The organism is Pyramidobacter sp. C12-8 (assembly GCF_002007215.1).
In the GTDB taxonomy this organism is placed as follows: Bacteria; Synergistota; Synergistia; order Synergistales; family Dethiosulfovibrionaceae; genus Pyramidobacter.
The window spans coordinates 1-113,081 of record NZ_MUHX01000007.1; the positions used below are offsets into that span (position 1 = coordinate 1).

At 62.4% G+C, this 113,081-nt stretch carries 99 protein-coding genes and 1 riboswitch; of the genes, 49 read left to right on the top strand and 50 right to left on the bottom strand.

All coding sequences use genetic code 11. From position 1 onward, the window contains the following. The first annotated feature begins 69 nt into the window (after positions 1–69). The 13 genes from B0D78_RS03865 to B0D78_RS03925 all read left to right on the top strand — a co-directional run bounded on the left by B0D78_RS03865 (position 70) and on the right by B0D78_RS03925 (position 16,477). Complete coding sequence (locus B0D78_RS03865; protein WP_078015677.1) at positions 70–1,464, top strand: alanine/glycine:cation symporter family protein; 1,395 nt, start codon at positions 70–72, stop codon at positions 1,462–1,464. A 205-nt stretch (positions 1,465–1,669) separates the two neighbouring features. Further along, entirely contained in the window at positions 1,670–2,755 is a 1,086-nt protein-coding gene (locus B0D78_RS03870; RefSeq protein WP_078015678.1) for a TRAP transporter substrate-binding protein, read from the top strand. 81 nt (positions 2,756–2,836) lie between these two features. Next, complete coding sequence (locus tag B0D78_RS03875; RefSeq protein ID WP_078015679.1) at positions 2,837–3,352, top strand: TRAP transporter small permease; 516 nt, start codon at positions 2,837–2,839, stop codon at positions 3,350–3,352. Continuing rightward, positions 3,352–4,686 carry a TRAP transporter large permease gene (locus B0D78_RS03880; protein WP_078015680.1) on the top strand — a complete coding sequence of 445 codons (1,335 nt, stop codon included), beginning with the start codon at positions 3,352–3,354 and terminating at the stop codon, positions 4,684–4,686. Before B0D78_RS03875 ends, B0D78_RS03880 begins: the two co-directional genes overlap by 1 nt. A 68-nt stretch (positions 4,687–4,754) precedes the next feature. Beyond that, positions 4,755–6,344, top strand: coding sequence for an N-acyl-D-amino-acid deacylase family protein (locus tag B0D78_RS03885; RefSeq protein ID WP_078015681.1), 1,590 nt, complete (start codon positions 4,755–4,757; stop codon positions 6,342–6,344). A gap of 96 nt (positions 6,345–6,440) precedes the next feature. After that, positions 6,441–7,793 (top strand): alanine/glycine:cation symporter family protein, encoded by a 1,353-nt coding sequence (locus B0D78_RS03890; protein WP_009165967.1) that lies wholly within the window; start codon positions 6,441–6,443, stop codon positions 7,791–7,793. Positions 7,794–7,858: 65 nt separating this feature from the next. Next, positions 7,859–9,040: a YgeY family selenium metabolism-linked hydrolase gene (locus B0D78_RS03895; RefSeq protein ID WP_078015682.1), complete on the top strand. Its 1,182-nt coding sequence runs from the start codon at positions 7,859–7,861 to the stop codon at positions 9,038–9,040. 9 nt (positions 9,041–9,049) lie between these two features. After that, the gene (gene thrC / locus B0D78_RS03900; protein WP_078015683.1) at positions 9,050–10,279 is read left to right on the top strand and encodes a threonine synthase; all 1,230 of its coding nucleotides are present in this window, start codon (positions 9,050–9,052) and stop codon (positions 10,277–10,279) included. Positions 10,280–10,366: 87 nt separating this feature from the next. Continuing rightward, positions 10,367–11,842, top strand: a complete 1,476-nt coding sequence (locus B0D78_RS03905) for a pyridoxal-phosphate dependent enzyme (protein WP_078015684.1) — start codon at positions 10,367–10,369, stop codon at positions 11,840–11,842. A 281-nt stretch (positions 11,843–12,123) separates the two neighbouring features. Beyond that, entirely contained in the window at positions 12,124–12,789 is a 666-nt protein-coding gene (locus tag B0D78_RS03910; RefSeq protein ID WP_009165972.1) for a GntR family transcriptional regulator, read from the top strand. Positions 12,790–12,895: 106 nt separating this feature from the next. Further along, on the top strand, positions 12,896–14,572 hold the full coding sequence (locus B0D78_RS03915) for a formate--tetrahydrofolate ligase (protein ID WP_078015685.1): 1,677 nt from the start codon (positions 12,896–12,898) through the stop codon (positions 14,570–14,572). A 172-nt stretch (positions 14,573–14,744) separates the two neighbouring features. Continuing rightward, positions 14,745–15,377: a cyclodeaminase/cyclohydrolase family protein gene (locus B0D78_RS03920; protein ID WP_078015686.1), complete on the top strand. Its 633-nt coding sequence runs from the start codon at positions 14,745–14,747 to the stop codon at positions 15,375–15,377. A gap of 251 nt (positions 15,378–15,628) precedes the next feature. After that, complete coding sequence (locus B0D78_RS03925; protein WP_078015767.1) at positions 15,629–16,477, top strand: bifunctional 5,10-methylenetetrahydrofolate dehydrogenase/5,10-methenyltetrahydrofolate cyclohydrolase; 849 nt, start codon at positions 15,629–15,631, stop codon at positions 16,475–16,477. 96 nt (positions 16,478–16,573) lie between these two features. On the opposite strand, the gene B0D78_RS03930 is transcribed toward B0D78_RS03925, so the two are convergent. Together B0D78_RS03930 and B0D78_RS03935 are read right to left on the bottom strand one after the other, a co-directional pair. After that, the gene (locus B0D78_RS03930; protein ID WP_078015687.1) at positions 16,574–19,015 is read right to left on the bottom strand and encodes an SEL1-like repeat protein; all 2,442 of its coding nucleotides are present in this window, start codon (positions 19,013–19,015) and stop codon (positions 16,574–16,576) included. A gap of 229 nt (positions 19,016–19,244) precedes the next feature. Beyond that, positions 19,245–20,594, bottom strand: coding sequence for a YjiH family protein (locus tag B0D78_RS03935; RefSeq protein ID WP_078015688.1), 1,350 nt, complete (start codon positions 20,592–20,594; stop codon positions 19,245–19,247). Positions 20,595–20,953: 359 nt separating this feature from the next. On the opposite strand from B0D78_RS03935, the gene B0D78_RS03940 reads away from it, so the two are divergent. Both B0D78_RS03940 and dinB read left to right on the top strand, forming a co-directional pair. Beyond that, complete coding sequence (locus B0D78_RS03940; protein ID WP_078015689.1) at positions 20,954–21,322, top strand: MGMT family protein; 369 nt, start codon at positions 20,954–20,956, stop codon at positions 21,320–21,322. Positions 21,323–21,462: 140 nt separating this feature from the next. After that, positions 21,463–22,728 (top strand): DNA polymerase IV, encoded by a 1,266-nt coding sequence (gene dinB, locus B0D78_RS03945; protein ID WP_233543513.1) that lies wholly within the window; start codon positions 21,463–21,465, stop codon positions 22,726–22,728. A gap of 84 nt (positions 22,729–22,812) precedes the next feature. Here the strand turns inward: dinB and B0D78_RS03950 are convergent, their stop codons facing one another. Then, positions 22,813–23,967, bottom strand: a complete 1,155-nt coding sequence (locus B0D78_RS03950; RefSeq protein ID WP_168169992.1) for a CdaR family transcriptional regulator — start codon at positions 23,965–23,967, stop codon at positions 22,813–22,815. 227 nt (positions 23,968–24,194) lie between these two features. Between B0D78_RS03950 and B0D78_RS03955 the strand changes: the two genes are divergently transcribed. Genes B0D78_RS03955 through B0D78_RS03965 form a run of 4 tightly spaced genes read left to right on the top strand, consistent with a single transcriptional unit; the run spans position 24,195 to position 28,204 of the window. Beyond that, positions 24,195–25,355, top strand: a complete 1,161-nt coding sequence (locus B0D78_RS03955; protein ID WP_078015769.1) for a glycerate kinase — start codon at positions 24,195–24,197, stop codon at positions 25,353–25,355. 47 nt (positions 25,356–25,402) lie between these two features. Further along, positions 25,403–26,797 carry a YfcC family protein gene (locus tag B0D78_RS03960; RefSeq protein WP_078015691.1) on the top strand — a complete coding sequence of 465 codons (1,395 nt, stop codon included), beginning with the start codon at positions 25,403–25,405 and terminating at the stop codon, positions 26,795–26,797. 16 nt (positions 26,798–26,813) lie between these two features. Continuing rightward, positions 26,814–27,287, top strand: coding sequence for a hypothetical protein (locus B0D78_RS12775; RefSeq protein WP_168169993.1), 474 nt, complete (start codon positions 26,814–26,816; stop codon positions 27,285–27,287). Positions 27,288–27,289: 2 nt separating this feature from the next. Next, entirely contained in the window at positions 27,290–28,204 is a 915-nt protein-coding gene (locus B0D78_RS03965; protein WP_168169994.1) for a hypothetical protein, read from the top strand. Positions 28,205–28,362: 158 nt separating this feature from the next. Here the strand turns inward: B0D78_RS03965 and B0D78_RS03970 are convergent, their stop codons facing one another. The 3 genes from B0D78_RS03970 to B0D78_RS03980 form a co-directional block, all read right to left on the bottom strand. Further along, positions 28,363–31,404 carry an efflux RND transporter permease subunit gene (locus B0D78_RS03970; RefSeq protein WP_078015693.1) on the bottom strand — a complete coding sequence of 1,014 codons (3,042 nt, stop codon included), beginning with the start codon at positions 31,402–31,404 and terminating at the stop codon, positions 28,363–28,365. Further along, on the bottom strand, positions 31,401–32,573 hold the full coding sequence (locus B0D78_RS03975; protein WP_168169995.1) for an efflux RND transporter periplasmic adaptor subunit: 1,173 nt from the start codon (positions 32,571–32,573) through the stop codon (positions 31,401–31,403). The genes B0D78_RS03970 and B0D78_RS03975 overlap by 4 nt, the downstream gene beginning before the upstream one ends. 296 nt (positions 32,574–32,869) lie before the next feature. Continuing rightward, on the bottom strand, positions 32,870–34,849 hold the full coding sequence (locus tag B0D78_RS03980) for a tetratricopeptide repeat protein (protein ID WP_078015695.1): 1,980 nt from the start codon (positions 34,847–34,849) through the stop codon (positions 32,870–32,872). A gap of 85 nt (positions 34,850–34,934) precedes the next feature. Between B0D78_RS03980 and B0D78_RS03985 the strand changes: the two genes are divergently transcribed. Next, positions 34,935–35,315: a GrdX family protein gene (locus B0D78_RS03985; RefSeq protein ID WP_256385752.1), complete on the top strand. Its 381-nt coding sequence runs from the start codon at positions 34,935–34,937 to the stop codon at positions 35,313–35,315. A gap of 5 nt (positions 35,316–35,320) precedes the next feature. Further along, the gene (locus B0D78_RS03990; RefSeq protein ID WP_078015697.1) at positions 35,321–35,806 is read left to right on the top strand and encodes a RidA family protein; all 486 of its coding nucleotides are present in this window, start codon (positions 35,321–35,323) and stop codon (positions 35,804–35,806) included. A gap of 179 nt (positions 35,807–35,985) precedes the next feature. Here B0D78_RS03990 and iadA read toward each other — a convergent pair whose 3' ends face one another. The 5 genes from iadA to B0D78_RS04015 all read right to left on the bottom strand — a co-directional run bounded on the left by iadA (position 35,986) and on the right by B0D78_RS04015 (position 42,475). Next, a complete protein-coding gene (gene iadA, locus B0D78_RS03995) occupies positions 35,986–37,125 on the bottom strand; it encodes a beta-aspartyl-peptidase (RefSeq protein ID WP_078015698.1) in 1,140 nt (379 codons plus the stop codon). A 97-nt stretch (positions 37,126–37,222) separates the two neighbouring features. Then, complete coding sequence (gene nhaC, locus B0D78_RS04000; protein WP_078015699.1) at positions 37,223–38,653, bottom strand: Na+/H+ antiporter NhaC; 1,431 nt, start codon at positions 38,651–38,653, stop codon at positions 37,223–37,225. A 301-nt stretch (positions 38,654–38,954) separates the two neighbouring features. Continuing rightward, positions 38,955–39,662, bottom strand: coding sequence for a GntR family transcriptional regulator (locus B0D78_RS04005; RefSeq protein ID WP_078015700.1), 708 nt, complete (start codon positions 39,660–39,662; stop codon positions 38,955–38,957). A 99-nt stretch (positions 39,663–39,761) separates the two neighbouring features. Continuing rightward, positions 39,762–41,156 (bottom strand): MATE family efflux transporter, encoded by a 1,395-nt coding sequence (locus B0D78_RS04010; RefSeq protein ID WP_078015701.1) that lies wholly within the window; start codon positions 41,154–41,156, stop codon positions 39,762–39,764. A gap of 176 nt (positions 41,157–41,332) precedes the next feature. Beyond that, a complete protein-coding gene (locus tag B0D78_RS04015; protein WP_078015702.1) occupies positions 41,333–42,475 on the bottom strand; it encodes a DUF362 domain-containing protein in 1,143 nt (380 codons plus the stop codon). Between the two features lie 205 nt (positions 42,476–42,680). Here B0D78_RS04015 and B0D78_RS04020 point away from each other — a divergent pair, with 205 nt between their 5' ends. Beyond that, positions 42,681–44,987 (top strand): mechanosensitive ion channel domain-containing protein, encoded by a 2,307-nt coding sequence (locus B0D78_RS04020; RefSeq protein ID WP_078015703.1) that lies wholly within the window; start codon positions 42,681–42,683, stop codon positions 44,985–44,987. A gap of 113 nt (positions 44,988–45,100) precedes the next feature. Here the strand turns inward: B0D78_RS04020 and B0D78_RS04025 are convergent, their stop codons facing one another. Next, positions 45,101–45,577: a YhcH/YjgK/YiaL family protein gene (locus tag B0D78_RS04025; RefSeq protein ID WP_078015704.1), complete on the bottom strand. Its 477-nt coding sequence runs from the start codon at positions 45,575–45,577 to the stop codon at positions 45,101–45,103. Between the two features lie 31 nt (positions 45,578–45,608). Further along, a complete protein-coding gene (locus tag B0D78_RS04030; protein WP_078015705.1) occupies positions 45,609–46,802 on the bottom strand; it encodes an HD domain-containing protein in 1,194 nt (397 codons plus the stop codon). 147 nt (positions 46,803–46,949) lie between these two features. On the opposite strand from B0D78_RS04030, the gene B0D78_RS04035 reads away from it, so the two are divergent. The 7 genes from B0D78_RS04035 to B0D78_RS04065 all read left to right on the top strand — a co-directional run bounded on the left by B0D78_RS04035 (position 46,950) and on the right by B0D78_RS04065 (position 56,405). Beyond that, positions 46,950–48,998 carry a lytic transglycosylase domain-containing protein gene (locus tag B0D78_RS04035; RefSeq protein ID WP_078015706.1) on the top strand — a complete coding sequence of 683 codons (2,049 nt, stop codon included), beginning with the start codon at positions 46,950–46,952 and terminating at the stop codon, positions 48,996–48,998. After that, the gene (locus B0D78_RS04040; protein WP_078015707.1) at positions 48,991–49,635 is read left to right on the top strand and encodes a thiamine diphosphokinase; all 645 of its coding nucleotides are present in this window, start codon (positions 48,991–48,993) and stop codon (positions 49,633–49,635) included. Before B0D78_RS04035 ends, B0D78_RS04040 begins: the two co-directional genes overlap by 8 nt. A 37-nt stretch (positions 49,636–49,672) precedes the next feature. Next, a riboswitch (TPP riboswitch) is annotated at positions 49,673–49,783 on the top strand. 109 nt (positions 49,784–49,892) lie between these two features. Then, positions 49,893–50,534, top strand: coding sequence for a thiamine phosphate synthase (gene thiE / locus B0D78_RS04045; RefSeq protein WP_078015708.1), 642 nt, complete (start codon positions 49,893–49,895; stop codon positions 50,532–50,534). A gap of 26 nt (positions 50,535–50,560) precedes the next feature. Continuing rightward, positions 50,561–51,355: a bifunctional hydroxymethylpyrimidine kinase/phosphomethylpyrimidine kinase gene (gene thiD / locus B0D78_RS04050; RefSeq protein WP_078015709.1), complete on the top strand. Its 795-nt coding sequence runs from the start codon at positions 50,561–50,563 to the stop codon at positions 51,353–51,355. Positions 51,356–51,616: 261 nt separating this feature from the next. Further along, the gene (locus tag B0D78_RS04055; RefSeq protein ID WP_078015710.1) at positions 51,617–53,248 is read left to right on the top strand and encodes an amidohydrolase; all 1,632 of its coding nucleotides are present in this window, start codon (positions 51,617–51,619) and stop codon (positions 53,246–53,248) included. A 51-nt stretch (positions 53,249–53,299) separates the two neighbouring features. Further along, positions 53,300–54,676 (top strand): APC family permease, encoded by a 1,377-nt coding sequence (locus tag B0D78_RS04060; protein WP_078015711.1) that lies wholly within the window; start codon positions 53,300–53,302, stop codon positions 54,674–54,676. 103 nt (positions 54,677–54,779) lie between these two features. Then, a complete protein-coding gene (locus B0D78_RS04065; RefSeq protein WP_078015712.1) occupies positions 54,780–56,405 on the top strand; it encodes an amidohydrolase in 1,626 nt (541 codons plus the stop codon). 214 nt (positions 56,406–56,619) lie between these two features. On the opposite strand, the gene B0D78_RS04070 is transcribed toward B0D78_RS04065, so the two are convergent. Further along, positions 56,620–58,812: a YadA-like family protein gene (locus B0D78_RS04070; RefSeq protein WP_168169997.1), complete on the bottom strand. Its 2,193-nt coding sequence runs from the start codon at positions 58,810–58,812 to the stop codon at positions 56,620–56,622. A gap of 297 nt (positions 58,813–59,109) precedes the next feature. Between B0D78_RS04070 and B0D78_RS04080 the strand changes: the two genes are divergently transcribed. Together B0D78_RS04080 and B0D78_RS04085 are read left to right on the top strand one after the other, a co-directional pair. Next, positions 59,110–59,835, top strand: coding sequence for a sulfite exporter TauE/SafE family protein (locus tag B0D78_RS04080; RefSeq protein ID WP_078015715.1), 726 nt, complete (start codon positions 59,110–59,112; stop codon positions 59,833–59,835). A 117-nt stretch (positions 59,836–59,952) separates the two neighbouring features. Continuing rightward, positions 59,953–60,678 carry a sulfite exporter TauE/SafE family protein gene (locus B0D78_RS04085; protein WP_078015716.1) on the top strand — a complete coding sequence of 242 codons (726 nt, stop codon included), beginning with the start codon at positions 59,953–59,955 and terminating at the stop codon, positions 60,676–60,678. A 141-nt stretch (positions 60,679–60,819) separates the two neighbouring features. Here the strand turns inward: B0D78_RS04085 and B0D78_RS04090 are convergent, their stop codons facing one another. The 6 genes from B0D78_RS04090 to B0D78_RS04115 all read right to left on the bottom strand — a co-directional run bounded on the left by B0D78_RS04090 (position 60,820) and on the right by B0D78_RS04115 (position 67,419). Continuing rightward, positions 60,820–62,010, bottom strand: coding sequence for a M20 metallopeptidase family protein (locus B0D78_RS04090; RefSeq protein ID WP_078015717.1), 1,191 nt, complete (start codon positions 62,008–62,010; stop codon positions 60,820–60,822). Position 62,011: 1 nt separating this feature from the next. Beyond that, on the bottom strand, positions 62,012–63,205 hold the full coding sequence (locus tag B0D78_RS04095) for a M20 metallopeptidase family protein (protein WP_168169998.1): 1,194 nt from the start codon (positions 63,203–63,205) through the stop codon (positions 62,012–62,014). A 65-nt stretch (positions 63,206–63,270) separates the two neighbouring features. Beyond that, positions 63,271–63,954 carry a hypothetical protein gene (locus B0D78_RS04100; RefSeq protein WP_078015719.1) on the bottom strand — a complete coding sequence of 228 codons (684 nt, stop codon included), beginning with the start codon at positions 63,952–63,954 and terminating at the stop codon, positions 63,271–63,273. A 24-nt stretch (positions 63,955–63,978) separates the two neighbouring features. Then, positions 63,979–64,725, bottom strand: a complete 747-nt coding sequence (locus tag B0D78_RS04105) for a DUF5058 family protein (RefSeq protein ID WP_078015720.1) — start codon at positions 64,723–64,725, stop codon at positions 63,979–63,981. Between the two features lie 167 nt (positions 64,726–64,892). Then, entirely contained in the window at positions 64,893–66,527 is a 1,635-nt protein-coding gene (locus tag B0D78_RS04110; RefSeq protein WP_078015721.1) for a PucR family transcriptional regulator, read from the bottom strand. 25 nt (positions 66,528–66,552) lie between these two features. Further along, positions 66,553–67,419 carry a DMT family transporter gene (locus B0D78_RS04115; protein WP_158606280.1) on the bottom strand — a complete coding sequence of 289 codons (867 nt, stop codon included), beginning with the start codon at positions 67,417–67,419 and terminating at the stop codon, positions 66,553–66,555. A 437-nt stretch (positions 67,420–67,856) separates the two neighbouring features. On the opposite strand from B0D78_RS04115, the gene B0D78_RS04120 reads away from it, so the two are divergent. Continuing rightward, complete coding sequence (locus tag B0D78_RS04120) at positions 67,857–68,456, top strand: hypothetical protein (protein WP_078015723.1); 600 nt, start codon at positions 67,857–67,859, stop codon at positions 68,454–68,456. A 165-nt stretch (positions 68,457–68,621) separates the two neighbouring features. Here B0D78_RS04120 and B0D78_RS04125 read toward each other — a convergent pair whose 3' ends face one another. From B0D78_RS04125 to B0D78_RS04140, 4 genes are all read right to left on the bottom strand, one after another. Then, a complete protein-coding gene (locus tag B0D78_RS04125; protein WP_078015724.1) occupies positions 68,622–69,884 on the bottom strand; it encodes a lactate racemase domain-containing protein in 1,263 nt (420 codons plus the stop codon). A gap of 304 nt (positions 69,885–70,188) precedes the next feature. Then, positions 70,189–71,016 (bottom strand): lipoate--protein ligase family protein, encoded by an 828-nt coding sequence (locus tag B0D78_RS04130; RefSeq protein WP_078015725.1) that lies wholly within the window; start codon positions 71,014–71,016, stop codon positions 70,189–70,191. Further along, a complete protein-coding gene (locus B0D78_RS04135; RefSeq protein WP_078015726.1) occupies positions 70,997–72,034 on the bottom strand; it encodes a radical SAM protein in 1,038 nt (345 codons plus the stop codon). Before B0D78_RS04135 ends, B0D78_RS04130 begins: the two co-directional genes overlap by 20 nt. Then, positions 72,031–72,930, bottom strand: a complete 900-nt coding sequence (locus B0D78_RS04140) for a radical SAM protein (protein WP_078015727.1) — start codon at positions 72,928–72,930, stop codon at positions 72,031–72,033. Before B0D78_RS04140 ends, B0D78_RS04135 begins: the two co-directional genes overlap by 4 nt. 331 nt (positions 72,931–73,261) lie before the next feature. Here B0D78_RS04140 and B0D78_RS04145 point away from each other — a divergent pair, with 331 nt between their 5' ends. The 4 genes from B0D78_RS04145 to B0D78_RS04160 all read left to right on the top strand — a co-directional run bounded on the left by B0D78_RS04145 (position 73,262) and on the right by B0D78_RS04160 (position 76,875). After that, positions 73,262–74,353 carry an aminotransferase class I/II-fold pyridoxal phosphate-dependent enzyme gene (locus B0D78_RS04145; protein ID WP_078015728.1) on the top strand — a complete coding sequence of 364 codons (1,092 nt, stop codon included), beginning with the start codon at positions 73,262–73,264 and terminating at the stop codon, positions 74,351–74,353. Between the two features lie 157 nt (positions 74,354–74,510). Next, positions 74,511–75,584, top strand: coding sequence for a 23S rRNA (adenine(2503)-C(2))-methyltransferase RlmN (gene rlmN / locus B0D78_RS04150; RefSeq protein ID WP_078015729.1), 1,074 nt, complete (start codon positions 74,511–74,513; stop codon positions 75,582–75,584). Further along, a complete protein-coding gene (locus B0D78_RS04155; RefSeq protein WP_078015730.1) occupies positions 75,585–75,953 on the top strand; it encodes a hypothetical protein in 369 nt (122 codons plus the stop codon). A 202-nt stretch (positions 75,954–76,155) separates the two neighbouring features. Further along, a complete protein-coding gene (locus B0D78_RS04160) occupies positions 76,156–76,875 on the top strand; it encodes a GntR family transcriptional regulator (protein WP_078015731.1) in 720 nt (239 codons plus the stop codon). Positions 76,876–77,161: 286 nt separating this feature from the next. On the opposite strand, the gene B0D78_RS04165 is transcribed toward B0D78_RS04160, so the two are convergent. From B0D78_RS04165 to B0D78_RS04210, 10 genes are all read right to left on the bottom strand, one after another. Continuing rightward, positions 77,162–78,172 (bottom strand): ABC transporter ATP-binding protein, encoded by a 1,011-nt coding sequence (locus B0D78_RS04165; protein ID WP_078015732.1) that lies wholly within the window; start codon positions 78,170–78,172, stop codon positions 77,162–77,164. A gap of 2 nt (positions 78,173–78,174) precedes the next feature. Then, positions 78,175–79,158 (bottom strand): ABC transporter ATP-binding protein, encoded by a 984-nt coding sequence (locus B0D78_RS04170; protein WP_078015733.1) that lies wholly within the window; start codon positions 79,156–79,158, stop codon positions 78,175–78,177. Between the two features lie 18 nt (positions 79,159–79,176). Beyond that, positions 79,177–80,088 carry an ABC transporter permease gene (locus B0D78_RS04175; RefSeq protein ID WP_120372325.1) on the bottom strand — a complete coding sequence of 304 codons (912 nt, stop codon included), beginning with the start codon at positions 80,086–80,088 and terminating at the stop codon, positions 79,177–79,179. Continuing rightward, positions 80,089–81,063, bottom strand: coding sequence for an ABC transporter permease (locus tag B0D78_RS04180; RefSeq protein WP_078015734.1), 975 nt, complete (start codon positions 81,061–81,063; stop codon positions 80,089–80,091). Between the two features lie 106 nt (positions 81,064–81,169). Then, the gene (locus B0D78_RS04185) at positions 81,170–82,657 is read right to left on the bottom strand and encodes an ABC transporter substrate-binding protein (protein WP_078015735.1); all 1,488 of its coding nucleotides are present in this window, start codon (positions 82,655–82,657) and stop codon (positions 81,170–81,172) included. Positions 82,658–82,737: 80 nt separating this feature from the next. After that, positions 82,738–83,409, bottom strand: a complete 672-nt coding sequence (locus tag B0D78_RS04190; RefSeq protein ID WP_078015736.1) for an RraA family protein — start codon at positions 83,407–83,409, stop codon at positions 82,738–82,740. 9 nt (positions 83,410–83,418) lie between these two features. Then, entirely contained in the window at positions 83,419–84,243 is an 825-nt protein-coding gene (locus B0D78_RS04195; protein ID WP_078015737.1) for a carbon-nitrogen hydrolase family protein, read from the bottom strand. Between the two features lie 27 nt (positions 84,244–84,270). Continuing rightward, positions 84,271–84,996 carry a creatininase family protein gene (locus B0D78_RS04200; protein WP_158606281.1) on the bottom strand — a complete coding sequence of 242 codons (726 nt, stop codon included), beginning with the start codon at positions 84,994–84,996 and terminating at the stop codon, positions 84,271–84,273. 484 nt (positions 84,997–85,480) lie between these two features. Further along, positions 85,481–86,581, bottom strand: coding sequence for a hypothetical protein (locus B0D78_RS04205; RefSeq protein ID WP_078015739.1), 1,101 nt, complete (start codon positions 86,579–86,581; stop codon positions 85,481–85,483). Between the two features lie 124 nt (positions 86,582–86,705). Further along, positions 86,706–87,944 carry an MFS transporter gene (locus tag B0D78_RS04210; protein ID WP_078015740.1) on the bottom strand — a complete coding sequence of 413 codons (1,239 nt, stop codon included), beginning with the start codon at positions 87,942–87,944 and terminating at the stop codon, positions 86,706–86,708. Positions 87,945–88,171: 227 nt separating this feature from the next. Here B0D78_RS04210 and B0D78_RS04215 point away from each other — a divergent pair, with 227 nt between their 5' ends. After that, positions 88,172–88,612: a MerR family transcriptional regulator gene (locus B0D78_RS04215; protein WP_078015741.1), complete on the top strand. Its 441-nt coding sequence runs from the start codon at positions 88,172–88,174 to the stop codon at positions 88,610–88,612. 6 nt (positions 88,613–88,618) lie between these two features. Here the strand turns inward: B0D78_RS04215 and B0D78_RS13210 are convergent, their stop codons facing one another. Beyond that, a complete protein-coding gene (locus B0D78_RS13210; RefSeq protein ID WP_205948261.1) occupies positions 88,619–88,762 on the bottom strand; it encodes a hypothetical protein in 144 nt (47 codons plus the stop codon). A gap of 165 nt (positions 88,763–88,927) precedes the next feature. Here B0D78_RS13210 and rsxC point away from each other — a divergent pair, with 165 nt between their 5' ends. The 6 genes from rsxC to B0D78_RS04245 are packed head-to-tail and all read left to right on the top strand — an operon-like array spanning position 88,928 to position 93,912. Continuing rightward, positions 88,928–90,271: an electron transport complex subunit RsxC gene (rsxC, locus tag B0D78_RS04220; protein ID WP_078015742.1), complete on the top strand. Its 1,344-nt coding sequence runs from the start codon at positions 88,928–88,930 to the stop codon at positions 90,269–90,271. Then, complete coding sequence (locus B0D78_RS04225) at positions 90,271–91,209, top strand: RnfABCDGE type electron transport complex subunit D (RefSeq protein WP_078015743.1); 939 nt, start codon at positions 90,271–90,273, stop codon at positions 91,207–91,209. The genes rsxC and B0D78_RS04225 overlap by 1 nt, the downstream gene beginning before the upstream one ends. After that, positions 91,193–91,765, top strand: a complete 573-nt coding sequence (locus B0D78_RS04230; protein ID WP_078015744.1) for an RnfABCDGE type electron transport complex subunit G — start codon at positions 91,193–91,195, stop codon at positions 91,763–91,765. The genes B0D78_RS04225 and B0D78_RS04230 overlap by 17 nt, the downstream gene beginning before the upstream one ends. Next, complete coding sequence (rsxE, locus tag B0D78_RS04235; protein ID WP_078015745.1) at positions 91,766–92,497, top strand: electron transport complex subunit RsxE; 732 nt, start codon at positions 91,766–91,768, stop codon at positions 92,495–92,497. Further along, entirely contained in the window at positions 92,494–93,072 is a 579-nt protein-coding gene (gene rsxA, locus B0D78_RS04240; RefSeq protein ID WP_078015746.1) for an electron transport complex subunit RsxA, read from the top strand. The genes rsxE and rsxA overlap by 4 nt, the downstream gene beginning before the upstream one ends. A gap of 9 nt (positions 93,073–93,081) precedes the next feature. Next, the gene (locus tag B0D78_RS04245; protein WP_078015747.1) at positions 93,082–93,912 is read left to right on the top strand and encodes an RnfABCDGE type electron transport complex subunit B; all 831 of its coding nucleotides are present in this window, start codon (positions 93,082–93,084) and stop codon (positions 93,910–93,912) included. Positions 93,913–93,984: 72 nt separating this feature from the next. Here the strand turns inward: B0D78_RS04245 and B0D78_RS13575 are convergent, their stop codons facing one another. Then, positions 93,985–94,251, bottom strand: a complete 267-nt coding sequence (locus B0D78_RS13575; RefSeq protein WP_446737329.1) for a cell filamentation protein Fic — start codon at positions 94,249–94,251, stop codon at positions 93,985–93,987. Between the two features lie 125 nt (positions 94,252–94,376). Here B0D78_RS13575 and B0D78_RS13580 point away from each other — a divergent pair, with 125 nt between their 5' ends. Continuing rightward, a complete protein-coding gene (locus B0D78_RS13580) occupies positions 94,377–94,535 on the top strand; it encodes a hypothetical protein (protein ID WP_446737328.1) in 159 nt (52 codons plus the stop codon). Between the two features lie 45 nt (positions 94,536–94,580). Here B0D78_RS13580 and B0D78_RS04255 read toward each other — a convergent pair whose 3' ends face one another. The 7 genes from B0D78_RS04255 to B0D78_RS04285 form a co-directional block, all read right to left on the bottom strand. Then, complete coding sequence (locus B0D78_RS04255; RefSeq protein WP_078015748.1) at positions 94,581–95,303, bottom strand: alpha/beta fold hydrolase; 723 nt, start codon at positions 95,301–95,303, stop codon at positions 94,581–94,583. Between the two features lies 1 nt (position 95,304). Then, positions 95,305–96,660, bottom strand: coding sequence for a dihydrolipoyl dehydrogenase family protein (locus tag B0D78_RS04260; protein ID WP_078015749.1), 1,356 nt, complete (start codon positions 96,658–96,660; stop codon positions 95,305–95,307). A gap of 116 nt (positions 96,661–96,776) precedes the next feature. Then, positions 96,777–98,237, bottom strand: a complete 1,461-nt coding sequence (gene gcvPB, locus B0D78_RS04265; protein ID WP_078015750.1) for an aminomethyl-transferring glycine dehydrogenase subunit GcvPB — start codon at positions 98,235–98,237, stop codon at positions 96,777–96,779. After that, the gene (gene gcvPA, locus B0D78_RS04270; protein ID WP_078015751.1) at positions 98,237–99,589 is read right to left on the bottom strand and encodes an aminomethyl-transferring glycine dehydrogenase subunit GcvPA; all 1,353 of its coding nucleotides are present in this window, start codon (positions 99,587–99,589) and stop codon (positions 98,237–98,239) included. Before gcvPA ends, gcvPB begins: the two co-directional genes overlap by 1 nt. A gap of 108 nt (positions 99,590–99,697) precedes the next feature. Beyond that, on the bottom strand, positions 99,698–100,099 hold the full coding sequence (gene gcvH / locus B0D78_RS04275) for a glycine cleavage system protein GcvH (RefSeq protein WP_078015752.1): 402 nt from the start codon (positions 100,097–100,099) through the stop codon (positions 99,698–99,700). A gap of 58 nt (positions 100,100–100,157) precedes the next feature. Further along, positions 100,158–101,264: a glycine cleavage system aminomethyltransferase GcvT gene (gcvT, locus tag B0D78_RS04280; protein WP_078015753.1), complete on the bottom strand. Its 1,107-nt coding sequence runs from the start codon at positions 101,262–101,264 to the stop codon at positions 100,158–100,160. A 144-nt stretch (positions 101,265–101,408) separates the two neighbouring features. Then, positions 101,409–102,407, bottom strand: a complete 999-nt coding sequence (locus B0D78_RS04285; RefSeq protein WP_078015754.1) for a lipoate--protein ligase — start codon at positions 102,405–102,407, stop codon at positions 101,409–101,411. A gap of 503 nt (positions 102,408–102,910) precedes the next feature. Between B0D78_RS04285 and B0D78_RS04290 the strand changes: the two genes are divergently transcribed. From B0D78_RS04290 to B0D78_RS04300, 3 genes are all read left to right on the top strand, one after another. Then, on the top strand, positions 102,911–103,249 hold the full coding sequence (locus B0D78_RS04290) for an ArsR/SmtB family transcription factor (protein ID WP_078015755.1): 339 nt from the start codon (positions 102,911–102,913) through the stop codon (positions 103,247–103,249). 12 nt (positions 103,250–103,261) lie between these two features. Then, positions 103,262–103,504: a thioredoxin family protein gene (locus tag B0D78_RS04295; RefSeq protein WP_078015756.1), complete on the top strand. Its 243-nt coding sequence runs from the start codon at positions 103,262–103,264 to the stop codon at positions 103,502–103,504. A gap of 76 nt (positions 103,505–103,580) precedes the next feature. Continuing rightward, positions 103,581–104,576: a permease gene (locus B0D78_RS04300; protein ID WP_078015757.1), complete on the top strand. Its 996-nt coding sequence runs from the start codon at positions 103,581–103,583 to the stop codon at positions 104,574–104,576. A gap of 200 nt (positions 104,577–104,776) precedes the next feature. Here the strand turns inward: B0D78_RS04300 and B0D78_RS04305 are convergent, their stop codons facing one another. From B0D78_RS04305 to B0D78_RS04325, 5 genes are all read right to left on the bottom strand, one after another. Further along, positions 104,777–105,499 (bottom strand): ABC transporter ATP-binding protein, encoded by a 723-nt coding sequence (locus B0D78_RS04305; protein WP_078015758.1) that lies wholly within the window; start codon positions 105,497–105,499, stop codon positions 104,777–104,779. Beyond that, positions 105,500–106,279, bottom strand: coding sequence for an ABC transporter ATP-binding protein (locus tag B0D78_RS04310; RefSeq protein ID WP_078015759.1), 780 nt, complete (start codon positions 106,277–106,279; stop codon positions 105,500–105,502). Next, positions 106,276–107,136 carry a branched-chain amino acid ABC transporter permease gene (locus B0D78_RS04315; RefSeq protein WP_168170000.1) on the bottom strand — a complete coding sequence of 287 codons (861 nt, stop codon included), beginning with the start codon at positions 107,134–107,136 and terminating at the stop codon, positions 106,276–106,278. Before B0D78_RS04315 ends, B0D78_RS04310 begins: the two co-directional genes overlap by 4 nt. 79 nt (positions 107,137–107,215) lie before the next feature. After that, positions 107,216–108,169, bottom strand: coding sequence for a branched-chain amino acid ABC transporter permease (locus B0D78_RS04320; protein ID WP_078015761.1), 954 nt, complete (start codon positions 108,167–108,169; stop codon positions 107,216–107,218). 86 nt (positions 108,170–108,255) lie between these two features. Further along, a complete protein-coding gene (locus tag B0D78_RS04325) occupies positions 108,256–109,407 on the bottom strand; it encodes an ABC transporter substrate-binding protein (protein WP_078015762.1) in 1,152 nt (383 codons plus the stop codon). 329 nt (positions 109,408–109,736) lie between these two features. Between B0D78_RS04325 and B0D78_RS04330 the strand changes: the two genes are divergently transcribed. Beyond that, positions 109,737–110,618 (top strand): LysR family transcriptional regulator, encoded by an 882-nt coding sequence (locus B0D78_RS04330; protein ID WP_078015763.1) that lies wholly within the window; start codon positions 109,737–109,739, stop codon positions 110,616–110,618. An 80-nt stretch (positions 110,619–110,698) separates the two neighbouring features. Here B0D78_RS04330 and B0D78_RS04335 read toward each other — a convergent pair whose 3' ends face one another. Both B0D78_RS04335 and B0D78_RS04340 read right to left on the bottom strand, forming a co-directional pair. Next, positions 110,699–111,079: a NifB/NifX family molybdenum-iron cluster-binding protein gene (locus B0D78_RS04335; RefSeq protein WP_078015764.1), complete on the bottom strand. Its 381-nt coding sequence runs from the start codon at positions 111,077–111,079 to the stop codon at positions 110,699–110,701. 40 nt (positions 111,080–111,119) lie between these two features. Further along, positions 111,120–112,094, bottom strand: coding sequence for a hydroxyacid dehydrogenase (locus B0D78_RS04340; protein WP_168169999.1), 975 nt, complete (start codon positions 112,092–112,094; stop codon positions 111,120–111,122). Between the two features lie 139 nt (positions 112,095–112,233). Here B0D78_RS04340 and B0D78_RS04345 point away from each other — a divergent pair, with 139 nt between their 5' ends. Beyond that, the gene (locus B0D78_RS04345; RefSeq protein WP_078015766.1) at positions 112,234–112,890 is read left to right on the top strand and encodes a YczE/YyaS/YitT family protein; all 657 of its coding nucleotides are present in this window, start codon (positions 112,234–112,236) and stop codon (positions 112,888–112,890) included. The last annotated feature ends 191 nt before the right edge of the window (positions 112,891–113,081 follow it).

Genomic DNA, 113,081 nt, shown 5'->3' on the forward strand with positions numbered 1-113,081 from the left:
TCCGCGCCGAGATCACCGAACTCTGCGAGGCGAAACCGCTCTATCCCGGGCTGTACTAAGGAGGTAAACATGTTTCAATATCTATCTGAAATTACAGATGTCCTTTGGGGAACCCCTCTTACTATTTTGATGATTGGCGTCGGTCTGTATCTAAGCATTCGCACAAAATTTTTTCAATTTACAGGTTTTACGACTATTTATCGATTAACAGTCAATGAAATGTTCGGGAGAAATAAAAAGACGGATGATGACCATGCTAAACACTCGGGAATGCTGAAGCCTTTTCAGGCGCTCTCGACCGTTTTAGCAGGCACAATCGGGTCAGGTAACATTGCAGGAGTTGCTGCGGCAATTGCCGTAGGCGGCCCCGGGGCTGTTTTTTGGATGTGGATCATTGCATTTGTCGGTATGATCACAAAAATGGCCGAAGTGACCCTTGCGCTGGCATTCCGCAAAAAAGGGACAGACGGTGAGTTCTATGGCGGACCAATGCATTACATGCGCAAAGGCCTCAGCAAAGGCGGCAAAACACTCGCGGCTATCTATTCTGTAGCGTTACTCATCTATGTTATTACTGACGCATGCTTTATTCAGGTGCATACCTTGGCGGAAACAACACAGAGAGTCTTTCGTGTTCCTCTTCTCATTGCGGGGGCTGTAACGGTTCTCGTCGCAATCGTCATCATCGTAGGCGGCACAAAACGAATCGGTGAGTTCTGCGGCAAAATGGTACCGCCTATGTGCGTGCTTTACATTGTGGGAGCAATTGCAGTTATCATTGCAAACGCAAGTGAAATTTCGCATGCTTTCCAGATGATTTTCAAGTATGCCTTTGCCCCTACTCCCGCGGTAGGTGGATTTTTAGGCGCTACTACCTCGCTGGCAATAGGGCAGGGCGCAGCTCGCGGAATTTTCTCAAACGAAGCCGGCATTGGCACAGCCTCAACCGTCCACGCGACATCAAAGACGGATCATCCGGCGCATCAGGGCATGTACGGCATTCTTGAAGTGTTTATTGATACCATTATCGTATGTACGCTCACTGCGTTGGCAATTTTGACCAGTGGCGTATGGACCGGAGGAGAATCCGGCGTCAATCTGACCATCAGCGCATTTGAAACTGCATGGGGCAGCCAGGGGATTATTGTGCTGGGTATTGCCATCATCCTTTTTACATTTTCGTCGTATCTCGGATTCTTCGTTGAGTATCGTACCTGTATCGAAACGATTTTCGGGGAGAAAGCGGTTAAATATTTGCAGTGGTTTTTCTTCATACCGCCAATGCTTGCAGTCACAATGCAGGTAGAAGAGGTTTGGACAATGGCAGATATGGCAATCGGTTTCATTGTCATACCGAATATGATCGCGATAGTAATGCTTTCAAATAAATTTATTGCATACTTCAAAGAGTATAAACAGATTCTTGCAGGAAATACTGCAGAGAGAATGCCGTGGGGAGAATAGTCATGGAACTGAAGTAAGTCGGATAATATCGCATGCAGACAACATAAAAACTATGTCTTTTTCTTCCACGGAGCTGTATGTACACTCAAATAGCGGTGCAGGGAAAAGTCTAAAAGTAATGAGTAGTTTTCTCAGGAGGACTCTGCGACAGAGCCCCCTACGATTCAAACAGCATCACACTTCTAATTTTTAAGGAGGAATCACTATGGTCAGAACGTGTTTTGTGAGAAAGGCACTCGCCGCAGCAGCTGTCGTTATGATTTTGGGCGCCGGCACGGCTTCCGCCGCTCCGGAGTATAAGTGGCGTTTTGGGCAGACCTCGGTCCGTGCCTCGCAGGGCAAGTCCTACAAACTTTTCTGTGAGTTAATCAAGAAATACAGCAACGGCCGTATCGAAGTCGAGTTTTTCCCCGACAATCAGCTCGGGACTCTCAATGAGATCTTCCACGCCGTGCAGGACGGCGAAATCGAGATGTGCGGTTTCGCTCCTTACGTCAATCTCGTTCCCGGCGGCATGTTCAACTGGATGCCGTGGACCGTCGAATCGTGGGAAGAGTGCAAGATGGCTTTCTCGCGCCCCGACGGATGTCTCTACGTGCCTCTCGAGGAGTCCATGAAGGAAGTCGGCGTTCACATTCTGTTCACCGTTTCGCAGGGCTCCTACGGCATCGGCAACAGCGTGCGCCCGATCAAAACGCCGGCTGATTTCAAGAATCTGAAAATGCGTGTTTCTTCGTCGCTCGGCTGCGTCCGCGGCCTGCAGAACATGGCCGAGGGAACGGGTATGACCGTCGAAACCGTGCCGTGGGGCGATCTTTACAACGCCCTGGCGAAGGGCGTGGTCGACGGCTGCTGGGATATGTGGCCTTCGCTCGTGGAGGAGCGTCACTGCGAGGTCATGAAGTATTACACGTCTCTGGATTGGATGTGGGACGCCAATCAAGTCGTCATCAACGCCGAACTTTGGGCGAAGCTGCCCGACGATCTCAAAGCCGCGATCCGGAAGGCGGCCGACGAAGCCGAAGCCGATCAGTACGCCATCCAAATCGCCGAAGAGGACAATTTCAAAGAGTTCCTCAAGAAGCAGCCGAACTTCGAAATTTACTATCCGACCGAGGCGGAGCGCGCCGAGTTCCGCAACCGCGCCCGCAATCTCGACAACTGGAACGATCTTTGCAAGCCGTGGCTCGACAAGCACTTCCCCGGTCAGGATATGACCGTGAAGATTCTCGACCAGCTCCGAATCAACCGCGAAAAAGTATTAGCCGACAAGGCCGCAGCTGCAAAGTAACGATCAGTCTCACAAGGGGGCGGCCCGAAAGCCGTCCCCTTTTTTGAAGCAAGATCTCTGTGACAGAAAAGGCGGTGCATTATGAAAAAACTCTTTTCTTTCCTGCAGAAAACCGAATTCTTTCTCGGCTCTCTCGGGCTCCTGCTGGCCATAATCCTCACGTTCTGTCAGGTGGTAAACCGCTACTGGCTCCATTTCGAAATCATGTGGATCAGCGACGCGGCGTTGTACATCTTTATTTTCACTATTTATGTGGCGATTTCCTACGGAGCCGCCGTGAAGACGCACATCGCCGTCGACATCCTTTCCGACGTCTTGTGCAAGGACAGCCGGGCGAAACGCGCTCTGTTCGACATGGCGAAGAGCGCCGTCACCGTCGCGATGATCCTGGCCATGTGGAGCCCCACGCTGCGCGTCGTCAAACGCGCCTGGAAGCATCCCGAGTTCGCCACGCTGGTGCGCTGGTTCAACACGAGCTGGCTCGTGTATGCCATGGGCGTCATGATCGTGTTGAGCGTTCTTCATTACGGCTGGCATGTCTGCGAGGATATTTTCGAGTTGCAAAAACTCCGTTGGGAAAAAGAGGTGAAGGAGTAATGTTCGATCTCGGCACTTCCACAACTCTCGTTACGTTCCTCGTCGGTATCGTCGCGGGGCTGCCCATCGGCTGGGTTTTCATCGGCGCGACCGCCCTCGGCGTCATTCTCGGCGGCGGCACGATGACCTTCATCGCCAACTCCTTTTTCCATTCGCTCGACTCCTCGACGGTCATGGCCATTGCCTTTTTCGTTTTTTCCGGCGCTCTCATCGGCGAGGCCGGGCTGGCGGACCGCATCGTCAATTTTTCTTACGCGCTGGTCGGGCGCCTCAAGGGCGGCCTGACGGCCGTCGGCATCGTCGCCACGCTGTTCATGGGGGCGCTTACGGGGTCTTCGGTTCCCTGTATCGCCGCGCTGATTCCCCTGCTTGTTCCCAAACTGGAAAAATTCGGTTACAGCCGCGTCTACACGACAGCGCTGCTCTGCTCGTCCAGCTATCTGGGATATCTGATTCCGCCCAGCGTGCCGGCCATGATCTATTGTCTGCTGGCCGGACAATCGGTCGGCGCGCTGTTCCTTTCCACCGTCTTTCCCGGTCTGCTGCTGGCTCTCGGCTACTGCATCCTCAATTACCTTTACGTCGACAAATACACATCCTCCAGCGTTGAAGTCCCGGAGCTGCCCAAGACTTTTATCGCTTCCGTCAAACAGGTGTGCCACACCGGCTGGGTAGCCCTGCCGGCGCTGGGCTGTCCGGCGCTGATTTTGATCGGCATTTACGGCGGCATCTTTACGCCCAACGAAGCCGGCGGCATCGCGGCTATTTACTGTCTGCTGGTCGGCTGGTTCGCTTACCGCGAACTGACCTGGAAGCGCCTGAAAAAAGCCTTGTCCAGCACGGTCGGAACGTTCGGCATGACCACGCTGCTGTTGGCTGGCGGCACGGTTCTGACCCGTTACCTGACCCGGCAGGGCGTGGCTCAGCAGGTGGCGTCGGCCATGCTTTCGATGTTTTCGAGCAAGTACATGATTTTGCTCATGCTCAACGTATTCTTGCTCTTCCTCGGCATGTTCCTCGACGGTATTCCCATTCTCATTCTGGTCGTGCCGCTGGTGCTGCCCCTGATGACGGAACTGGGAGTCAACCTGGTCCACCTCGGCGCGATCATGGTGGTCAACGTCGGCATCGGTGTGATGACGCCGCCGTTCGCCATGTCGATCTTCGTCGGGTCGCGTCTGTCGGAAATCTCCGCGGCCGACCTGACGAAAGCGATGCTGCCTTTCCTGTTCTACGTTTCCATCCCCGTCCTGCTGCTGACAACGTATTTCCCTTTCCTGTCGTGCTGGCTGCCCGAGCTGCTTCTGGGCGCGAACGTCGTCGGCGCGTGGTAAACGGACGGCGGAAGCTTTAACTCACGTTCGAGAGAGTCTTGATTTAAATTTTTTGAGGAGGGAAGGCAATGACGTACGATCTGTTGCTCAAAAACGGCATGTGCTATGCCGGCGACGGCAAGGAAGGCTTTCGCGCCGACGTGGCAGTCAAAGACGGCAAAATTGCCGCCGTCGGCAGCGTTCAGGCCGAGGCACGCCGCACGATCGACGCCGCGGGGCTGGCGGTGGCTCCCGGTTTTATCGACACGCACAGTCACTCCGACCTGGTGGCTCTGGTCGAACCCGAAATCGCCAATAAAACGACTCAGGGCGTCACGACGGACATCATCGGTCAGGACGGGATGTCGCTGGCTCCCGTCGTGCCGGAATTTCTGTCTTCATGGGAAAAGACGATGGCCGGGCTGGAGGGACAGTACTCGGTCGACTGGAAATGGCGCTCCGCCGAAGACTATCTGAAACGCCTCGACGCGATGCCGCTGGGGCCCAATCTCGCCTACCTGGCGCCGACGGGCAATATCCGCATGTGCGTAATGGGTCTTGAGAACCGCCCCGCCACGGCCAGCGAGATCGACATGATGAAGGATCTGCTGGAAAAATGCATTGGCGCGGGCGCGGTCGGCCTCTCCACAGGGCTCATCTACCCTCCCAGCAACTATATGACGGAAGATGAGATCGCCGCGGTCACCAGCGTCCTGACCAAATACAATTTGCCGTTCGTCATTCACCAGCGCAGCGAAGCCGACGACATCCTCAACTCGATGGACGAAGTGTTCCGCATCAGCCGCAAGTCGGGCTGCCCCATTCATTTCTCGCATTTCAAAGTCTGCGGCATGAAGAATGCCCATCTCTTCGACGCCGTCATGAAAAAGCTCGACGAAGGGGAAAAAGATATCCAGCTTTCGTTTGACCAGTACCCTTACGCCGCCGGCAGCACCACGTTCAGCGTCATTCTGCCGCCGTGGGCCCACGACGGAGGCGCGGAAAAATGTCTTGCCCGTCTCGCCGACAAGGACGCCCGCGCGCGCATGAAGGCCGACATCGCCAAGGGGATCCCCGGCTGGGACAATTTCGTCGATTTCGCCGGCATGGAAAACATTTTCGTGACGTTCGTGAAGACGCCGAAGAACGCCGACCTGGTCGGCAAGAATATGATCGAGATCGGCCAGATCCGCGGCAAAGATCCCTTCGACGCCTCGTTCGATTTGCTGCTCGAAGAGGAACTGGCGGTCGGCCTGGTGGACTTTTACGGACTGGAAGAGCACGTCGAGGCCATCATCGCGCATCGTCTCCAAAATCCTTGCACCGACGGCATTCTCGGCGCCCGTCCGCATCCGCGCGTATACGGTTCGTTCTCGCGCATTCTCAGTCGTTACGTGCGCGAGCGCAAACTGATGACGCTGCCCGAAGCGATCCGCAAGATGACCTCCCGTCCCGCCTCCATCTTCAAGCTGAAAGAGCGCGGTTTACTCAGGGAAGGCTATGCCGCCGACATCGCCATTTTCGATCCCGAGACGGTGGCCGACAAAGCGACTTATACCGATCCCATGCAGTACTCCGCCGGAATTCCATACGTCGTCGTCAACGGCCGGCTGGTTGTCGACGGCAATCAAGTCGTCAAGGGGAAAGCGGGCAAAGTGCTGCGATTCTATAAGGAGTGATTTTTTTCAGGCGATAGCGACGGAGCGTTCCATTCGCGCGTAACAAGTCCGGCGTCTTTCGTATTTCATCACAAGCCAAGAAGGAGGCAAGCGATCATGTCGAAATTTTTAAACTGGCTGGCCGGCGAGCTTTGGGGCTGGCCCATGATGATTCTCATCTTCCTGTGCGGTCTGATTTTCGGTTTGGGGACGGGCTTCTTTCAAATCCGCAAGCTTCCTTACGTCCTCAAAGAAACGCTCGGCAAGTGCTTCAGAAAGGACGCGCTCGAAGGCGAAGGCACGATCACGCCGCTGCAGGCCGTTTCTTCGGCTCTCGCCGGATGTATCGGCAACGGCAATATCGCCGGAGTGGCGACCGCGATCGCGACCGGCGGTCCGGGAGCCGTTTTCTGGATGTGGATCATGGGCCTTTTCGGCATGATGACGAAATTCGTCGAGGTCGTTCTGGCCGTTCATTTCCGCGAGCAAACGGAGAGCGGCGCCTTTTACGGCGGCCCGATGTACTACATCGAAAAGGGCATGGGTAAAAGATGGAAGCCGCTCGCCATGTTCTACGGCGTGATGATGATCGTCGGGGCCCTCGGCACCGCCGTATGGGTCCAGCCTCACACGATGGCTTCGGCCCTCAAGAGCACTTTCGGTATCCCGCCCCTGGCCACCGTCGTCTGCGCCGTCATTCTCACTGCGCTCGTATGCTTCGGCGGTTTCAAACGCATCGGGCGTTTCGCCGAAAGTATCATGCCTTACTTTGTCGTCGTCTATACCGTATTTTCGCTCGGGGTTATTTTTACGAACATTGCGCGACTGCCCGAAGTGGTCGGCATGATCTTCAAGTACGCTTTCAACCCCCATGCGGCCGTCGGCGGTTTTGCCGGAGGCACGATGATCCTCGCCGTCCGGTACGGCGCGGCGCGAGGCGTTTTCTCCAACGAAGCCGGACTGGGAACGGCTTCGATGGTTCACGCCACGTCGATCACCAGGCACCCCTGCCAGCAGGGTCTGTACGGCATCGTCGAAGTTTTCGTCGATACGATCGTGATGTGTTCGATGACCGCGTTCGTTATCCTGCTTTCGGCTCCCGACGTGTGGAGCGGCGGTTTGAACGGCATCGCCCTTACCATCTCCGCATTCGATACGCTGTACGGAAAATTCGGCGCGTGGATCGTCTCCATATCCGTCATGCTCGCAGCTCTCACGACGATGATCGGCTACTACTTCGAATACAAGACGTCCGTCGTTTATGTCTTCGGCGAAAAAAATATGGGTATCTTCAACGTTTTCTGGCTGATCCCGCCGTTCGTCGCCGTGACGCAGGACGTCGATCTGGTCTGGACGATCGTCGACATTTCAACCGGCATCGAAGGCATCCCCAACATGATCGCCATGCTTGCGCTCGCGCCTATATTTTTCAAGGTTTACAAGCAATGGACTAAGGACAACAACTTATAGCCAGACTCAATAATTACGCAGAAAAACCGAAACCATTCATTAAACGTTCAAGGAGGCTTTTCCCGATGAGTGAAAAATGGCAGGACGAATTGGTCGAACTGGTTCGCGGCATGATTCGCTGTCCCAGTCTTTCCGGGCACGAGGACAAAATCGCCGATTTTGTCGAAAACGCGATGAAGCGCTTCGGCTTCGACTCCACCGAACGCGACCGTTACGGCAACGTTTCGGGGCGCATGGTATTCGGCAAAGGCGGCAAAAAGCTGCTCTTCGAAGGCCACATGGATCACGTCGACATCGCCGACCGCTCCAAATGGACTCACGATCCTTTCGCGGCCGAGATCGTCGGCGGGCGCATGTACGGCCGCGGCACGAGCGACATGAAGGGCAATCTGGGCGCCGCAATCATGGCGGCCAGACTGCTCAAAGAAAATCATGCCGAACTTAACGGAGAACTGATCGTCTGCGGCGGCGTGCACGAAGAATGCTTCGAGGGCGTCGCTTCCGAGGAACTGGGGATCCGCTGGAAGCCCGACTGCGTGATCATCGGCGAGGCTTCGTCGCTGAATCTGAAACGCGGCCAGCGCGGCCGCGCCGAAGTGGTTCTGGAGACTCTGGGGAAATCCGCCCACTCGTCCAATCCCGAGGTCGGCCTTAACGCCGTAAAGACGATGGCGCCGCTTCTGACCGCCATCGAGCGCGATTTCAAGCCTAAAGAGCAGCCTGTGCTCGGCAAAGGCATTCTCGAACTGACCGACATCATTTCCTCCCCTTATCCCGGCGCCAGCGTCGTGCCCGAAAAGTGCCGCGTCACGTACGACCGGCGTCTGCTCGTGGGAGAAACCGACGCCGAGGTGCTGAAGCAGATTCAGGACATCGTCGACGCGCAGAAGAAGCTCGATCCCCGTCTGGACGCCAGAGTTTATCTGGCTACCGGCACGGAAAAGTGCTACACCGGCGAGACGATCTCCGCGACGCGCTACGCGCCCGGTTGGCTGTTCCCCGAAGACAACTGGTTCGTCGCGGCGGCGCTGGAAGGGCTGAGGAACGCCGGATTGAATCCGGAATTCTCCCATTACGCTTTCTGCACCAACGGCAGCTATTACGCCGGCAAGGCGGGGATCCCCACCGTCGGCTTCGGCGGCTCGCTCGAATCGCTGGCCCACGTGGTCGACGAATACATCGAGATCGACCAGCTCTGCAAGGCCTGCGAAGGCTATCAGGGCATCGTCCGCGCCGTTCTTCGCTAGAGGCACGTCATGGCTTTCTACACGCTCAAATGCGCCCTCTGCGGGCGCGAATTCCCCGCCGAAAGCACGTTGAAAACGTGTCCCGACTGCGGGATCCACGGCACTATGCACGTGCTGTACGACTACGACGAAGTGAAAAAACAGATCGACCGCACCTCTCTGGCGGCGGATCCGCGTTTCAGTCTTTGGCGCTACGAAGCCCTGCTTCCGATGCGGAAAAATTCGCGCCGCCCCACGCTTCAGGTCGGCTGGACGCCGCTCTACGATATGCCCCAGATCGCGTCCGAATACGACGTCGGGCAGCTTCTGATCAAGGACGACGGACGCAATCCCACGGCTTCGCTCAAAGACCGCGCCAGCGCCGTCGCCGTAACGCTCGCCGCGGAGCTAAACCGCGACGTTCTCGCCTGCGCGTCGACGGGCAACGCCGCCAGTTCGCTCGCGGGTTTCGCCGCCAACATGGGATTGAAAAGCGTGATCTTCGTTCCGGAAACGGCGCCAGTCGCCAAAGTGACGCAGCTGCTCGTGTTCGGCGCACGGGTGTTCCTCGTCAAGGGAGATTACGCCGCAGCGGTGCGGCTGGCGATCGAGGCCATCGAACATTACGGCTGGTACGACCGCAACTGCGCGATCAACCCGTTCCTCGTCGAAGGGAAAAAGACCTGCGCGATGGAGATCGCGGAACAGTGCGACTGGGACGTCCCCGACAAAGTTTTCGTCTCCGTCGGCGACGGCTGCATCGTCAGTTCGACGTACAAGGGTTTTTACGATCTGTACAAGATCGGCGTCATCGACCATATTCCTCAGATCATCGGCGTTCAGGCGGAGGGCGCCTGCCCGATCCACAGGGCGATTCAGGAGGGCGCCGATAAAGTCGTATTCGGCCCCTCGCACACGATTGCCGACAGCATCGACGTGGGCGCGCCGCACAACTGGGCGAAAGCGCTTCACGCGATCCGCGCTTCTCATGGGAATACGACCGCCGTCAGCGACGCCGAGATCCTTTCCGCCGTCGCCGAACTGCCGCGAAAAAGCGGCGTGTTCGCCGAGCCCGCGGGAGCGACGGCCTACGCCGGTTTCGTCAAATTCGCTCGCGAAAGACGTCTCAAGGCGTCGGACCGCGTCGCCGTGATCATTTCAGGCAACGGCCTCAAAGACGTCGCCTCGGCGCAGAAAGCGGTTCCGCCGGCTGCAAAAGTCGCCCCAAACATGGAGGAACTGATAAAAATTCTCGGCTGACGGCGTTTTTGCCCAAACGACTCATCCGCGGCATTTTTATACGCTTCGGCGTTCCCCCCAATTTTATTTATTAAGGAGAGACTCAAAATGTACGACCAAATCAACCTGCTCGTCGACAAGGAAAGACGAAAGAACGGCATCGAGCGCGCCAAATCGCGGCATATCCTCATCCCCACTTTCCGCCAGATGAAAAACCCCGACAAGGAGACGCCGGCGAAAGTCAAGGAAGGACTGAAAGAAACCGGCTTGTGGGACGTCAATCCGCTGAACCTGTTCCGCATCACCTGGAAGAACGAGCCCAAAACTTCCGGCGGGCTCTACGGCGGCGTCAACTTCATCGAGTTTCCCAGCTCGCTGACGGGAGTGAAGGCGCGCATTTTCGCTCTCGTCGGCAAATGGTTCCCCACCGGGGCCCACAAAGTCGGCGCAAGTTTCGGCTGCCTTGTACCCCGTCTTGTCACGGGACAGTTCGATCCAACCCGCGATTGGGCCGTCTGGCCTTCGACGGGCAACTATTGCCGCGGCGGTGCGTACAACTCCCAGCTGCTCGGCTGCCGCTCCATCGCCATCCTCCCCGAAGGCATGAGCAAGGAACGCTTCGACTGGCTCCGCACCGTAGCCGGCGAGATCATCGCCACGCCCGGCACGGAGAGCAACGTCAAAGAAATTTACGACAAAGTCCATGAACTGCGCTCGACCCGCGACGACGTGGTGATCTTCAACCAGTTCGAGGAGTTCGGCAATTATCTGTGGCATTACGAAGTTACGGGCGGCGCGCTCGAAGAAGTGGCGAAAGGCTGCATGCGCCCGGGCGACCGCCTCGCCGCGGCCGTTTACACGACCGGCTCCGCCGGGACGATCGCCAGCGGCGACTATCTGAAACAGATCTGGCCCGGCATGAAGATCGTCGCCAGCGAAGCGCTGCAATGCCCCACCTTGCTGCGCAACGGCTGGGGGGCACACCGCATCGAAGGCATCGGCGACAAACACGTGCCCTGGGTACACAACGTGCGCAACACGGACATGGTCACCGCCATCGACGATAACGACTGCATGGCACTGATCCGCCTGTTCAACGAACCTGCCGGTCGCGAATTCCTCCGCCGCGCGGGAGTGCCCGCGGCCCTTACGGAACAGCTGGATCTGCTGGGCATTTCCGGCGTCGCCAATTTGCTGAGCGCGATCAAGGCCGCCAAGTACTACGAAATGGACGAGCACGACGTCGTTTTCACCATTCTTACCGACTCGATGGAAATGTACGGCTCGCGCCTGCAGGAACTCGAAGCGGAATTCGGGGCGTACGGCGCCGTTAACGCCGAAGTCGACTTCGCGAGCCGCCTGCACGGGCAAAAAAGCGATAATGCGCTGGAGCTCACCTATCCCGAACGCCTGCGCGTCCATAACCTGAAGTATTACACATGGATCGAGCAGCAGGGCAAAACCAGCGAAGAACTGCATAGCCAGTGGTATGACGCCGACAATTACTGGGGCGAGATCCGTACCATGGCTCCGAAGATCGACAAACTCATCGAAGAATTCAACGTCGCGACGGGACTGAATTAATCGCTCCGCCCGAAACGGCGGGCCGCGGATGGAAAAGGCCGAAAGCCTCCGCTCCGCGTCCCGCCGTTTTTATTTGAAGAAACGTTTCTCCCAAACATTACGAACTTTTATTTTTTGCCCTGTGATTTTACAAAGGTATTTTGTGTATCTTGTCCGTAAAAATGTTATACTTGTTTCTGTTGCATATCGTATATAAATCCTCTACGAAGCGGCAAAAAGCGCGCCGCGGGATCAGGGCGAGCGGTACAGCACAAAATTCAACGACAGCCAGGGAAAAAACAATGCCTATTCCTCAGAGAAAACAAAAATTCATACGCGAGAGCGCCAAAGAGAAAATCTACAGGACCCTCCAAAGCTGGATCGTCAACGGCACCATGAAGCCCGGGGAACGCATCAGCGATCAGGAAATCGCCGAGTATTTCGACGTCAGCCGCACGCCGGTGCGCGAAGCGCTGCAGCGTTTGTCGGAGCAGGGACTGGTGTATGTCGAGCCGTCGAAGGGGACGCACGTCTCCCCGCTCGACGAAAACAACACGTTCACGATCTACGAAGCGCTGGCGCTGCTTTCAGGCTGCGCGGCGCGGCTCGCCTGCCAGAAGCAGAAAAACGGCGACATACAAAAACTGCGTGAATTGAACGCCGTTTTTCAGAAAGCAATCGAAGCGGGAGAAAATCAGAAACTTGCCACCTTCGACAATCAATTCCACGGATATCTTTTGGAGATGGCTGACAACGCTTACATCTCTGATATAATATACACGTTGACGCTTCACGCCAACCGCTGCGAAAATCTGTATTTTGAGAGAGGCCCCGACAAGATGGCGTCCGTACGCGAGCACAACGCCATCATCGACGCCATCGAAGCGCACGAGCCGGAGGCAAGCGGCCGTTACGCCGAAGAAAACTGGCTCGGCTTTTACCACCGGCGTCTCGCCAAGATACTGTAAGCGCCCCGCGTTTCGGCTTGAAGCTTTACGAGCGGTAAAGAAACATAATTACGGCGTCGCAACGATCAGACGGCCGTAAAATTCATTCAGAAGGGTTGGGGTTCACATGTCCTACACGTCCGATATCGAGATCGCGCAGTCAACGCCTATGCTTCAGATCGAGGAAGTCGCCCGCGGCGCGGGGATCGACGGGAAGTATCTGGAGTTCTATGGCCGCGCCAAAGCCAAGATCGATTACGTCAATCTGCTGAAAGACTGCCCGCGCCCCGACGGCAAACTGGTGCTGGTCACGGCCATCACGCCGACGCCCGCCGGCGAAGGCAAGACGACGACCACGGTCGGCCTGGCCGACGGCCTGCGCAAGATCGGCAAGAACGTGATGGTGGCGCTGCGCGAGCCTTCGCTCGGGCCCGTCTTCGGCGTCAAGGGCGGCGCGGCCGGCGGCGGCTACGCCCAGGTCGTGCCCATGGAAGACATCAATCTGCACTTCACCGGCGACTTCCACGCCATCGGCGCGGCCAACAACCTTCTGGCCGCCATGCTCGACAACCACATCCAGCAGGGCAATTCTCTCGACATCGACACGCGCCGCGTTATCTGGCGGCGCTGCGTCGACATGAACGACCGCCAGCTGCGCAGCATCGTCTGCGGGCTCGGCGGCAAAGCCAACGGCGTGCCGCGCGAGGACGGCTTCGACATCACCGTCGCGTCCGAGGTTATGGCCGTTTTCTGTCTCGCGTCCGGCATCGACGACCTCAAATCCCGCCTGGCGCGCATCATCGTCGCCTACAGCCGCAGCGGCAAACCCGTCACGGCCGGCGACCTGCACGCTCAGGGCGCCATGGCGGCGCTGCTGGTGGAAGCGCTCAAGCCCAATCTGGTGCAGACGCTGGAGCACACGCCCGCCTTCATCCACGGCGGCCCGTTCGCCAACATCGCGCACGGCTGCAATTCCGTCATGGCCACGCGCCTGGCGCTGAAGATGGGCGACTACGCGATCACGGAGGCCGGATTCGGCGCCGACCTGGGCGCGGAAAAGTTCCTCGACATCAAGTGCCGCTTCGCCGGGCTCAAGCCCTCGGCCGTCGTTATCGTCGCCACGGTGCGCGCGCTCAAGCATCACGGCGGCGTCGCCAAGGCCGAGCTGAACGACGAGAATCTGGCCGCGCTCGAAAAGGGGCTGCCCAACCTGCTGCAGCACGTGGAGAACATCACCAAGGTCTACAAGCTGCCCGCCGTGGTGGCGATCAATCGTTTCCCCACCGACAGCGAGGCCGAGCTGAAACTCATCGCCGACAAATGCCGCGAGCTGGGCGTCAACGTGGCCCTGTCGGAAGTCTGGGGCAAGGGCGGCGACGGCGGCGTGGAGCTGGCCAAGGAAGTGGTGCGCCTCTGCGAGCTGCCCAACGATTTTGCCTACGCCTACGACCTCGACATGACCATCGAGCAGAAGCTCGACGCCATCGTCAAAAAGATCTACCGCGGCGACGGCGTCGTCCTCACGGCCAACGCCCGCAAGCAGATGAAACAGTTGGAAGAACTGGGCTTCGGCAATCTGCCCATCTGCATGGCCAAGACGCAGTACAGCTTCTCCGACGATCCCACGCTGCTGGGCGCGCCCCGCGGTTTCGAAGTCACCGTGCGCAACCTCAAAGTCAGCGCCGGCGCGGGCTTCATCGTGGCGCTGACGGGCGAGATCATGACCATGCCCGGGCTGCCCAAGGTCCCCGCCGCCGAGCGCATCGACGTCGATTCCGACGGCAAAATCTCGGGGCTGTTCTAAAAAACTCGGGCGGACTGCGTGAAACAGTCCGCCCTTTTTTCAAACGCGCCACGCCGGCGCGAAAATGTTCCACGTGGAAATTCACCCCGTCACACCAGTAAATACCGGACATCAGATTATATGTTTCTTTTCAAATTCGAATGACCGTACGAAAAAAAGGAGAACCCGTCCCATGAAGATGACCGAAAAATCCTGCGCCGATTTCGTCGCCGTCCTCGCCACCAAAGCTCCCGTCCCCGGAGGCGGCGGCGCGTCCGCGCTCTGCGGCGCGATCGGAACCGCGCTGGGCAACATGGTGGGCAGCCTCACCGTCGGCAAGAAGAAGTACGCCGCCGTCGAGGATGAGATCAAAAGCCTGCAGGCCAAATGCGACGCGCTGCAGGCCGACCTGCTGGCGCTGGTGGAACAGGACGCCGAGGTCTTCGCGCCGCTGGCCGCCGCTTACGGCCTGCCCAAAGACACGGGAGAACAGCGGGCGGAGAAAGACCGCGTCATGGAAGCGGCGCTGGGCGCCGCCTGCGGCGTGCCGCTGCGGATCATGGAGAAATGCTGCGAAGCCATCGGCCTGATGGCCGTCTTCGCCGAAAGGGGTTCGCGCCTGGCCGTCAGCGACGCCGGCGTGGGCGCGGCCCTGTGCCGCGCGGCGCTCGAAGGCGCGGCGCTGAACGTGTTCATCAACACCAAAGCCATGAAAGACCGCGCCAACGCTGCCGCCATCGACGCCCGCGCCGAAAAGATGCTGGCCGGCAGCCGCGGCCGCGCCGACAAAATCTACGAAACCGTCATGAATTCCCTGCGCGCCTGACGCGCCTGTCTCAAAAACAACGGCAACCACGGAGGAACGAAGAAGTGGAGGGCAGACAGGGTGAAGCGCAAAAAAGCAGAGGACGTTTTTTGAACGCCCCTTCAGCGAAGCAGGATATTTGCGAAATCCTTCAAATCCTTTCGCAGAGCGTTCTGGAAATCCCGTTGTCCTGTTTTCCGTTTCGCCGCTCCGCCGCTTCTCCGCGGCTGCTTTCGTTCTCCGATTTCAATCAGGAAAGGCATGTGATTTTTATGGCTCAGATCCTGGACGGCAAGGCCGTGGCCGCCGCCCTCACCGCGCAGCTCAAAAACGACGTGCAGAAGCTCAAAGACCGCGGCGTTTCCCCCTGCCTCGCCATCGTGCGCATGGGCGAACGCGGCGACGACCTCGCCTACGAGCGAGGAGCGACCAAGCGCGCCGCGACCGTGGGACTGGAAGTGAAACAGTTCGCGCTGCCCGCCGAAGCTTCGCAGGACGAACTGCTGGAAGTCATCGCCAAAATCAACGCCGACGCTTCGATCCACGGCTGCCTGATCTTCATGCCGCTGCCGAAGCACATCGACGAAGCAGTCGTGCGCGCGGCGCTGGCCCCCGAAAAGGACGTGGACGGCATCACCGCCGCGTCGCAGGCTGGCGTTTATTCCGGCAAGGCCGTGGGCTTTCCTCCCTGCACGCCATCCGCCTGCATGGAGATCCTCAGGCATTACCGGATCGAACTGAAAGGCGCGAACGCCGTCGTCTTCGGGCGCAGCCTCGTCGTCGGCCGCCCGCTGGCGATGATGCTGCTGGCGCAGAACGCCACCGTGACCATCTGCCACACCAAGACCCGCGACGCCGCCGCCGTCGCCCGCGGCGCCGACGTGCTGCTGGCCGCCGTGGGGCACGCGGGAGCCGTCGGCGAGGCGTTCGTCACTCCCGATCAGGTGCTGATCGACGTGGGCATCAACGTGAACGCCGAGGGCAAGCTCTGCGGCGACGTCGCCCCCGAAGCGGCGCAGAAGGGCCGCGCCTCCACGCCCGTGCCCGGCGGCGTCGGCTCCGTCACCACCACCGTGCTCGCCAAGCACGTGATCGAAGCGGCGCAGCGGACGCTCGAATAATCAAAAATCTTCGCCAACACAAAGCGGCCGAGATCCCCAACGATCCCGGCCGCTTTTTTCATCTCCCCGAATCTTGCCCGTCCGCGCGAGCCGCCCCTACCGCTGCGGGACGGTCCCGCGCAGGGCGTCGAGGCGGGATTCTTTTTCCTTCCGGTCGAGGCGCTGCAGGGCTTCGACCGCGCGTTTGCTGCCGGCGTCGCGGGCAAGCTGGTAATATTGGCGCGCTTTGGCAAGGTCGGCTTCGACGCCGCGTCCTTCTTCATAAGCGCTGCCGAGGTACCAGGCGGCAAGCGCGTGCCCTTGATTGGCCGCCTGTTCGAACCAGCTGATGGCCGCGGAGGGCTCGCCCTCGGGACTGTAGCTGTAGAGCAGCCCGAGATTGAACTGCGCGGCGGCGGAGCCGCTCTCGGCGGCGGCCTGCAGCCAGCGCTGCGCCACGTCGAAGGAACGCTTCACCACAACGCCTTCGGAATAAAGCGTGCCCAGCAGGTTCTGAGCGGGAGCGTAACCCGATTTGGCGGATTCTTCCAGCCATTTGAGCGCCTCGTCGGCATCTTTCCAGGTGCCGATGCCGCGCAGCCGCATCAGGCCGAGGTTGTACTGCGCCTGCGCGCTGCCGCCTTCGGCCGCGGCCGTGTACCAGCGGAAAGCCTCGCGTTCGTCCTTGTCCACGCCCGACCCGGCGGCGTACATGGCGGCCACGTTGCACTGCGCCAGTTCGCTGCCCTGCCGGGCGGCGGCGAGGTACCAGCGGAACGACTCCTGCAGATTGACCGAATAACCGTAGTCGCCGCGCTTCATGATGCCGGCCAGACGGATCTGCGCGTTGGCGTCGCCGCGTTCGGCGGCGCGCCGGTAATGGATGACGGCGCTGCGGATGTCGCGCTCTCCCAGCTGTCCCTGCTCGTACAGCAGTCCCAGCGTATACTCGGCGGGGACGTAGCCGGCTTCCGCCGCCCGGTCGATCATTGCCGCGGCGGCGCGGATCTCGCTGTCCTTTTCGGCCGCGTCGAGACGGAACAGGCCCATGGCGCACATCGCCGCGGGATGCCCCTGTTCGGCGGCGGCGTTGTACCACTTGACGGCGCGGACCAGATCGGGCGCGTGCCAGCGATCGTCGGAGTAGCATTGCGCCAGCGCGAACTGGGCGTCGGCGGAGCCGCTCTCGGCGGCTTTCTCGTAATATTTCAGAGCCTGCTCCATTTTTTCCCGGTCGGTGTCGGATTTGAGCTGCTCGCCCATGATGAACTGCGCGCGCGGATTGCCGCGTTCGGCGGCTTCGCGGTAAAGGCGCAGGGCTTCGCCGCGGTTGGCGGCGACGATCTTGCCCTCCATGTAAAACGTTGCCAGGGCGGTCATCGCTTCCGATTCGCCCATCTCGGCCGCTCTTTTCAGCTTGGCCAAACCGGCCTGTTCGTTCTTCTCGGTACCCAGTCCGTAGATCTCCATGCGTCCCAGATTGTACAGGGCTTCGCCGTTGCCGCCTTCGGCGCCGAGCGCGTAAAGACGGTAAGCGTCCGTATAAGACTGCGCGATGCCGTTCCCCTTTTCGGTCAAGCGCCCCAGCTCGTTGCATCCGGCGGGATCGCCGGCATCGGCGGCCATTTTGTAGTAGCGCGCTGCGGCCGCCGGATCCTTTTTCACGGTCTTGCCTTTTTCGCTCATGCGTCCCAACAGGACGTAGGCGCCCCACGAGCCGTTTTTGCCCGCCTTCAGCAGCAGTTCGGAAGCTTCGGCGCCTTTGCCTTCGTCCAGAGCGAGGCGTCCCAGCTCGTACATGGAGGGGGCGTAATCCTCCTTGGCCGCCAGCCCGTGGAGTCTTTTGGCTTCATCCACGCGGCCGCGTTTTTTTTCCATGTCGGCGGCCACGTAATAGGCGGCCGCATCGCCCTTGGCCGCGGCTTTTTTCAGCAGTTCCAGACCGGCGGCCGCTTCCGCGGCGGATCCGCGTTCGCCCAGCGCCGCGCCGTAAACGGTCATGGCCCAGAGCTGTTCGCCTTCGGCGCATTTTTTCACGTATTCGAGCGCGTCTCCGCCCTTCCCTTCCTGAAGAAGCACCTGATAATATTCCTGACAGGCCATGGGAATGTTCTTCTCGATGGCGGCCTCGAGCATTTCCATGGCCTCGCCGGGATGGGCCTCGCGCTCCGGATGCGCGTGCATGAGTTCGTAGAGGGCGTACATGGCGTACGGTTCGCCGGCGGCGGCGGCCATACGGTACCAGCGCATGCCGACCGCGAAATCTTCGGCGACGCCGCTGCCCATCGTGTACATATAGCCGAGAGCCGTCATGGCCTGGGGCGATCCCTTTTCGGCGTTGGCCTGAAAAATGCGGTAGGCCAGCTCGTAATCCTTGGAGCTCCACGCCTGGATGCCTTCGTTGAAAGTCGCCGGTTCGCCGGCTTCGGGCGACTGATCGCCGAGGGCCACCGGAGTTTTATCCCCGCTCGCGGGCGAGGGCGCGCCCCACGCGGCCGCGCTCCACAAAAACACGGCCAGGATCAGGAGCGGCCACCTTTTCATTGCATTTTTCGTCATTCAGAGAGCCTCGTTTCACTCAGTCTTTTCGTCCGTTCCCACTTCGCGGCAACGGCGGGGCCTCGTCTTTTTTCCCGCCGCCGCCGTTATTCCGGGTTCATTTTATCTCATTGAACAGCGTCGGTCAAAATTTTGCCCGCGGACGCCAAACAAAAAAAGGGAGCCGCGCTGCGGTTCCCTTGTGCTTTTTGGATCTGCGCGCCTTTCGCGGCGCCGTCCTTTTTTCGCGCTATTTCGCGGCCGCCTGCACCGCGTCGCTGAAGCCCATCCACATGCCGATGGGGACCGTGATCAGGATCGAGAGCACGACGCGCTCGAACCAGATCACAAGGATATCGCGGATCTTCAGCGGGATGTCGGTGCCCATGATGCAGGGGATGCTGGCCGAGAAGAACAGGATCTCGGAGATGCTGACCACGGCGATGACGAACTTGAGCAGCATCGTGCCGGAGCCCTTGATCAGGATCGCGGGCAGGAACATCTCCGGCAGGCAGATCGCCGCCGCCTTGCCGCCGAGCACGGGCTGCGCCACGCCGAAGAGCTTGAAGAACGGGTAGAAGACGTAGCCGAACCAGTCGAACACCGGCGTGAATTCCGCCAGCCAGAGCCCCAGCAGCCCCACCGAAGTGATCGCGGGGATCACGGCGAAAGCCATTTTCAAACCGGCCCACAGATTGTCGCCGCAAAGTTTGAACACGTTGGGCTGGGCGGCGGCCGTGCGGATGCCGATCTGCCAGGCGCGTTCGAGGCGGCCGCCCTCGAGGCGAGGCTCGGGCGCCGCCGCGCCGCCGAAATACGTGTCGGGGATCGAGCACAGCGGCCAGAGACGCGCCGTGATCGCCGTGACGATAAACGTCACCAGCATGGCCACGAAGAAATACGGCGTCCAGTGATCCATCAGCCCCAGCGTGCGCGCCACGACCAGCAGGAACGTCATCGAGACCGTCGAGAATCCCGTGGCGATGACGGCCGCCTCGCGGGCCGTGTAGCGGTTGGATCGGTACACGCCGTTGGTGATGATCAGGGCGATGGAATAGCTGCCCACGAACGAGGCCACCGCGTCGATGGCCGAACGCCCCGGCGTGCGGAACAGCGGACGCATGACGCAGTCGACCAGCACGCCGATGAACTCCATCAGGCCGTAGCTGGCCAAAAAGGCGAGGAACACCGAACCGATGGGGATCACCAGCCCGACCGGGATCGCCAGCTTGTCGAACAGGAACGGGCCGATGTCGCCGCGCCACAGCCAGGCGTTGCTCCGCCACAGGCCGAAATACATGATCGTGCCGATCGCGGCGCCGCAGATTTTGGCTACCGACATGAAAATGTCCATGCCGTTTTTGTTCCACGTGCCTTTGATAAAGGGCATAGCCGCGCCGACGTACATGACCGCGAGGATAAAGATCTTCACGGCCGGCATCGCGCGGCTCTGCAGCGAGCTGACGATGAAATCGACCGGCACGCTCTTCAGGTTCGGGCTCAGCCACTCGAGTTTGAAGAAAAACATGAACAGGCCGAACAAACTGAAAACGACGAACTTCCATAAAGCCGAACTGCGGGGCGCTGCGTTTTCGGACATTCGAACACCACAACCTTTCGTAAAATCGCTTGAGGCCGGACGCCTCCTGCGGCAAAAAACGGGAACCATCTTCCCGTTTTTTTTAACTTCGCTCACGCGTTTATTATACGTTTTAGGCGCAAAAAAATCAATATCATCGTTAATTTCTCTTGTTTCTTTGCCGGACTCGCTTTCGGCGACGCGACAGCCGTACGAACTGCGCGCGGCGCATCTCCGTCCCGCGGGAAGAAACCGGCCGTATTGACTTTGTCAGGCGCGAATGAGATACTCATAGTGTCTAAATAACTTTGTTGATGACAAATTGATTTTCGACCGCGCAGGCGCCGTTTTGCGCAGACGATCAAACAGGAGGCGAACCGATGAGAAACGAAAAATTTGCGGGCGAGATCCCCATCACGCCGGCCTTTGAACGGGCCGTCCATAAGATCGTGGCGGCCATTCCCAGAGGGAAAGTCGCCACCTACGGTCAGGTCGCGGAAATGGCGGGAATGCCCGGCGCCGCCCGCGAGGCGGGACACGTGATGTCCCGCGTCAGAGCGGAACAGGATCTCCCCTGCCACAGAGTCGTGAACAAGACGGGAACGCTGGCGCCCGACTTCGCCTTCGGCGGGCGGGAGCGGCAGCGCAGTATGCTGGAAGCGGAAGGCGTCACGTTCCTCGCCGACGGCCGCATCGACATGTCGCGGCATCAATGGGGCCGCGGCGAACAGCTGACGCTGTTTCCGTAAAGGAGCGACGGGAAGCCGTCTTGGCGTCTCGGCGAAGGGAAACGGCGCGCCCGTCGACCGGAAGCGGCCGGCCCGCTTCCGGGGAAAAGGACCGTCAGGCGGTGCGTACGGGCAGCCACGGGGAAAAAGGAGGGGGGATCATGACGCAAGCGGCCGTAAAGACGCCCATACAAAGGACCGTCATCCACGTCGACATGGACGCGTTCTACGCCGCAGTCGAGATCCGCGACAACCCGGCCCTGAAAGGCCGGCCGCTGATCATCGGCGCGCTGCCCGACGAGCGCGGCGTCGTCGCCACGTGCAGCTACGAAGCGCGCCGGTTCGGCGTGCGTTCGGCCATGAACATCAAGGAAGCGTACCGGCGCTGCCCGCGGGGGATCTTCATGCACCCCAACCGGGAAAAGTACCGCCGGGCTTCGGCCCGGCTGCACGCCATCTGGAGCTCTTACGCCGACGCCGCCGAATACGTGGCGCTCGACGAAGGCTACCTCGACGTCACCCGTTCCGCGCGCCGGTTCGGCGGCGCCCGGCGCATCGCCCGCCTCATCAAGGAGCGCACGAGAGCCGAAACCGGCCTGACCTGCTCCGTCGGCATCGGCTACTCGAAAACATCCGCCAAGCTCGCCAGCGAGGAAAAGAAGCCCGACGGCTACTTCGAGATCCTCACGCCGCAGGATTTCATCGACCTCATCGTCGATCGCGACATCACCGTGCTCTACGGCGTCGGCGCCAGGACCGCGGAAAAACTCTACCACGCCGGCATCCACACCGTGCGCGACGTCCAGAACAACCGCGAACGGCTCGCCGCCCTGCTCGGAGACAAAACCGGACGGCACCTCGCCGAACTGTCCCTCGGCATCGACGACCGCCCCGTCACTCCCGCCGACGCCGCCGACGCCAAGTCCGTCAGCCGCGAAGTCACGTTCCAGAAAGACACCTCGCATTTCGGCTACCTGCGCGACGTGCTCCTGCTGCTGTCGTTCGACCTGGGCAGCAGGCTGCGCGCGCTCGGCCTCAACGGGCGCACCGTCACGATCAAGGCGACCTACTGGAACATGAAGACCGTCACACGCTCCCGCAGCGGCGAAAGCGTCGACCATCCCTACGAGATCTATCAGGCGGCCTCGGCCCTGCTCGCCGGGATCGAGAAGAGCGCCGTGCGCCTGATCGGCGTCGGCCTCCAGAACCTCAGCGAAACGTACGCGCGCCAGCTCACCTTCGATACTCTCGGCGGCGAACGCGAACGCCGGCACGCCGAACGCCTCCGCGCCCGCCTGCTGGACCTGCAGCGCCGTTACCGCGTGGACCTGCGCCCGGCGCTGCAGGACGAGACCGGAGAACTTCTGTACCACGTCATTGACCTGATGCAGACCCGCGTCTTCCCGACGACGCCCAACGGGGCATGAAAAAGTTCCGCGGCACACCGACCCAACGGTGTGCCGCGGAACTTTTTCATGCCCCGTTTTCTCTCGGCGTTTCGACCGCCCGCTTTATAAATGCAGCGCGCCGGCCGCCGTGTCGGATCTCAGCGTCTTGAGAATGGCGAGGGCGACCTCGAAGATCGCCGCATTTTTCAGGCTGCGCGGATCGAGACGGGTCAGTCTGTGGATGCGGCGCAGCTTGTACTGCACGGTGTTTTTATGCAGACAAAGCTCTTTCGCAGCGGCCTGAATCGAACCGTCGCAGCGAAAATAGACGGGCAGGAAATCCATGATTTCGCCGCAGTCGCGCTCGGAACACCCTCGAAAAAGGCGCGCGATGAAATCCCGGCGCGCTTTGAGGGGCATTTCGCCGGCGATAAATTCGATATCGACGCCGTTATAAAAGGCGCAGCGCTCCCCATTCTGCACCGCGGCCCGAAGCGCCTTGCCGGCGCGATCGTAAGCGCCGCGCACGTGCCGGCAGTCGACAGGCTCGGCGTCGATGCCGATGAAAGAGCGAAAACCGCAGCGCTCCACGTTTTCATAGACGCGGCCGGCCATCTCGCGCAGCCGCTCCTCGCCGACGGGAGATACGAAACAGACATAACGGAAAGGCAGTTTGTAGTAAAAACCTCCCGTCGCCTCCCGCACGACCTGCCGGACCGCCTCCTCGACGCGACCGAGGCGCTCCTGCTCTTCCGCCGCGCCGCGCTGCTCCAGCGCGACGACAAAAATCTGAAACGGCTTGCGGATGTCGATGCCGAGCTCGAGCCCGTGCTCGACGAAACGCTCGCCGACCAACTCTGCGGACGAGAAAAGCCATTCCTCCATGAACTGGCTCCACATGGCGGCGCGAAGCTGCTTCTGACGCTCGCCCCAGGAATCCAGCAGCAGGATCTCGGTCATCTTCTTGATGATCTGGCTGTATTGCTGCACTTCGCTCCCCTTGCCGGTGATGCCGATCACGCCCACCGTCGCGCCTTCGAAGCAGACGGGCAGGTTGATGCCCCGGCGGGCGCCCGGATATTCGCCGTCGCCGCTCACGATGAGCTCGCCGAGCCCCTGCCGAAGCAGTTCGCGCGCGCCGCTGTGGAACGTGCCGAGCCGTTCCGGATCGGTGCTGGCGATGATGATGCCTTGCTCGTCCATCATGTTGACGTCGTGTCCGATGATGGAACTCATTTCGGTGACGATGCGCATGGCGCTGTCGCGAGAGATGTTCATCTTACAGAGTCCTCCTCCGTTTGCGAGGCGCGCGCCCCCCGCGTCCCCCAGGACGCGCGTCGGGACGCGAAAACGCGTCTTGAAAAAACGCCTGCACAAGAACGGGATGTTTTTCATAATAGTATTATACATAAAATTTTATTTTACAAGACATGGCAATGGCGTACGACTTTTTTTATAATCGTTTTACGGAATTCGAATACCCCGGTTTGAAGGAGACGATCAGCGTGAAGATTGTGGTGGCGCCGGATTCATTCAAGGGATGCTGCACGGCTGCGGCAGCTTCGCGCGCGTTCGCGCAAGGGATCGCGACCGTTTTTCCGCAAGCCGAGGTCGTGCGTCTGCCCGCGGCCGACGGCGGCGAGGGCACGGCCGCCGCGCTGCTGTCGGCGCTGGGCGGCGCGAAGAAAACGGCGAACGTTACAGGCCCCTTGGGCGAACCGGCCGCAGCCGAGTTTGCGATCCTGCCCGACGGGACGGCCGTCATCGAGACGGCGGCGGCTTCGGGGCTGCCGCTGGTACCGCGTCAAAGGCTGGATCCGCTGCTCGCCACAAGCCGCGGCACGGGAGAACTGATCCGGGCGGCGCTGGACGAGGGCTGCCGGAAATTTCTGATCGGCCTCGGCGGCTCGGCGACGAACGACGCGGGCATGGGCATGGCGCAAGCCCTGGGCGTTTCGTTTTCCGACGCCGCGGGGCGCGAACTCGGCCCCGGCGGCGCCGGGCTGGAGCGGCTGGACCGCATCGACGCGTCGCGCCTCGATGCGCGGCTGGCGGGATGCCGCTTCACGGCGGCCTGCGACGTGAGAAACCCGCTCTGCGGACCGGACGGCGCGTCGACGGTCTACGGGCCGCAAAAGGGCGCGACGCCCGAGATGATCGCGCGGCTTGACGCGGCGCTGTATCGTTTCGCGCAGACCGCGCGGCGCGACCTGGGGCGCGACGTACTGGACGTTCCCGGCTGCGGCGCGGCCGGCGGACTGGGAGCGGCGCTGGTCCTGTTCTGCGGCGCCCGGATCCAGCCGGGTATCGACACCGTGCTCGACCTGATCCATTTTGACGCGCACATGAGCGGCTGCGATCTGGTGATCACCGGCGAAGGCAGCATCGACGGGCAGTCAGCGTATGGCAAAGTGCCCGTCGGCGTGGCCCGGAGAGCCAAACGTCACGGGCGGATCCCCGTGGCGGCCGTCGTCGGCGCCATGAAACCGGGCGCAGAAAAAGTATACGACCACGGCGTCGACGTGATCATGCCGGCGGCGACAGGCCCAATGACGCTCGACGAGTCGATCGCCCGCGCCCCGGAACTGCTGTCCGGCGCGGCGGAACGACTGATGAGGGCGTTTCGCGCCGCGGCACACTTTCCGATGGACGTTTGCCGTCGTTGACGGCTTGCGTTGAGAGAGAGGCATAATCTTTCAAGGAGGCTTTATCTATGAGCGACAGGAGAAAAGAGGTCAAGAATTTCAACCCCAATCTGGTGCTGATCGTCATGGTCGTGCTGTGCACGATCGCCTCGTATTTCGTGGCGGCCGGCGCCTATGACCGCGAGACGATCAACGGCGTGACGCGCGTGGTGGCGACGAGCTATCACGAGGTGGCGCGCACGCCGGTGTCGATCTTCAAAATGTTCCAGTCGATCCCGCAGGGCCTGACGGGCGCGGCCATGATGATGTTCGCCGTGATGATCATCGGCGGCGTGGTCGAAATCTACAACGCCACGGGCGTCATGGGCGCGGCCATCAACTCGGTGCTCAAGCTCTCGAAAAAGGTGGGCAGCCAGCTGATCATCGCCATCGTGATGCTGGTGTTCATGTTTATCGGCGGCATTCTCGGCTGGTCGGAACAGATCATCCCGTTCGTGCCGATCGTCGTTTCCCTGGCGATCTCGCTGGGCTATGATTCGCTGGTGGGAATGACCATTTCCGGCTTCGCCTGCTTGATCTCGTTCGCCGTCGGTCCTTTCAACGTCTTCACGGTCGGCACGTCGCACGCTATCGCCGAGCTGCCGATGTTCTCCGGCTGGCAATTCCGCCTCGCGGTTCTCGCCGTGATCGCCGCCTCGAGCCTGACGTGGGTGCTGCGCTATGCCGCGAAGATCAAAAACGATCCTTCCAAAAGCCTGATGAACGATATCGACACTTCGTCGCTGGTGATCCCGATCGAAGATTCGAACGCGCTCGACGGCGTCAAGACGTTTTCGCTGCTGGTCATGGGAGTGTGCTTCGGCTTCACGGTCTGGGGGCTGCTGACGATGGGCTGGGGCTTCGGCGAAATGAGCGCCATCTTCCTGATCGGCGGCGTCGTCGTCGGCGTCGTCAACCGCATGACGGCCTCCGAGATCTGCGACACGATCGTCAAGGGCGCGCTCGGCGCCTTCGGCGGTGCGCTGATCATCGGACTGGCCCGCTCGGTGCAGTGGGTGATGACGCAGGGCGGCCTGGTCGATCCGCTCGTCCACGGTCTGACGAGCATGATGAGCACGGCCTCGTCCTACGTCACGTCGGTGATCATGTTCATCGTCAACTTCTTTATCAACGCGCTGATCCCTTCCGGTTCCGGGCAGGCGATGGCGGTCATGCCGATCATGATCCCGATGGCGGACATGCTTCACATCACGCGCCAGACGGCGGTGCTGGCGTTCCAGTTCGGCGACGGCATCTCCAACACGCTGTGGTTCACGAACGGCACGCTGCTGATCTACTGCGGGCTGGCCAAGGTGCCCTTGAAGAAATGGTACCGCTTCATCATCCCGCTGCAGATTTTCTTCTTCCTCGTGCAGCTGGGATTCCTGTACCTGGCCGACAAGATCGGCTACGGCCCGATGTAAAGAGGAGTCCCCGAAAATGCCATGGGACAAACAGTCGTGCGACACGCTGGGGGTATGCGCTTCTCACAGCCGCGTCCGCAGCAACATGATGGCGAAAAACAGCGATCGCCCCATCGCCGAGGCGCAGCCGCTGGTCTGGTTCCCCGCCGCCGTTCACGCGTCCGGAGAGAAGCTGGACTGTTCGGGGTTCGTGATCCCGCAGGCGTCCCGCACCTACGGCGTACTCGGCTCAAAGCCGTACTGGATCTGGGGCTTCGAGATGGGCGTCAACGATCGGGGCGTGGTCATCGGCAACGAAGCGGAATACAGCCGCGACTTCGGCAAGGAAAAGGACGAAGGGCTGCTGGGCATGGATCTGCTGCGCCTCGGCCTGGAGCGCGGCGCTACGGCCCACGAGGCGCTGGACGTGATCGTGGAGCTTCTGAGCGCTACGGCCAGAACCACAACGCCAACGCGCTGCACGACGCGCGTTACGAGAACTCGTTCCTGATCATGGACCCGCGGGAAATCTGGGCGCTGGAAACGGCCGGACGCCGTTACGCGGCCAAGCGCGTCAGCGCCTATCACGCCGTGGGCAACACCTACTCCATCGGCGAAAACATCGACCTCGCTTCGCCGGATCTGGAAGCTCACGCCCGCGAAAACGGCTGGCTGATGCCTTACGACCGTTTCGACTTCGCGAAAGCCTATTCGGCTCCTATCCCCAATCTGACGCTGTCCACGCCGCGGCGGCGGCGCGTCATGCAGCTCGCGGGCATGACGGAAGAGCACGACTTCGACACGCTGAAGCGGATCTTCCGCGACCATTACGAGGGAGAACTCTGCGCCCCGCGCTTCGGCGCCTCCTCCGGCGTTTTCCCCACCGTCTGCCGCCATGCGCTGAACGCCGACGCCAGCCAGACGGCCGCTTCGATGTTGGTTCGCTACCGCGAAGGCATCGGCCCCGTGATCCGTCAGGCGTATTCGCAGCCCTGCTGCTCCGTTTACCTGCCGGCCTACGTGGGGCTGGACATGCCGGAAGCGATGAGCCGAGGCGAAGGCGCATTCGACGAAAAATCGCTGTGGTGGCTGACGGACCGTCTCAATAAAATCGTCGCGCTCGACTACGACCGCTACGCTCCGGCCGTTCACGAAGCGATCCGCGCTCTCGAGGAACGGATCGAGACGCGGGCCGCCGAAACCGAGGACAAAGCCGCGGCGCTGGTACAAAAAGGCGACGACGAAGGCTCCCGTAAGATTTTGGCAGCGCTGATGGAAGAGTGCTCCGCCGCCGCGGTAACGCTGACCAAAGAACAATTCGAGAGAATCCGCGGCGACCTGCGCGCCCACGGCGTCAGCGGAATCATGGGACCTCATCGGGATTTTCTGCAAAAATACAGCGACCTCGCAAAGATGAAGCTTCTGTAAGGGTAAAAAACTTTTCCGATCAACGAAGCATCAAAGATACGGCAACGGCCGGAGCGCGAAGGGAAAATTTCCTTTCACGCTCCGGCCGCTGCCGTATTTTTCGCAGGATACCGGCGTTCGATCTTTCAGTCCGGCCGCCGCGGCGCGGACGCTTTCGGTCAGTCGCGTTTTCTCGGCGGGCAGGGGACGTTGTAGACGACGGCGATGAGGACGGGGATGACGATCAGGGTCAGGATGGTGCTCACGGTGAGCCCGGCCATGATGGTGACGGCCATGGGGCCGAACATCAGGTCCCAGATCAGCGGGACCATGCCGAGCACGGTAGTGAGCGCCGACATGGCGACGGGGCGTAGGCGTCCGACGCCGTCCACGACGATGGCTTCGTAGCGGTCGCGCCCGGCGGCGAAATCGGCGCTGACCTGATCGAGCAGCACGATCGAGTTCTTGGCCAGCATCCCCACAAGGCTGAGCAGGCCGACGATGGCCAGAAAGCTCATGTTCATGCCGGCCAGCCACAGGCCGGGCACGACGCCGATGAGGATCAGCGGCAGCACGCCGAAGATGATCAGCGGCTGGCGGAAGCCGTTGAACAGGAACACCATGATCGTGAACATGATCAGCAGCGCGGGCAGAAAGGCCACCTTCATGCCGCCGATGGCGTCGTCGGAAAGTTCCTTCTCGCCGCCCCATTCCAGCGAGTAACCCACGGGCAGCTCGATGGCCTCGATCGGGGCGCGCACGCGTTCCAGCATGGCGTCGGCGTTATGCCCCAGCTTGACCTCGCTGGCCACGGTGAGCACGCGGCTGCGGTTGCGGCGCATGACGATGTTGTCCTCGTAATCCACGTCGAGGGACGAGATCACGGTGCCCAGCGGCACGGTGGCGTTCGCGGCCGGCGCCCAGACGGGCAGCGATTTGATCCGGTCGATCTGGTTGCGCTGCTCCGGCACGAGGGCCGCCATGATCGCCAGCGTTTTGTCGCCGTCGCGGAACGCGCCGATCGGCAGCCCCGTGGTGGCGATGAGCAGAGCCTGATTGAGCTGCGGGCGCGTCAGGCCGAGATTCTGCATCTGATCCTTGAGCACGCGCGGATGGATCACTTCCACAGGCTGGCGCCAGTCGATGCGCGCGAAATTGTGGCTGGGATCGGCCTCGACGATGCGCAGCGCCTGTTCGCCCAAATCGCGCAGCACGGCCGGATCCTCGCCGTAAAAGCGGGCTTCGAGTTTCGGCGCCATGCCGCTGCCCTTGGAGAAGAGCTTGCACACGCCCGTCAGCTGCGGCATTTCCTCGTCGAGACGTTTCTGCGTCCGCAGCAGCATGGCGCGGGTGTCTTCGGGATCTTTCATCTCCACCAGCAACTGCGCGTAGGCCGTGTCGGGATCGGGCGGCGAATAGGTGAGCATGAAGCGCAGACTGCCGCCGCCGATGAAACCGGTGACGTTTTTCACGTTGGGCTGCGAGCGCAAAAACCGCTCCAGATCCATGGCGGCGGAACGCTGCGCCGCCAGCGACGCGCCCTCGTCGCTCCACAGATCGACGGTGTAGTAGACCGTGTTGGCGTCCGGGAAGAACGACGTGTCAAGGCGCGCCAGACCCCAGCAGGAGAGCGCGAACAGCGCCGCCGTCAGCGCCATGGAGATGAAACGATGGCGCAGGCAGCTCTCGAGCAGGGCTCGGTAGGCGCGGAACAGCGGCCGGTCGTAAGGGTCGTCCTTCTGCGGCGACGGCTTGAGCATGAGCTGTCCGAAGACGGGCGTCACGGTCAGCGCCGCGCCCCAGCTCAACATCATGGAGATGCCCACGACCTGCAGCAGCGAACGGCAGAACTCGCCCGTGCTGTCCTGCGACAGGCCGATGGGGGCGAAGGCCAGCACGGCGATGAAGGTGCCGCCCAGCATGGCCCATTTGGAGCCTTCTACGGCCTGATCGGCGGCGTCTTCGGCGTTCATGCCGCGCTCCACGCCGACGAGCATGCCCTCGGAAACGACGATGGCGTTGTCCACCAGCGAGCCGAGCGCGATGATCAGCGAGGCCAGCGAGACGATCTGCAAAAAGATGCCGCAGGCGTTCATAATCGCGAACGTGCCCGCCACGGTGAGCAGCAGCACGGCGCCGATGATCAGCCCGGTACGCATGCCCATGAACACGAGCAGCACGCCGACGACGATGGCCAGCGACTCGATCAGGTTGACGATGAAATTCTGCACCGAGCGCGTCACCTGGTCGGACTGCATGTAGATCTCGTTCAGCTCCATGCCGATCGGGCGGTGCACTTCCAGCTCGCGCAGGCGCCTCGAAACGCCCTCGCCCATCGTCACGACGTTGCCGCCGGTGACCGTGGCGATGCCGATGCCCAGCGCCGGACGGCCGTTGAAACGCATCATGAAACTCTGCGGATCGACGAAATCACGGCGCACCGTCGCCACCTCGCGCAGGCGGATCAGCTGCCCGCCGACGCCGCCGATGACGAGATCGCCGATGTCGTCCACCGACATGATGGCGCCCGTCGGCGAGACGCGCACAAAGCGGTCGCCCAGCGTCGTCGTGCCCAGAGCCGAAAGAGTGTTCTGCTGGTTCAGCACGTTGAAGATGGCTCCCGGCGACAGCCCCAGCGACGACAGGCGCGTGGCCGAGAACTCCACGTAAACGGCTTCCTTCTGTTCGCCGAGGATCTTCACGCTGGCCACGCCGGGCACGAGCACGAGCTGCTTTTTGAGGAAATCGGCGTAATCCCACAGCTCCTTCATCGTGTACCCGTCTCCGACGAGCGCGTAATACTGACCGTAAACGTCGCCGAAGTCGTTGTCGACCATGATCGTGCTGCCGGCGGGCATGAAGACCTGCACGTCGTTCAGCTTCTGGCGCAGCACGTCCCAGATCTCCGGCAGGTCTTTCGACGCGTATTTATCCTTGATGTCCACGTAGACGATCGCCATGCCGGGAACGGAACGCGAGCGGATGCGCTTGATCTCGCCCATGGCCTGCACGGCGTCCTCGACGCGGCTGGTCACTTCGCGTTCCACCTCGTAGGCCGTGGAGCCCGGATAGACGATGGTGACCACGGCGGTCTTGATCGTGAAAGAAGGGTCTTCCAGCTTGCCGATGCGGAAATACGCCGCCACGCCCGCGATCGCCACCAGGGTGCAGAGGAACAGGACGACGGCGCGGCGTTTCAGACTGGCGCGCGCGACGCTCATGACCGTTCACCGGCTTTCATCAGGCGGACTTTCTGACCGTCCTTCAAAAAATGCACGCCGGCCGTGACGATCAGGTCGCCGTCGCGCAGCATCTTTCCGCTCACTTCGAGGCGGGCGCCCTTCCAGCCGGCGACAGCGACGGGCACGCGCCGGACCTGCCCGTCTTCGAAGCGCCACAGCCAGCGCGCTCCGTCCTCGCCGGTCAGCACGGCCGGCTCGGGCACGAGGAAGCGGTTTTCCGCCGCGCCGGCGGAGAAATCCACCGTCACGGTGACGGCCATGCCGGGCAGCACGCGCGCGCCCTCCGGCTGAGGCATGGTGACGGTGACGGGATACGTTTTGGTGCGCGGATCGGCCTGCGCGGCGAATTCCTTGAGGCGCACGGGGAACGACCGGCCCGCGATGGCGTCGAAGCGGGCCTCCATGCCGAAGGAGGCGGCGTATCGCGCCAGATCGCGGGCGTCGGCGCCGGCCGGCACGGGGGCGCTGAGCACGTCCTTGTCGGGCACGGCGAAGACGATCTCCAGCGTGGAAATGTCCTGAAGGCTGAGGATGGGCTGCTTGGGCAGCACGTCCTGAAACTTCTCGGCCATGCGGTCGACGACGACGCCGTCGAAGGGGGCGCGCAGCTCGGTGTCGCGCAGCGCGTCGGCGGCCGTGCGCGCCTGGGCCTCGGCCTGCTGCACGGCGGAGCGCGCCACGTTCAGCTGCGTCTTGTAGGCGTCGTACTGCGCCGCGGCGATGACTTTCTGCCTGTAAAGCTCGTCGTAACGTTTGAAGTTGGTGGCGGCGTCGCTGTACTGGGCGCGCGCCTGCGACAGCGCGGCCTGCGCCTGCGTCAGGCGGGTCTGGAAATCGCGCGGATCGATGCGGCCCAGCAGTTCGCCTTTCTTCACGGCGACGCCCTTTTCGGCCGGCAGTTCGAGCAGCGGCCCCGAGACGCGGAACGACAGGTTGACGCGCTGCGCCCCCTGCACGGTGCCGAAATAGCGATGTACGTTCTCGCCCGCGCCGCTGTCGAGCCTGACCGTGCGCACGGGGCGGACGATCTCCGGCTCGGGCTTCGGCTCGCGCAGCTGACGGAATCCCTCGATCCCCGCGCAGGCGGCGAAGATCGCGGCCAGCCCGGCGGCCATTTTCAGCAGCGAAAAAGCGGAAAACTTTTTCATCCTCATTCCTCCAGTGCCATTCTTTCGCTTCCGCAGGCGGCGAAAAAAACGCCCGCAAACTCCGGAAATCCACCGCGTTGATTGTACCACGCGCCCCATCCCTTTGCACGGAGGGCGCGGACAAAACCGCCGCGGGACGGGAGGAAATTTCGTCATGCTATTGGCACCCCGCGGAAAGCGATTTTACGAAAAGAGCCTTTTGAACCACGTCCGACGAAAAGCGGCTGGAGGCCGATGGATCCTCGATCATCGGCTTCCAGCCGCTTTCAATGTTCCACGTGGAACATTGGCACCGGTCAGCGGTTCTCCGTTTCATCGTCCGCGGACGACGAAGCGTTCATCTGTTCAAAGAGTTTCTGCGCGGCCTCCCGGGCGCGTTCGCATTTTTCCGCCGAAAGCCTGGCGCTGCGGAACATGCCGCGCCCTTCCAGCCTGTTGATGAGGGGCGCCGTGCCGACGGCGCCGTTCAGGCGAGCCAGCCACGTCCACTTATAGGCCTCCTCGTCGTCGCGGGGCACGCCGGCCCCTTTGCTGTACAGTTCGCCAAGGGCCTTCTGCGCGGGAGCGTAGTTCTGACGGGCGCTTTTCAAGAACCACGAAGCGGCCTCGGCCAGGTTTTGTCCAACGCCGCGGCCGGCGCGATAGCAGGCGCCGAGGCTGAACTGCGCCCGCTCGTTGCCCTGGCGGGCGGCGCGCAGATACCAGCGGGCCGCTTCGTCGGCGTCTTTCTTCACGCCGGCGCCCCGTTCGCACAGACTGGCGTAGCGTTCCTGGGCGGCGTCGCTGCCTTGCTCGGCGGCCAGCCGGTACCATTTGGCCGCTTCGAAAGGCTCTTTTTCGCCGCCCCAGCCGTTTTCGCAGATCTGACCGAGCAGGAACTGCGCGCGCTCGCGTCCTTGACCGGCATAGACGCGGCAAAAGTTCGCCAGCGCCGCGTAATTTTTGCCGTCGCGCCGCGCCAGATCTTCGTGACGGGCCAGCAGAGCGCCTGCCCGGACGCGCCCCTGAGGCACGCCGCGCCGCAGCTGCGCCTCCACATAGCAGGGCACGGGAGCGCCGGGGTGGAGGCGCTGCAGTTCCGCCGCCATGCGCCGCGCCGCGCCGTCCTCGTGATTGAACCACGCCGTCAGCAGATCCAGCGTCTCCACAGGCGCGTTCACGTTCGCCAGCACGCGCCAAAAACCGCGGCGAAAGTGCGTCATGTCGAAATCGCCGGACTCCATGGACTCGAGCACCACAGGGCTGATCTGCGTCTCCGCCTCGAACAGCACGTTGTTGCGCACGGCAGTCATCCCTGCCTTGCGGTCCCCCAGCGCCCAGCTGACCGTGCCGCAAAAGAGATTGTCGAGCCAATCGCGCGGCCCGATGTTCTCCCTGATCTCGGCCAGCAGCTCTTTGAGGCGGGACGGCGGCAGACTTTTGTCGAGCAGGATGCGCTGTTTGGCCGTCTGCACCCTGTAGGGGTCGCGGCGCAGCACGCGCCGCCATTGGCGGTCGAACTCGTCGAAGCAGGCCAGCGCCGTCTTCACATCGCCGCAGCGGCCGGCCGCCTCGCCATAGTAATACCAGAACGGAGGATAGGCGCCGAACGACTTCTTCAGCGCCGGGAACATCAGCAGCGCCTTGTGCTTGTCGGGCTGCGCCAGCGTCTGTTCGAGATAGTCCAGATCCTCCTGGCTGATGCGGTAGGCGTCGGGCAGGCGGTATTTGCGCAGCAGCGCCCACGAGTCGGCCAGCAGCTCCTTCTGCAAGTCGTTCAGCGCCGTCAGCGCTTCTTTTTTCAGCGACCACATCTTCTGATCCATCGTGTTGCGGATCTCCGCCATCTCGCTGCGGTAACCGAAATAAGCCGTGATGCCGCCGCTGAACAGCGAGGCGAAGAAACTGTCGAGGTCGCCGCCGACCGGCCACATCTTCGACAGCGACGAGATCAGGGCATGACGCTGCTGCGTGTCGTACACGCCCTGAAAAACTTTGCTTTCCTCCTCGGTCAGACGGTAGGTATTGATCGTGTCCAGCAGCCGGCTGTAAAGTTTGACGATCTCGTCGTCGCTGGCGATGTCGCCGAGACTGAGATTGTTGATGATGCTGCGGTACTCCTGATCGAGCACGATCCGGTCGCGGCTGGCCGTCATGTGCTTGACCGAGACCACGGCCATGTTCAGCGCCACCGCCGTGTTGACCGGATCGTAATCGTCGGCCGCCGACGCCGTGGGCACGACGCACAGCCACAGCGCCGCCAGCGCCGCGGGAATCCTCCTGATGAACCGTTTCATTGTGATCGCCTTCTCCCTTCCAGCGGAAAAAACGCGTCCTTTCCCCGCAGAGCCTTATTATACACAGATTGCCCAACGCGCGTAAATTCCCGCCGAAAGCAAACGACGAACACGCCCGCGGGAAGTTCCGTACAGGGCGCTTGACCTAGTGGGAAGCGGGGAGTATTCTCTCTTTGCGCACCCCGTCGCAGGGAATGGACGTCTTCTGCGCAATCCTTACCGCACGGTGATTCTGACTCAGCCCCCGGCGGCGCGCGGACGCATCCCGCAGGATCGGCAGACGGCCTTCATCGACAGAGCCCTGAACAAGGCGGAAGACATCGAATACGGCGAGATTCCCGCCGGAACTCACGCGGATTACGCGACCGTCGATTTCGAGCTTTTCAAGACGACGATGAACAGCGCTGAAAACGGGGAGCGGCAAGAGCCCCTTCCTCTTCGGCAGCAAAAACTCAAAACGAGGTGATCGGCATGAGCATCAAAGAAAGACTGAAAGAACTGGGCATCGAGCTTCCGCCCGCGAACAAGCCCACGGGATCCTACGTGCCCGCCACGGCTTCGGAAACGCTGTGCTTCTCCTCCGGACAGACGCCGCGCGTCAACGGCGAGGTCGCGTATGCCGGCACGATGGGCGCAGAAAACGGTCCCAGCCTCGAGGAGGCCTACGCGGCCGCCCGCGTCTGCGCCATCAACTGTCTGGCCGCCGTCGACATGGCCGCCGGATTGGACAACGTGGCCCGCGTCCTCAAGGTCACGGGCTTCATCAACGCCGCTCCGGGCTTCACGCAGACGGCCAAAGTGCTGAACGGCGCCTCCGACCTGTTGCTCGAGGTCTTCGGTCGGGCCGGCCGCCACGCCCGCAGCGCCATCGGCATCCAAGCCTTGCCCGGCAATGCGGTCGTCGAGGTGGAGATCGTTGTCCGCCTCAAGGAACCGCGCGAATTCCCCGCGGACTGACCCCACGCTCTGCAAAAAATCCCTGCCGCTTTCGCGGGCAGGGATTTCTTCATGCCGCCCCAAAACAGGAACGCTTTCGCAGCTTCCTGCCGCCGCGGCTCTTCGCAATGAGAAAACCGCCTTCCTGACGCCGGCGCCGGGAAGGCGGTTTCTGATCCTCCGTGATTTTTCGCGGACCGTTACGCTTCGAAGGTACCCTTGGCGAGCACCTCGCCGTCGCGCATCATCACGCGGCCGCGGCCGATCAGCGTGCGCAGGCGGTAATCCTTGTCGAGGATCATCAGGTCGGCGTCGAAGCCCTTTTCCAGACGGCCCTTGCCGGGCAGCTTGAGCCAGGCGGCCGGATTGGCGCCGGCGAACGCGAAGATCTTTTCCAGCGGAGCGTCGCCTGCGCGCGCGCAGTCGCCGATCGCCTGCAGGATGGAAGCCGGGTCGCCCACGCCCATGCCGGCGAAATTCCCCGCCGCGTCGAAGCGCGGCATGCTGCCGTTGCCGTCGGAGCTGAAGCAGACGTGCGACAGGTCGGCCCTCTCGGCCACGTAGCGGGCAACCGCGCCGGGCGTCTTTTCGTCGGCGGTGATGTCGGCCACGCCGCCGGCCTTGACCCAGGCGACCGCGTCGTCGAGAAGCTCGGGGCAGCGCGTCGTGTGCGTCGGCATGAACTGGCTCAGCGGCACGCCGGTGCCTTTGACGGCCTCGCGCAGCGGTTCCAGCCCCGAAGCCTCGCTGCCCATATGCACGCAGACGACGCCGGCTTTGCCGGACAGCATCCCGGCCACGCGCGCTTCGGAAACCAGCGCGCGGATCGTCTCCACCGCAGGATGCGAAGAGCGGTGATCGGACAGCGCGATCTTGCAGCCGATGACCTTGTCGATCCAGGCGATGTCGTGGCCAACCTTGCCCGTGATCGTCGGTCCGGGCAGCTGATAGGAGCCGGTGTACATCCACGTGCTCAGACCTTCGATGTCGAGCGCGCGGGCTTTGGCCAGCAGTTCGGTGAGCGAGCGGCTGAAGCCGTCGGTGCCCAGCAGGCCGACCGCGGTCGTGATGCCGGCCTTGACGAACGTGGAAAGCTGCGCGGGCGGCGTGCGGAAGTTGAACGCGCCCTCGCCGCCGGCGCCGCCGAAATGATTGTGATGATCGACGATGCCGGGCGCGGCGATCAGCCCCCCCGCGTCGATCGTCTCGAGACCGGGGATCTTTACGTCGAGCCCTTTTTCCATAGCGGCGATTGCGCCGCCAAGGATCAGCAGATCGGTCAGGCCCACGTGCTCGGGCGCGTACAGGTCGATATTCTTCAGAAGCAGCGGATTATGCATTTATTTTTTTCCTCGATTCGCAACAAACGATCCATAAAACTTCACGAAAAGAAATCGCAGGCCGGTGCGGTCTGCGATTTCCTGTCCCAAAACGCGATTATTTGCTTTCCGCAGTCTTGTTGCGGAAAATCGCGATGTTGCAGAACGCGTAGATCCAGGCCAGCACCGCGCCCGAGTAGCACATGATCGTCCAGGGCAGATACTCCAGCACCGGCACGTCGAGCACCGACGCCATGTAAACGCCGGCGGCCGACCAGGGGATCAGCGGCACGACCACCGTGCCGGAATCCTCGAGCGTGCGGGACAGCACGTTGCGGCGGATGCCGAACTCGTCGAAAGGATCGCGGTACATGATGCCGGGCATGATGATGCTCAGGTAGGAGTTGCCCGTGCCGAGCGCGGTGATGATGCCCGTCAGCGAGGTGGAGAACACCAGGCGGCCGACGCTGCTCTTGATGAAACGCTCGCGCATGGCGTTGGTGATCACCTTGATCGTGCCGGTGCACTCGAGCTGCCCGGCGAAGATGTAGGCGAAGAACACGACCACGACCGAGCCGGACATGAAGGAAAGCCCGCCGCGGCTGAGCAGGCTGTCGACCATCTTGACGCCCGTCGCCGCCTTGGGGCCGCTGGCCATGATCTTGACGATCGCGGGCAGCGAATGGCCCTGCATCATCGCGAACGGTATGGCCGAAACCATCGACGCCCAGAGCACGGGGATCGTCGGCTTGCCCATGTAGGAGAGCACCAGCATGACGCCCGCGGGGATCAGCACGAGCGGCGTCAGCTTGTAGGATTTCTCGATCGCGCCGACGATCTCGTTGATGCGAGTCATGTCCATTGTGTCGGCGCTGGACGAGCCGACGTAGGCGTACACGGCCAGGCCGATGCAGAACGCCGGCAGCGTTGTCCACATCATCGACTTGATGTGGTCCATGATGTCGCACTCGGCGGTCGCGGCCGCCAGGACCGTGGTGTCGGAAATGGGGCTGATCTTGTCGCCGAAGTAGCTGCCCGCGATGACCGCGCCCGCGGTGGCGGCGGGATTGATGCCAAGACCGTGGCCGATGCCCATCAGCGCCACGCCGAACGTGGCGGCCGAGCCCCACGAAGTGCCCGTCAGCACCGAGGAGATGGCGCAGATCACCGAGGCCGAGATCAGGAACGTGCTGGGACGGAGGATCGACAGGCCGACTTTGATCAGATAGGGTACCGTGCCTCCGGCCATCCAGATGGCGATCATCGGGCCGACGATCAGCAGGATCAGGATCGCGCCCGAAGCGCGGGCGACCATCGGGATGACGCCTTCCTTGAACATATAATCCCACGTGAAGCCGTAGCCGAACACGTACACGACCGTCGTCGCCAGCGCGACGATCAGGCACAGCATGCCCGTGTCGAAATTCATGAACAGTTTGCCGACGACCATGATCGCGAGGATCATCACCATGATCGCAATCGCGCCGCCCAGTCCGACTTCCTTGTGCGGCTTTGCTGCTTTGTGCGGCTTTGCTGCTTTCTCTGCCATACTCCTTCAACCTCCTGCACCAAAAACAAAACCGTGCCCTTCGTCAGGGCCCTTTACGCCGCCAGCCGGCGCCAAAACGCCGGCCGCAAAAAAGCGAGGCGTCGCCCGGCGGGCGACAAAAGATTGGATACAGATTCGAATCCACGCGATTAGTATAATTAAAAATATTTCTCCTGTCAACGGAAAATTTTTCGGTGCGGAAAAACGTCCCCAACGCGGCCGGAAATGGAAAAGACGGGAACGCGCGCAAAAAAAATGACGGAGCGCCCGCCGAGAGCGTCCCGTCATTGAAAAACGCGCGTTACTGCCTTTCTGTTTCCTCCAACAGAGAACGGTAACGGAACGTGTTCAGCACGTGCTCTTCCATCAGCCGGCGGCTGCGCTCGGCCTCGTGGGCCTCGAGCGCGTCGATGATCAAGGAATGTTCCTTCCAGCTCGGCACGTTTTCCCCCGTCGAACGCGTTCGTTCCCGATAAAAACGGGTATAAAGCAGCGTGTACATCGTGGAGCGCCAATAACTGCTGTTGAAGAAACGCAGCAGGTACACGTTGCCGGAAAAAGAGACGATCAGGCGGTGCAGCTCTTCGTTCAGCTGCGCGTACTGCGCTTTCTCCTCGGGAGTTTGCCGCTTTCGTCCAAACAGCTCCGCCTCTTTGGCGTTGATCGCGCGCAGCACCGTCACGTGCTCCGGCGTGCAGCCATGCGCCAGCCACGCCGCGGCGGCCCCCTCCACGGCGGCGCGGCTGTAGAAGATCTGCCGCATGTCCTCCGACGACAACGCCGGCAGCAGATAGCCTTTGCGCCCCCGCTCCTTGATCAGGATGCCCTCCGCGACCAGCCGGCTGAGCGCGGTGCGCAGCGGCGTGCGGCTCATCGACAGCCGTTCGGACAGATCCGGCTCGAAAAGCCGCTGCCCGGGAACGATCTCGCGCTGACGGATCAGCTCCACCACGGTGTTGAACGCGCGCAGCTCGGCGTTTTGCTTCAACGCTTCTACCTCCTGCTCCATCGAAAATCTCCCTTCCGACGTCGCTCTCGACGCTCGAAAAACGTTCCTCCGGCAATGAAGCTCCGCCGAACGGGAACTCTCTTTCCGGATATCCGCTCTCTATTGGCTGGTGCGCGCGGCGAGACGACGGCTTTTCAGCTTCCAGCGGCCGGAGTTGAAATAAAGCCACAGCAGCGCGCCGCGCACGCCCAGGTCGAGATCCATGGCATACCACGCGCCGGCCAGTCCCAGCCCCAGCCTGTTCACAAACAGCCAGGCCGCGCCCAGACGCAGCCCCAGCATGGAAAAAATGCCCAGCCACAGCGGCATGACCGTGTCGCCCGCGCCGCGCAGCGCGCCCGAACTGGTCAGCGCCGCGCCGAAAAGCGTCTCAACCCACGCCACGATGCGCAGCGCCCGCGCGCCCTGTTCGATCACCGCCGTGTCGGACGTGAACACGCGGATCAGCCATTCGGCCCCGAAATACATGCCCGTGCTCACCACCGCCATCACGGCCAGACAAAGATGGATGCAGGCCCGCCCCTCGGCCTCGGCGCGCCGTTCGTCGCCCGCGCCTAAAGCCTGACCGACCAGAGTCGTGGCGGCGATGGCAATACCGTAAACGGGATTGTAGCACACGCCTTCGGCCGTCGTCGCCAGATAATGCGCCGAAACGGCCACCGTGCCCAGCGCGGAGATCACCGACATGTAGAGGATCTGCCCGCTGGAGAGCACGATGCGTTCGGCCGCGATCGGCAAACCGACGCGCAACAGATCGTTCAGGCGTTTTTTCTCGAAGCGCAGGAACCGCGGCGCCGACAGTTCGAGATCGCTCCGGCGCCGTCTCAGCGCGGCCGCCATGGCAACCGCCGCCAAAACGATCGAAACCGCCGTCGACACCGCTGCGCCGCGCACGCCCCAGCCCATGCCCCACACCGGCAGGCCGCCCAGCCAGTCAAGATTCCGGCTGGGATAGATGAGCAGAAAGTTGCCCGCCACGTTGCACAGGTTGGCGGCGACGGAGATCTTCATCGGCGTCACCGTGTCGCCGGCGGACTGGAGCACGCTCGCCATCGAGCGTTCCGCCACGAGGAAAGGCAGGGACGCGCCGACGATGCGCATATAGGCCGCCGCGTCGGGCGCCACGTCGGGGGCGGCGCGCATCCAGGCGACGTACAGGCCGGCGCCAGTTTCGGCGGCCGCGGTCATGCACAGGCCGATCAGCGCGCCGAGCGCGACCGCCTGCGCGGCGTAACGCCCCGCCAAGGCGTAATCCTTCGCGCCCCAGCAGCGCGCCACCAGCACGGAAGCGCCGCCGGCGGCGATCATCGTCACCGCGTAGGCCAGCCACATGGGCTGCGCGTTCAGCGCCGCGGCCGCCGTCGCCACGGCTCCCAGCGAACCGACCATGGCCACGTCGACGATATTCACCAACGTGAACATCACGTTTTCGAAGACAGCCGGCAGCGCCAGACGGATCACCCGTCTCAGCGTGTCCCGACGTTTTTCTTCCATGCCCTTCCCCGTCCCTTCGCGCCCACTTTACCAGTTTCGCGGCGTTTTTGCAAAAAACAGACGGGCCGCGAAAAAAGCCGTCGATCGGAGTAATCGACGGCTTTTTTTGTATATCATGTTTTTCCTCGCGGCGCCAAGCCGGCCGCTTTTCGAAACGGCGCGGGCGTTACCCGATTTTACTCGCCTTCGCCCTCTTCGATGTGGACCGTCCTCAGCTCGTAGTCGAGCGAGCCCATGCCGATCTTGGCGCCGTGCTCGAACTGGGCGTGGGGAGCGGTAGTCGGATGAAGGAGCTGGAACTTGTCGTCGCCCTCGTGGAAATGATGTTCCTCTACAGCCGAACCCGAAGCGGCCATGACCATATCGTAGCAGGCTTTGTCGAGCGCCACGGGATCGGTGCTGGCGGCGACGCCGATGTTGGGGACGATGGGCGTGTCGCTCCAGCCGCAGCAGTCGCACAACGGCGTGATGTCCATCATGACGTTGATGAAGAGGGGACGTTCCTTGTCCTTGATCGCGCCCCAGGCGTACTCGGCCATGCGGCAATTGAAGCTCGACTTGTCCTCATCGGCCGTCCAGATCATGCCGACGGCCTGAGTGGGACAGACGGTCATGCACTCGCAGCAGCCCAGGCACGGCTCGGCGTGGATATGCGACGTCGTTCTGCCGGCGGCGTCTTTCTCCATCGTGATGGCGTGGCCGGGGCAGTTGCGGAAGCAGCGTCCGCAGCCGATGCACTTTTCCTCGTCGACTTCGAGACGCACCGCGTGCTGGGCTTTTTTGCCGCGGGCCGGCGCGCAGCCCATGGCGAGGTTCTTGATCGCGCCGCCGTAACCGGCCGCCACGTGTCCCTTGAAGTGCGAGACGACGACGAGCGCGTCGGCTTCGGCGACGGCGGCCGAGACTTCGACTTTTTTGAAATACTGGCCGTCGATCTCCACCTCGCGGAAATCGTTGCTCTTCAAGCCGTCGGCGATAATCAGCGGCGCGCCGGTGACTTCGTAACCGAAGCCGTTCTCGATGGCGGTGATCAGATGATCGACGGAATTCTTGCGGCTGCCCACGTAGAGCGTGTTGCTGTCGACGAGGAACGGCTTGCCGCCGCACTTCTTGATCTCGTCCACGACGGCGCGGATGAAAATGGGGCGCAGATAGGTGTCGTTGCCTTTTTCGCCGAAGTGCAGCTTCACGGCCGTGAGCGCGTCTTTCGTCACAGTCTTTTTGAAGTCGAGGGCCTCGACGGCTTTTTTCAGCACGTCCACCTTGCTGACTGCGGGCGTGAAGGGCGCGAACCAGACGACCGGCTTTTTGTTTTTCATTGCGTGATCCCCCCTGTGGATTTTTCCGCGGCCGGTCCCCCCGGGCCGGCCGCGGCGGTTCGATTGGAAGTCTACCACATAAAGCGAGCTTCAGGTCAAGGGTTTCGCGCGGCAAAACAGGAGATTCCGCCGATTCGCATTTTCGCGCGCGCTGGCTTATAATTTCTTTCTGGACGATATCATCAGGATTCAAGGAGTGTTGCCGATGAAAAAATTTTTCCCGTTCGCCGCGCTTTTGTTCGCGTGCGTTTCCGTTCGCCCGGCCGGAGCCGTCGACGCGCTGTCGGTCATAACCGGCGGCGCGGCGGGGACCGCCGTCGCGGCGTCCGCCGATCAGACAGCCGCCAAAGACGAGATCCCCCAGCCTTACGTCCCATCAGCCGACGCCGAAGCCGGCAACGCGCGCCTCGCCGAGATCGAACAGATCTTCGCCGAATGGGAACACCTGACCGCCGACGAAGCCGCCGCGCGTTTCGGCGTCACCGCCGAAGAGGTCACCCGCCGCATCGAAAACCTGACGCTGCTGAAAAACGCCTATCCGCGTCTCGTCAACGCCATCGGGCGCAAAAAGCAGGACGACGCCGACCTGGCCCGGCAGAAGGGCGATCCCAGCTCGCCCGAACTGGCGCTGAACGACAAGCCGCCCTACAAGCTCGGCTACTACGACGCGTACATCGCCGGCCTCGACGATATCCGCAAGCAGATCGACGACGCCAAAGAAGGCCTGGCGCGTTTCGACTCGTACGCCGCGGCCTCGCAGAAGCTCGTCGAGGAGCGCGAGGCGGCGTGGCGCCTTGCCCGCGACAATTATCAGAAAGCGCGGAACCAGAAGACCTCCTGGCAGCTCCAGGACGCCGCGTATCTGCTGGAAATCGCCCGGGCCCAGCTGATCCTCGACGGTTTTGAAAAAGACCGCGCCGCCACCGCCCTCGCGAAATACGAGCTGCAGTACCAGCGCCGCGGCTATCTGCAAAAATATATCCGCGAGAACCTCGACCTGAGCGCGGAGGGCTTTGCCGCCCAGATCGCCGCGCTGAACGCCGAGATCAAGAAGCTGGAAGACACGCGCCCGGCCCTGAACCGCCAGGTCAAACAGGCGGAAGCCGCCGCCGAAACCGCCGAGATGAAATACGCCGCCGTCGCCGACGGCAAAGACAAGGGCGCCGCCCAGCTGGAAATGAGCTACCGCACCGCCGAGCGCGACCGCTACCGCCTGCAGCTCGAACAGCTTCAGGAGACGCTGGTGCTCCTCGCCGAACGCAAGCGCCTGTGGACGCTGCGCTACGACCTGGCCCGCGGCGCCGTCGACGAAACCACCATTCCCGCCGCCGTGAAGAACATGAACGCCGAAGTGCAAACGCTCGAAAGCAATCTCCTCGACGTGCAGAAGGACCTGCTCTCGCTGCAGAGCCGCCAGTCCGCCATCGGCAAAATGCTCGACAGCGGCGCTACCGAGGCCAAATACCTGCCGGGACTGAAAAAATACAGCTCCGCCGTGCAGGCCGCCATCGACAGCTGCCTCGGCTACATCGCCGCCGTTATCTCCCTGTCCGCGCAGGAGCGCGCCTTCATCGGCGAACTGCAGGAGACTTACAGGACCGTGTCCGCCTTCGACAAGCTCCGCGCCTTCTGGAAAGCGCACGCCGCCACGCTGCTGAACACCGAGCTGTGGCAGAGCGGCGGCTACGCCGTGCGCCTCAAGGAATTCCTGATCGCGCTCGCCATCATCGTCTTCGGCACATGGGGCGCCCGCAAACTGGTGCACATGTTCTCGTGGGCCGTGGGCAAATACTTCAAGTTCGACGAGACCAGCCGCCGCACCTTCGACCGCTTCGTGTTCTACCTCGCCGGCATCGCCATCTTCCTGACGGCGCTGCACATCGTCGGCATCCCTCTGACGGCCTTCGCGTTCCTCGGCGGTTCCGTAGCCATCGCCATCGGTTTCGGCGCTCAGAACATGTTCAAGAACCTCATGGGCGGCATCCTGCTGACGCTCAACCGCCCCTTCCGCATCGGCGACGTCATCGAAGTGGCCGGCGTCTCCGGCACCGTCACCGACCTGAGCGTGCGCTCCACGCTGATCCGCACGTTCGACGAGAAGGAAGTCCTCGTCCCCAACAGCCAGCTGCTCGACAACCAGCTCATCAACTGGAGCCTGTCCGACGCGCTGCTGCGGGTCAACGTCGACTTCGGCGTCGAGTACGGCACGCCGGCGAAGAAAGTCAGGGACGCGGTCCTGCGCATCGCCGACGCCAATCCAAAGATCCTCAAGACGCCCGCGCCGTGGGTCCATTTCGCCGATTTCGGCGACAGCGAGCTCAACTTCTCGCTCTACTTCTGGGTCAACCAGAAGATCGCCAGCGGCATGAAAGTCAGCGGCGAGATCCGCGAGGCCATTCAGGACGTCTTCGCCGAGGAGGGGCTGCGCATGGCCTATCCGCACATGGACGTCAGCATTTCCTCCGCCGGCGTGAAAAACGGCGCGCCCCAAGCTGCGGAGAGCGAAAAATAACGCGCCGCCAAAGCTCTCCCGCGCGGAACGCGACGAGGGGAGGCGGACGACCGCAGAGTCGTCCGCCTCCCCTCTTTTTTTGTTTTGTCCTCCCGTTCCCCGCCCGCGCGACGCTACGGCAGTTCCCTGTGCGGGATCAGCGAACGGTGGATCTTCGCCACGATCTTGCGGATCCGCCCCGGCGTTCCCGGCGCCACGCAGGGACGGTGGGCGTCCCCGGGGAAGAAGACGGCGAACATGCCGCCCGTGCAGTCCAGCGTCAGCCCTTCGCCCTTGAAGAACTGGATGTCGCGCTTTTCGTCGTACTCCCCAAGCGGCGTCACCCGAGCCAGCGGCGCATAGCCGATCAGCTCGTCGCCGGCGAGCGTCATCTGCACGTCCACGAACTCGCGATGCGCCTCGAAAAGCGTCCGCTCGAGCGGCTTCGTCTCCGGCTCGTCGATGGAAAACCACGCCTTGCCGGGAATCAGCTCCGTCGTGCCGACCGGCAGCTCCTTCAGGTCGGCGCGGGCCAGCTGGCGCACGGCCCAGGCAAAGACCTCGCCGAGGCCGCTGTAATTCCTCGCATCGTCGATATGCGCGTAAATCATGGACTCTCTCTCCTTCGGATAAAAACGCCGTTTACTTGAAACTGTCGAAAAGCCCCTTCACCTCGTAGCCGGCCACCCGGCGCGAGGCGAAAGAATCGTACAGGCGCATGGACGCTTCTTCCAGCGCCGCGGGGCGCACGCCGATGCGGATCGACTCGCGCGCTTCGATGTAGGCCGACAGCTTGTCGCAGACCTCTATGACGCGGCCGTCGACGGGATCCATCTCGTCGCGCCCCTCGGCGTCGGCGAGATCGCGGCCGATGACGCGCACGCGGCCGTTCGTGCGGACGCGGTTTTCGAACTCGTCCATGACCATGTAGAGCACGTCGTCGCGCCACGCCGGCGGCAGCAGCGGGAACAGGTTCTCCTCGACGCCGCGGCGTTCCAGCTTCTTGACCAGCTCGTCGAGTCCCTTGACGGAGCGCTTCACGGGCGAAATGATGTCGCGCGTCAGCACCTCGGGCAGGTCGTGGAAGAGACCGCCGTAAAAATCGTTGCGCCGCCGCCGCGCGCCCGCGCCGATCTCGAGCGAGATGAGCCAGCTCAGCAGCGCGACCACCAGCAGATGGCCGAGCACCGACGTGGGCGGCAGGCGCTGGATCTGCGCCCAGCGCTTCTGGAACTGCAGCTGCCCGACGAGGCTGATCAGATCGTTGAAGGCGCTGTGCTCCGACGAAAGGATGTCGCCCACCGCGGCCAGATCGCGGTATTTTTCGATCTCGCCCATGATCTCTTCACGCGTCTTTTCGATGCCGTACAGCGGCTTGCTCCAATAGTAGATGAAGCCGAACTCCCAGCGCGTGGCGACGTAGTGCGCGGCGCCGAGGATACGGTCTTCGAGGCTGTCGGGGACCGATCCGAGATAGGCGCGGCACTGCTCGCACAGCGGATAACCGAGCGGCGACAACAGCGGTTCGAGCTGGGCGTAGACCCAATCGTTGAGCTGACGCTGCTGCGCGCGGTCCTGCATGAGGCGGTGAAAGACGGGCGGCTTGATGTCGGTGACGAGCACGCGGTGCAAAAAACTGAACGCGCCGTTGGCGATGAGCCGGTTCCAGTCGACGGCGCGGCCGCGGTCCTCCTCGGCGCGGGCGATGAAATAGGCGATCATCGCCTTGTGCGCCTGCTTGTCGATCTCGGTGAACTGGGCCGTGCGCGGATGGTCGTTCCAGCGTTCGATGCTCGAAGCGGAAAAAATCAATTCCATCAGGCCTTTTGAAATCATGAAACGTTCGTCCCTCCTTCAGCGGGGATTCCGCACCGATTATAATGGATCGGGACGTTTTATGACAGCCCCGCCGGTCTTCATGTATTATAATAAAGGATCTTCGAAACCGCGCTCTCGTTTCGAAGACGAACAGGAGGTTTGACCATGAAAAAAATCATCCGGACGCTGCTGACGTTTCTGATCCTGACAGTCCCGCCGCTGACGGCGGCGGCGCAGCAGCCTTCCCCCGAAGAACAGGCCGCGGAGAAATTCTTCTTGAGCCGCAACTGGAAGTCCATCGAAACGCTGCTCGAACAGCGGGAAAAACTTTCGCCGCGCGCCCTGTCGCTGGCGGCGAACGCGCTTTGGTATCAGTCGCGCTGGGGCGACGCTCTGGGAGTGATGGAACAGATCGGCGGCCGCTATCCCAGAAGCGTCGTCCCCTATGCGAGCCTGCTCAAAGCGCTGGCACTGGAACGCACCGAACGGCCCCGGGAAGCCTATCAGGCCGGGCTGGCGCTCTATCAGGCAAAAGCCACGCCGCGGCTGGCGCGCTACTACGCCATGTATCTGCTCTTCCGCCTCACCGAGAACGTCGACGAGAAGGAAAAGTGGCTGCGGCGCATGGCCGACGCGACCACCAGCGACGACCAGGAAGCGGAGATGCTGAGCGAGCTGGCCAAGCTCGGGCGCATGAAGTCCGCCGACGCGCTGCGCCTGCTCAAACTGGAGCCGCGCAACGCCGCCGCGCTCAAGATCGCCGCAAAAGCGCCCTCGTCGCTGCAGCGCAGCTACCGCCTCGGCTACGCCGCCTACCTCGCCGGCCGCTACCAGGACGGCGTCAACTTCCTGAGCCAACTCAAATGGGGCGGCGCTTACGGCGAGTCGGGGACCTACTATCTGGCCATGTGCTGGCAGCGCTTGGGGAAGCCGCAGCTGGCCGCGCCGTTTTTCGAGAAGCTCGTTTTCAAAAAAGACGGCGATTACGTGGCCCGCTCGCTCTCGCGCCTGTCGCTGATGATCGGCGGTCCGGCGGAAAAAGCGGCGCTGGCCGCCCTGCTCAAGGCCGCCGACGACAAAGACGCGTTCCGCGCCTCGTCGGCGCTCTATTCGCTGGCTACCAGCCGATGGAGCAAAGCCGAAGAAGCCCGCGACGACTACATCGAACGCTTTCCCAGTGGGACGCGCGCGAACGCGCTGCTTTGGGGCAAGGGCTGGGACGCTTTCTGCCGCAAAGATTACGAGACGGCGCTGAAAAACTGGAAACTTTCGGCCGCTCACCCCGGCGACCTGAGCGCCGCCCGCCTGCTCTACTGGCACGTCAGAGCGCTGAACGCTCTGGGGCGCGTCGGCGAAGCGGAAAAATACGAGAAAGAACTGGGAGACGACCACGCCCTGAGCATCTACAGCTTTATGGCTTTCGACGGCGGCTCGCTCAAAATCGCCGACGCGCCGCTGCCGGAGGACCTCGCCCCCGCGCCCGCGAGCGAGCTGGAACGCTGGGGCTTCATGACCCACGCCCGCATGCTGCTGACCGGCAGAAACGACCTGCCCAGCCGGATGCGCCGCTCTCAGCTGGCCCGCTGGCTCGGCCTCGAGGGGCCGGCGTACGCCGACCTGCACGGCGCCATCGAGAGCAAACTGAAAGGCCGCGAGATTCCCCGCCCTCTGCTGGAGCTCGTCTACCCGCGTCCCTACCGCGCCGCCGTCGAGGCGCAGGCCGAAAAATACGGCGTCGATCCGCTCCTGGTCTGGTCGATCATGAAGCAAGAAAGCTCGTTCGATCCCCGCGCCACCAGCTGGGTGGGCGCGGCCGGCCTGATGCAGCTCATGCCGGCCACGGCGGCCGGCGAAGCCAAAAAGATCGGCCTGAAAAAGTACAGCTCCTACAATCCCGCCGACAACATCGCCATGGGCGCGTCGCACATCGGCGGCCTGATCGCCCGCTTCAAGCGCCTCGACTGGGCCGTATCGGCCTACAACGCCGGCGGCGGCAACGTGAACAAGTGGAACGCCGAACGCGGCGGCTGGGAGCAGGACGCCTGGATGGAAGGCGTTCCCTTCCGCGAGACCAACGATTACGTCAAAAAAGTCCTCGGCAACTACGAAGTGTACAAAAAGCTCTACGGCGACTTCTACGCCAGGCAGAAAGAGAAGCGCGAAGCCGCCCGGAAGGCGGCGCCCGGCGATCAGACGCCGCCCGTCCATGAGTAAGCCCGTCTGCTGGATCGCGGGAGCCGGCGAGTTTTACGCCCCCGCCTTCGCACCGCTGCCCGGCGATTACGTGATCGCGGCCGACGGCGGCTATGAATCGCTGCGCCGCCGCGGCGCCACGATCGACATGGCGCTGGGCGACTTCGACTCGCTGGGCTATGTGCCCGAACACCGCAACGTCGTGCGCTGCAATCCCGTCAAGGACGACACCGACATGGCGCTCGCCGTCAAAGAAGGACTGTCGCGCGGCTACGAGCGCTTCGCGCTGCTGGGGGGGCTTGGCGGTCGGCTGGCGCACACGCTCGCCAACCTGCAGACGCTGATGTACCTTTCGCGCCGCGGCGCGCGCGGCTTTTTGGCCGGAGAAAACGAGACCGCCACGGCGCTGACCGACGGCGAACTGCGCTTCAGCGCCGCGCACCGCGGCTACCTCTCGCTGTTCTGCCTGAGCGAGCCGGCCTGCGGCGTCACGCTGCGGGGCCTCAAATACGAACTGACGGACGCCGTGCTGGAAAGTTCCGTCGCCCTCGGCGTCAGCAACGAATTCACCGGCCGGGAAAGCTCCGTGGCCGTCGCCCGCGGCACGCTCGTCGCGCTGTGGCAGGACGGCCGTCTGGAAGAAATGCTGCGCGCTTGACGCGGGCGCCGCAGGGACTATAATTTCAAACGGGAACTCCATCACGCAGGGGAGTCCGCACAGGCGGGCTGAGAGGAGGCCGCTCGGCCTCGACCCTTTGAACCTGATACGGGATCATGCCGGCGAAGGAAGCGCTTTCTGAAAAATGACGGGGGAGAGCCGGCGCGCCGGTTCTCCCCCGTCATTTTTCTGCGGCGAGAATCGCCCCCGCGGCGAACGCCCCTGGTGAACACCTCTGATGGAAAGAAGGGAAACTGATGAACTGCTCAAGAGAATCGCTGCGCCTCTACGCCGTCACCGACCGCCATTGGCTGGGCGCGAAAACGCTGGCGCAGGCGGTGGAAGAAGCGCTGCGCGGCGGCGCCACGATGGTGCAGCTGCGCGAGAAGGATCTGCCCGACGGCCTTTTTCTGGCCGAAGCGCTGGCGATCGGATCCGTCGTGAAAAGATACAACGTGCCGCTGATCGTCAACGACCGCGTCGAGATCGCGCTGGCCTGCGGCGCCGACGGCGTCCACCTCGGACAGGACGACGCGGATCCGCGCGCGGCGCGTCTGCGGCTCGGGCCGCGCAAAATCATCGGCGTCTCGGCCCACAGCGTGGCGGAGGCCGTCGCCGCCGAGCGGGACGGCGCCGATTATCTCGGCTCGGGGGCGTTGTTTCCGACCGGCACCAAGGACAACGCCGCCGCGCTGCCGCTGGACGAGCTGAAACGCATCGCCGCCGCCGTCTCCATTCCCGTCGTGGGCATCGGCGGCATCACGGCGGACAATCTGCCGCGGCTGAAAGGCACGGGGCTGTGCGGCGCGGCCGTCGTCTCGGCGCTCTTCGCCGCGCCCGACGTCGAAGCGTCGGCGCGCCGCCTGCGCCGCCTCGCCGACGAAATCTTCGGCGCCTGAAATTTTTCCGCAAAGGAGTCTTTCCGATGATATGCAAAGTCCTCACGATCGCCGGTTCCGACTGCTCCGGCGGCGCCGGCGTCCAGGCCGACCTCAAGACCATGGCGGCCCACAAGGTGTACGGTATGAGCGCGATCACGGCGCTGACCGCCCAGAACACCACCGGCGTCTTCGGCGTGCTCGAAGCTTCGCCGGAATTCGTGGCGCAGCAGATCGACTGCGTCTTCGACGACATCCGCCCCGACGCCGTGAAAATCGGCATGGTGTCCAGCGCCGCCATCATCTCGACCATCGCCGCCCGGCTCAAGGCTTTCGGCGCGCGCAACGTCGTCGTCGACCCCGTCATGGTCGCCACCAGCGGCTCGCGCCTGCTCGACGAAGACGCGACCGGCGCGCTGCGCGGCGAACTGCTGCCATTGGGGACGGTGATCACGCCCAACATCCCCGAGGCGGAAGCGCTCTGCGGCTTCGCCATCGCCGATCACGGCGACATGGAACGGGCGGCGCGGCGCCTCGCCGCCGGCCTGGGCGGCGCCGTGCTGATCAAGGGCGGCCATCTGAGCGACTGCGCCGACGACCTGCTCCTCAGCGAAGGACGCCTCGTCTGGCTGAATTCGCCGCGCCTGGACAATCCCAACACGCACGGCACAGGCTGCACGCTCTCGTCGGCCATCGCCTGCCATCTCGCCATGGGCCGCGGCGTCGAAGAAAGCGTGCGCCGCGCCAAAGCCTACGTCACCGGCGCGCTGCGGGCCGGGCTGGATCTCGGGCGCGGCTCGGGGCCGCTCGACCACGCCTGGGCCGTCAGAGAAGCGGACTGAATACTGATTTTCAATGATGGCTTCCCATTGAAAATGCGGCGCTTCGGAGCGCCGCCGCGCGCTGCCGGCCGAAACGTTTTTCCGACTCTGCCGGAGTTGAAAACCATTTTTCCCAACTTCGATTCCTACGCTGAATCGTCACGTTGACACCGTGAGACGCCATTGTTATAATTTCGAAAAATCGCATAAAAAAATTTAAATAGCCACAGAACGGCCGTCAAAAGCTGACGGTATCATACACACAAGACGAGGTGTTTGCGCATGTCGTTATGGATCCGCAACGCGGCGATCGCCACCATGGACCGCGAGAACCCGGCCGCCGATTCGGCGGTCGTCGTCGGGGATTTCTTCGCGTACGTGGGCAGCGACAGGGGGGCGGAAGCCTATCTGCAGGAGCATCCGCAAAAAGATCTCGAAGTGCTGGACTGCGGCGGGGCATTTTTGATGCCCGGCTTCAACGACAGCCACATGCACTTCCTCCATTACGCCAAGTCGAAGCTGGGCGCCGTCGATCTGCGCGGCACGAAATCCGTCGGCGAAGTGGTCGAGCGCATGAAGAAGGGGCTGGAGAAGTACGACCCGGCCTCGGGGCTGTGGCTGCTCGGCGAGGGCTGGAATCACGACTACTTCGCCGACGAGAAGCGCTATCCCGCGGCGGCCGATCTCGACGCCGTGACGACGGAGTACCCGCTGCTGGTCATGCGCACGTGCTTCCACATCGGCGTGCTCAACTCCAAAGCCATGGAGCTGATCGGGCTCGACAAGGCCGCGGCGGAGAAGATGGGCGATTTCGCCGGCAAAAATCCCGACGGCACGCCCGACGGCGTCGTCAAGGAACATATCGTCGACAACATCAAGGCCAACCTGCCCGCGCCCGATTTGAAAACGCTGCTGGACATGGTGCTGGCCTGCCAGAAGGATCTGTTCGCCCGCGGCATCACCAGCATCCAGTCGGACGACTTCAAGTACACGCCCGACGGCTGCGCCTACGAGATGATGCGCCTGCTGCGCGACGCCTCGGAGGACGGGCGGCTCAAGGTGCGCTGGGGCGAGCAGGCGCTGCTGCCCACCAAGGCCGAGATCGACGAGTTCTTCGACCGCAAAGGCTGCGACGACAGCTACGGCAACCGCAGCTTCAAGATCTCCACGGTCAAGCTGCTCACCGACGGCTCGCTCGGGGCGCGCACGGCCTACATGCGACGGCCCTACGCCGACGATCCTTCGACGCGCGGCCTGCCGACCTACACGCAGGAAGAACTCGACGCGCTGGTGCTGAAGGCGCACGAGAACAACATGCCCGTGGCCATGCACGCCATCGGCGACGGCGCCATGGAGATGGCGCTGAACTCCATCGAGCGCGCCCGCAAGGCGATGCCCTACGTGCACCCGCGCCACGGCGTCGTCCACTGCCAGATCACCGACCGGCGCCAGGTGGAGCGCTTCAGGGAGCTCGACGCGATCGCCTTTATCCAGCCGATCTTTATCGACTACGACATGCACATCGTTTTCGACCGCGTCGGCAAAGAGCTGGGAAGCACGTCTTACGCCTGGAAGGATTACATCGAATCGGGCGTGCACGCGCCGTTCGGCACCGACGCGCCGGTGGAAGACTTCAACCCCATGCGCGGCCTGTACTGCGCCGTCACCAGCCGCGACCTGAACGGCGAGGGGCCGTTTTTGCCGCGGCAGATCCTCAGCCGCGAGCAGGCGCTCTACGGCTACACGGCGGCGGGCGCCTGGGCGACGCGCGACGAGGACGTGAAGGGCAAGATCAAACCCGGCATGTACGCCGACTTCATCACGGTGGACCGCGACCTGCTGAAATGCCCGGAACGCGACATCCTCGCCGCCACGGTCACGGCGACGTATATCGGCGGCGAAAAAGTGTTTTAAGGGGCCGCGCACGCGGATAAAACGACTTTTCTCAGGGGGGAAAACAAAAAAATGGCGGACAATCAGAATCTCGTTTCTCAGCTCAGTTCCGAAAAGACGGAGTTCAAGCGCGAGATCACGCTGTTCGGCGGCGTCAGCATCCTCGGCGGCATCATGATCGGCGGCGGCATCTTCTATCTCGGCTCCTACGTTTTGCAGCGGGCCGGCTTCAGCCTCGGGCTGGCGCTGCTGTGCTGGTTCGTGGGCGGCGTCATTTCGTTGCTGGGCGGCCTGTGCTTCGCCGAACTGGGGGCGATGATCCCCAAGGCCGGCGGCGTCACGGTGTACCTGAACACGGCCTACCACCCGCTGGTCGGCTTCATCAGCGGCTTCAACAGCTGGCTCCTGACCGGCCCCGCTTCGTTGGCCGCGGGCGCGGTGGCGCTGACGGCCATGTTCGGCCTCGGCGGCGTGGCGGCGCAGATCGTCGCTTCCGCCATCCTGATCGCCTTCACGGCCTACAACTGCTTCGGCATCAAGCGCGGCTCCGTGCTGCAGAACGTCACGATGGTCGCCAAGCTGATCCCCATCTTCATCATCATGGGCTCGGCGTTTTTCATGGGCGACGTCTCGCCCGATCTTTCCTTCACGCCCATGGACGGGCCGGTTCCGTTTTCCAAGGTGCTGAACATGATCGGCTTCGCCACGCTGGCGACGCTGTGGGCTTACGAGGGCTGGACGAACCTCAACGCCGTCACCGAGGAGATCAGGGACCCCAAGCGCAACCTGCCGCTGTCGCTGATCATCTCCATCTCCGGCATCGCCGTGCTCTACATGCTGTTCAACTACGCCATCTACCGCGTGCTGCCTCTGGCCGAGATCCGCGCCATGATCGAGGCGAAAAAGCTCTATCTGGGCACCGAAGTCGCTCTGCGCCTGCTGGGCGGCGCGGGCGGCATCCTCGTCACCGTGGGCATGGTCGTCTCCATGCTCGGCTCCATCAACGGCATGGTCATCGCCTTCCCGCGCAACTACTACGCCATGGCCAAGGAAGGGCATTTCTTCCGCTCGTTCGCCAGGCTTCACCCCGCCTACAAGGTCCCCACCGCGCCGATCCTCTGCCAGTGCGCCATCTCCATCGCCTACATCTGGGTGCGCAGCCTCGACCAGCTCACCAACCTGGTGGTCTTCGGCTCGATGCTCATCAACGTGCTGATCATCGCCGCCGTGCTGGTGCTGCGCAAAAAGCTGCCCGACCTCGAGCGTCCCTACAAGGTGTGGGGCGGCGCGTTCACCGTCTGCCTGACGCTGCTGATCAACTTCGGCATGATGGTCAACACGCTGGTCAACGACCCCGTCACCTGCGTCACCGGGCTTTCCGTCCCCTGCGTGGCGGCCTGCGTTTACTTCTACTTCGGCTACAGGAACAAAAGGGAAGAACAGCGGTAAGCTTCCGCACGGCCGAAAAACCGCGCCGCGGAGCAGGGCGGCCCGCCCTGTTCCGCGGCGCTTTTGCGACGGAGCGGAACGCTCCATCGGAGGTACGAAAAAAATGAAAAAATTCGCCCTTGTTAACGGGAAAATCTACGTGGAGCGCGGCCGCTTCGCGCAGGCGCTTTACGCCGAAGACGGCTTGATCCGCCTCGTCGGACGCGACGACGAGATCGGATCGGCCGCCGGGCGCGGCGTGGAAATATTCGACTGCGAAGGCCGCACGGTGATCCCCGGCCTCAACGACAGCCACATGCACCTGCTCGGCGTCGGCATGGAGATGTCGCAGCTGCGGCTGAACGGCGCGCGCTCCGTCGGCGAGATCGTCGCGCGCAGCCGGAAGTTCCTCGCCGAGCATCCCGATCTGTGCCGCCACGGCGTCGCCGGTATCGGCTGGAACCAGGACCTTTTCGACGAAGGCGAAAAGCGCCTGCCCAACCGCCACGATCTCGACAAAATCTCCGCCGACGTTCCTATCGTCGTCGAGCGCGTCTGCCGCCATATCGCCGCCGTCAACACCAAAGCCATCGAAATGCTCGGCCTGGGCAAAAATTCGCCCCAGTACGAAAACGGCGAGTTCGAGCTGGAAGCCGACGGCTTCCCCAGCGGCGTCTTCAAGGAACAGGCCGTCGTTCACGCCAGCCGGCTGATTCCGCCGCACTCCGCGGCCGAATACGAGGACATGTTCGTCAAAGCCGCCGATTACGCCGTCGCCCACGGCCTCACCAGCGTGCAGTCGAACGACGCCGGCTTCGTCCCCGTTCCCGTCGGCGCGCTGCTGGAGATCGTCGCCCGCGCCCACGCCGGCGGCCGCACGGCGCTGCGCTACCGCCATCAGATGACCTTCCGCGGCGTCGGCGACTTCGAAGACTTTCTGCGCGGCGGCGCGCGCGAAAAATATCACGACCCCGCCGCCCACGTCGAGATCGGGCCGCTCAAGCTCTTCAAGGACGGCTCGCTGGGCGGCCGCAGCGCCGCCATGAGCCGCGATTACCGCGACGATCCCGGCAACCGCGGCGTGGAAACGCTCTCCAACGAGGAGATGGACCGCTTCTGCCGGGCCGCCCGCGACGCCGGCGTGCAGGTCATCACCCACGCCATCGGCGACCGGGCCGTCGCCGACACGGTCGCCTGCTACGAGCGCGTCATGGAGGGCGGGAAAAACCCGCTGCGCCACATCGTCAACCACTGCCAGATCACCGACCGCCCGCTGCTCGAACGCATCGCCGCGGACCGCCTCTGCGTCGCCTATCAGCCGATCTTCCTCGACTACGACATGCACATCGCCGAGTCGCGCTGCGGCGCGGAGCTGGCGAGCACGTCCTACGCCTTCGGCACGGCCGCCGCGCTCGGCATACCCGTCGGCTACGGCACCGACGCGCCGGTCGAGGACTGCAACCCGTTCCCCTGCATCTACTCCGCCGTCACCCGCATGGACCGCCTCGGCCGGCCCGAGGGCGGCTGGTTCCCGCAGGAGAAAGTCGACGTCGAGACGGCGATCGACGCCTACACGGCCGGCAGCGCCTATCTCGAATTCCACGAACGCGACAAGGGACGCCTCAAGCCCGGCTTCGTCGCCGACCTGGCCGTGCTCGACCGCGACATCTTCGCCTGCCCGATCGAGCAGATCCGCGAGATCCTGCCCGCGGCGACCGTGATCGGCGGCGAGATCGTCTACCGCCGCTAGAGCCGCGTTTTTCCGGAACGGGACGCCGGAAGCGCGGCGTCTCCTTTTCCGCGGGCGAAAGAAAATGTTCCACGTGGAACATCCGCTCATGAAACGTTGAAAAAACCGCGACCGGCACGCATCGAAAAAAACACGTTCCGGCGCGGCAGTCATAAAACAAACGGAAAGGCGCGGACCGAGAGACGAATCCAGTCCGCGCCTTTCATACGATTTCTTACGGTTTCCCCGCCTGCCGGGCCCTCCCCGAGGCGCGCAGCAGGCGTTCCAGTTCCGCCATGCGCGCTTTCAGTTCGGTCTGTTGGCGAGCCTGCGAAGCCTTCAGTTCCGCAATTTCCTGAGCCTGCGAAGCCTTCATCTCCGCCATCTCGTGCTCCATCGAGGCCACCTGGGCCTGCAATTCGGCGTTCTCCTTCTGCATCACGTAGACGCTGCCGATCGGGCCCTTGCGGTAGCGCGCCGGGATCGCGTCCTTGTCTTCCCTGCGCCCGATCTTCCACGTCAGCCCGGCGTTGGCCATCGACTCGCCGTGGTCGGAAATCGACACGCCGGCGTGAACCATGAAGTCTTCCCTGACGTAATGCGCCACGCCCAGCGCCAGCGCCCACGTGTCGCGGTAGTTGCCGAAGCCGGCCATGATCTGGCTGGGTTCGACGGGATCGTACTGCATCGGTTTCAGTCCGGCGAGCGCGGAGCCCAGCGCGCCGACGTTCTTGACGTCGCTTCGCAGCTCGTCCATCTGGTTGTAAACGCTGCCGAAGTTGTTGTAGATGTTGGTGAATTCGGTGTCGACGGCGCTGAGGGCGTCGCCGACGTTATGGTACGTGCCGCCGCGGATGGTGTAGGCAGGCGCGCTGATCGAGCCGTCGGAATTGACCGTGGAGCCGCCGCCGAAGTGATTGGAGACGCTCGACGAGACGCCCCACAGCTGCGAGCCGTTGACCGCGTCGGCGCTGGTCTGGCTGACTTCGCCCTTGGCGACGTTGGCGATCTTTTTGTTTCCGGCGTCGATGCCGGCCTTGGTGACCGAGGGGCCGTTGTGGATGACGAGGCCGTTGTCGGTGATCGAGGTGCCGCCGGCCGTAAAGGTGTTCGCGGTGACGCTGTTGAAGTTCACGTCGGCTTTCGTGGCGACGGTGACGTTTTTGTCGTCGCGGGTGATGGTGATGTTGTCGCCGCTGGTGAACGTCACCGTGTCGTCGGGATTGACGGCGGCCGGGGGCTGCGCGCCGGGCTTGGTGTCGAGGTTCCAGGAGCCGCCGGCGCCGTCGAGTTCGAGGACAAGGGTCTGGCCCTCGACGGTCAGTTTCAGTCCTTCGCCGGCCTTGAAGGCCGGGGCGGCCGCGGCGCTTTCCATGTCCAGCGCGCCCAGGAGCGCGCCGCTTGAGTCGAAGGCGCGGAACGAGAGGCCGCGCTTGAGCTGGGCGACGTTGACGGCGTCGGTGCCGTGCGTGCCGCCGGCCACGCCGGTGATCTGGCGGCTGGCGACCTGCACGGTTTCCGTAACGAGATTGCCGTTCAGTTTGGTATAAGTGTAATTGTACGGCGTCCGGTTGCCCACGGCGACGGCGTTGTGCGTGGATTTCCAAGCCGGCTCCGTCTGCCCGCCGGCCAAAAAGGCCGTTTCCCCGGCGGGAGTGTCCGCGGTGGCGGCGCTGCCGAGGGCTACGGAACCGGCCAGTTTGGCGTGGGCGCCCCAGCCCGCGGCGAAGGAGTTTTCCGCCGCTTCCTCAGCGACGCCGCCCGACGCGGCCAGGGAGTTCTCGCCTTTCGCCTGCGAAGCGTATCCCATGGCGGTGGAATAGTCGCCGCTGGCGATCGTGTAACTCCCCATCGCGGTGGAAGAGAAACCGCTGGCGGTCGTCCCCTTCCCCATCGCGGTGGAAGCGCCATCGCCGCTGGCGGTCGCCTCCCATCCCATCGCGGTGGAAAATTGGCCGCTGGCGGTTGTTTCCCCTCCCATCGCGGTGGAATAGATGCCGCTGGCGGTCGTTTTCCATCCCATCGCGGTGGAATAGTCGCCGCTGGCGATCGTTTCCCCTCCCATGGCGGTGGAATAGTCGCCGCTGGCGGCCGTTTTCCATCCCATGGCGGTGGAATAGTCGCCACTGGCGGTCGTTTCCCCTCCCATCGCAGTGGAAGAGCCGCCGCTGGCGGTCGTTTGCTGTCCCATCGCGATGGAAGAGAAACCGATGGCGGCCGTCCCCTTCCCCATCGCGATGGCGTCAGCGCCGGTCGCCTGCGAGTCGGAGCCGATCACGACGAGCGCGCCCACGCCCGGAAGGGCGGCGCTGCCGATCTGCAGCTGGTCTCCCGTCACGACGATGCCCCAGCCGGCTTCCGCTGTCGTGACCGCCAGCGCCAGAGCCAGAAGCGCCCGCGCGGCGCAGAATTTTCCCTTCGTTTTCATCTTGATCCGTCTCCTTTGTGTGGCACGCCGCATGGAGCGGCGTACGATATGTTGTCTTTTGACATTTACAAGTTTAACACCCCCCGTAAAGATAACAAATTGTATTCGTCGCGGCGCGGATTTTTCATCGCAAAGCGCGCCGCCGAGGGAGTCGGCGGAGGGCCCGCGGAAGCTCCCGCCTTTCGGGGCGGCGGGGCCGCGGCCGCCGCCCGAGCGACGTTTCGCGCGAAAATCCTTGAACAAATCGTTTTTCAGGAGTAGAGTAAGCGGGAAATCACCCAGAAACGGAGACCTGCCATGAATGTCCTCACCCTCGCGCTTTTGATGAGCTCCGCGGCCGCCGGCGGGATCATCAACACTGTCTGCGGCTTCGGGCTCGGCGCCGTGGCCATGTCCGTCTGGCCTTACCTGATGCCCTACATGCAGTCCGTATCGGTGGTCACTCTCTGCGGGCTGACGATCGATCTGCTGCTGCTGTCCAGCACGTACCGCTTCATCAGCTGGAAAAAGCTGGTGCCGTGCCTGATCTGCGGGATGATCTTTTCCAGTCTGTCGGTCTATCTTTCCGTCGGCGCTGCCGAAAAGGTGCTCGTGCGCTCGCTGGGCGTCATCCTCATCGCTCTGGGCGTGTATTCGGTGTTCTTCAGCGGCCGGATCCGCATCAAAGCGTCGCCGTTCAACGGCTGCATCGCCGGCGCGCTGGCCGGCACTTTTTCGGGGCTCTTCTCCGTCGGCGGGCCGCCGGTGGCCATATACCTCCTCGCGGGGACCGACTCCAACAGCGAATACCGCGCCACGCTGAACGCGTACTTCTGCTTCATCAACGTGAGCACTACGTGGGCGCGCTGGCGCAACGGCATCATCACGGCGCAGGTGCTGCAGGTCTGGCTGCTGCTGGCCGCCGCCGTCGGGCTGAGCATTCTCGTCGGCAACAAAGTCTTCCACAAACTCGACGGGGCGAAGCTGCGCAAAATAGTTTACGCTTACCTGATCTTCTCGGGCGTGCTGCTGCTCTTCCGCTGAGTTTCGAGCGCCGGCGGGGACCGCCCCGTGGAAAGCGGCCTTTGTTTTTTCGCGCTTGAAAAGGCGCGCCGAAAAGCGTAAAGTGGATACATTCCCCTTTAAAAAGGAGTTTTCTTCATGCCGCCTCTTACTTTCGCCGCAGCCTTTTCGGTCAGCCTGATCGGCGCGGTCATCCAGGCCGTCTGCGGTTTCGGCTACGGGCCGGTGAACATGTCGCTGCTGCCCTACCTCTTTCCCTACGCGCAGGCGGTCGCCCTCTCCGGCCTGTGCGGCTCGACGACGGCCGTTTTTGTCGCCGCCAGCAGCTTCAGGTACATCCGCTGGAAGACCGTGCTGCCCTGCGCTTTGACGGCGCTTGTTTTTGCGGCTCTGTCGGTGCAGCTGTCCGCCGGCGCCGCCGACGGGTTCATGGTTCGCAGCCTCGGCGCCGCGCTGGTCGCGCTGGGCGTTTATTCGATCTTCTTCAGCGGCCGCCTCCGCATCAGGCCGACGCCGCGCAACGGAACCATCGCCGGCGCGCTGGCCGGTGCGCTCTCGGGGCTCTTTTCCGTCGGCGGCCCGCCCATGGCCCTCTACCTGCTGGCCGCCACCGACAGCAACGACGAATACCGCGCTTCGCTGAACGCTCATTTTTGCTTCACCGCCTGCATCACCACGTTCATGCGCTGGCGCAACGGGGCCTTTACCGCTGCCACGATCCGCGCGTACGGACTTGTCCTCGTTTCGCTGCTGCTGGGCGCCTGGATCGGCGGGAAAAATTTCCGCCGTCTCGACCCCAAGCGTCTGCGCCTGCTCGTCTATGGCTATCTGATCGCCTCCGGGCTCCTGATGCTCTTCAAGTAAGAAAAAAATCATCTTCCGCCCGAAAGCGTTTCCGCGCTGCGCTCTCGATCGGTTGTTCCACGTGGAACATTTGCTTTCGCAAAAAAAACGGTTCTCCGGCATTCGTCATGCCGGAGAACCGTTTTTTGTCGCCGCGGAATCTCAGCGGCCGTGGCGCGCCAGCCACGTCATGGCGCTGCCGGCGGCCATGGCGGCGCCGCGCCAGAGGATGCTGTCGTCGATCTCGAAGCGCGGGCTGTGCTGCGGCGTGGGGCCGTGGGACGAAGGCGTGTACATGAGCAGGAAGGTTCCCGGCCCCTTGAGCAGATAGCCGGCGAAATCCTCGCCGCCCGTGGTGGGCAGCGGCACGCGCAGGAAGGCTTCGTCGCCGAAGAGTTCGCGCCCGATGGCGACGACTTCTTCGGTCGCCGCCGGATCATTGACCAGGTTGGCGGCGCCGCGCGTCCAGACCAGCTCGGCCGTGGCGCCCGACGCCTCGGCGATCAGCTCCGCCATGTTCCTCATGCGCTCTTCGATGCGGCAGCGCTCCTCCTCGGAAAGGGCGCGGGCCGTACCGTTCATCACGCAGGTGTCGGGGATGATGTTGAAGGCCGCGCCGGGCGTGCGCACCTTGCAGACCGACAGGACCATCGGCTTCGTGGCGCTCTGTTCGCGGCTGACGAGGCTCTGCCAGGCGTCGATGACGCGGGCGGCGATCAGCACGGGATCGACGGCCAGCGACGGGAAGGCGCCGTGACCGCCCTTGCCGGTGATGGTGCACTGCCAGCTGTCGAGGAAGGACATGAACGCGCCGGGATAGAATCCGAACGTGCCCGCCGGCCAGTCGTGCGGCGCGATGGAACCGGCGTGAAGGCCGACGATGAAATCGGTGTGCGGATTCTCGAGGCAGCCGTCGGCGATCATGGCGTTGGCGCCGTTGCCGGTCTCCTCGCCGGGCTGGAAGAGGATCTTCACCGTGCCGTTCAGTTCGTCTTTGTGTTTCATCAGCAAGGATGCCGCGCCCAGCGCCATGGCGGCGTGCGTGTCGTGGCCGCAGGCGTGCATGCAGCCGTTTTTCGAGGCGTAGTCCACCGGCGTCTGTTCCACGACGGGCAGGCCGTCGCAGTCGGCGCGCCAGGTGAAGCACTTGCCGGGACGCCCTTCGATCAGGGCGACGACGCCGTGACCGCCCACGCCTTTGCGGTACGGCACGCCGAGCGAATCGAGCGCCGCGCAGATGTAGGCTTCGGTCTGGGGAGTTTCCAGCCCCAGCTCGGGGAACTGGTGCAGCTCGCGCCGCCAGGCGACGATCTGGGAACTGAGCTCTTTCGCTTCGTCAAGGATCGTTTTCATGTCATTCGCCCTCCTTCGCAAGCCACTCGAGCGCCAGCGCCGCGAACAGCGCCGTGCCGCGCCACAGCCAGCGGTCGTCGATGCGGAAATGGCAGTTGTGCATGTTGTACGCGGGTCCGTCGGGCGGCGGCACGACGAGGAACGCCATGGCGCCGGGAACATGTTCCGTGTAAAAGGCGAAATCGTCGCCGGCCAGCATCGGCTCGTTCACGAACAGCGCGTTTTCGTCGCCGAACAGCGCCGCCGCCGTCTTGTGCGCCGCGCCGATCACCCGTTCGTCGTTCAGCAAGGGCGGAGCGCCGCGCGTGTACTTCACGCCGGCTTTCACGCCCATGCTCTCCGCCGTCAGGCGGGCGATCTCGCCCAGGCGCCGTTCGATCAGGTCGCGCGTCTGCGGCCACAGCGTGCGCGCCGTGCCCACCAGACGGGCCGTCTCGGGGATGACGTTGGACGTCTCGCCGGCCTCGAACTGGCACACGGAGACGACCGAGGGGCACATCGGGCAGGCGTTGCGGCTGACGATGGTCTGCACTCCGGTGACGATCCGTCCCGCCGCCACGACGGGATCGCGCGACATCTCGGGGATGGCGCCGTGGCTGCCCTTGCCCGTCAGGTCGATCTCGAACCTGTCCATGCAGGCCAGCGCCGCGCCCTTGATGAAGTGGAAGGAGCCTGCTTTTTTGCGTTCGCCCGACCCCATCGACACGTGGATCGCGAACGCCGCGTCGGGGACGGGATCTTCGAGGCAGCCGCCGGCCATCATCGCCTTCGCGCCCGCGCCGATCTCCTCGGCGGGTTGGAACAGCACCTTGACCGCGCCGTTCAGTTCGCGCCGGCGCGCCAGCAGCAGCTTGACCGCGCCCAGCCCCATGGCGCTGTGGGCGTCGTGCCCGCAGGCGTGCATGTTTTCGTTGCGCGACGAAAACGATTCGCCCGATTCCTCGCGGATCGGCAGGCCGTCGCAGTCGCAGCGGAACATCAGGCATCCGCCCGGCCGCGCTCCCCTGACCACGGCGACGACGCCGTGGCCGCCCACGCCGCGGCGGTATTCGGCCCCCATGGCGTCGAGCTGGCGGCACAGGTATTCTTCCGTCCGCGGCGTTTCCAGCCCGACCTCGGGGAAGGCGTGGAGCTCGCGCCGCCAGCCGCGGATCTGTTCCTGAAGCGCCTGGGCCTCGTTCAAAACAGTGTCCATTGCGTACTCTCCTTTAGTTTTCATGAAATTCCGCCTGCCCGGGACGGACAGGCGGAACGGCGAATTTACTTCTTGATGATGCCGGCTTTGTAAAGCGCCCGCGCCGTGATGATCGTGCCGAACACGGCGCCGAGGATCAGCGTGGCCGGATGCTGCAGCGCCGGCCTGCCGCTGGCGAAGAGCAGCCCGGGGATGCCGATGCCGGGAACGGCCAGCAGCGGTTCCTTGATGACGCAGGAAACGAACATGGCGCCGAAAACGGCCGGCACGGCGCAGCTCTTGAAGGACGCGACGATGCCGGCGGGCAGCGCGGAGAGCACCGAAGCTCCCGCCAGCGCCGCCAGCGTGACGAAGAACAGGTTGACGACCACCGAGCCCGTCAATCCCACGGTGGAAACGATCAGCGCCTCGGGCGAGCCGCTCTCGGTGCCGACGGCTTCCTGAGCCGCCGCCGAGCAGGGCACGCGCAGGTTGCCGATGTTGCCCGTCAGGAAGGCGATGTAGATGCCCACTTCGCCGAGCACGGGGAAGTAGGAGATCGGTTCGATGAAGTACACGGCGCCGCAGATCGAGACGATCATCAGCCAGGCCTGGAACGCCGCGCCCCAGCCGGGCCACGCGCCGTGGACGAGATAAAGGTACAGGTTCGGGAAGAAGCAGGCCGCGATCACGATCCACAGCGTCGTCACGCCGATGCCGCGGGCCGGACGGTTCCACACGCCGCCGAAAGCCGAAAGTTTGTCAGACATGAGTTTTCCCCTTTCTTCCCGCGATCAAAAAAACGCGGCCACGATCATGCCGGCCAGCATGGCCAGACCGAGATTGTACTCGCGCAGTTTGGGACGCTTCTTCGAGGCGCGGATCAGGACCGCCATGGCGACGCCGGCGGCGATCGTGGCGATCATCGGCTGCAGCGGGGCCATACCCGAGCCGCCCGCGGCGAGCGCCTTGCGGTAATTGCGCAGCGCCTTGCCGATCGTGTCGGCGCTGAGATAGCCGTAACAGCCGGTCGTCGCCGCCACGGCGATCAGAACCAGCCAGCGGGCGTCGCCGCCGCCGAACTTGGCGCGCACCTTTTCCAGATGAGGCGTCAGCACGGCCGCCACGATCAGCCAGCCGATGCCGTTGACCGACATCGTCCACCACGAGGCGGCCAGCGCGTTGAGATCGTATTGGGCCGAGTTGAGCTCGACGCCGTACGCCTGAGCGCCCAGCATCGCCCCCGTCATCTCGATCGGCGCCGAGCCGATGATCGAGCAGCGCAGCCACGCGATCGGCGCGCCCACGGCGCTGATCAGGCCGACCATGACGAGGAACACCGCGAACGACGGCCCCACCGACGAGACCGCGCCCGTCCACAATCCCTTGTACACGTTGCGCCGTTCGAAGCCGATCGCGTCGGCCGCCTTCAGCGACAGCCGGATGTAGAGCAGCGACTGGATCAGCGCCACCGCCACGACGATAAAGCAGAGGAACCACACCACCGCGTTGTTCGCTACCTGAAAAACTTCCTGCGGCATCACAAAACCTCCCCATTAAAGAATAAAAATGATCTCCGCGCCGCGAAAGCGTGACTTTCGAGCGCCGAGACCATTATCCAAATTCTTGTTTTTCTTTTCATCGTTATTTCACGACGAAAAACGATCATGAAATTTTAATATTCCGTTCTCGAAACAATGATTCCCGTCTAAATGAACTTATCAGACAAAGATTCTTCACCAAAATCGTCCATTTGTTTCATCTTCAGCGCCAATTCCACGCAGAAACGGCTTTCGCTGCTGGAAAAATCCTCGCTCAGCAGGGCGCAGATCTTTCCCCAGCGATATTTGAGCGTGTTGTAATGAAGCCCCAGCGCCGCGGCGCTTTTCTTCACGCTCCAGTTGCAGGCGATCATCGTTTCCAGCGTGCGCCGCAGCGTGTCTTCCTTTTTTTCTGCGTCGCAGCGCAGCAACGGCCCCAGCTGCGCCTCGACGAATTCCCGCGCCGCCGGATTCTGAAGCGTCGTACAGAGCACGCGCGGCGCGCCCATACGGTTCCACCAGGCGATGCGGTTGCCGCCGGCCGTCCGCCGCGTCAGCTCCAGCGCCATGCGCGCCTGATTGTAGCCCTTCCAGCAGAGAAACACGTCGCCGCAGCGGCCGCTGACGCCCACGGTGACGGAAAAGCCCGTCTGCGCGGCGATCTGCTCCATCATCGGCGTCAAAATGCATTCCAACTGGCGCTGCTCTTCCTCGAAGATTCCCCGCGAGGAAAGGATAAACGCGGCCGAGTCGCTCATCTCCGCGTAGGGCACGTGCTTTTCCATGCGGCCGATGAACTCGCGGCAGACGGCGAAGATACGCCCCTTCGACTCTTCGAGGACGGCCGGCCCCTGCCCGGCGGCCATGGCGCGGGTGAGGCGGTTCTTGTAGTCGTCGATGTCGCAGACCACGACTTTCTTGGCGCCGCCCAGATCCCAGCCGAACGAACGGGCGCGGTTCCACACTTCGTCCTTGAGGCGCAGGTTGTTCATGAGGATGTCCATGACGAACTCGTTGCGGTAACGCCGCTCCACCTGCGCGCCCGAGCTCCAGCGCTGGAAGAACAGCAGCAGCGCGCCCTTGGCCTGGGTGATGGGGATCTCGTTCCAGGACTCGCGCAGCCGGGACGGCTCCGCGTCGAAAACGAGCCAGGCGGAAGCGGACTCGCCGCAGAGGGCGATTTTCTCCCACGGATAGCGCTTCAGCACTTCCGGCAGCGGCAGCGACGCCAGCGCTTCCCGGAAAGGGCCTGCGTCGGCGCAGAGACGGTCGAAAGAACTTTCCGTACAGCGCAGCGCCAGGTTGAGATGAGTGAAATTGCGCAGCGTTTCCAGCAGATCCTCGAGGCTCGCGCACTGCACGTTCAGGTCGAAAAAGGCCTTCTGCACGGTGCTTGAATAGCGGAGCAGATGCGCCTGATCGCTGATGACGCGCGACTGTACGGGATGGAGGATCTCGGCGAAGGGCATTTCCAGCGGGATGGAGATCAGCGGATAACCGATTTTATCGGCCAATGCCAGCGCCTGCGGCGGCAGCCTGTCGATGTAACGCCCCAGTTTGATGCCCAGGGCCGCCGTGCCGGACTCGCAGCAACCGCGGATCAGCTGTTCCACGTTTTCCAGATCGCGGAACGGATAGCCCGAGGTGATCACGAACTCGCCGCCCTGCGACCATTTATAGCAGTCCGGCGCGTCGCCCACCGTCGTGCGCAGCACCTTGCGCCCCAGCCCGCCGGCTCCGCCCAGCAGGCGAAAGCCCTTGAACTCGGGCATGTTGAGAATGTCCCGTACGGTTACAGCCATTTCCCTCTCCCCCTTGACCGCCGCTTCAGCCTGTAGATTTCGCCGCGGCGGAACTGAGCCACACCCCGGCGACGATCACCAGCCCGCCGAGGATCTGCCGCGCGGAAACCGCTTCATGAAGCACCAGGCAGGAACAGACGATGCCCACCACCGGCACCAGATTCAGCAGCGCCGCCGCAGACGCCGAAAGCCCCGTCAGCGAATAATTGTAGAACAGATAAGACAGCAGCGAACAGCACACGCCCAGAAAGAGGATCGCCGCCCCCGACGAGACCGTCGGCATGATCCAGGGACGCCCCTCGAACGCGGCGAACGGCACGAAAAAGAGCGCGCCGAAGAGCATCTGCCAGGCCGTCAGCATCGACGCAGGATAGCGACCCGCCACCTTCTGAGTGATCAGATTGTAGAATCCCCAGGCGATGCCCGTGGAGATCAGCAGCCAGTTGCCCAGAGCCTCCCGCGGGCCCCGCGACACCGCCGCGCCCGTCAGCAGCGCCACTCCCGCGATGGCGACGAGGATCCCGACGACCTGACGCAGCGGCGGCATCCTTCGGCGCGCGGCGCACTCCATCAGCACCGTGATCGCCGGATAGGAAGCCACGATCAGCGCCGCGTGCGACGACGAGGTCATGTCGAGCCCCAGATTCTGAAAGGAGAAATAGAGCGTCACGCCGAAAAAACCGCTCAGAGCGATTGCCGGCAGATCCTTGTTCGCCGGCCGCCCGCGGCCGCCCGTCACAGCCCTGCAACCGGCAAAAAGCAGCGCCGCCAGCGCGGAGCGCACCAGCCCCAGCTGCAGCGGCGCGATGGTCCGGTAGGCGATCGCCGTGACGATGAACGAAGCTCCCCAAAAAACGACGGCCGTCAAGACCGCAAGATAGTGTCTGGCCATGATCAAAGTTCCGTTCCTCTGTAAAAGAATTTGCGTCCCCACGCGGAGGCAATTTATCATACCACATTCGCCGCTCGCAGCGCCCCCATCCGTCGGCTCCGGCCGTTCCCGACGTACGGACTTTCCTCAAAAAGGGAGCGCTCGCGCAAATTTTGCGATTTAAGGCATTGACCTTACCTGATTTATTTTGCCCGTCCTTTGAAAAAGCGAAAAAAACGGCTTCCTTTTGCCGGGCGACGCTCTTGCGTGGAAAGGGACGGGCGGCTGTGTTATACTATTTTTTGACAAAAAGCATTAACAGAGTTTGCAGGGCGCCCGTCCTTATTAATTGAGAAATAGCATTACAGTGCCCGTGGACGCTTGACAAAAAAGCCCCCGCGGCAGGATTTTTTGCCGCGCGGGGGTTTATCTTTCAGAAAAAGGGGCTCAATAAAAAAATGCCTTCTCCCGTCACGAAACGGCAGGAACCGGAGCTGAGCTGGCGCGTCGGCGTGCCGGTCGGTTCCAATCCGCTGATCCTGCTCGACTTCGCTTCGATCCTCGTGGTCGCCTTCCTGCTCGCCTGGCTGGTGCTGCTTGCCGCGCAGTTTTACTTCGACGGATTCGTTACCGCCGCCCACGTATGGAGCGGCGCCATCGTCGCCTTCGACTTCTGCGTCCTGCTCGCGATCTTCTACGCGGTCGTCTGTTTTCTCGTCATGCGCAACCGCTACGCCGCGCTCTACCGCTTCGACCGCACGGGGGCGCACTGCGACAACCTCAAGTGCTATCCCAAAGCGCTGTCGCGCAAAGCGCTCCACTGCCTCTGCTATCCGATCGAGCCGCCGCCGTTCTCCGCGCGCAGCGTCGAAAAACACGTCGGCTGGGGCGACGTCACCCGCGCCGCCGAGCTGCGTTCCCTGCGCGTCCTCCTGCTCAAGGGGAAACGCGGCACGTTGATGCGCGTCTATTGTCCCGATCGGGAAAGCTACGCCGCCGCGCTCCGCTTCGCCGAAGCGAAGATCGCCGCCGAACGAACGCCGACCGGCGGCCAGTGAAACCGGCGGCGGAGGCCCGGCGCCCGGACGCCTGTCGAAAAAGCGCGCCCCGTAAAGAGCGCATGAGCGCCGCCCCGTCCCCGGGACACGGCGCGCCCCGTCAGCAAAAAACGAGTGCGGATGGCTGGATCGTGCGCCAGTCATCCGCACTCGTCGTTCCCGCGCTTATTCCGCGGCGAGGACGTGGACGGCGTTGCCGCTGGGGACCAGGATCGACAGGCCGTTCATTCCCGACTGTTCCTGCAGCCACCTTTCGGCCGACTGCATGTCGCGGAAAACCTGCCCGGGAAAAGGCACGTTCTCGCGCGAAGTCACCAGAGCCGCGGGGCGTCCCCGCATTTCCAGCACGGTGCGCAGGGCGATGTAGCCGGGGATCGTGAACGCCGTTTCCATGTGGCGCATAAAGGCCGACGCGTCGTGCAGCGAACTGCGCAGCGAGGCCTCGAAATCGCCGGGGCCGAGGCTGTCTTCCAGATCGGCGACCAGCACGATCGGCGCCCCGGGCTCCAGGGCCGCCAGCGGCGAAAACAGCGCCTTGGTGGCCTGGTAAAGATCGAGATCCAACGGAAAGCCGCCGCAGGAAGAGACGGCGCGCGCCGCCCGGCGCGGGATCCACAGCGAGGCGAAGGAACGGCTCGTCTCGCAGCCCGCCTCCCACGCCTGCCAGATGTCGCCCGCCACCCACGCCGCCGGCTCGCCCACGCTGTCGGCGATCGTGTTGAGGACGAAGCATTTTTTGCCGCGCAGCGCCAGATCGGCGTAAGCGCGCTGATCCTGCGCCATCGGGTTGTGTTCCAGCAGGCCGCTGTCGGTGGCGGGATTCAGTCCGCCGTCTTTGAGACAGTGGTTGTGATTTTTGACGATCGAAAGGCGTCCGGAAACGCCGGGCATGATCATCTTGCGCCCGCCCGAAAAGCCGGCCATGTCGTGGAACGTGATGCCGCCCACCAGCACCGCCAGATCGGCGGCGACGAAGGCCGGATCGAGCGTGACCGGCGTGCCCAGCGGCGTGACCAGCCCCGTGTCCACGACGTCTTCGCAGTCGTGGCTGAGCCAGCGGTCGCCGGACATCATCGCGCCGCCGAAGACCAGTTCTTTGTCCCGCTCTTCCACGGCGCGGTGCTGTCCCGTGGCGACGATCCACGTCACCTCGGCCGATTTGTTGACGGCAAGGCGTTTTCTTACCGCCGCGTTCATCTCGGGGGCGCGGCACCAGCCGCGCGTGACGTCGGGCACGACGATGGCGATGCGGCGGGAGTCTTTCGCCAGTTCTTCCAGCGAGGGAGAACCGATGGGGCGGTCAAGCGCCTCCTCGACGGAGCACGACGCGCCGCACAGGCCGCGGCCGCGCGGCTGCGGGACGATATAGTCATACGGGCTCTGCCAGCGCTGCACGCCGCGGCCCATCTTCACCTCGTAAGTTTTCATGGCGGACTCCTTGCGACAGAAAATTTTGTCTCATTATAGTCTCATTTGAGCTAAAAGGTCAATCATCATTTCAAAAATAAATTTCTGTACATAACGCTGATTCCCGATAGAATGTGTTAGCATGGTTTTTTAGGCGCTGCGAGGGAGTTCAGCCGCTCGGAACTGCCGCGCAGCGCCCTCGTGTTCGGTTTTTTCGATCAAGAAATAGTATCAAAGCGCGCTGCACCTGCATTTCAACTGAACTGGATCTGATACGCATGAAGCGCCGCATTCCCTGCGTTGGGGAATGCGGCGCTTCATGCGTTTAGCGGCGATGGTTCCAATCGCGCGTCGCGTATTTATTTTCGATCAGGTCCTCCGCCAACGAAAGCTCGTCGTCAGTCAAGTCGTCTTCCACGAAATGAGCGTCCAGATCGCGCTCCAACGCGATGAAGAAGCCTTCTTTGAACGCGTCAAAGAGCTCGTTCCACGGAAGCGGGCGGCCAGTGAGATGGCGTATACTCGTCGCTTTTTCAAGAAACGTCGCCTTGGCCCGTTCCAATCTCCGAGGGTTTTCGTCCTTCATGGTTGCAAAAAGCATCTCCGGATTCAGGTCGTTGAGCACTGAACCATGCTGGAGTACGGAGCCAAAGCGACGGGCTTGGGCGCTCCCAACAATTTTTTTGCCGTCCGCTTCAAGCTCCCAGACCGAAAGGGCGTCGAAGCAGGCCGCGGAACTTCCCGGTTTACCGCTTCTCGGCGCCGGATGACTCATCGTTACGGGCAAATCGAGTATCCGAAAGCCTTCGGCCAGTCCTCTGGAAAGCACGCGATACGAGTCAGTGATGCTGTCGGGCAACGGGCACCCCTCATGAGGCATAACGATGCTGTAGGTCAATTCTTGGTCGTGAAGAACGGCGCGGCCGCCGGTGAGACGGCGCACGACGTCGATGCCGAGATGAGCGCAGGCGTCGAAGTTCACGTCGCGTTCGGCCTTTTGAAAATACCCCAGCGTGAGCGCAGGAGGCCCCCAACGGTAAAAACGAAGAGTCGGCGGCACGCGTCCGGCGGCGCAACAGGTCATAACGGCCTCGTCGATCGCCATGTTCCACGCGCCCGAATGGATTTTGGTATCAATGAATCGCCATTTCATGAGGGCACCTCCTTGTTTCCTTGCCGGTGACGGGCGTCAGATCGTTCAGGTCTGTCTGAGCAAATAAATGCGTTTCTTTCAAGGCCTGGATGACCTCTGAGTTTTTCAGCGGGCGAGGGTAGTTGTACATCACGCCGTGTCCGGGATTTTCGTTGTAGTAAGGACGGTTGCAGTCGCGGCATCCCGCCGTCTCAAACGCTTCGCCGGAGGATAGGACTGACAGCAGTTCTTTTATGTCTCCGTCAATGCCAGAGAGTCGCCCATTCGAAAAAGACATGTCGGAAACGCGCCGACGTTTCGTTTTGATCAACCAGTTTGCCAGCTGAACGCGACGGTAGCGTCCGGCCTCGGGGGGCGGGCACTTCGCCATGCGCGTGCCGCGCAGAGGCGTGAAGGCGAAAAGCCCCACGGTGACATTCAGGTCGTGCATGTTTTGTATCGCGGCGATCACGTCTTCCTCCGACTCTCCAAGACCGACGATGAAGTGCGTGGTGATTCGGCCGGGGTAGCGCCTCGCGCACTCGGTCAGGAGTTGGACCTTGCGAGCGTAGCCCGTGCCTTTCACCTGATCATGAAGGGATTGAGTAGCGGCGTCAAGCGCAATGCTTACTCGCGCCGCCCCGCTTCCCATCAGTCGATCGACCTGGCTGGCGGAGGTGATATTGGTCGAGACGCTGACGGGGAGCGATACTGCGTTCGTCACGGCTTTGAGAATAACGAGGGTGCGCTCAAAGGAACCGGCGTTCAGGGTAACCTGAATGCACGCACGGCGAATAGTCCCGCCTCGAGCGGCGGTGATAAGGCCGCTGAGAACGTCTCCTAAGTCATAAACCGGCCAGATAACCCTTGAGAGATGATCTTCTCCAGTTTCGGCCTCTCGCGCCTGAGCGCAGAACGCGCAATTGTGCGCGCATCTGCCGCCCGTATCCATCAGATACGCTGTGGTGGGAAGCGCGTCGGATTTAAGACGCGCAAGACCAAGAACAGCTGCGGTGCCGATTGACAGACGTATCTTCACAATACGCAGCACTCCTTCCGGTCGATCAGCTCAAGGCCGAGCGAGCGCGCCAGGCGCAGCGCCGGCGGCGTGGGATTCACAAGACGGTTGAGGCCGCTGGCGACGGCAAGCGTGTCAAGTTCGGCTCTGTAGCGTCCTGCCGGGCGCATGCATCCAAGATTGATCGATTGGCGCGGGAACAGTTCCCGCGCGCGGGCAAAGACGTTCGCGACATCCTCAAGCGGAGGCGGCTGGCGGTCGGCAAAAGCCGTGCCGGGGGTCGGTATGAGAACGATAAAGACCAGCGCGTCAGCGCCAAGTTCGGCGAGCACGCGCAGCGCGTCGTATTCGCCACGCACCTGACCGCCCCAGAGGCCGACGCAAATGTGAGGGACGACCCGGGCTCCAGCGGCGCGCAGCCGGCGATAAGTATCAATATAATCATCTCCGGTACGCGTCAGACCAAATACATCACGGATAGTCCGATTGTCAGTCACCATATCGAATGAGATCCGATCGGCGAGCGGCGCTAAAACGTCGATCTCGGCCTGGCTGATGAGGCCGGCGTGCACGTTGATTTTCAGCCCGCGGCTCTTAAGCCGCATTACGAGTTTTTCCTGGCGGGCGACTTCAACCTTGCCGGCCGGCGTGCATCCGCCCGAAAGGAGACAGCTGGTATAGCGCCCCGTCGCGAGAGCCGCTTCAATTTTTTCAATTGGAGTCATCCCCTCGAGGTAGTGCCCACCGCAGTGAGCGCAGTTGAGAGCGCACTTCGCGCCTGTAAGCGAAACGGCGAGCGTGGAGCCGGGACGATCGCAGATCAGCTGCGGCGGAAAATGCGAGCGGGCCGTGTTCCAAGCGCGCTCGACCGCGGCCCTTGCTTTTAGCGAAAGTCTTGTCAATTCGTCGGCGGTCATGGCGGCGTTCCTTTCAGTCATATCTCTGCAGAAACATTTTATTTATTATAGCACGGCCGCTCTCCTCTCATACTGATTCTTGATAGAAAGCGTCAACATAGTTTTCCGGGGACTGCGAGGAAGTTCAGTCGCCCAGAACTACCTCGACTGCCGCGCGGTCCGCGCGGCTCTCTTTGTGAATCTCCCTCGCAGCGCCCTCGTGTCCGGCTTTTTGTCCGAGAAATGGGTATTGAACGTTCCGCTGGCGGTCACGCATGATCCGGCGGAACGTTTTTGATTTCCGTCGGCGCCGTACTATAATGTGCACATCAACGTTTTTCAGGAGGACGCCATGGAATATCGCATCACCCGCACCGTCAGAAACCAGCCCCGCGTCAGCTACGCGCTCGGAACGGAAACGCCGCCCTGCGAAGTGGACTGCGGCGAAGGCGTCAACGTCGAACTGGCTTCGCCGGCGGCGCGTCGGGCCTTCGCGGCGCTCGATTTCAACATGTGCGCGTCGTATCCCCACGCCAACGGACTGAAGGAGGCGATCGCCGCCTATTGGAAGGATCATGCCGCGCTGGGAAACGAAAACATCGTCCTCACCGAAGGCTCCGTCAGCGGTCTGTATCTCGTCAACCGGCTGTTTCTGGAACCGGGCGATCGCGTGCTGGGTGGCGCTTCGCTGTTTTTCGAGTACGGCGCCGACGTGCGTCTGCACGGCGGCTTTTTTGAGACGGTGCCGCTGAAAGCGGAGGAGGATTACCGTTTCAGCGCCGCGCGTTTTGCGGCGGCACTGTCGCCGCGCTTCAAGCTGGCGGCGTTCGACAATCCCAACAATCCGACGGGACAGGCGGTCCCGCCCGCCGCGCTCGAGGAGATCCTCGCCGCGGCGCGGGAGGCGAACGTCTGCGTGCTCGTCGATGAAGCCTACGGCGATTACGTGCCGCGCGGGCGTTCGGCCGTGAGCCTGTTCGACGCGTACGACAACCTGCTCGTCGCCCGTTCCTTCTCCAAGGGATTCGGGCTGGCGGGGCTGCGCGCCGGCTACCTGCTCCTGCCTCCCAAGCTGGCCGCGGCGGCGAACACCCTTTCCAATCCCTATGCCGTGTCGTCGCTCTCGCGCCGCGTGGCCGCCGCCGCGTTGAGCGAACCGGAGTTCCTGGACGAGCTGCGCGCCCGCACCGCCGCCGCGAAAAAAAGCCTGATGCGGCCGTGGCGGCATCTTTCTTTCGCGCATACGACCGACAGCGTGGCGATCTGCATGGTCGTCCACGCCGACTCGAACGTCGACCTGGTGCGCGAGTTCGCCCGCCGCGGCGTGCGTGCCGTCTCCTGCGAAGGCTTTGCGGGGCGCAACGCGGCGCGCCTGCGCGTGCCTATCGGGCCTCGCCTCGAAAAAGTCCTGACGGCCATGGAACGGATCGACGCGGGGCAATAGAGCGAGAGGACGCCCTCGGGCGTCTTTTTCTTTGCGCGCCGAACGGCGGCCTTGTCAGCGGGAAATAAAACTGTTATGCTTTTCGTAATCGAAAGGCCGCGCGGCGCTTTGCCGTTTGGGGAAGCGCCGGCCTTCATGAAAGGAAAAGGGAAAGAAAATGGAAAACGACGAACTGAACGTGACGAACGCGCCCGAAGCCGCGGCGAAGCGCAGCGCTTTCGAGATGACGCTGGCCGACTGGGAGCGTTTCGTGCAGGAAGAGCTGGACATGCCGCGCTACACGGCCGATCAGCTGTGCCAGTGGATCTACAAGAAGAAAGTTTTCAGCTTCGGCGCCATGACCAACCTGTCCAAAGCGCTGCGCGAGCGTCTGCCCGAGCTGCTGGAGATCCGGCTGCCGAAACTGGCCAAGCGGCAGACGGCCGCCGACGGCACGCGCAAGTACTTATGGCGGCTCGACGACGGCGAGTACGTCGAGTCGGTGCTGATGGACCACGGCAACCATTACACGGCCTGCATCTCCTCGCAGGTCGGCTGTCCGCTGCGCTGCGGGTTCTGCGCCACGGGGCAGCAGGGCTTCAGGCGCAACCTCAGCGCCGGCGAGATCGTCTCGCATTTCGCCGCCATGGAGTCCGACGTCGGGCACGATATCAACAACGTCGTCTTCATGGGCATGGGCGAGCCGCTGCTCAATTACGAGAACGTCGTCAAAGCCGTGCGCATGTTCCTCGAGCCGAAGATGCGGGGCTTGAGCGTGCGGCACGTCACCATCTCCACGTCCGGCATCCCCGAGGGCATCCGCCGCCTCGCCGACGAAGGGCTGGACATCTACCTGTGCCTGTCGCTGCACGCGCCCAACAACGAGCTGAGGTCGCGCATCATGCCCGTGAACGAGCGCTTCCCGCTCGGCGCCGTGTTCAGCGCGCTCGAATACTGGCAGCAGAAGACCGGCGTGCGCCTCACCATCGAGTACGTCATGCTCAAGAACGTCAACGACACGCCGGACTGCGCTTACGAGCTGGCGACGCTGTTCTCGAACCTGCAGGTCTACGTGAACCTGATCCCCTACAACCCCGTGGCCGGCACAAGATTCGCCCGCCCTTCGGCCAGCCGCATCGCGCCGTTCATGAAGATCCTCAAAGAGCTGAACGTGGAGTGCGAAATGCGCAAGGAGCATGGGACCGACATCGACGCCGCCTGCGGGCAGCTGCGCGGCAAGACGGTCAGTTAAATGAAGCCCAATCCTCTCGGCCCGTCGGCGAAGGTCATGGCGCTCGCGGCCGCGCTGGCGCTCGTCGTCTGCACCGTCGTCCTCTGGGGCGTCGTCGCCCGCAGCGGCAAAGTGACGCGCGATTCCGCCGAACTGGCGGCGCAGATGCGCCTGATGGCTCCCGAACCACGATGGAATGACCGCCTGAACCGCGCGGCGCTGGAGAAGTCTCTGCGCGCGGCCCGTCCCGATCTGCCCGGAAACGTCCAGCTCTGTTTCGTCGCGCCGTGCTGGGCCGTCGTGCACCTTGCCGATTCCTCGCTGCTGCTGCGCTGGCAGCCTGAAGCGGCGGATTTCGGCTGGACCGAACTGGACCGGACGCAGCGCTGAGGGCCGCGCGGGAACCCCGCGAAGCGAGCTGCGCCGTTCGCTTTGTGGATTTTCCTCGCAACGTCTTGAGTTCGCCCCGAATCAATAAAGAAACAGCATGACATTATCACTGAACAGCGACACGTCAGTTGAGGCCCCGACTTATTATTTCAAAAATCGATAATGAGAGGGGAAACTATCGCACACTTCTGGAGACAATGAAATGACTATACCTCTTTATTATCAAATTTATCGCGATTTACAGTACAAGATCTGCGAAGGACTCTATAAGCCGGGGGCAATGCTGCCGACAGAGGCCGATCTCGAGAAAATTTACGGCACCAGCCGCGCCCCGGTACGACAGGCTCTGGGGGCGCTCGAAAACGAAGGGCTCGTTCTCCGCCTCCAAGGCAAGGGGACTTTTGTCACCAAGCAGGTGCGCACACACCCTTGGTTTACCGCCACAGGCTTTGTGAACGTGTATGAGCAGTATTGGGACCGGCTTTCAACCCAAACGCTGGAGATCTCCCTGAAGGTCCCGCACGATCGGGACATCCAAACCTTCCTGAATTTGGGCAAAAAGGAGCAAACGACTTATTTGATCCGCAGCCAATGTATCGAAGAAACCCCCGTCTTCGTCTTTGAACATTATCTTCCGCAGCGTTTTGACCTCTCCATTTTCAAAGCGGCAGGAGATTTTATCTCCATGAAGGAGATGCTGACCTCTAAATTCAACACCATGATCTGCCGCGTTCACGAGAAACTTGCCGTTCGTATCCCGCCTAAAAAGATCACGGATTATTTGCAGGTCGCTGAACACACGCCGGTTCTAAGAGTTCGTCGTTTCTTCTCCGACAACCAGAGGAAAGCCGTGTGGGTGAGCAATCAATACGTTTTTACTGAAAAATGGGAATACGAGATGGATTCCACGCTTAACTATTGACGCTCGTAATCCGGGCATTCTGCCGGCACGCGTAAAGCACGCCTTAAAACTGTTGGGATGGCGCAAACGGTCACGTTTACGCCATCCCAACAGTTATTTTATACTATTTCTCAATTAATACTATTTCTTAATTAAAAGGCCGAACCCAAGGGCGCTGCGAGGGAGATTCGCAAAGCGAGCCGCGCAGACCGCGCAGCGGTCGAGGGAGTCCTGAGCGACTGAACTCCCTCGCAGCGCCCGGCAAACTATGTTAACGCTTTTTATCAAGAAATAGTATTACAAGGTTTTACGAAAAGTCCAGCCTTTCCGGTCTAAGCTCCAAACGCTTGTCCAAACTCAGCCGATTGATTTCCCGCGCCCGGTGGCAGGCGACAAAGTGGCGGGGGCGGAGCTCGTCGAGCCTGGGCGTTTCCCGAAAGCAGCGATCCTCGGCATGAGGGCAGCGTTTCGCAAAACGGCATCCGTCGCCGAGCCCGACAGGCGAGGTGATCTCGCCTTTCAGCAACGAACGCTCCTTCTTCGCTCCGATCACCGGTATGGGGACGGCGGCCAGCAAGGCCTGCGTGTAGGGATGCAGACGGACGTTGAACATTTCTTCCGAATCGGCAAACTCCACCATGCTGCCCAGATACATGACCATGATATCGTCGGAAACATGGCGGACCACCGACATGTCGTGGGTGATGAACATATAGGTGAGGTTCATGGCTTCCTGAAGATCCTGCATCAGGTTGATGATCTGCGCCTGAATGGACACGTCCAACGCCGACACGGGCTCGTCGCAGACGATGAACTTCGGTTCCAGCGCCAGGGCGCGGGCGACTCCGATGCGCTGCCGGCGTCCGCCGTCGAGCTCGTGGGGATACGAGTTCGCCAGGCGGCGCGCCAGGCCGACGGTATCCATCAGTCGGGCGACGTGACGCGCCAGTTCGCGCTCAGTTCCGTGTTTCTTATAGATCAGCAGAGGCTCGGCGATCAGCTGGCCGACGGACATGCGCGGGTTCAACGACGAAAAGGGATCCTGAAAAATCATCTGCATGTCTTCGCGCAGATCTTTGAGCCGATGTTCGTCAACGCGGCTGATGTCCCGCCCTTCAAAGACGATCGTGCCGGATGTCGGTTCCTGCAAATGGATCACGGTACGCCCCAACGTGGATTTGCCGCAGCCCGATTCGCCCACGACGCCGAGAGTCTTGCCCCGTTCGATGGCAAAGGACACGCCGTCCACGGCGTGCAGCAGACCGCGGGGCGTCTCGAAATACTTTCTCAGATCGACGACTTCAAGGATCGCAGACATGGCTACTCCCCTCTGCCCGCAAAGTTCAGGCAACGCACGAAATGGCCGGGGGCGATCTCCACGTTGGGAATGACGCCGTGACGGCAGGATTCCCTCGCCTCCGGACAACGGGCGGCGAATACGCATCCGTCGGGCAGGTTGGCGGGGTCGGGCATCAGACCGGCGATCGGTTTGAGGCGGCGAACTTTTTTGTCGAAGTTGGGGATCGAGCCGAACAGTCCCTGCGTATAGGGATGCGACGTATGGTTGTAGATGTGCTCCAGCGTGCCGTACTCCACGATGTTTCCGGCGTAGACAATGCCCACTCGATCGCAGACTTCGGCCACAACGCCAAGATCATGGGTGATCAGCACCAACGACGTGCCGAAACGCTTCTTGAGCGTTTCGATGAGGTGCAGCACCTGTTCCTGGATCGTCACATCCAGCGCCGTCGTCGGCTCGTCGGCCAGCAGCAGCGAAGGATTGCAGGCCAGCGCAATGGCGATGACAATGCGCTGCTGCATGCCGCCGGAAAACTGATGGGGATATTCGTGGCAGCGTCCGCCCTCGATGCCGACCATTTCCATCATTTCCATGGCCTTGCGCAGCGCTTCCTTCCTGGCGATCTTCCGGTGCAGGCCGATGACCTCGGCGATCTGGTCGCCGACGGTCAGTACGGGGTTCAGCGCCGTCATCGGATCCTGAAAGATCATGGAGATCTCGTGACCGCGGATCTTGCGCATCTCCTCTTCGGATTTCTTGCAGAGCTCCTCCCCTTTGTAGAGGATAGAGCCGCCGACGATACGCCCGGGAGGATTGGGGACCAAACGCATAATGCCGAGAGCCGTCGTGGTTTTCCCGGCGCCGGTTTCGCCGACCAGGCCGAGAGATTCTCCCTGCGCCAGGGCAAAACTGATGCCGTTGACCGCTTTGACCACCGTTTTATCGACGAAATAATGAATCGTCAGATCTCTGACTTCAAGGAGGTTCTTGTCGTTTTCACTCATCGTGTCGGCCTCCGCTCATCAGGATTTCAAACGGGGATCCAGCGCGTCGCGCAGACCGTCGCCGAACAGGTTGAAGGCGAACACCGTGATCATGATGGCCACTCCGGGGAACGTGATCAGGTTCCAGTGGTCGCGGATGAACTGACGGCCGGTGGAAAGCATGCCGCCCCACTCGGGCGTCGGCGCTGGCACTCCCAAACCGATGAAGCTCAGACCGGAAATGGTCAGAATCGCCGTCGCGATGCCCATGGACACCTGGACGATGATCGGCGCCATGGCGTTCGGCAGCACATATTTCCAGATGATGCGCAGATTTGAGGCCCCCGTGGAACGGGCCGCTTCAATATACTGCTCGCCGCGTACCGTGATCACGGCCGAGCGGGTGACGCGCGCAAAACTCGACATCAGCCCCAGACCGATGGCCAGGATCAGGTTGGGAATGCTGTTCCCCAGCGCGGCCACGATGGAGATGCCCAGCAGCAAGTTGGGAACCGCCAGCAGCACGTCGATGCAGCGCATCAGCACGTTGTCAAGCCAACCGCCGTAAAATCCAGCCACACAGCCCACCGCCGTGCCAATGACGCAGGCGATCACGACCGAGCTCAGTCCGATCGTCAGAGACGTGCGGCAGCCCCAGATCACGCGGGTAAAGATATCGCGCCCCAGCTCGTCGGTCCCCATCCAGTGCTCCGCCGACAACGGCAGATAACGCATGCGAAGGTTGGGGCGAGCATAATCGAATCCGCTGATCTGACCGGGAAACAGAGCGCAGACGACGAGGATGACGATGATGACCAGGCCGAGCACGGCGGCTCGATTCTTCAGGAAGCGTCTGCAAATGTCTTTCAGCTGTCCGCGGCTGCTGATGGAGATTTCTTCGAGTCCGGCGAGATCTTCGAACGCCGCTGTTTTGTTCTCGATCCCTGACATCTACGCTCCCCCCTTTGCCGATTTCCTGCCGAGACGCGACCGCCGCGGCTTCAGATATTGCGAACGGATGCGCGGATCCACGTAAGCGTAAAGCACGTCGACGATCAGATTGACGACCGACATGGCCAGAGCGATGAACATGATGCCTCCCTGGACCAGCGGCGCGTTCTTCACCTTGATGGCGCCGATGATCAGGTTCCCCAGGCCGGGGATGGCGAAAACGACCTCGCTGATCGCCGCGCCGCCCAACATCTTGCCGAAGTTGACGCCCACCACCGTCATGACGGGAATGATCGCGTTGCGGAAGGCGTGATGCCAGACGACTTTCACTTCAGACTGTCCTTTGGAACGAGCCGTGCGCACATAATCCTGACGGATGGCCTCCAGCATGCTGGAACGGGTCATGCGCATCACGGCCGCCGCCGAGGAAGTACCGATGGTCAGCGCCGGAAGCACCACATGTTTCCAGCTGCTGAATCCCGACGACGGGAACCACTTCAGAACAACCGAAAAGAGAATGATCAGCAGCAGGCCCTGCCAGAAATTCGGCATGGACACGCCGATCATGGCCAGCACGCGGCAGATATTGTCCCACACAGTATACTGTTTGACCGCCGAAACAATGCCGGTGACAATCCCCAGAGCCACCGCGATCAACGTGCTGAAAAAAGCCAGCTGAAACGTGGTCGGGAAGCGGCTCATGATCTCGGTGACCACAGGCTGCTTCGTCGTGTAGGAAATGCCCAGATCCCCCGTCAGGGCTTTCCTGATATAGTTGAAATACTGGATGATGAATGGATCGTTCAAGCCGTTTTCAGCCCGGAATTTTGCCTTGTCCTCTACGGTCGCCATGTCACCGAGGATGTAATCCTCAGGCTTTCCGGGAGAAAAGTACATCATGCTGAAGACCAGCAGCACGACGCCCAGCATGACCGGAACCATCATCAGGACGCGTTTGCCGATGAATTTGAGCATACGCCGGATTTCCCCTTCCTCGTGAAATACTCATTCTAAAAAGCAGCCGGATCCTTCGGAAGAGTCCGGCTGCCCAATCATGGCGCGTGAAGACGAGACGCGAATGCTATTCTTCGACTTCCCAGTCCTTGACGTTGACGCGGAAGATCGTCGTAGGCATGACGAAGTTTTTGATCTTGTCGCTGACGCCAAAGATCGTGTCGGCTTCGGCAAAGGGAATGGAATAGCGTTTCTCATAGAGATAATCCTGGATCTCGCCGAGCAGGACCTTCCGTTCCTCCCGATCGTACAACGTCTTCAACTTTTTGAGCATGCCGTCGAGTTTCATGTCGTTGGGAGCCAGGCGCGAACCGAACTCTTTCTCGTAAATGATGAGGATATTGGAGATCTCGTTGGCCGTCGCCGTGCGGATCGAGGCCTCCCAAGGCCCCTGCGCCTCGCGGGTCGCCAGGGCGCTCTGTTCGATGCGAGCGTTCACGCCGACGGCTGCCCAGTACGCCTGAACGATCTCGCCCATCTGCTGATACAGCGCCTCGGGCAGAAGGTGCAGCTCGACGTCGAAGCCGTTGGGGTAGCCCGCCTCGGCCAGAAGCTGCTTGGCTTTCTCCGGGTTGTATTCCCAGCCGCCCATATCCTTCCAGCCCTCGACGATGGAGGGATATACGCCCGTCATGGCGTGAGCGTGGCCGTCGAAGGCCGCGTCGGCCAAAGCGGGAATGTCAACGGCATACGACAGGGCGTGACGGACTTTCTGATTCGACAGAATCGGGTGGTTCATGGCCATCGTGATCAGATAATATTTTTCGGAACGTCCCGATTCGACGTGGCAGCCGTCGATCGCGTTGACGCGGTCGATGTCGGATCCGTTGATGTAGAACGCGAAGTCGGCGGCGCCGGTCTCCAGCTCGATCACGCGAGAAGCGGGCTCGGGGACGAATTTGAGCAGGACATTTTTGGTCTTCGCCGGCGTACCCCAATATTTTTCGTTCCGCTCAAACAGCATGCTGGCGCCGTTGGTCCACTTGACCAGCCTGTAAGCGCCGGAACCGACGGGCGCTCGGGCATAATCCTTTTCGCCCATCTCCTCCATGGCTTTCTTGCAGCCGATCCAGCAGCGTCCGCTGGCCAGCACGTTGAACACGGGAGCGTAAGGCTGATGCATGGCCAGGACCACCGTGTAGGGATCTTCGGCTTTGGAGTTTTTCTCGTCGTACCAGATCATCGTCGAATAAGAAGTGGAATCGTCCTTGGTGCGCCCCAGGCTGAAGAGGACGTCCTCGGCAGTCAGCGGGTATCCGTTGGAAAACACCACGTCGCGGCGCAGATGCATCCTCAGGTGCGTGCCGTCGATGAACTCCCAGCTCGTCGCCAGACGGGGAATCTCCTTGCCCTCGCGGTCAAGATCCACCAGCGAGTCGTAGATCAGCGTCATGACGATGTTGTTGGAAATGCCGTTGCCGCGCCGCGGGTCCAGCGTGTCCGGCTCCAACTCATTCACCATCGTGATCGTGTCCTTGAAAGCCGCGGGGGCAGACGCAGCGCACAGTCCCGACAGGGACGCGACGCACAGAACCATTGCGAAAAGTTTTTTCATGATTTTTCCTCCTGCCGAACAAATATGATGAGATTCAATCCGCGGCCGCAGGGCCGCTCCCCGCCGCAGAGGCGCAAAGGCTACAGCTTCTTCGTGCCGGAACGAATATCGGCGACAATCTGTTCCATGTTCGCCTCGATAAGAGGATCGACGCTGCGCAGCGGAAATTTTCCATCGGCAAAGTCCTCGCGCATCTTCGCTTCTCGCAGCGCCGCCGCTTCGGCTTTGGCCAAGTACGCTTCGCAGTTATCGGGCGGCATCACGATCACGCCGTCGGCGTCGCCAAAAACGATATCGCCGGGATGCACGACGGCGCCGCCGCAATTGACGGGAATGTCGTACTGCCCCGAGAGCCCCCAGACGTTGGTCGTCGCTGCCGAGATGCCGGCGCAGAACACGGGGAACCCCATACGGTCGATCCAGACCGAATCGGTCGCCGGACCGTCGATGACGATCCCTGCCAGACCGAGAGCCCGGGCGTTGCGCGCCACCATTTCCCCGACACAGGCAAAAACTTCGTCGCCGGCGCGATCGACGACCAGCACAGAGCCTCCGGGAGCCTCCTGAATGGCCTTATACATGGCGCAGGAATCCTTGCCGAGGATGCGCGCCGTGTAAGCGGGGCCGACCATTTTCATCGAACGGCTGACCGGTTTGATGCGCGGCATCATGAAGCTGACGCCGGGAAAATGTCCGTAAGTCGCCGGATCGGTGCCCATAAAACGCTTTACCAGTTCGGGCGTCCATTCCATGGCAGGCGCCTACTTCCTGACCGTGTCATACACGTCGGCACGGCGATTTTTCAACGACGGCAGATGCGCGCGCACCTTGTCGAGATACTCGAGGTCGATCTCGCCGACGGCGAGGCCGGCGCCTTCGGAGGCGCGGGCGACAACCGTTCCCCACGGGTCGACGATCATGCTGCCGCCGAAGGAATCGGACGTTCCGTGTTTTTTGCCGTACTGCCCGGCCGCCACCACGTAACAGGTGTTCTCGATAGCGCGGGCGCGCAGGAGCGCTTCCCAGTGATCCTTTCCCGTCGCCATGCGGAAGTTGGCCGGCGCGAACAGGATCTGAGCGCCATGCAGGGTCAGATAACGGTACAGCTCGGGAAAACGGATATCGTAGCAGATCGACAGCCCAAGACAGCCCATTTCCGTGCCCACCGTCACCATCTCCCGGCCGGGCTTGATGCGGGCCGATTCCTCAGCCACGCTGCCATCGGGGAGCGTGATGTCGAACGTGTGAAGCTTACGGTATTTGGCAACCATTTCTCCCCGGGGATTCAACACGGCGGTCGTGTTGAACTTGCGGTCGCCCTCCGGGTTCACTTCGGCGATGCTGCCGCAATGGATCCAGAGATTATGCCGGCGGGCTTTTTCGGCCATCAGGGAAATCGTCCGCCCTTCGGGAACAAGTTCAGGCGCCTCCTGCCCCTCGTCGATCACATTGAAAACTTCCGGGAAAGAGACAAATTTCGCGCCTTTGGACGCCGCCTCGTCGATAAAGTCACAGGCAGCCTTCAGATTGGCGTCTTTATTGTCGCGCGTATCCATTTGAATCACGGCCATCAGGTATTTTCTCATCTGTTTCGCAATCTCCTTTGTGCTGCTTTAACGCCATTGCTTGAGGAACTCGACCACACGTTCCACTGTTTTGCCGACGATCTGTTCGCCTTTCTCCGCGCTGGCCGGCGTGGGATCCCCTACGTGGGCCTCGGGATACGTTTCCACAAAGGGAACAAACTGAGGAATATCGGGATATTCGTTGGCGGCAAGCCCCACGTCCTTCAAGCGCTCGGTCTTGACCAGGTCGGGGCGCAAATACATAAACGTGGAGGTGCCGGCCTCAGCGGCATGAGCATGGGCGGGACGGCCGTCATACTTGAGAATGCCCCTGCAAATGGGCTGGATGATCCGCCACCAGTCGATCAGACAGCACTTCACGTTCCTGGTACGGCGCAGGTGCGTGGCGATCTCGGTAATAACGGACACGTTGCCCAGATGCGGGGCAACAAAGCAGAAACGGTTCACTCCCGTTTCCACAAGGCTCTCGACAATGTCATAAAGATAATTGCGCAGCGATTCGGGACGAACCGTAATAGTACCGCCTTCAGGCGCAAAAAGACTTTCCGAATAGCCGACGGGGACCGAAGGGCCGACGACCCAGCCAATCTTTTCGGAAATACGATTGGCGATCTCTTCGGCCACCAGCGTATCGGCACCGACGGGGAGATGAGGCCCCCAGACCTCGAACGCGCCAACCGGAAGAATTATCGCGCGAGTTTTGGCAACCTCGGCACGGTAATCGACAAAGTTCATCTCTTTCATCAACAGCATCTGACAGCCTCCATATCGCACTACAAAAACTCTGAATTTGACCATGGATCTCCGTGAATTGCATGTGATTATAACATCATAATCACATGGCCGCAAGTTTTTTATCAGCTCTATTGACTGTGAAACGCCCCTTTGGGCACGGTATAACGTGCATAAAGCTGAATGTGCCCTTCTGCTCCCTTTTTATAGAGCTTCTGATCCAACTGCACAGAGGTTTATTACCTACTCCGATTTCTCTTGTACCTTCGCCCATGCCTTGCTCGCTGCCGAGACACTCTCGAATGATCTCGACCGTTCCTCTTACGGATATTCTTTGCTTGTGTGCCATAACAATGCTCCCCCTATGATTACAGTGTTTTTCTCTTTTCACTGTCTCTCATAGAGGGAGCATATCAACTGAAACGCCAGGGGTTTTCATAGGCAGAGTTCCACGTGGAACATGGCGGTCGGCACGTCTTTCTCGCGCGGCGGGCTCCCGGGAATATCAGAACTCCGTCAGCACCAGCGAACCGTCCTCGCCGCTCACGTTGACGGCGAAGTTCCGCGTCGCGCCGTCCTCGCCGACGTAAGAGACGCCGTTGTTGGGCAGGTCGCCGAAAAACGTCGTCACGACCGCCAGAGGATGTTCCGGCGCGAGCTGGTCGAGCCGATACAATTCCTTGACCGCGAACGAGACTTTTCCGTTTTCGTCCACGCTCTCAAACGCCAACGCCAGCACCTTGAAGTCTTTTACGGCACGATCGGCCGAAAAGAGGATCTTGGCCTGCGGTTCCGAACTGCTGGCGACAAACTCGCCGCAGACGGAGATCCCGGCCGGGACGTCTTTCGCCCACTGCGCGCGCACGAGCGGTTCGGCGCGGTTCGCGGCCGGCGCATTTTCCCCCGCCGGCTTATACTCTGAAAACGGAGTCAGCTCCACGCTCCGCGTTTGCTCCTCCAACTTCGCCTGCATCCGCCAGAATTTTTCCTCGGAAATTTTCAGCTCCCGCGAGGCCGCCCTGTCCAGCTGACCCAAGGTATTGTGATAGAAACCGAGTTTTTCAAAGCGCTCGCCTTTCGGAAAGGTAAAATAATAGTCGCCGCAGGCCAGCGACGTCCCGTCTCGGGAAAGGACGTACGTCCCGAACATGGAGTACGCCGCGCCGCCGGAGCCCCGGTAGAAAAATTTTCCCGCGCCCATGACACGGTAAGCGCTTCTGGCATAACCTTCGAAGACAAAACGCGGCGCGCCGTCGACGCAGGTATAGAGCGCATAGATTTCGCTGCCGGCGCACACGGAATCCTTCCTTTCCGCGATGGCGCCGATCAGCAGCTCGGGAACCTCGTCCCCGCTGAAGTCCTGTATGACGTAGCCGACGCGGTCGAAAATGGCGCTACGATCTTCGAGCCTTGCAGCCACTTCCTGCACGCCCGTTTCGCCCTCGACCTCGGCCGGTTCGCCGGAGTCGCCGGCCATCAAACGGTAAAAGCCGTCCAGCACGCCGCCGTAGACGGCCGAATAGTCGATCTCCGCCGCGTTCGCCGTCGCGGCCAGCATAGCGCAGAGCGCCGACAATCCCAAAAACGACAACAACGTGCGCTTCATGTTTTTTCCTCCAGCTTTTTCGAATATCGTTTCTTCGCAGCCGCGCGAATCCGCCGGCTGAGTTCAAGCACATTATAGCACGGCGTCCGCGCTCTCCGGGGATTGCCTGCCGGTTCCGGCGCGTTTACGCGGCGGTTTTTCCTTCGCCGCCCCGCTCCGGCCGCGCCGTACGCCAAAAAAGCGCGGCCGCGCCCAGTTCGGCCGACATGGAGAAGATCGCCATGCCCGCCGGAGAGCGGTCGTACAGACAGCCCATCAGCCAGCCGCCCGCGAACAGGCAGACGCCGAACGCCGTCTGGAACGAACCGTAGCCCGAGCTGCGGCGCTCCTTGGGAACCAACGTCGCCACCGCCGCCTTGAGGATCGATTCCTGCGCCCCCATGCCGGCGCCCCACAGCGCCGCGCCGACGTACAGCGCCACGCCACCCGGCAGCAGGAAAATCAACGCGCTGAAAGGCGCCGTCAGCAGCGCCGACAGCGCCAGCGCCTTCATGCCCCGGCGGTCGTAAAGCCAGCCGAAAGCAAGCGCCGCCGCCGCGTCGACGCCCATCGCCGCGGCGTAAAGCAGCGGCAATGCGCCCGGCGACATCAAGCCGCGCCGCGAGACGTGCATGGAGATCATCGCGAAATCCATGAAGCCCAGCGCGAATAAACTGATTCCGGCGATATAAAGCGTGAATTTCTTTCCGGAAGCAAAATTTCCGACGGCAGCTTTTTTCGTATCCGGTTCGAAATTCTCCGGCTGCGGAAAGAGCCGGCGCGCCGCCAGCAGCAGCCCCATCGTGACCAACGCCGGCACGGCCAGCAGCGCGAAACAGCGGCGGTAATCGGTAAGGCTGTCGCCGGAACCTTTGAAGTACATCACGGCGAACAGCGCCACAGGCCCCAAAAACGCCCCCAGCTGGTCGAGAAACTCCTGCAGCGCGAAGCTCCGCCCCACGCCGTTCTGCGCGGCGGCAAAGGACAGCAGCGTGTCCTTGGCGGGCTTCTTGACGGCCTTGCCGGCGCGTTCCACGACGATCAGCGCCGCCGCCCAGAGCCAGCCGTTTTCGGGGACCAGCGCCAGCGCCGGCACGGCGAGAAGATCCACGGCGTAGCCGACGATCGTCAGCAGCCAATATCTCTTCGTGCGGTCGGCCAGACGTCCCGTCGCGCAGCGCAGCGAATACCCGACCAGTTCGCCGAAGCCGGAAACGAACCCCACGACCGCCGCCGACGCTCCCGTCAGGCTCAGATAAGCGCCGAGAATGCTCTTGCCGCCCTCGTGCGTCATGTCCGAAAAGAGGCTGACGACGCCCATCAGCACGATGAACGACAGCGCGGCGCGCTTCAGATCCTTGTTTTCATCGACTCCCTCATTCACGAAGACTCACGGCTTTCGAGAAAAATTTTTTACGCGTTCACGCCCGTATTTTAATAGATCCAGAACAGTTTGAGGAGAACCCCCGACGAGGGCAATCCGGAGATCAGCACCCGCGTCGTCGACCTGCCCGTGCGGGGCGGCGCCGTCTGAACGGCTCTTGACATTGAAGCCCACTTCAATGTTAGATTATCATCGTTGTCATATTACGTGAGAGCAGGGTGAGAGCCATGGAGTATTCGATCAAAGAGGCGGCGCAAATGCTGAACATCCCCATCAGCACGATCCGGTACTACGACAAGGAGGGGCTGCTGCCTTCCCTCGAGCGCAAAAGATCGGGCTATCGCGTGTTCTCGGAACACGATATCGAAACGCTGAAAACCGTGATCTGGCTGAAAAAGGCCCATATGCCGCTGAAGGAGATCGGCCGTTTCATCCAGCTGCTGAAAGAGGGCGACGCCTCGCTGCGGCAGCGCCTCGAACTGTTCGAACGCCGTCGTCAGGCCATGGAGCGGCAGCTCAGGGAGGATCAGGCCGTGCTCGATTTCATCAACTATAAATGCCACTATTACCGGACCGCCGTCGAAGCCGGCACGGAAAAGATCCACCGCGGCGGCGAAAAACTGAAAATGCCGCCCTGCGCCTGCGATCCGTCCGGAAAACTTTTATGAAGAATATCAGCCGGGATCCCGCCAACGCTCGGGATCCCGGCTTTTGTTCTGCCCTTTGCGGGGCTCCACGCGCCGCAGGAAGACGCATGAAGCGTGATGGAGTTTCGCCGCGCTGACGGGCGCTTTTTTATAGAATCTTTGCGCCTTCATTCACATTATTATATTTTCAAGTATAATTTACATGTTTCTTGCTTCATCAATCTTTTGTTTTCCATAAAAAATGCTATCATTAAAAACGAATTGATCCGCGTATACAAAATACGTCGATCCGACAGACTCAGCGGCTGTCGGAAAAGGCAAAAGGGGGAAAGATTTATGGGATTTCCTACTTTTTGGGGCGGCGTGCATCCGCCTCAAAACAAGGATCTGACGCGGGACAAGCAGATCGAACCGTATCTGCCCACAGGCAATCTGACGTTTCCGATGTCGCAGCACATCGGCGCGCCGAACGCGCCCGTCGTCGCCAAGGGGGACAAAGTCAAAGTCGGCACGCCGCTGGGCAGCGCCGAAGCGTTCGTTTCCGCGCCGGTGCTTTCCAGCGTTTCCGGAACGGTGAAAGAAGTGGGACCTCGCCCAACCGTGCCCGGCACGTTCGACACCTGCGTGGTCGTGGAAAACGACGGCCTTTACGAGAAAGACGGACGCTGGGCGCCGCTGCCCGATTACGAGAACTGCGATCCCAAAGAATATCTCGCGCGCATCCGCGAGGCGGGCATCGTCGGCTTCGGCGGCGCCACGTTCCCGGCGGCCGTCAAGTTCGCGCCGCCGCCTCAGGACAAAATAAAGTGGTTCATCGTCAACGGCGCCGAATGCGAACCGTATCTGAACTGCGACTTCCGCCTGATGATGGAAGCGACCGACGAGATCGTCAAAGGCACGGCGCTGTTGCTGCGTCTCTTCCCCGAGGCCGAGGGCGTGATCGCCGTGGAGAACAACAAACCCGAGGCCATCGCGGCGCTGTCCGAGTCGGTCGCGCGCCTGGGCGCGAAGAACGTGCGCGTGCAGCCGCTGACGGTCAAGTATCCGCAAGGCTCCGAAAAAATGCTGATCGAGGCGCTGACGGGGCAGGAGTACGTGGTCACGGCGCTGCCGGCCGACGTGGGCTGTATTATCGCCAACGTGCGCACCGTGCAGCAGTGCTGGCGCGCCATCGCCCTCGGCGAACCGTCGACGGAGCGTGTCGTCACCGTCACCGGCGACGCAATCGCCGAACCCAAGAACGTGCGGATCCCGCTGGGCACGTCCATTCGGGAGCTGGTCGATTTCTGCGGCGGCTTCAAAGAAACGCCCGTCAAAGTTTTGGCCGGCGGCCCGATGATGGGCATGTCGATGCGCTCGCTCGACGTTCCCGCCGTCAAGGGCACGTCCGGCGTTCTGGCGCTGACGGCGCGATCGACACTGCTTAAACGCGCTTCGGCCTGTCTTCACTGCGGGCGCTGCGTCGACGCCTGCCCGATGGGGCTGGTGCCCAGCGCGCTGGATTCTCTGGTGCTGAACAAGGAATACGAGCGCTTCGAAGCGGAAGGCGGCATGAACTGCATCGAGTGCGGCAGCTGCACGTACGTGTGCCCGGCCTGCCGGCCGCTGACGCAGAGCTGCCGCGACGGCAAGAGCTTCGTCATGGCGCAGCGCAAAAAGAGAAAGGCGGCGGGGAAATAATGGATTATAAGCTGGTCGTTTCAAGTTCTCCGCACGCCCACGCCGGTCTGACGACGCCGCAGATCATGGCCTGGGTGCTGGCGGCGCTGGTTCCCGCCGGCGTCATGGGCGTCGTCCGCTACGGCGCTCGCGCCGCGGCGGTGATGGCGGTATGCGTGCTCGCCTGCGTCTTCTGCGAATTCTTGTGGCAAAAATGCACGGGGCGCGCGGTCACGGTGGGCGACGGCTCGGCGGCTGTGACGGGCCTGCTGCTGGCCTACAATCTGCCGCCCACGATCCCTTACTGGATGGCCGTCGGCGGCTCGCTGTTCGCCATTGTCGTCGTCAAACAGTTTTACGGCGGCCTCGGCGGCAACATCGTCAACCCCGCGCTGGCCGGACGCGCCATGATGCTGGCCAGCTGGCCGGTGCCGATGACGACCTGGACGCTGGATGGGGTGTCTACGGCTACGCCGCTGGCGCTGATGAAATCCGGCGACGTGAGCGCCCTGCCCTCGTACCTCGATTTGTTCCTCGGCAGGACGGGCGGCTGCATCGGCGAGAGCTGCACGCTGGCGCTGCTGATCGGATTCGCCGTGCTGCTCTGGAAAGATATTATCAAATGGCAGGTTCCGGCGGTCTACGTTGCCGTTGTCGCCGCGCTGTGCACGGTTTTCGGCCGTCCGGCGGCGCCGCTGGCTGAGATTTTGTCCGGCGGGCTGTTCCTCGGCGCCATTTTCATGGCCACCGACTACACCACGTCGCCGATCGCGCTCAAAGGGCAGATCGTCTTCGCCGCCGGCTGCGGCCTGCTCACGGCGGTAATCCGCACGTGGGGCGGTTATCCCGAGGGCGTCTCCTACTCGATCCTGATCATGAACCTGCTGGTGCCGCTGATCGACCGCGCCACAAAACCGCGCGTTTTCGGAGAGGTGAAAAGCCATGCCAAAAATCGCTAAGCTCGGTTCGATCCTGTTCGCGATCACGGCCGTCACGGGGCTGGTCCTCGGCGCCGTGCAGAACGTCACCAGCGGCTCCATCGCCGCCCAGCGCATCCGCCAGAAGAACGAGGCGCTGGCGGCCACGCTGCCAGGCGCCAAAAACTTCACGCCCGTGGCGCTCAAAGCCGACGCCGGCATCATCAGTGAGATTTTTGCCGGCTCCGACGGCGGCACAACGCTCGGCTATAACTTCACGCTTACGCCCAAAGGCTTCGGCGGCTTGATGACGTTGATCTGCGGCATCGACGCCGCCGGGCGCGTCATGGACATCGCGATCCTCGAGTCCAGCGAGACGCCCGGCCTTGGGGCGCGCGCTTCCGAACCCGCGTTCGCCGGCCAGTTCCACGGGCGGCTGGCCGACGGCGATCTGCACGTCACCAAGACGCCGCCCGAGAACGGCAGCCAGATCCAGGCCATCTCCGGCGCCACGATCACGTCACGCGCCGTAACCGACGCCGTCAACGCCGCACGTGCTTACTGGAAAGCCCATTTGGAAAAAGAGGAGGCAAAGTAAATGAGCAGTCCTCTCAAAACGATTGTCAACGGTCTTTTCGCCGAAAACCCGATCTTCGTCCTCGTGCTGGGCATGTGCCCGACCATCGCCGTCACGTCCAGCGCCATGAACGGATTCAGCATGGGGCTGGCCGCCACGGCCGTACTGATCGGCTCCAACGTGGCCATCTCGGCGCTGCGGCGCTTCATCCCCGACGAGATCCGTATCCCATCGTTCATCGTCGTCATCGCCGGATTCGTCACCGTCCTGCAGCTGATCATCGCCGCCTATTTCCCTACGCTTGACAAGGCGCTGGGCATCTTCATCCCGCTGATCGTCGTCAACTGCATCATCCTCGCGCGCGCCGAGGCGTTTGCCTCCAAAAACGGCGTCTTCGTCTCGGCCTGCGACGGACTGGGCATGGGGCTTGGCTTCACGCTGGCGCTGGTGATCATCGGTTCGCTCCGCGAACTGATCGGCGCCGGGACCGTCTTCGGCGTTCAGGTCTTCGCGCCTGATTTCTACCAGCCCGCGCTGCTGGCCATTCTCGCCCCCGGCGGCTTCATCACGCTGGGCGTGCTCATGGCCGTCATGCATCAGCTCAAGATCCGCAAGGAACTGAAAAGCCGCGCGTCTCTGGCCGAACCCGCTTACGACGGCTGGGCCGAGCTCGGTTCATGCAGCGGCTGCGCGCTGGCGGGTGCGTGCCATAAGACGGACTGCGCCGTGAAAAAGGACGGTGAGGGCAAATGAATCTGCTGGGTCTGCTGATCAGTTCCATCTTCGTCAACAACATCGTTTTCATGCGCTTCCTCGGCTGCTGCCCGTTCCTCGGCGTTTCCGGCAAACTGGAGACGGCCAAAGGCATGGGACTGGCCGTGGTGTTCGTGATCACCTTCTCGTCGGTGATGACCTGGCTGGCCTACAACTTCCTGCTCGTGCCGCTCGGCCTCGAGTACCTCTACACGCTGGCCTTCATCCTCATCATCGCCGCGCTCGTGCAGTTCGTCGAGATCGTCATGAAGAAGATGATGCCGGCGCTGTACAAGTCGCTGGGCATCTTCCTGCCGCTGATCACCACCAACTGCGCCGTGCTCGGCGTGGCCGTGATCAACATGAACGAGAAGTACGACCTGCTCACCGCCGTCGTCAACGCTTTCGGTACCGCCGTCGGCTACATGCTGGCGATCGTGATGATGGCCGGCATCCGTGAAAAGATCGAGCTGAACGCGGAAATGCCCCGCTGCATGCGCGGCCTGCCGATCGCGCTCATCACCGCCGGGCTGATGTCCATCGCTTTCATGGGCTTCAGCGGCCTGGTCAAGTAGGTGACGGCCATGACTGCCATCGTTTACCCCATGTTCGTTATGGGCGGGCTGGGCGTCGTCTTCGGCTGCCTGCTTGCCTTCGCCTCCAAAAAGTTCGCCGTCGCCGTCGATCCGCGCCAGATCAAGATCCGCGCTGCGCTTCCCGGCGCCAACTGCGGCGGCTGCGGCTATCCCGGCTGCGACGGCTACGCCGAAGGCTGCGTCCTCGGCGCCTGCGCGCTCAACAAGTGCGTCGTCGGCGGCGCCCCCGTGGCAGAAAAGATCGCCGAGATCATGGGCGTCTCTGCCGACGGCGCCGAGCCGGAAGTCGCCTTCGTGCGCTGCCAGGGCTCGTTCGACAAGACGCACAAAGACTGCGTTTATCTGGGCATCGGCGACTGCCAGAGCGCTTCCGTCGTGCCGGGGCGCGGCCCCGCGTCCTGCGCTTTCGCCTGCCTGGGCTTCGGTACCTGCGTCAAAGCCTGCAAGTTCGACGCCATCCACGTCATAAACGGCGTCGCCAAAGTCGACCGCGACAAGTGCGTGGGCTGTAAAGCCTGCGTCGAAGCTTGCCCGCGCGGCATCATCGCCATGGTACCCAAAAAGAAAACGGTCCACGTCGCCTGCAGCAACCCCATGCCCGGCGCTTTCGTGCGCAAAGTCTGCACGATCGGCTGCATCGGCTGCCAGATGTGCGTGAAAGTCTGCCCCAAGCAGACCATCTCCATGAAAGGCGCACTCGCCGTCATCAACCCGGCCGGCTGCGTCAACTGCGGACTGTGCGCCTCCAAGTGCCCCGTGCACGCCATCGACAATTCCAAGGCCAAGCCCGTCGTCGTGCCGCCGGCGTCGGTGGCGTAAGATCTGCGCCGTCAAAGAACAAAGAAGCGTCTCGCGCCGGACATTTGCGAATGTCCGGCGCGAGACGCTTTTTTAACGACGGTGCCCTTCGTACCAGTACGACTGTTCGAGACCCTTGAAGATGACTTCGCGGTCGTCGATGCGATCGGTAAGGTTGGGCAGAAGGAGGCAGCGCAGCTCCAAGTCGTTGACGGGGCTGCGCTCCATGGCCTGAAGATAGAGGGCTTTATCGACGTTCTGCCAGTCGACGACACAGCGCAGTTTTTTCCTGAGCATCAGGTCGAGCCAGATGCGCATGGCACGCCCGTTGTCCTCCATAAACGGGTGGGCGACGTTCATCTCCACGTACTTGGCGATATAATTTCCTCAAAAGAGTTTTCGGGCATTTTTTCAATGGCGCGGAGCGCTTCTTCCAAATAAAGACAGTTGGCGAAGCGGAAAATGCCCCTGGAGATGTTGAGCGTGTGGATCCGCCCGGCAAAATCGTACAACCCGCCGAACAGGGCCTCGTGAATCCGCCGCAGCCCCGCGACGGTACCGACCTCGACATGATCGACGTCACCGCTTTCATAAAGACGGCGGGCGTTGCGCAGGCTTCTTTCGTCAACGTCGTTCATCCTTGAATCCCCTCTTTCTTCCGGCGTTTTGCGCTTTCATGACGGCATCGATCATACCACGGCGGCCAAGAACGCGGCGATCGCTTGAGCCAATTCTTCGGGGCAGTCGTACATGACGGCGTGACCGGCGGGGAAGAGGCGGAAGTTCGCGCGCGGCAGGACGGCGGCGAGCTTTTCGACTTCTTCCGGCGGGAACAGGAGATCGCGCTCCCCGGCGCAGACCAGCGCCGGCACGTTAACTCGCGACAGGGCGGGGCCCAGCGGGGGCGCGGCTTTCAGCGCTTCGCGCTGGGCGTTCCACAGGAGCGCGTCGTCCGGCGTCCGGCGCGCCGCCGTCAGGCGCATAGAGTTCCGCGCCGCCGCAGGCCGTTCGCGCAGGGACTGGGGCATGACGGCCCGCATCAGCAGTTCGTGCCAGCGCGGCCACGGCGCTTCGAGCAGTTCGCGCAGAGAGGCGCGACGGAGCGCCAGCGCGTTTTGGTCGGCGCAGGCGGCGCACAACACGAGCGAGGCGACAAGATCCGGACGTTCCAGCGCCAGACGCAGGGCGACTTCCGCGCCCATCGACCAGCCCAGCACGGCGCAGGGAGCGCCGCGCCGTTCGATCTGCGCGGCGGCCGCGGCGACAGCGCGGGCGAACGAATAATTCCGCGGCGGCGCGTAAAGCAGCGGGCTCACGCCGGCCCGCCGCAGCGCGGCGAGGAACGGCTGGCCCCAGCAGTCCGCGCCGCCGGCCAGTCCCGGCAGCAACAGCAGCGGGACGTTCGGCGTCATCTTAGCCCTCGACAATCCTCAGGCAGGCGTCGCGGAAGCACTCGCACAGCGTCGGATGCGCGTGGATGGAATAAGCCACGTCGCGCGCGGTCAACCCTCTGGACACGGCCAGCGCCGCTTCGCCCAGCAGCGACGCCGCTTCCGGCCCCATGATGTGTACGCCCAGCAGCACGCCGTCGGCCTTGCGCGCGACGACCTTGACGAAGCCGTCGCCCTCGCCCATGGCCAGCGCCATGCCGTTGGCGGCGAAGTAGGCGCGCGAGGTCACGTAGTCGATGCCGCGGGCTTGGGCTTCTTCTTCGGTGAGGCCGACGGTGCCGACTTCCGGCTCGATGAAGACGCAGGCAGGCAGGGCGTCGAGATCGACGGCGTACTCGCCGCCGGTCATGCTGCTGACGGCCGCCAGCGCCTGATACTCGGCCAGATGCGCCAGCATGGCGCCGCCGGTGCAGTCGCCGATGGCCCAGACGCCCTCGACGGAGGCGCGCATCTGCGCGTCCACGGCGAGGCAGCCCTTTTCGATCTTCATGGCGCTGTTTTCCAGGCCGTAGCCTTCGAGGATCGGCGTCATGCTGGAGCCGACGATGAGGCGGTCGCAGCGCTCTTCGAACGGCTCGTCCTTCGATGTGCCGCGCAGGATCAGGCCGTCGCCGTCGGCCACGGCTTCGGTAAGGCGCACGTAGTCTTTGACGACGGTCTTGCGGCGCTTGACGGCCAGAGCGACCTTTTTCTTGACATCGCCGTCGAGGCGGCGCAGGATCTGGTCGGAATGCTTGAGCAGGATCACCTTTTTCCCCAGCCCCTGCAGGATCATGCCCATTTCCAGCGCGATGACGCCGGCGCCGAGCACGGCCACGGTCTGCACGGCGGCGTTGCGCTCGGGGTCCCAGAGCTGCGGGTCGGTGATGGCCCAGTCGCCGGTGAGCACCTGGGGCAGGTCGTTGCCGGCGAACTCGGGGCGCACGGAACGTGCGCCGACGGCGATCAGCAGGCGTTTGCCCTCGATCTGTTCCGTCGTGCCGTCGTCATGGGCGACGGTCATTTTTTTGGTTCCTTCCCACTGGGTGACGACGCCGGTCCCGCGCAGCACTTTGACGCCGGCCATCTTCATCAGCTGAGCGTTGCCCTTGCGCAGCGTGTCGATCACGCCTTCGAGGCGCGTCCACAGCCCTTCGCGCGGCCCCTTGCCGCCGATCACGTGGGAATACAGTGCCTTGGTGGGGATGCAGCCGCGGTTGAGGCAGGTGCCGCCAAGGTGGGCTTTTTCCACGAGCGCGACCTGCATGCCGTGACGCGCCGCCAGCTCGGCGGCTCGCGTGCCGCCGGGGCCGCCGCCGAGAACAATCAGATCATACATGTGTCTTCCTCCTGTCATATCGCAAAAAACGCGAAACGAAGCGCCGCGGGGAGCCGCCTCTGGCGAAAAATCCCCCGCGGCGCGATCGCTTCGCGTTTTAACGTTTCACTTCAATGCTAGAACTGCCAGCGCAGGACCGGATGGCGCGCCGCTTCGGTTTCGTCGGGACGCGCGATCACGGTGCTGTGCGGTTTGGCGTGGAACTCTTCCGCCCCCTTGGCCTTGGCTTCTTCGACGATCTTCTGCAGAGCGTCGACAAAGCCGTCGAGCGTCTCCCTGGACTCGGTCTCCGTCGGCTCGATCATCAGCGCCTCGTGGACGATGAGCGGGAAGTAGGTCGTGGGCGGATGATAGCCGGCGTCGATCAGGCCTTTGGCGACGTCCATGGTGGACACGCCGGTCTCGTGCTTGAGCTCGCTGCCGTCGGCCACGAACTCGTGCTTGCAGAAGCCGTTGACAGCGAGCGGGTAGAACTTCCCGATCTTCGCGGCCAGATAGTTGGCGTTCAGCACGGCGATGTCGGAGACTTCCTTCAGCCCGGCGGCGCCAAGGTTGCGGATGTACGCGTAGGCGCGCACCAGCACGCCGAAGTTGCCGTAGAAGCTGCGCACGCTGCCGATGCTCTTGGGATGTTCGGCCTTCGTTTCCAGCGTGTAGGCGCCGTCCTTGCGGACCACGATGGGCGTGGGCAGATAGGGCAGCAGCTTTTCGTTGACGCCGACCGCGCCCGCGCCGGGGCCGCCGCCGCCGTGCGGCGTGCTGAAGGTCTTGTGCAGGTTGAGATGCAGCACGTCGAAGCCCATGTCGCCGGGGCGCACCTGGCCGACGATCGCGTTGGCGTTGGCTCCGTCGTAGTAGCACAGGCCGCCGGCCTTGTGGATCATGTCGGTCAGCTCGAGGATGTGCTTCTCGAAGATGCCCAGCGTGTTGGGGTTGGTCAGCATCAGTCCGGCCACGGTGTCGTCCATCAGCTTGGCCAGCTCGTTCAGGTCGACCATGCCGTCCTTGTCGGAAGGCACGGCTACCGGCTCGAAGCCGGTGACGGTGGCCGAAGCGGGGTTGGTGCCGTGGGCCGAATCGGGGACGATGATCTTGGTGCGCTTGAGGTCGCCGCGGTCTTCGTGGTACTTCTTGATCAGCATCAGGCCGGTCTGTTCGCCGTGAGCGCCGGCGGCCGGCTGCAGCGTGACGGCCGACATGCCGGTGATCTCCGCCAGCATGGCGGACAGGTCGTGGATCAGGCCGAGCGCGCCCTGCACGGTACATTCCGGCTGCAGCGGGTGGATGCGGGCGAAGCCGGGCAGGCGGGCGGCCGCTTCGTTGATCTTGGGATTGTACTTCATGGTGCAGGAACCGAGCGGATAGAAGCCTTCGTCGACGGAGAAGTTGAGATGGGACAGGCGCGTGAAGTGGCGCACCACGTCCACTTCCGCCATCTCCGGCAGACGGGGAGCTTCCGTGCGGCCCATGCCGCCAAGCGCGTCCGCCGGCGCGGCGGGGACGTCGAGCCTGGGCAGCGAGTAACCGATGCGGCCAGGACGGCTGGCTTCGAAAAGGGATTCAACAGGGCGGAGCATTAGCGGTCACCTCCTGCGGCGATCGACACAAGGCGGTCGATTTCTTCCTTCGTGCGCTGTTCGGTCACAGCCAGCAGCCAGGCGTTACCGAGTTCGGGATGGCTCCTGGAGAGGTCGAGGCCGCCGAGGATCCCGGCCTCGAGCAGGCGCGCGTTGAGGCTGGCGACGGGTTCGTCGCAGATCAGCACGACCTCGCGGAACGCGGGCGCGGCGGCAAAAGCCGGACGGAACTTGCCAGTCTTGACCAGCGCGTCCACGGCGTAGGCCGTCTTGGCGAGAATCCGCTCGTCCACTTCGCGCAGCCCCTGCGGCCCCATCAGGCTAAGATAGACCGAAGTGGCGACGATGCACAGGTTCTGGTTGGAGCAGATGTTCGACGTGGCCTTCTCGCGGCGGATGTGCTGTTCGCGAGCCTGCAGGGTGAGCACGTAGCAGTCGCGCCCCTTGACGTCCTTGGTCCGGCCGACGATGCGGCCGGGCATCTTGCGCATCAGTTTCTTGGTGGCGGCCATGAAGCCGAAGGCGGGGCCGCCGAAGCTGACGTTGCTGCCGACACTCTGCCCGTCGCCGACGACCACGTCCGCGCCGAGCTCGCCGGGAGCTTTGAGGCAGCCCAGCGCCAGCAGGTCGGTGGAGACGATCAGCAGGGCCTTGGCCGCGTGCAGTTCGTCAGCCAATCCGGTCAGATCCTCGACCACGCCGAAGAAGCTGGGCGTCTGCAGCAGCAGCGCCGCCACGTCGCCCTTGGCCAGTTCGGCGTTCAGGGCTTCGCGATCAAGCTGACCATTCTTGCAGGGCAGGACGGTCAGTTCGTAGCCGCGGCTCCAGCAGTAGGTGCCGAGCACGCGGACCGTTTCGGGATTGACGCTGCACGCGACGAGCAGGCGCGAACGGCGCGTTTCGGCGGCGGCGATCACCATCGCTTCGGCGGCGGCGGTGGCGCCGTCGTACATCGAAGCGTTGGAGACTTCCATGCCGGTCAGCTCGCAGACCATGGTCTGGTACTCGAAGATGGCCTGCAGCGTGCCCTGCGCCGCTTCCGGCTGATAGGGCGTGTAGCTGGTGACGAACTCGCCGCGCGAAACGATCGTATCGACCGCGGCGGGGATGAAATGGTCGTAGGAGCCGGCGCCCAGAAAACAGGTCAGCTCGTCGAGGTTCTTGTTCTTTTCCGACAGCGCGCGCAGATGGCGCGCCAGTTCAGGCTCGGAAAGCGCCTCGGGCAGGTCGAGCGCCTTGGCCAGACGGACCTGGGCGGGAATGTCCGAGAACAGTTCGTCGATCGACGCGACGCCGATGACGTCGAGCATCGCGCGGCGATCAGCCTCGGTGTTGGGGATATATTGGCTCATAAAGTTGAACACCTCCATTGATCGGCTCAAAAATCACGGTCTTCCGGCGGGAAATTTCGTCCGGAAAGCGGCGGTCCCGTCTCCGGACGAGACTTCCCGTAGCCGGAACTACGCCTCCGCTTCTTCCTTCTCCACCAGCGCCTGATAGGCGGCGGCGTCGAGCAGACTGTCCAGCTCCTTCAGATCGGCGGGCTTCAGCTTGACCATCCAGCTGCCGTACGGATCGGCGTTGACCTTTTCGGGCGCGTCCTCAAGCTCGGAGTTGACCTCCACCACCGTGCCGGACACGGGGGCGAACACGTCGTTGGCGCCCTTGACGGACTCGGCGATCACGGCGGCTTCGTGAGCCTTCACCTCGCGGTCGACGTCGGGCAGTTCGATGTAAACGAGATCGCCCATGGCGTGCTGCGCGTGGTCAGTGATGCCCATCAGGCCGAAGCCGTCGGCGTCGATCTTGATCCACTCGTGGTCCTTGGTGTACTTCAGCTCAGGCAGAACTTTGGTCGTCATTGTCAGTATCCTCCTTGAAATTTTAGAGATTTCCGCAAAATTTTTTCAGCGCCGAAAACTACTTCTTGTAGCTCTTCTTGTAGAAGGGCTTCTTCACCACTTCGGCCTTCTTGGCCTTGCCGCGGATCATGATCCACAGGTTCTCGCCCACGGCCGGCGCGGGCACGTTCACAAGGCAGTTGGCCAGGTTGGCGTCCAGCGAGGGGCCGTAGCCGCCCGTCGTGACCACGCCGATGACGTTGCCGTCCTTGTCGGCCACTTCCATCTCGTGGCGCGGCACGCCCTTGTCGATCAGTTTCGCGGCCACGATCTTGCGCTTCAGGCCATCGGCCTTCTGCTGCTTGAGCACCGGCTGGCCGATGAAGCCGCCCGCCTTGTCGACCTTGACGAAGAAGCCGAATCCGGCTTCCAGCGGGCCGAGCGTGTCGGTGAATTCCTGCCCGCACAGCGGCAGCCCGGCCTCGAAGCGAAGGCTGTCGCGCGCGCCCAGGCCGATCGGCATCAGGCCGAGGTCCTTGCCGGCCTCCATGACGACGTTCCACAGCTCGGCGCCCTTGCTCCAGTCCACGTAGATCTCGAAGCCGTCCTCGCCGGTGTAGCCGGTGCGGCTGACGATGGCCTTGATGCCCCCCACTTCGACGGGATCCTTGAAGTGGAAGAACTCCAGCGCCGCGGGATCGAAATCGACGATCTTCCTGAGGATCGCCTCGGCGTTGGGGCCCTGCAGGGCCACTTCAGCCGTCTGCATGGAGATGTTCTCGATCTTCACGCCGTCGGTCAGGTGGTCGTTGAACCAGGCCCAGTCCTTCTCCACGTTCGCTGCGTTGATGACGAGCAGATAGCGCTCCCTGGTGTAGCGGTAGACCAGCAGATCGTCGACGACGCCGCCCGTGGGGGTGCACATGATGTTGTACTGCACCTGGCCGTCGTGCATCCCCGTCACGTCGTTGGTGACAAGGCCGGAGATCCAGGCTTCGGCCTTGGGGCCGACCACCGTCACTTCGCCCATGTGGGAGACGTCGAACAAACCGGCCTTGGCGCGCACGTTCAAGTGCTCGGTCTTGATGCCCGTCGACTCGTACTGCACCGGCAGCTCCCAGCCGCCGAAATCGACCATGCGGCCGCCTGCGGCCACGTGGCACTCGTACATCGGGGTTCTCTTCATCTTTTGACCTCCTGCTTTCTCAAAAGGCGCAGCCTGCACGGCGGCGCCGCCAACCCCCGGCACCCGCAGGGATGCCTGCTTTTACATACAAAAAACGCGCCCGTCCGCAAGGGGCGGACGTGAAATACGCCGGAATCCGCGCCGTTATGCCTGCAGCGCCGGATGTTCGCGGAACCACGCGGCCAGGTCGCCCATTTCAGCCTGCCGCGGGAACGCGCGTTCCAGCGCCTGCGCCAGCACGTCCCACTCGAAGGGCTGGCCGTCGAGGCACTTCTCCGCCGCCTGGATCAGTTCGCCGTCCATGGCGTCGGAAAAGACGCGCAGATCCTTCACCGCGGCGTCTTCGATGTCGAAGCACAGCTGCACGCCGCCCCAGGCGAAACGCCGGCGCAGCGTCGCCTCGCACTGCGGCGAGCGCCCCAGCAGCCACTCGCGGCTGCTGTAACGGGCGTACAGTTCGCGGTACAAATCGTCGTCCGGCAGAGAGTCCTCGCGCCTCACGCAGCCGCGGCCGTACTCCGCCAGAAAGGCTTCTTCCAGCGGCGCGTACATCTTCTCCACCGTCAACGACGGTTCCGCTTCCTTCAGGTTGACGACGCGCGACGCCACCGACTTGACGCCCTTGTTCTTGAGCTTTTCGGGATCGACGTTGAGGTAACGCGGCAGCACCGACATGTCGGAACCGACCAGCAGCGTGCCGTGATGCAGTCCGACGCGCCGTGTCAGCTGATAGGCGTTGCCGGAAAATTTGCGGCCGTCCACGGTCAGGTCGTTGCGCCCGGTGAACTCCGCGTTCACGCCCAGCGTTTTCAGCGCCGACAGGATCACGTTGAGCTGCCGCGTCATGTCGTAATGCCCGCGCGGCACGACGAAGGAGAAGTTCAGGTTGCCCAGGTCGTGATAGACCGCGCCGCCGCCCGTCGAACGGCGGGCCAGCGTCACGCCTTCCTTCTCCATCAGTTCGATGCGGCACTCGGCCCAGGCGTTCTGATTGCGCCCGATCACCACGGTGTGGGCGTTCTGCCAGAGATAAAAGATCGCTTCGTCGTCCGCGCAGTTCTTCGTCAGATATTCTTCCCAGGCGAGATTTCTCCACGGATTGCACACCGGCGAGCGAACCAGGCGGGTCCTGACAATGTCCATAAAATTCTCCTCTCGTGCGCGCGATTTTTTTACATCCGCATCGATACATCAATCCGACGCAAGTTTCTTCAATCGCCGTAAAATAATATTACCTCTAAGACAATATAATCATAAATTACCCGTCCGTTTTTTTCAAGCAAGAACCCCGCGAATCATAGTAATCAAACTAGAAATAATCTACACTGACAAATGTGAATATTCGCACTTGATATTTTCTTTGAAGCGCTGAGAGAGAGAAGTCATGACATTATTCGATTTGTAAGTTAGACTTATACAACTCACACTATTGAAGTAAAAAGCAATTTTCTCGCGGCGCTGCTCAAAGACAGTTTTTATTCCCGCGTCACACGAAATCGTGGCGATGCCATACGCCATCCGTGGACGGAAAACCGTAAAGAATCGCCCCTTGCAAAATTTTGAGTTCACGCTACAATATGTGGCGTAAAAGTCACGTGGCACTTATTTCACATAAACGTGAACGTCAGTCATGAAAGGAGAACCTCATGAATCAAGATGACCTGAAAAGCTGCGCCGCTGTGTTCAAGGCCGTCGCCCATCCGGCACGGCTGCTCATTCTGGAAGCGCTCGCTCAGGGCGAGCTGTGCGCCTGCAAGATCGCGGAGCTTTTCCCGACGCTGGACCGCACCACGGTGAGCAAGCATTTGGCGCTGATGGTCGAGAAAAACGTCCTGCGCGTCGAAAAGCGCGGCGTCAACAGCTGGTACTCGCTGAAGCTGACCTGCCTGCCCGGCGCGCTGGAGTGCGTGCGCCGCGCCCTGAACGGAACTCCCTGCGGGAGCGCGGACGCGCTGAAACAAAAAATGCCGCGGCGGCGGCCATGAGGAGGACAAAAAATGAAGCTGATCCAGGTATTCGGCATGGGCTGCGCGCGCTGCCGCGAGACGGAGAACAACGTGCGCGAGGCGGCCGAGCGGCTAAAGCTTGACGCTCAGATCGAGTTCGTCGGAGATCTGAAAAAGATGACGGCCATGGGCATCATCGGCACGCCGGCGGTCGCGGTGGACGGCAAGGTCGTTCTGGCCGGTTCGGTTCCCAGCGCGGCGCAGGCCGCCGCGCTGCTGGAAAAATACAGATAACGCAGTTTTGCGTGAAGGGGCGGCTCTTCGTTTTCCGCGCCGCCTCTTCACGCCATGAAAGGATGTTTCTTTTCCCATGTGGGATTTCATTCAGCACCAGATTCTCGCCATGCGCTGGCTCAACGACCTCGCCGGCCGGGCGCTGACGGCCTGCGGCGTGGACACATCCACGCGGCTGGGCGGCAGTTTGCAGTTCTTTTTCTTCGACGTGACCAAGATCGTCATTCTGCTCTCGACATTGATCTTCGTCATTTCCTATATCCAGAGCTATTTCCCGCCCGAACGCACCAAAAGGATCCTCGGGCGCATGCACGGTCTTGCGGCCAACACCGCCAGTGCCCTGCTGGGGACGGTAACGCCGTTTTGCAGCTGCTCTTCGATCCCGTTGTTCATCGGCTTCACCAGCGCCGGACTGCCCGTAGGCGTGACCTTCTCGTTCCTGATCTCGTCGCCGCTCGTCGATCTCGGCTCGCTGATCCTGCTGACAAGCATCTTCGGCGCGCGCATCGCCGCCGCCTACGTGGCCGTCGGCATCGCGCTGGCCGTCGCCGGCGGCACGGCGCTCGACCGTATGGGCATGGAGAAGTACGTCGAACCGTTCGTCAGGTCGATCGGAGCTGCCGACCTCGACTCGCCAGAGCTGGCCGCGCGCGACCGCCTCGCCTACGCCAAGGGACAGATGCTGTTCACGCTGAAAAAAGTGTTCCGCTACATTCTCATCGGCGTCGGCGTCGGCGCGCTGATCCACAACTGGCTGCCGCGCGAGTTCGTCGTCAGGCTGCTGGGCGGCGGTAATCCGCTCGCCGTCGTGGCGGCGACCGTCGTGGGGATCCCCATGTACGCCGACATCTTCGGCACGATCCCGATCGCCGAGGCGCTTTACGCCAAGGGCGCGGGCCTGGGCACGGTGCTGTCGTTCATGATGGCCGTCACGGCGCTGTCGCTGCCGTCGCTCGTCATGCTGCGCCAGGCCGTCAAGCCGAGGCTGCTGGCGGTCTTCACCGGCATCGTCGCGCTGGGCATCACGGCGATCGGCTTCGGCTTCAACGCGTTCGAGCGTTTCTTCATTTGACGCTGATTTCCACAGAAGTTTTCTCGATTAGAAAGCCAGTACCATACTATTCTTCTACACATAAAACACTGAGCAACAAGAGCGCCCCGGGGAAGATCCACAAAGCAAGTTACGCAGACTGTGCGGCTCGCTTTGTGATTCTCCCTCGGGGCGCTCTTGTGTTCGGCTTTTTAATTAAGAAATATATATAGCCGGGAACGCTACCTGCCGCCCAGATAGGCCGCGGCGATCTCGGGGTCGGCGAGCAGATCGCGCGACGGGGCCTGTTTGACGATGCGGCCGGTCTGGAGCACGAAGGCGTGCTGCGAGAGCAGCAGCGCCTGCCGGGCGTTCTGTTCCACGAGCAGGATGGTGAGCCCTTTTTCGTTGATGCGGCGCAGCTCGCGGAAGATGTCTCTGATGATCACGGGAGCCAGCCCCAGCGACGGCTCGTCGAGCAGCAGCAGCCGCGGCTTGGACATCAGCGCCCGGGCCACGGCGAGCATCTGCTGCTCGCCGCCGGAGAGCGTGCCGGCGTACTGGTTAATGCGTTCTTCGAGGCGCGGGAACAGCGAGAACACCCAGTCCATGTCTTCCTTGACCGTTTTCTCGGAATCGCCGCCGCTGCGGGGGAACGCGCCGATCTGCAAATTTTCCAGCACGGTCAGCGGCGCGAAGATGCGGCGCCCTTCCGGCGAAAGCGAAATGCCCGCCTTGACGACTTGAAACGAGCGGCGCGGCAGCGGCTTGCCTTCGAACTCGATCTCGCCGGAATGATACGGTACCTGCCCCATGACGGCGCTCATCAGCGTGGACTTGCCCGCGCCGTTGGCGCCGATGACGGAAACGATCTCGCCGGCGGGGATGGACAGCGACACGCTGTCGAGCGCGCGGATCGCGCCGTAGCTGACGCAGAGTTCTTTCACTTCGAGCAGTCCGGCCATTCAGATCGCCTCCTCGTCGTCGCCCAGATAGGCTTTGAGCACCTCGGGATTTTTGCGGATGTCGTCGGGACCGCCCTCGGCGATCTTGGCGCCGAAGTTCACGCAGACGATGTGCGGGCAGATCTGCATGATCAGGTCCATGTGGTGCTCGATCACGAGGATGGTCAGTTCCAGGTCGCGGTGGATGCCCGTAATCAGTTTGTTCAGGTCGGCCACTTCTTCGGGGTTCATGCCCGCGGCCGGCTCGTCGAGCAACAGCAGGATCGGTTCCAGCGCCAGAGCGCGGGCGATCTCGAGGCGGCGCTGCATGCCGTAGGGCAGCGTGCCGGCCGTCTGAGCGGCGCGACTCGCCAGCCCGACGCGCTCGAGGAACTCCATGCTGCGGCGACGCGTGATCTCCTCGCAGCTGCGCCAGCGCCCCAGATGAGTGATGGACTCGGTAAAACCGTAGGTATGATGCACCTGAGCGGCGGTCATGACGTTGTCGAGCACGGTGGACTTGCCGAACAGGCGCAGGTTCTGGAAGGTACGGGCGATGCCGCGGCGGATCACCTGATAGGACTTGAGGCGGATCGTGCTGAGACCGTCGAAGATGATGTCGCCGGAGTCGATCGGATAGACGTTGGTGATCAGGTTGAAGACCGTCGTCTTACCCGCGCCGTTGGGACCGATCAGCCCCATCAGCTCGCCCTGCTCGATCTTGAAGCTGACGTCCTTGACGGCGTGCACGCCGCCGAACGACTTGTTGATGTTGAGGATCTCAAGGATGGGCGCGTTCATCGCGATTCCTCCTTCTTCGTCCCGCGCGCGCGGCGGAACTCCCAGATCTCGCGGCTGCCCAGCAGGCCGTCGGGGCGCAGCACCATGACCATCACCAGCACGGCGCCGTAGATCAGCATGCGGTACTGCGAGATGGGACGGAACAGTTCGGTGATCAGCGTGATGATGCCGGTCGCCAGCAGCGTGCCGCTCATCGAGCCGAGGCCGCCGAAGACCACCAGCGAGGTCAGTTCGGTGGACTTCATCATGTCGAACATGGCCGGCTGGATGAAGCTGAGGTAGCCGCCCAGCAGCGCGCCGGCGATGCCGCAGTAGAACGCGGAGATCAGCAGCGAGACGAGGCGGATGCTCGGCGTGTTGAAGCCCAGCAGCGACGCCGCCGTGACGTCGTCGCGGCAGGCGCGGAAGTAGCGTCCCCAGCGGCTGTAAATCAGGTTGAACATGAACAGCGCCAGAACCACGAAGAACCACACCGCCACGGCGCGCGTGGTGTAGGGATCGATGCCGGGAATGCCGCGCGCGCCGCGCGTCACCGACTGCCAGTTCTCGATCACGAGGCGGATGGCCTCGCACAATCCCAGCGAAGCGATAGCGTAATAGTCGCCCGTCAGCTTCATCGTCGGCACGCCGACGACCCAGGCCAGCGCCGCGGCCAGCACGCCGCCGGCGAGCACGGACGGGAGCCAGGCTACGTCGTAGTTCATGATCAGGATCGCCGCCGTGTACGCGCCCATGGCCATGTAGGCCGCGTGCCCCAACGTGAAGATGCCGGTGAAGCCCGTCAGCAGCGACACGCCCATGGCCGCGATCATGTTGATGCACAGCAGCATGAGGATCCCTTCCGTGTAATAATCCATCGGCACGTAAGCCAGGACCGCGCCCAAAGCCGCGAGGGACAGAGCGCCGAGAAGCGATTTTTTCATGACGGTCCCTCCTCTACACCTTGTCGCGGATGTCGCGGCCGAACAGGCCGGACGGCTTGATGATCAGCGTCGCGATCAGCAGCGCGAAGACGACGAAGTCGCGCATCTGGCTGCTGATGAACCCGGCCGTCAGCATTTCCGCCAGCCCCAGCAGGATGCCGCCGATCACCGCGCCAGGCAGGCTGCCGAGACCGCCGATCACCGCCGCCACGAAGGCTTTGGTGGTGATCATGTTGCCCAGTTGCGGATAAAGCGTGTAGCGCGTCGCCAGGAAGATGCCGCCCACCGCCGCCAGCGCGCCGGCGACGAAGAAGACGATGGCGATCAACAGATTGACGTTGACGCCCATCAGCCCCGCCGTGCGCAGGTCGCAGGCCGCGGCGCGGATCGCCAGCCCCCAGCGCGTGCGCATCAAAAACATCTGCAGCAGCAGCAGGAAGACGACCGTCACGCCCAGCGAGATCAGATCGAAGGCGCTGATCGTCAGCAGCGGCGTCAGCCCCTCGGCCGCGCCGGGGAAAAACCTCATCACCGACTCGCCCGCCGCGCCGGCGGCGCGCGCCGCAAGGACGATCGGCTGCGAGGGGAACACCTCGGGCAGCGCGCGGTAACGGCCGCCGATGGTGACGACGAAAATGTTCTCGATGACGATGGAAACGCCCATCGAGGCGATCAATAAATAAAGCGTGGCCGACGTGCGCTCGCGGATCGGCCGGTAGGCCATGCGCTCGGTGACGATGGCGACGACGCCTGCGGCGAGGATCGCGCCCGCGCCGGCGAGCCAGATATTCATGCCCATAGAGTTGAGCATGCCGTAGGCCGCGTAACCGCCCACGACGAGAAAACCGCCGTGAGCGAAATTGGAAAACAGCAGGATCGAGTACACCAGCGAATACCCGACCGCGATCAGCGCGTAAACGGAGCCCAGCGAGAGACCGTTGACGACTTGTTGCAGAAAGGTTGCCACGACGACTCCTCCCTTTCATGACGAAGGGGCGGCGGCCCTTGCGCCGCCGCCCCTTGCAGTGAACCCGTCGGATTTGAAAACGCTTTTTACATTTCGGGCTTGATCGTGGCAAAGTAGCTCGTCTTGCCGCCTTCAGCCTTGAGCATGATGCCTTCCTTGCCCTTGGGGTTATGGAACTCGTCCATGGTCAGCGTGCAGTGCATCAGCTTCAGATCTTTGGTCTGCTCGAGAGCGTCGCGGACCTTTTCGGGATCGAGGCTGCCGGCGCGTTCGACGGCGTCCTTCAGCCAGTACACGCAGTCGTAAGCCATCATCGCGTTCATGAATTCCTTGCACTCGGTGCCGGTCTTCTGCTCGAACTTGTCGAAGAACCCCTTCAGCTTCGGGTCGCCCTTGTCCACGTGGCTGACCCAGTAGGTGTTTTCCATGGCGTCGCCGGCGATCTCCCACCAGAAGTCGCCGTAACCGTCGCCGCCGATGATCGGGCAGGTGAAGCCCATCTCGCGGGCCTGTTTGATCGCCAGAGGCGTACACTTGCCCATCGTCGGGAACACGAGGATGTCGGGCTTGGCTTCCTTGAACTTGGTCAGCTGGGCGCGGAAATCGACGTCTTCGCCGCGGTGCCCTTCGTCGGCCACAACCTCGCCGCCCATCTTCTTGTACTCGTTGACGAAGAACTCGCGCAGCCCCTGCGAGTAGTCGCTGGACACGTCGTACAGCACGGCGGCCTTCATGAGGTTCAGGTTCTTGACCGCGAACGTGGCCAGGATAGCGCCCTGATACGGGTCGAGGAAACAAATGCGGAAGTTGTAGGGACGTACCTTGCCGCGCTCGTCCATGGTCACCATCGGGTTCGTCGGCAGCGTGCCGAGGTGAGGCACGTGACCGCGGTTGAACACGGCGGCGGCGGAAATGCACAGCCCGGAACCGCTCGGGCCGATGACGGCGACGACCTTGTCCTGATTGACGAGGCGACGCGCCGCGTTGACCATGTCTTCGTTGCGCGTGCGGCAGTCGTACTGAATGACGCGCATCGGCAGCATCGCGTCGCCGACCTTGACGCCGCCGGCGGCGTTGATCTCTTCGAGGGCGATCTTCACCGACTCGACTTCGGCGAAGCCGTAAGCGGCAAAGTCGCCCGTCGAAGTCGAAATCTCGCCGACCAACACTTCCTCCGCGGCGAACGCCGGGAACGCGAACATCGCAACTGCCACAACAATCGATAGGAACTTTTTCACGCTGGCACCTCCATTTTTAAAATATAAAGTTTGTTACACGAAAATCTTAACATAACTTATCTTTCGAAGCAAGTTATTTTTATGCAGCGAATATTATAGAAACACGCCGCGTTTATCGTTCTTTTGCGTCCGAATAAATCATTTGCGTTTTGCTGAAAACGCAATTCATGGCATGAGATTTCGGCAACGTGCGCGTCCGCGGAAGAACTCGCCCGGAACGGCGAACGGCCGTCCGCCTCCGCCGCGAACGTTTGACAAAGCGCCGCCGATGATCTATCGTCAAAAAAAACAAAAAGCCCTTGATTCTTTCTCATAGCAAAGGAGACGCCATGGACACGAAAAAATGCGCCGTGCTGCTGCGGGCCGTCGAAAACGGTTCGCTGACCACCGCCGCCGAAGAGCTTGGTTACACTCCGTCGGGCGTGAGCCGCATCATCGCTTCGCTGGAAAAAGAGGCCGGCTTCCCGCTGCTGCGCCGCAACCATATCGGCGTCAATCTGACGCGCGAGGGCGAGCTGCTGCTGCCCGTCCTGCGCGAGCTGGTGCGCGCCGCCGGACAGTTCGCCGAAACGTCCGCCCAGATCCGCGGCGTCGAATGCGGCAGCGTCACCGTCGGGGCGGCGTACGGCGTTTATTATCCGCTGCTGGCCCGTCTCGCGGCCGAGTTCGGACGGCTTCATCCCGGCATCGCCGTTTCCATCGCCGAGGGGTTGAGCAGCGACCTGGCCGCCATGGTCGAAGAGGGACGCGCCGACTTCTGCGTCATCAGCCGGCGCGAGGGCAGCTTTCAGTGGACGCCGCTTTGCAACGACAAGCTGGTCGTCTGGGTGCCCGCCGGGCACTGGTCCGTCGCCCGCGGCGCCTTCCCCGCCGAAGCGTTCGCCAGCGAACCCTACATCGAAATGTACCCCGGCCGCGAGAGCGACAACTCGCGCTACTTCGCCGCCCGCGGCGTCACGGCTGCGGCGCGCTGCTCCACCTCCGAGGTCAGCGCCGCCTTCGCCATGATCGAAGCCGGCCTCGGCGTGGCGCTGATGAACGGCATTCTGCAGCGGCCGCCCAGCCCGCGCGTGGTCAGCGTGCCGCTCGACCCGCCCGAAACCGTCAAGATCGGCCTGGCCTGGCCGAAGGAAGAGTTTCTCTCGCCGGCGGCGCGCACGTTCGCCGCCTTCGCCCGCGGCGAATTCCTCAAAAACAGGCGCTTGCCGTAACACGCCGTCCGCCGACAAAAAATCCGGTCCCTTTTCGGGGCCGGATTTTTTGTCGGCGGACGAAGCGTTCCTTGCCAATGCTAATGGCGGCACGAGCCGTTTCCGCAGGAATGTTCCGCGCCGTGATCGTGATGATGGCAGTTCGCCTCGGCGTTGGCGGAAAGCTGTCCGGCGGCGAACTTCGCGGCAGCTTCGTCCGCGCTGCCCTGATTGCCGGCGTAAATGGCGATCCCCGCCTCCTGCAGCGCCGCCACCGCGCCGCCGCCCAAACCGCCGCAGATCAGCGCCTCGACGCCCCTTTCCTTCAAAAAGGCCGCCAGCGCGCCGTGCCCGTGCCCCTCCGTGCCGATCACTTCCGAGGCGCCGACCGCGCCGTTTTCGATCGTGTAGATCTTCACCGTTTCGGTGTGTCCGAAATGCTGAAAGATCGCGCCGTTCTCATACGTTACCGCTAATTTCATGTCTCATCCCTCCATTGTATTTTACGCAGCCGAAAAGGAATCAGGATCCGTCGCGGAGGACGTCCCTGTTTTCGAATCCCAGCGGGTGTTCGACGCTGTAAACGCAGCGCGGCTTCCTTCCCTCGCACACGTCGAACAGCGCCTGCACGGCCGCCGTGCCGACGCGGCGCAGCGCTTCGTCCGTGTTAGCGCCGAGATGGGGCGTGGCGATCACGTTGTCCAGCGAGAGCAGCCGGTGTCCCGCCGTCGGCGGCTCGTGCTCCCACACGTCGCAGGCGGCTCCCGCCAGCCGACCGACGCGCAGCGCCTCATAGAGCGCCTCCTCGTCGACGACGCCCCCACGCGACGTGTTGATCAGCACCGCGCCCTTTCTGGCCGCGGCCAGTTCTTTGGCGCCGATCAGATGAAAGGTCTCTCCCGTCAGGTGCACGCCCAGCGAGATCACGTCGGCGCCCCGCATCACGTCGATAACGGAAGGGCGATGTTCCACGTGGAACATTTTCACTTTCTCGGGCGTCAGCGAGGGCGAATAGCCGATGACTTTCATACCGAACCCTTCGCGCAGAATGCGCGCTGCGCGCCGGGCGATGTCTCCGACGCCGATCAGTCCCAGCGTCTTGCCCGCCAGTTCGCGCCCGCAAAACTCCGGCGGCGCGCTTCTCACGGGGCGCCCCGAACGGACCGCACGGTCGGCGGCGGTCACGCGGCGCATCAGATCCAACGCCAGCGCAGCGATCAGTTCCGCCACCGAATCGGCATTCTGCGCAGGCACGTAGGTTACGGTAATGTTACGGGCCGCGCACCATTCCAGATCGATGCCGTCGCTGCCCGTGCCGTGCACGGCAATCACCTTCAGCCGCGGCGCGCGTTCCAGTGTTTCCCGCGGCAGCTTCAGATTGCGGCTGATCAGACCGTCGCACTCCGCCAGACGCCCCCAGTCGGCGACGATCTCAGCCCGCGACCGCAGCAGGGCCACGGCGTCACGGTGCAGATGTTCGCAAAGGAAAACATTCATGAGCTCGTCCTCCGTTCGTTCTCTGATCATTCGCTCCGCCGAGAGCCGGAGCCGCGCGCGCCTGTCTCGCTCCTGCTTGACCGCCGGCGCCGCAGAAGGTAATATCGTTCCATCTTCTCCGAACGAAGGAGGACCGCTGATGGACTACTCTCGACGCATTGCCCGGGCGCTGTTCGGGCTGCTGCTTTTCGGCACGGGATCGTGCTGCAACATCCAGGCCAACGTGGGGCTCGGCCCTTGGGAAGCGTTCAGCATGGGCGTGGGCGCTCGGCTGGGGTTGAGTTTTGGGACCGTGCTGGCCGGATCGGGGCTGGTCATCCTCGCCGTCGACCTGCTGCTGCGCGAAAAAATCGGGCTCGGCACGCTGCTTGACATCGCCTGCATCGGCCCCATTGCCGATCTGCTGCGCGCCGCCGGCGTCATTCCCATGATGACCGGCTTCCCCTCGGGCATCGCCACGCTTTTGACGGGACAGCTTCTGATCGCCGTGGGCAGTTATTTTTACATCGGCGCGGGGCTGAGCTGCGGCCCCCGCGACGCACTGATGGTCGCCCTGTGCAAGCGCTTCCCGCGCACTCCCGTAGGCGTGATCCGGTTTTCCATCGAAGGCGGCGCTCTGCTCACCGGCTGGCTCTGCGGCGCCAAGATCGGCGTCGGCACCGTCGTCGCCGTCTTCGGCATCAGTTTTATCCTTCAGGCCGTGTTCTCGCTGCTGCGCTTCGACGTCAGCACGATCGAACACGAGGATCTGCTCGCCACCGCCAGGAACCTTCTGAGCCCCAAAGCGCCCCGCTGAGCGCACTTCAACAATAAATGCCTCTGAATATTATTTCTTAAATCAAAAAGCCGAACGCAACGGCGCCGGCCGGCGGCTGCATGAGCAGTCCCCGTCCGGCGCCGTTCATTTCGATCCGCCCGGGGCGTCGGTTCAATACAGCCCGGGATAGAGCGGTTTCGCCTCGCAGAGTTCGGTGATCTCGGCGCGGA

What these genes read in the sequence shown, in the direction of transcription:
- B0D78_RS04160 (WP_078015731.1), top strand. Translation starts at nt 76,156, where the DNA reads ATGACTATACCTCTTTATTATCAAATTTATCGCGATTTACAGTACAAG.
- B0D78_RS03895 (WP_078015682.1), top strand. Translation starts at nt 7,859, where the DNA reads ATGAGTGAAAAATGGCAGGACGAATTGGTCGAACTGGTTCGCGGCATG.
- B0D78_RS03970 (WP_078015693.1), bottom strand. Translation starts at nt 31,404, where the DNA reads ATGAGCGTCGCGCGCGCCAGTCTGAAACGCCGCGCCGTCGTCCTGTTC.
- gcvPB (WP_078015750.1), bottom strand. Translation starts at nt 98,237, where the DNA reads ATGCTCCGCCCTGTTGAATCCCTTTTCGAAGCCAGCCGTCCTGGCCGC.
- B0D78_RS04330 (WP_078015763.1), top strand. Translation starts at nt 109,737, where the DNA reads ATGGACACGAAAAAATGCGCCGTGCTGCTGCGGGCCGTCGAAAACGGT.
- iadA (WP_078015698.1), bottom strand. Translation starts at nt 37,125, where the DNA reads ATGCATAATCCGCTGCTTCTGAAGAATATCGACCTGTACGCGCCCGAG.
- B0D78_RS04100 (WP_078015719.1), bottom strand. Translation starts at nt 63,954, where the DNA reads ATGTCTGACAAACTTTCGGCTTTCGGCGGCGTGTGGAACCGTCCGGCC.
- rlmN (WP_078015729.1), top strand. Translation starts at nt 74,511, where the DNA reads ATGGAAAACGACGAACTGAACGTGACGAACGCGCCCGAAGCCGCGGCG.
- B0D78_RS03980 (WP_078015695.1), bottom strand. Translation starts at nt 34,849, where the DNA reads ATGAAACGGTTCATCAGGAGGATTCCCGCGGCGCTGGCGGCGCTGTGG.
- B0D78_RS04245 (WP_078015747.1), top strand. Translation starts at nt 93,082, where the DNA reads ATGACTGCCATCGTTTACCCCATGTTCGTTATGGGCGGGCTGGGCGTC.
- B0D78_RS04020 (WP_078015703.1), top strand. Translation starts at nt 42,681, where the DNA reads ATGAAAAAATTTTTCCCGTTCGCCGCGCTTTTGTTCGCGTGCGTTTCC.
- B0D78_RS03865 (WP_078015677.1), top strand. Translation starts at nt 70, where the DNA reads ATGTTTCAATATCTATCTGAAATTACAGATGTCCTTTGGGGAACCCCT.
- B0D78_RS03935 (WP_078015688.1), bottom strand. Translation starts at nt 20,594, where the DNA reads ATGTCCGAAAACGCAGCGCCCCGCAGTTCGGCTTTATGGAAGTTCGTC.
- gcvH (WP_078015752.1), bottom strand. Translation starts at nt 100,099, where the DNA reads ATGACGACCAAAGTTCTGCCTGAGCTGAAGTACACCAAGGACCACGAG.
- nhaC (WP_078015699.1), bottom strand. Translation starts at nt 38,653, where the DNA reads ATGGCAGAGAAAGCAGCAAAGCCGCACAAAGCAGCAAAGCCGCACAAG.
- B0D78_RS04080 (WP_078015715.1), top strand. Translation starts at nt 59,110, where the DNA reads ATGAATGTCCTCACCCTCGCGCTTTTGATGAGCTCCGCGGCCGCCGGC.
- B0D78_RS12775 (WP_168169993.1), top strand. Translation starts at nt 26,814, where the DNA reads ATGCCATGGGACAAACAGTCGTGCGACACGCTGGGGGTATGCGCTTCT.
- B0D78_RS04095 (WP_168169998.1), bottom strand. Translation starts at nt 63,205, where the DNA reads ATGGACACTGTTTTGAACGAGGCCCAGGCGCTTCAGGAACAGATCCGC.
- B0D78_RS03940 (WP_078015689.1), top strand. Translation starts at nt 20,954, where the DNA reads ATGAGAAACGAAAAATTTGCGGGCGAGATCCCCATCACGCCGGCCTTT.
- B0D78_RS04070 (WP_168169997.1), bottom strand. Translation starts at nt 58,812, where the DNA reads ATGAAAACGAAGGGAAAATTCTGCGCCGCGCGGGCGCTTCTGGCTCTG.
- B0D78_RS04110 (WP_078015721.1), bottom strand. Translation starts at nt 66,527, where the DNA reads ATGGCTGTAACCGTACGGGACATTCTCAACATGCCCGAGTTCAAGGGC.
- B0D78_RS04300 (WP_078015757.1), top strand. Translation starts at nt 103,581, where the DNA reads ATGTGGGATTTCATTCAGCACCAGATTCTCGCCATGCGCTGGCTCAAC.
- gcvPA (WP_078015751.1), bottom strand. Translation starts at nt 99,589, where the DNA reads ATGAGCCAATATATCCCCAACACCGAGGCTGATCGCCGCGCGATGCTC.
- B0D78_RS04200 (WP_158606281.1), bottom strand. Translation starts at nt 84,996, where the DNA reads ATGCTGTTGATGAAAGAGATGAACTTTGTCGATTACCGTGCCGAGGTT.
- B0D78_RS03930 (WP_078015687.1), bottom strand. Translation starts at nt 19,015, where the DNA reads ATGACGAAAAATGCAATGAAAAGGTGGCCGCTCCTGATCCTGGCCGTG.
- B0D78_RS04215 (WP_078015741.1), top strand. Translation starts at nt 88,172, where the DNA reads ATGGAGTATTCGATCAAAGAGGCGGCGCAAATGCTGAACATCCCCATC.
- B0D78_RS04255 (WP_078015748.1), bottom strand. Translation starts at nt 95,303, where the DNA reads ATGACGCCGAACGTCCCGCTGCTGTTGCTGCCGGGACTGGCCGGCGGC.
- B0D78_RS04125 (WP_078015724.1), bottom strand. Translation starts at nt 69,884, where the DNA reads ATGAAAACTTACGAGGTGAAGATGGGCCGCGGCGTGCAGCGCTGGCAG.
- B0D78_RS04305 (WP_078015758.1), bottom strand. Translation starts at nt 105,499, where the DNA reads ATGGCCGGACTGCTCGAAGTGAAAGAACTCTGCGTCAGCTACGGCGCG.
- B0D78_RS04260 (WP_078015749.1), bottom strand. Translation starts at nt 96,660, where the DNA reads ATGTATGATCTGATTGTTCTCGGCGGCGGCCCCGGCGGCACGCGAGCC.
- gcvT (WP_078015753.1), bottom strand. Translation starts at nt 101,264, where the DNA reads ATGAAGAGAACCCCGATGTACGAGTGCCACGTGGCCGCAGGCGGCCGC.
- B0D78_RS13210 (WP_205948261.1), bottom strand. Translation starts at nt 88,762, where the DNA reads ATGAAGGCGCAAAGATTCTATAAAAAAGCGCCCGTCAGCGCGGCGAAA.
- B0D78_RS03905 (WP_078015684.1), top strand. Translation starts at nt 10,367, where the DNA reads ATGTACGACCAAATCAACCTGCTCGTCGACAAGGAAAGACGAAAGAAC.
- B0D78_RS04115 (WP_158606280.1), bottom strand. Translation starts at nt 67,419, where the DNA reads ATGGCCAGACACTATCTTGCGGTCTTGACGGCCGTCGTTTTTTGGGGA.
- B0D78_RS04140 (WP_078015727.1), bottom strand. Translation starts at nt 72,930, where the DNA reads ATGACCGCCGACGAATTGACAAGACTTTCGCTAAAAGCAAGGGCCGCG.
- B0D78_RS04035 (WP_078015706.1), top strand. Translation starts at nt 46,950, where the DNA reads ATGAAAAAAATCATCCGGACGCTGCTGACGTTTCTGATCCTGACAGTC.
- B0D78_RS03910 (WP_009165972.1), top strand. Translation starts at nt 12,124, where the DNA reads ATGCCTATTCCTCAGAGAAAACAAAAATTCATACGCGAGAGCGCCAAA.
- B0D78_RS04230 (WP_078015744.1), top strand. Translation starts at nt 91,193, where the DNA reads ATGCCAAAAATCGCTAAGCTCGGTTCGATCCTGTTCGCGATCACGGCC.
- B0D78_RS04085 (WP_078015716.1), top strand. Translation starts at nt 59,953, where the DNA reads ATGCCGCCTCTTACTTTCGCCGCAGCCTTTTCGGTCAGCCTGATCGGC.
- B0D78_RS04010 (WP_078015701.1), bottom strand. Translation starts at nt 41,156, where the DNA reads ATGGAAGAAAAACGTCGGGACACGCTGAGACGGGTGATCCGTCTGGCG.
- B0D78_RS04310 (WP_078015759.1), bottom strand. Translation starts at nt 106,279, where the DNA reads ATGAACGCGCCCATCCTTGAGATCCTCAACATCAACAAGTCGTTCGGC.
- B0D78_RS04315 (WP_168170000.1), bottom strand. Translation starts at nt 107,136, where the DNA reads ATGGATTATTACACGGAAGGGATCCTCATGCTGCTGTGCATCAACATG.
- B0D78_RS04120 (WP_078015723.1), top strand. Translation starts at nt 67,857, where the DNA reads ATGCCTTCTCCCGTCACGAAACGGCAGGAACCGGAGCTGAGCTGGCGC.
- B0D78_RS04185 (WP_078015735.1), bottom strand. Translation starts at nt 82,657, where the DNA reads ATGAAAAAACTTTTCGCAATGGTTCTGTGCGTCGCGTCCCTGTCGGGA.
- B0D78_RS04165 (WP_078015732.1), bottom strand. Translation starts at nt 78,172, where the DNA reads ATGTCTGCGATCCTTGAAGTCGTCGATCTGAGAAAGTATTTCGAGACG.
- B0D78_RS04060 (WP_078015711.1), top strand. Translation starts at nt 53,300, where the DNA reads ATGGCGGACAATCAGAATCTCGTTTCTCAGCTCAGTTCCGAAAAGACG.
- B0D78_RS04290 (WP_078015755.1), top strand. Translation starts at nt 102,911, where the DNA reads ATGAATCAAGATGACCTGAAAAGCTGCGCCGCTGTGTTCAAGGCCGTC.
- B0D78_RS04055 (WP_078015710.1), top strand. Translation starts at nt 51,617, where the DNA reads ATGTCGTTATGGATCCGCAACGCGGCGATCGCCACCATGGACCGCGAG.
- B0D78_RS04105 (WP_078015720.1), bottom strand. Translation starts at nt 64,725, where the DNA reads ATGCCGCAGGAAGTTTTTCAGGTAGCGAACAACGCGGTGGTGTGGTTC.
- rsxA (WP_078015746.1), top strand. Translation starts at nt 92,494, where the DNA reads ATGAATCTGCTGGGTCTGCTGATCAGTTCCATCTTCGTCAACAACATC.
- B0D78_RS04345 (WP_078015766.1), top strand. Translation starts at nt 112,234, where the DNA reads ATGGACTACTCTCGACGCATTGCCCGGGCGCTGTTCGGGCTGCTGCTT.
- B0D78_RS04005 (WP_078015700.1), bottom strand. Translation starts at nt 39,662, where the DNA reads ATGGAGCAGGAGGTAGAAGCGTTGAAGCAAAACGCCGAGCTGCGCGCG.
- B0D78_RS04090 (WP_078015717.1), bottom strand. Translation starts at nt 62,010, where the DNA reads ATGAAAACGATCCTTGACGAAGCGAAAGAGCTCAGTTCCCAGATCGTC.
- B0D78_RS04285 (WP_078015754.1), bottom strand. Translation starts at nt 102,407, where the DNA reads ATGGACATTGTCAGGACCCGCCTGGTTCGCTCGCCGGTGTGCAATCCG.
- B0D78_RS03885 (WP_078015681.1), top strand. Translation starts at nt 4,755, where the DNA reads ATGACGTACGATCTGTTGCTCAAAAACGGCATGTGCTATGCCGGCGAC.
- B0D78_RS03950 (WP_168169992.1), bottom strand. Translation starts at nt 23,967, where the DNA reads ATGAACATCTCTCGCGACAGCGCCATGCGCATCGTCACCGAAATGAGT.
- B0D78_RS04180 (WP_078015734.1), bottom strand. Translation starts at nt 81,063, where the DNA reads ATGCTCAAATTCATCGGCAAACGCGTCCTGATGATGGTTCCGGTCATG.
- B0D78_RS04340 (WP_168169999.1), bottom strand. Translation starts at nt 112,094, where the DNA reads ATGAATGTTTTCCTTTGCGAACATCTGCACCGTGACGCCGTGGCCCTG.
- B0D78_RS03870 (WP_078015678.1), top strand. Translation starts at nt 1,670, where the DNA reads ATGGTCAGAACGTGTTTTGTGAGAAAGGCACTCGCCGCAGCAGCTGTC.
- B0D78_RS04170 (WP_078015733.1), bottom strand. Translation starts at nt 79,158, where the DNA reads ATGAGTGAAAACGACAAGAACCTCCTTGAAGTCAGAGATCTGACGATT.
- B0D78_RS04195 (WP_078015737.1), bottom strand. Translation starts at nt 84,243, where the DNA reads ATGAGAAAATACCTGATGGCCGTGATTCAAATGGATACGCGCGACAAT.
- B0D78_RS04065 (WP_078015712.1), top strand. Translation starts at nt 54,780, where the DNA reads ATGAAAAAATTCGCCCTTGTTAACGGGAAAATCTACGTGGAGCGCGGC.
- B0D78_RS04175 (WP_120372325.1), bottom strand. Translation starts at nt 80,088, where the DNA reads ATGTCAGGGATCGAGAACAAAACAGCGGCGTTCGAAGATCTCGCCGGA.
- B0D78_RS03975 (WP_168169995.1), bottom strand. Translation starts at nt 32,573, where the DNA reads ATGAAAAAGTTTTCCGCTTTTTCGCTGCTGAAAATGGCCGCCGGGCTG.
- B0D78_RS03990 (WP_078015697.1), top strand. Translation starts at nt 35,321, where the DNA reads ATGAGCATCAAAGAAAGACTGAAAGAACTGGGCATCGAGCTTCCGCCC.
- B0D78_RS03875 (WP_078015679.1), top strand. Translation starts at nt 2,837, where the DNA reads ATGAAAAAACTCTTTTCTTTCCTGCAGAAAACCGAATTCTTTCTCGGC.
- B0D78_RS04145 (WP_078015728.1), top strand. Translation starts at nt 73,262, where the DNA reads ATGGAATATCGCATCACCCGCACCGTCAGAAACCAGCCCCGCGTCAGC.
- B0D78_RS04015 (WP_078015702.1), bottom strand. Translation starts at nt 42,475, where the DNA reads ATGAAAAACAAAAAGCCGGTCGTCTGGTTCGCGCCCTTCACGCCCGCA.
- B0D78_RS03960 (WP_078015691.1), top strand. Translation starts at nt 25,403, where the DNA reads ATGAGCGACAGGAGAAAAGAGGTCAAGAATTTCAACCCCAATCTGGTG.
- B0D78_RS13575 (WP_446737329.1), bottom strand. Translation starts at nt 94,251, where the DNA reads ATGAACGTCGCCCACCCGTTTATGGAGGACAACGGGCGTGCCATGCGC.
- B0D78_RS04040 (WP_078015707.1), top strand. Translation starts at nt 48,991, where the DNA reads ATGAGTAAGCCCGTCTGCTGGATCGCGGGAGCCGGCGAGTTTTACGCC.
- B0D78_RS04335 (WP_078015764.1), bottom strand. Translation starts at nt 111,079, where the DNA reads ATGAAATTAGCGGTAACGTATGAGAACGGCGCGATCTTTCAGCATTTC.
- thrC (WP_078015683.1), top strand. Translation starts at nt 9,050, where the DNA reads ATGGCTTTCTACACGCTCAAATGCGCCCTCTGCGGGCGCGAATTCCCC.
- B0D78_RS03925 (WP_078015767.1), top strand. Translation starts at nt 15,629, where the DNA reads ATGGCTCAGATCCTGGACGGCAAGGCCGTGGCCGCCGCCCTCACCGCG.
- B0D78_RS04205 (WP_078015739.1), bottom strand. Translation starts at nt 86,581, where the DNA reads ATGAAGCGCACGTTGTTGTCGTTTTTGGGATTGTCGGCGCTCTGCGCT.
- B0D78_RS04025 (WP_078015704.1), bottom strand. Translation starts at nt 45,577, where the DNA reads ATGATTTACGCGCATATCGACGATGCGAGGAATTACAGCGGCCTCGGC.
- B0D78_RS04030 (WP_078015705.1), bottom strand. Translation starts at nt 46,802, where the DNA reads ATGATTTCAAAAGGCCTGATGGAATTGATTTTTTCCGCTTCGAGCATC.
- B0D78_RS04190 (WP_078015736.1), bottom strand. Translation starts at nt 83,409, where the DNA reads ATGGAATGGACGCCCGAACTGGTAAAGCGTTTTATGGGCACCGATCCG.
- rsxC (WP_078015742.1), top strand. Translation starts at nt 88,928, where the DNA reads ATGGGATTTCCTACTTTTTGGGGCGGCGTGCATCCGCCTCAAAACAAG.
- thiD (WP_078015709.1), top strand. Translation starts at nt 50,561, where the DNA reads ATGATATGCAAAGTCCTCACGATCGCCGGTTCCGACTGCTCCGGCGGC.
- B0D78_RS04155 (WP_078015730.1), top strand. Translation starts at nt 75,585, where the DNA reads ATGAAGCCCAATCCTCTCGGCCCGTCGGCGAAGGTCATGGCGCTCGCG.
- B0D78_RS03915 (WP_078015685.1), top strand. Translation starts at nt 12,896, where the DNA reads ATGTCCTACACGTCCGATATCGAGATCGCGCAGTCAACGCCTATGCTT.
- B0D78_RS04225 (WP_078015743.1), top strand. Translation starts at nt 90,271, where the DNA reads ATGGATTATAAGCTGGTCGTTTCAAGTTCTCCGCACGCCCACGCCGGT.
- B0D78_RS03920 (WP_078015686.1), top strand. Translation starts at nt 14,745, where the DNA reads ATGAAGATGACCGAAAAATCCTGCGCCGATTTCGTCGCCGTCCTCGCC.
- B0D78_RS03880 (WP_078015680.1), top strand. Translation starts at nt 3,352, where the DNA reads ATGTTCGATCTCGGCACTTCCACAACTCTCGTTACGTTCCTCGTCGGT.
- B0D78_RS03965 (WP_168169994.1), top strand. Translation starts at nt 27,290, where the DNA reads ATGGACCCGCGGGAAATCTGGGCGCTGGAAACGGCCGGACGCCGTTAC.
- rsxE (WP_078015745.1), top strand. Translation starts at nt 91,766, where the DNA reads ATGAGCAGTCCTCTCAAAACGATTGTCAACGGTCTTTTCGCCGAAAAC.
- dinB (WP_233543513.1), top strand. Translation starts at nt 21,463, where the DNA reads ATGACGCAAGCGGCCGTAAAGACGCCCATACAAAGGACCGTCATCCAC.
- B0D78_RS04130 (WP_078015725.1), bottom strand. Translation starts at nt 71,016, where the DNA reads ATGAAATGGCGATTCATTGATACCAAAATCCATTCGGGCGCGTGGAAC.
- thiE (WP_078015708.1), top strand. Translation starts at nt 49,893, where the DNA reads ATGAACTGCTCAAGAGAATCGCTGCGCCTCTACGCCGTCACCGACCGC.
- B0D78_RS03890 (WP_009165967.1), top strand. Translation starts at nt 6,441, where the DNA reads ATGTCGAAATTTTTAAACTGGCTGGCCGGCGAGCTTTGGGGCTGGCCC.
- B0D78_RS04295 (WP_078015756.1), top strand. Translation starts at nt 103,262, where the DNA reads ATGAAGCTGATCCAGGTATTCGGCATGGGCTGCGCGCGCTGCCGCGAG.